This is a genomic window from Mesorhizobium sp. M7A.F.Ca.CA.001.04.2.1 (assembly GCF_003998485.1).
GTDB lineage: Bacteria > Pseudomonadota > Alphaproteobacteria > Rhizobiales > Rhizobiaceae > Mesorhizobium > Mesorhizobium ciceri.
This window is the reverse complement of sequence record NZ_RZQT01000001.1, coordinates 57,672-173,014: the sequence shown is the minus strand read 5'-3', so window position 1 is coordinate 173,014 and position 115,343 is coordinate 57,672. Positions and strand designations below refer to the sequence as shown.

The window sequence follows — 115,343 nt, the reverse complement described above, 5'->3', positions numbered from 1 at the left end:
AATTCCTCGAGGCGGCAAGCGAGACAAATCCGGACTTCACCAAGGCTGAGTTCATAGACAGCGGCTGGCCGGGAAAGATCGCGCCGACGGCCAGGGAGGCGCGGACGCTGTTCCTCCGGCGCGGCCTGTTTTCGGAGAAGGTCGAGGAGCTTGAGCCTGGCCAGCCGGCCGCGATAACGGCCGGGCGGTAGATCGCTTCAGGAAAAATCGCGTGGTGCTTTCCCTTGGGGCAATTGCGGCGAAACAAAGAGAGAGCGCGGTCATCGCTTTTGTGAAATGACGGCTCGATCTATCTGGAAAGCCACGAAATTGTGCCAATTTGGCAACAGTACGTTGTTAATAACGTTTTGGCCATCATTTTGCCCGAAAGTGTCTCATTCTTGCCGCAGCCTGGGGGCGGGCACGAAGTGAGAGGGTTACCTGTTGATTTCCACGCGATGGAAGACGCCGCTGTTGCTCGGCGCCGTCATTTCACCCCTGTTTTTGGCTGCCTGCAGCCAGACCACTTCACACGGCATGTCCGTCGCCAGCCTGACCGACGCCATCACGCCGGGTTTCCTGAGTTCAGGGGCCTACAGCCACACGCCGAAGGACAAGGAATGCCTGGAACGGGCGATGTTCTTCGAGTCCAACCGCTCGAGCCGCGACGGCATGATCGCGGTCGGCACGGTGGTGATGAACCGGCTGCGCTCCGGCAACCATGGCAGCACCATCTGCCAAGTGGTGGGCGAGCCCGGGCAGTTCGCGCCTGGTGTCATGACAAGGCCGATGAATTCACGCGCAATGCCCGATGTCGAGGAAGCCGCCGACGCGGTGCTGAAGGGCGAGCGCAAGTCCAAGCTGAAGAACACCATGTTCTTCCACACAGCCGGCCTCCGCTTCCCCTACAAGAACATGCACTACACCATGGTTGCCGGCGGCAATGCCTTCTACGAGAAGCGCGGCCGCAACTGGCAGCCGCTGCCGGATGAGCCGCAGGTCGCGATTGCCTCGGCGGCGCCCGACAAGTCAGCCGCGCCGGTGACGATGGTCGCCTCCGCCGAGCCGGTGCGTCCAGCCAGGACCGCAACCGTTCGATCCGCTCCCGCCCAGCAGACCTATGTGACCGCCGCCGCCGCGCCGGCCGCGAAATCCGCGCGTGTCTCGCAAGAGCCGACGGTGGTGGCGATGCAGGAGCCGATGGAAGAGCCGGATGCCGCGCGTTTTGGCGGAAGCTTGAACACAAGGGTCATCTCGTCGGTTCAAGACGCGCCGCAAGAGGCGTCGATGGGGTTCCAGTCGACACCTGAGAACACAGACGCCATTGGCGCGATGATTGTCAGCCAGGGCCGGCCGCTCGAGACCAACTGATCTGCGCCCCGCGGGTCCGCCAAGGCCCAATATGTCGGTCATGCGGATGCAGATGTTCCAAAACGCTCTGAAAAATCCTGGAGCGGTTCACCGTTTCGCGGAAACGGTGAACCGCTCCAGCTTTTCGTTTTGACGCAATTCCGGACGGAAAACCGCTTCGCACTTTTCCTGGAATTGCTCTAGATCAGAGCGATGTCGAAGCGAATCGCCGGTCCCGAGATCGAACGTCTGATCCAGCTCCTGGCCAAGGTGCCGGGGCTGGGACCCCGTTCGGCCAGGCGTGCCGCCCTTCATCTGATCAAGAAGAAAGAGCAGCTTTTGTCGCCGCTTGCCGCCGCCATGGCCGAGGCGGCCGACAAGGTGCGCATCTGCTCGACCTGCGGCAATGTCGATACATCGGACCCTTGCATGATCTGCACCGATCTGCGCCGTGATGCCGGCACCATCATCGTCGTCGAGGACGTCTCCGACCTGTGGGCGCTGGAGCGCGCGGCGGCGATGAATGTGCGCTACCACGTGCTCGGCGGCACGCTGTCGCCGCTCGACGGCATCGGCCCCGAGCAGCTCAACATGCGCTCGCTGGTTGATCGCGTCGCCGGCGGCGAGGTCAAGGAGATCATCCTTGCCGTCAACGCGACGGTCGAGGGCCAGACGACCGCGCATTACCTCACCGACCAGTTGTCCGGCTTCGACATCAAGGTGACGCGCCTTGCGCATGGCGTGCCGGTCGGCGGCGAACTCGACTATCTCGACGAGGGCACGCTGGCCGCGGCGCTGCGTTCGCGGACGGCGTTTTGACAAAGTTGCGGCAGAGGATGCGGGTCATGATTTTTGCGCGTCCTTCCAGGCTGGTGCCAAGCACCCCCCTCGACAGGACGGAGAGGGGTGCGAAGGAACGCAAACCTCTCAGATTGGTTCTGTTTTCCTTTTTTGCAGTTCTTCTCTCGGTCTTTTCCACTCCCGCCTCCGCCGCAAAGATCGACGACCAGTTCCGCGCCTGGCTGCAGAACGACCTCTGGCCACAGGCCAAGGCGAAAGGCATTTCCAAAACCACCTTCGACGCCGCCTTCGACGGCATCAAGCCCAATCTGAAGCTGCCGGACCTGGTCAAGCCGGGCGAGAAGGCGGCCACGCCGCAGAAGCAGCACCAGGCCGAATTCGGCTCACCCGGCGCCTATTTCGCCGAGAAGACGGTTCGCGCGGTGACGGCAGGCGGGCGCGCACGCGAAGCCGCCAATGCCAGGACACTTGCGGCCATCGAAAAGCGCTATGGCGTGCCGGGCGAAGTGCTGCTGGCGATCTGGGGCCGCGAGACCGGATTCGGCGCGGCGAAGATGCCTTATGACGCCTTCGAAGTGCTGGGCACCAAGGCATTCATGTCGACCAGGAAGGACTTCTTCCGCACCGAACTGCTTGCCGCACTCGAGATCGTCGAGCGCGGGCTGGCTCCGGTCGGCGCGATGAAATCGTCCTGGGCCGGCGCGCTCGGCCAGCCGCAATTCATGCCGACCTCGTTCCTGAAACATGCCGTCGATTTCGACGGCGACGGTCGCGTCGACATCTGGAACTCGACGCCGGACGTGTTGGCCTCGATCGCCAATTATCTCGTCCACTATGGCTGGGTAAAGGGTCGTGGCTGGGGATTCGAGGTGACGGTGCCGGAAAGCGTTTCCTGTTCGCTGGAAGGCCCGGACCAGGGCAAGAAAATCTCGCAATGGGCTGATATGGGCATCAAGCGCGTCGGCGGCAAACCGTTTCCAGTGAGTGAGCTGAAGGCCGAAGGCTTTCTGCTGATGCCGGCAGGGCGCAGCGGCCCGGCCTTTGTCGCCACGCCCAATTTCTACGTGCTGAAGCAATACAACACCAGCGACCTGTACGCGCTGTTCATCGGCCATGGCGCCGATCGCATCGCCCATGGCGATCAGAACTTCGCCGGCAGCTGGGGCGCGGTCGGCGGGCTGCACCGTTCGGACATCGCCGCCCTGCAGCGGGCGCTGGAGGCCAAGGGATATGATGTCGGCAGCGCCGATGGCCTGCCCGGCTTCAAGACCCGCCGCTCGATCGGCATATGGCAAGCCAAGAACGGCCGCGCCGCCACCTGCTTCCCTGACGCCGACCTGGTCGCAGTGCTGAAATAGCTCCGAAATTAGCAGATTTTTCTCGATCGGCAGCCTCGATTGGCTGGCCTATGCGTCGACATCCCACCGGCCTTTCTGGTCCAATGAGCCGTCGTATAAATGCTCGTTGCCCGCCACGGGGCCGCCGGGTATGGTGTTGACCAACTGGACAAAAACCACGACGGTAAGTGGGCAGAGGGGCCGTCTCCAGGCCCCGAAAAAATTCCGCAACCCTGAGCCGGGAACTCAGGACAACAAACAACAAAACAGGGAACAATCACAATGATGATGGAAAAGTTTGCTCTACGCTCTCGCTTCCTGCTCGCGGGTGCCGCCATGTCGGCGCTGCTTCTGGCCGGCGCGCCCGCCGGTGCGGTCACGCCCGCCGACACGCTGGTCGAAGGTTTCGCGATCGACGACATCATCTCCATGGATCCGGGCGAGGCGTTCGAGCTGTCGACCGCCGAGGTCACCGGCAACACCTATGATCTGCTTGTCCGTCTCGACCTCAGCGACACCTCCAAGGTCAAGGGCGACCTTGCCGAAAGCTGGACCGTCTCCGATGACGGCCTGACCTACACGTTCAAGCTCAAGCCCGGCCTGAAATTCGCTTCCGGCAATCCGATCACGGCGTCCGATGTCGCCTGGTCGTTCGAGCGCGTCATCAAGCTCGACAAGAGCCCGGCCTTCATCATCGGCCAGTTTGGCATCAGCGGTGACAACGTCACCGAAAAGGCCAAGGCTGTCGACGACGGCACCTTCCAGTTCACCGTCGACAAGGCCTATGCGCCGAGTTTCGTGCTGAACTGCCTGTCGGCAACGGTCGCTTCGGTGGTCGACGCCAAGCTGGTCAAGGAACATGTGGCTGCGGTCACGCCGAGCGCCGACTACAAATGGGACAATGATTTCGGCAATGCCTGGCTGAAGACCGGCTATGCCGGCTCCGGCGTCTTCAAGCTGCGCGAATGGCGGGCCAACGAAGCCGTCGTTCTCGAGCGCAACGACAATTACTACGGCGAAAAAGCCAAGCTTGCCCGCGTCATTTATCGCAACATGAAGGAAAGCTCGGGCCAGCGCCTGGCGCTCGAGGCTGGCGACATCGACGTTGCCCGCAATCTCGAGCCGAACGACCTCGACGCCATCGCCAAGAACGCCGACCTCACCACCACCAGCGCGCCCAAGGGCACGGTCTATTACATCAGCCTCAACCAGAAGAACGCCAACCTCGCCAAGCCGGAGGTGCGCCAGGCGTTCAAGTATCTGGTCGACTATGATGCCTTGAGCTCCACCATCCTCAAGGGCATCGGCGAAATCCATCAGACCTTCCTGCCCAAGGGCGTGCTCGGCGAATTGGATGAGAATCCGTTCAAGCTCGATGTCGCCAAGGCCAAGGAATTGCTGGCCAAGGCCGGTCTGCCCGACGGCTTCAGCGTAACCATGGACGTACGCACCGGCCAGCCGACGACCGGCATGGCGGAATCGATCCAGCAGACGCTCGGACAGGCCGGCATCAAGCTCGAGATCATCCCGGGCGACGGCAAGCAGACGCTCACCAAATACCGCGCCCGCAACCACGACATCTATATCGGCCAGTGGGGCCAGGATTATTTCGACCCGAACTCCAACGCCCAGACCTTTGCCTCGAACCCGGACAATTCGGATGCGGCCAAGACCAAGACGCTGGCCTGGCGCAACGCCTGGGACATTCCGGACCTGACCAAGCAGACGGAAGCGGCACTGCTCGAGAAGGATGCCGGCAAGCGCGCCGACATGTACAAGGATCTCGAGAAGAAGATCCTCGACACCAGCCCCTTCGTCGTCATCCACCAGCAGCTGGAAGTGGCCGGCCTGCGCAAGAACCTCAAGGGCTTTGCGCTCGGCCCGAGCTTCGACACCAACTTCGTCGGCCCGGTGTCCAAGGAATAGTGCTCGCGGACACGCCGCATGAGCGCGGTTGAAAAAGAAGTGGCGGCGGGGCGCGGCAGCGCCCGCGCCGTCGCTATTGCATCATCGCTTGGCCGTTTCCTGGTCATTGCGATCACGACCTATCTTGGTCTGCTCGCGGTCACCTTCTTCATCGGCCGCGTCATTCCGATCGACCCGGTGCTGGCGGTGCTCGGCGACCGGGCGCCGGCCAATGTGGTTGAGCGCACGCGCCGCGAGATGGGTCTCGATTTGCCGTTGATCGAGCAGTTCTACATCTATGTGAAGAATGCGCTGAACGGCAATTTCGGCGTCTCCGTGCTGACCACCAATCCGGTCATGACCGACATTCGCCGGGCGCTTCCGGCCACGACGGAACTGGCGACGCTCGGAACGCTGATCGGCGCGTTGTTCGGCGTGCCGCTCGGTGTGCTGGCTGCGGTCAGGCGCGGCAGCCTCATCGACCAGATCGTGCGCGTCATCGGCCTGATCGGTTATTCCGTGCCGATCTTCTGGCTGGGGCTGCTTGGGCTGGTGCTGTTTTACGCCAAGCTGCAATGGGTTGCCTTCCCGGCGAGGCTCGACGTCGTCTACGAATACACCTTTACGCCGATCACCGGCTTCTATCTCCTCGACTCCGCAATGCAGGGGCAGTGGGACGTTTTTTACGACGCCTTCCGCCACATCATCCTGCCGGCCTCGCTGCTCGGCTATTTCTCGCTCGCCTATATCAGCCGCATGACGCGCTCGTTCATGCTCAACGAATTGTCGCAGGAATATATCGTCGCGGCGCGCGCCAAGGGCCTGTCGGAAACCCGCATCATCTGGGGCCACGCGCTGCGCAACGCAGCGGTGCCGATGGTGACGGTGATCGCGCTGTCCTATGCCGGACTGCTGGAAGGTTCGGTGCTGACCGAGACCGTCTTCTCATGGCCGGGCATCGGTCTTTACATCACCAATTCGCTGCAGAACGCCGACATGAATGCGGTGCTCGGCGGCACCATCGTCATCGGCTCGGTGTTCATCGCCATCAACCTTCTGTCCGACCTGCTGTATCGTGTGCTCGATCCGAGGACGAAGTCCGCATGAGCGTCGACACCATCCAGAGCCGTCGCGACTGGCTGCTCAGCGAGCGGCCGGCCTCGCGCATGCAGGCAAGGCTCGGCCGCGCCTATGTGGCGTGGCGGCGCTTTTCCGCCAACCGGTTGGCGTTTCTGGGCCTGCTCATCATCATTGCCCTGCTGGTCGTTGCCGCCCTTGCAGGCGTGCTGGCACCTTATTCGCCAACGTTTGGCGACCTGAAGAACGCGCGCCTGCTGGCGCCGAGCTCTGAGCACTGGTTCGGCACCGACGATCTCGGCCGCGATATCCTGTCGCGCATCCTCTACGGCTCGCGCTGGACGCTTTACGTGGTCATCCTGGTTGCCATCATCGCCGCACCCATCGGCCTTCTGGTCGGCACCGTTGCAGGCTATGCCGGCGGCTGGACCGATGCCATCCTGATGCGCATCACCGACATCTTCCTCGCCTTTCCCAAGCTGATCCTGGCGCTGGCCTTCGTCGCAGCACTTGGCCCCGGCATCGAGAATGCGGTGCTGGCCATCGCCATCACCTCATGGCCGCCCTACGCCCGCATCGCGCGGGCAGAGACGCTGACGGTGCGCAATTCCGACTACATCAAGGCGGTGCAACTGATGGGCGCCTCGCCCTTCCGCATCGTGCTGCGACATATCATGCCGCTTTGCATTTCGTCCCTGATCGTCAGGGTGACGCTCGACATGGCCGGTATCATCCTGACCGCCGCCGGGCTCGGTTTCCTCGGCCTCGGCGCGCAGCCGCCGCTGCCCGAATGGGGCACGATGATCGCCTCCGGCCGCCGCTTCGTGCTCGATCAATGGTGGGTGGCCGGTGCGCCGGGCTTCGCCATTCTCATCGTCAGCCTCGGCTTCAACCTGCTTGGCGACGGCCTGCGCGACGCGCTCGATCCGCGGAGTGGCGACCAATGAGCGGGGAGACGAAGACGCTTCTCGACGTAGACGACCTGCGCGTCACCTTCCCGACCCGCACCGGGCTGATCGAGGCGGTGCGCGGCGTTTCCTTTTCGCTCGGCCGCGAACGGCTCGGCATCGTCGGCGAATCCGGCTCGGGAAAATCGCAGACCGGCCGCGCCATCATGGGCCTGACGCCACCGCAGGCGCGGATATCGGCCAACAAGCTCGCCTTCGACGGCATCGACCTGCTCACCGTCTCGCCACGCGAACGCCGGGCGCTGCGCGGCAAGCGCATCGCCATGATCCTGCAGGATCCGAAATATTCGCTCGACCCGGTGATGAGCATCGGTCGCCAGATCGTCGAGACGCTGCGCACCCATGAAAAGGTCGGCAAGGCGGAGGCACGCGACCGTGCGCTGGCCATGCTGGAGGCGGTGCAGATCCGTGATCCCTCTCGCGTCTTCAATTTGCATCCGCATGAAGTTTCGGGCGGCATGGGCCAGCGCGCCATGATCGCCATGATGCTGATCGCCGGTCCGGAAATGATGATCGCCGACGAGCCGACCTCGGCGCTCGACGTCACCGTGCAGCTCGATGTGCTCGGCATCCTCGACCGGCTGGTCAGTGAGCGCGGCATGGGGCTGATCTTCATCTCGCACGATCTGCGCCTGGTCTCGTCCTTCTGCGACCGCGTCATCGTCATGTATGCCGGCAAGGTGGTCGAGCAGCTCAAGGCGTCCGAACTCGGCCAGGCCCAGCATCCCTACACGCGCGGCCTGCTCAATTGCATGCCCAAGATCGGTGCCGACCGCCACCCGCTGCCGGTGCTCGACCGCAAGCCGGAGTGGGCGGCATGACTTCTGCGATTGCCGTCGACAGGCTGGAAGTGATCTTCGACCGTTTTCGCGCACTGAAAGGCGTCAGCCTCGACGTGCAGCCGGGCGAATCCTTCGGCCTGGTCGGCGAATCCGGCTCCGGCAAATCGACGCTGCTGCGGGCCATCGCCGGCCTTGCGCCGGTTGCATCGGGCGGCATCGTCGTCAACGGCAAGACGCTCGGCGCGCGCCGCGACAAGGCCTTCTACCGTGAAGTGCAGATGGTCTTCCAGGATCCGTACGGGTCGCTGCACCCGCGCCAGACCGTCGACCGTCTGCTGCAGGAGCCGCTTGCCATCCATGGCTTTGCCGACGGCGAAAAGCGTATCCAGCGGGCGCTCGACGAAGTCGGCCTCGGCAACGGTTTTCGGTTTCGCTATTCGCACCAGCTCTCCGGCGGCCAGCGCCAGCGCGTGGCGATCGCGCGTGCACTCATTCTCGAACCGTCGATCCTGCTGCTCGACGAGCCGACCTCGGCGCTCGATGCCTCGGTGCAGGCGGAAGTGCTCAACCTGCTGGAAGAGGTACGCAAGCGGCGCAAGCTGACCTTCCTGATGGTCAGCCACGACCTCGCCATCATCACCCATATGTGCGAGCGGCTAATGGTGATGCAAAGCGGCGAGGCGGTGGAGAATCTGGCGGCGGCGGATCTTGTCGAACGCCGTGTGACCAAGGACTATACGCGCAATCTGTTGCGGGCCAGCGACGGGTTTGCGAGAACCGCTTGAATTCGTTTTCTCTTTTGCGCCGAACAACCATCTTGGGGAATTCCCATGGAGGAATGGAAGTTTGCGGATCCGCCCAATGTCGCGGTGTTTGTGGATAGGGCAGTCGTTACCCGCGGCGATTGGATTGCATACGTCTCACATGACGATGACGACGGCAGTTGGCAATTCCACAACAGCGAAACCGGACCTGTTGACGAAGGCGATATCATGATCGTCAGCTTGCAAAACGTTGTGCAGCGGGACGAAAGCATCCAGGCGTTGGCGGACTTGCCAGAAGGCTGGCACGCTTGGCGCACCTCGAAATCGTCGTCATGGCAACGCGCTAGGTCGCGCCCTGTGCCCTCCAACGACAACGAATGATCAGGCAAAGCCTTAGGCTGAGCCTTGCGCCAGTTCGCCGTTCTCCAGAACGGGTGGCTCTTCCCGGCCCTTCGGCTCCTTGACCCTGAACCACGTCACATAAAGCGCCGGCAGGAACAGCAGCGTGATTGCGGTACCCGCGATGATGCCCCCCATCATGGCATAGGCCATCGGTCCCCAGAACACTTCGCGTGCGATCGGGATCAGCGCCAGGCTGGCGGCCGCCGCCGTCAATGCGATCGGCCGCATCCGGTGTTCCGTCGCTTCGATGACCGCCGCCCAGCGGTCCTTGCCCTCTCGAACAAGATCCTCGATCTGCACGATCAGGATGACCGAATTGCGGATCAGGATGCCGATCAGCGCCAGCACGCCCAGGATGGCGACGAAGCCCAGCGGCGCTCCGCTCGGCACCAGGGCCGCCACCACGCCGATCAGGCCGAGCGGCGCCACCGCGACGACCAGGAACAGGCGCTGGAAGCTTTGCAACTGCACCATCAGGATCGTTGCCATGACGAACAGCATCAACGGCACGACGGCGGCGATCGGTCCCTGACTTTTGGCGCTCTCCTCGACTGAGCCGGCGGTGGCGATCGAATAGCCCGGCGGCAGCTTGGCGGTGAAGGCATCGACCGATGACTTCAGTTCGTTGACGACCGTGGCCGGCAGCACGTCGCCGACCAGCCCGGCGCGCACGGTGATGGTCGGGATGCGGTCGCGTCGCCACACCGTCGGTTGCTCCAGATCGTAGCGGAAGTTGGCGACCGCCGCGAGCGGGATCGCCTCGCCGGTGCTGGTCGGCAATTGCATGTTCTGCAACGTCTCGATCGAGCCGCGTTCGGCGCCGCGGGAGCGGGCCACGACATTGATCAGGTAGGTGGCGTCGCGCACCTGCGTGATGGTAGCGCCGCCGACCGTACTGTTCAGCGCGCTGGCGATGTCGGAGGAGGTGATGCCGAGCTGGCGTGCCTTGTCCTGCAGCACGTCGACCCTCAGCACGCGCTGCGGCTCGTTCCAGTCGAAGGTCGGCGCGGCGAGCTTTGGATTGGCGGAGATGACACCGGCGAATTGCTGCGCCAGTTCGCGCACCGTCTGGATGTCGGGACCGCCGACGCGGTATTGCACGGGGCGGCCGACCGGCGGTCCGAGTTCGAGCGGCTTGACGAAGGCGTCGGTGCCGACGAACTCCTCGCGCAGCAGCTTTTCCAGCGCCGGCTTGACCCGGTTGCGGGCCTCGATGCTCTTGGTGACGATGACGGTCTGGCCGAAATAGGGGTTGGCCGGCTGCACGTCATAGGCGAGCACGAAACGCACCGCGCCCTGGCCGATATAGGACGAGAAATGGTCGATGTCGGGATTGCCGACCAGTGCCCGCTGCTCGAACCGCTCCATCTGGTCGCGCGTGTCGGCGATCGAAGAATTCTGCGGCAGGTTCCAGTCGACGATCAACTCCGGCCGGTCCGATGGCGGGAAGAACTGCTGCTGCACCAGGCCGAAGCCGGCGATCGAGCCGGCAAACAACAACACGGTGGCGATGATGGTCAGCCAGTGATGGCGCACCGAGCCGACAAGCACGCGCCGGAACAGCGAGGTGAAGCGGCCCGGCTGGTCGTGATGCTTGGTTTTCATCGTCGCCGGCAGGATGGTGACGCCGAGCAGTGGCGCAAACAGCACCGCCACGATCCATGACACCAGCAGCGAAACGGCGATGACCACGAACAGGGTGAAGGTATATTCGCCGGCGGCGCTGTTGTTGAGGCCGATCGGGATGAAGCCGGCGACCGTCACCAGCGTACCTGTCAGCATCGGAAAGGCGGTCGATGTGTAGACATAGGTCGCTGCCTTGCGCAGATTGTCGCCGACCTCCAGCCGCGCCACCATCATCTCGACCGCGATCATCGCGTCGTCGACCAGAAGGCCGAGCGCGATGATCAGCGCACCCAGGGAAATACGCTGCAGCGAAATGCCGAGATAGGCCATGACGGTGAAGGTGATGGCCAGCACCAGCGGGATCGACAGCGCCACGACGAAGCCGGCGCGCATGCCGAGACTGATGAACGACACGGCGAGCACGATGGCGACCGCCTCGAATAGCGCGCGCGTAAAGCCCGAGACGGCCTCCTCGACGATGACCGGCTGGTCGGCGACCAAATGCACGCCGACGCCGACCGGCAGGTCGGCCAGCACCTTGTCCATCTCCTTGTGCAGGGCCTCGCCGAATTCGAGCAGGTTGGCGTTGGGTTTCATGCCGATGGCGAGCCCGATCGCGTCCTGGCCGTTGAAACGGAACAGTGCCGTCGGCGGATCGACGTAGCCGCGTGTGATCGTCGCTACGTCGCTCAGGCGGAAGAAGCGGTCGTTGACGCGCAGATTGATGGCGCGCAGGCTTTCCTCGGAGGTGAACTGCCCGCCGACACGCACGCTGATGCGCTCCGGCCCGGACTGGATGACGCCGGACGGCGTGATCGCGTTCTGCGCCTGCAGGCTGGCGACGATCGCTTGCTGGTTGAGGCCGAGGGCGGCGATCTGGCGGGTTGAGAATTCGAGATAGATCGCTTCGTCCTGGGCGCCGACCAGGTCGACCTTGCCGGCGTTGGGCACGGTCAGGATCTTTGTTCTGGCATCCTCGACATAGTCGCGCAACTGGCGCGGCGTCAGCCCGTCCGATGTGAAGGCGTAGATGTTGCCATAGACGTCGCCGAAGCGGTCGTTGAAGAACGGGCCCTGCACACCCTGCGGAAACTGTGCCCCGATGTCATTGACCATGTTGCGCACCTGAATCCAGTTCGGCACGACATCGCGTGCCTTGGTGGTGTCCTTCAGGTTGACGAAGATGACGGTCTGGCCGGCCGTGGTGACGGACTTGGTGTAGTCGAGGCTATCGAGTTCCTCGAGTTTCTTCTCGATGCGGTCGGTCACCTGCTGCACGGTTTCCTTGACCGAGGCGCCCGGCCAGTTGGCCTGGATGATCATCGTCTTGATGGTGAAGTTGGGATCTTCTTCACGGCCGAGATTGAGGTAGGAGAACACGCCAGCCACGACGAAGACCAGCATGAAATACCAGACCATGGAGCGGTGGTTGAGCGCCCAGTCGGAGAGATTGAAGCCTTTCATGAGGCCCCTCCCTCGGGCACTGTCACCTTCTGGCCTTCGCTCAGGCTGTGGACGCCCGCCGTGACAACACGCATGCCGGCCTCCAGCCCCTCGGTCACCGTGAAGGTGCCGCCATTCTTCGACGCGACCTTTATGTCGCGTGCGTTCACGCTCGATGTCTGCGGGTCGACGATCCACACTTTCGCGGAACCGTTCTTTTCGAACAGCGCCGACATGGGCAGTTCGATCGTCGGTGCCACCTTGGTCACGCGGGTCGCCGTCACCGTCGAGCCGAGCCGGAAGGCCTGTGGCGGATCCGTGAGCGTCAGCCTGACGCGCCGGGTGCGGGTCGAGCCCTCGGATTGCGGTGCGATCTCGCGCAGCTTAGCCCCGGTCTGGATCGTCGGCAGCGACTGCAGGATGACCTGGAAGGGCGTGCCGGCCGCGAGATCACCGGTCAATTGGTCGGGAATGTCGACCACCGCCTCGCGCAGGTCCGAGCGCGCCACGGTGACGACCGTCTGGCCGGGCGAGACCGTCTGGCCAACTTCGGCGCCGACAGCGGTGACGACACCGTCGAAATCAGAGAACAGCCTGGCATAGCCGAGCTGTTCCTGCGATTTGGCAAGCGAGGCCTTGGCCCGCTCGACACCTGCCTCCGCAGCTTTGCGCGCCTGCTGCGCGGCGTCGAAGACAGCTTGCGTGGCGTTGGCTGAGGCGAGTAACTGGCGCTGCCGTTCCTCGCTGGCGGCGGCGTTGGCGAACTGCGCCTCGGCATTGGACAGTTCCGCCTTGGCCGCCTGGAGCGACAACTCCAGCGCGGTCGGATCGAGTGCCGCTATCGTCGTGCCCTTGCTGACGATGTCGCCGACCTGGACGTCGCGCGAGACGACCCGGCCAAGCAGGCGGAAGGCCAGGTCGGCGCTGACCTGCGGTTCGACGGATCCGGCAAAACCGAAGACTTGCGTGGTGCGCGGCTCGATCACCATCGACAGCACCGGCCGGATGATCTCGGGCGGCTTTTCCTCCGACCTGGAGCAGGATGCCAGCGCGCCGAGCATGAGCACGCCGAGCAGGATGCGCGGCGTCCGGCTCATTGGCCCGCTCCCGATATCTCGATCGTCTGTCCAGGGCTGAGCAGCTGTCCTCCAGCGGTGACGACGCTTTGGCCTTCGTCCAGCCCCCTGGCGATCACGACCGTGCCCGAATTGAACGCCAGCACTTCGACCGGCGCCATCGTCACCGCCTTGGTCGACGGATCGACGATCCAGACCGCCGGCTTGCCGGCGCTGGACGTCAGCGCCTGCCACGGCAGCAGGATCGCCTTCGCCGGCTTGGCGCTTACCGAGCCGATGACGGCTGCTCCCAGCGGCATGCCGGCGGGCGTGTCGGGAATGGCGACCTTGACCCGGATCGAGCCCGAAGCCGGGTCGACCGCAGGCGAGATTTCGCGGACCTTGCCCGTTGCCCTGACCTGCGGATCGGACAACAGCGTGATCGTCACCGCAGGCGATGCCGGTGTCTTGGCGATCAGCGTCTCCTGCACGTTGAACACCGCGTCGCGGTCGCCGTCCTCGGCGACGGTGAAGACGGTTTGCGCGGCTTGCACCACTTGGCCGGTTTCGACTTGGCGGGCGGTGATCACGCCGGCGGCACCGGCCTTGAGCTCGGTGAAGGACAGGTTTTGCTGGGCGTTGGAGAAAGCGCTCTGCGCGGCTTCGACGCTGCCTTGTGCCACCTTCAGAGCCTGGTCCGCGGCGTCATAGTCGCGCCTGGTGGTGAAGCCCTGCGCCAGCAGCGTCTTCTGCCGCTCGAAGGCGGCAACGGACTGGGTCAGTTGCGCCTTGGCTGCATCAAGATCGGCCTGCGCCGAGCGCAGGTCGGATTCCTGCTCCTGCGGGTCGATGCGGGCGAGCACCGTGCCTTGATCGACATGCTGGCCGACATCGACAAACCGTTCGGCGACGCGACCGCCGACCCGGAACGACAGATTGTTCAGCGTACGCGCCGCGATCACCCCGGTCAGCGAAGTCCTTGGCGCATAGTCGGCCATCGCCACCGTTTCGGTGCGCACCATGATCTGCAGTTTCTTGTCCGCCGCTTCCTGCTTCTGACAGCCGGTCAGAAGCAGCGCCGCCGTGCAGGCGAAAAGCGCCGGGGCGGCTGGAAAAGACAAAAGACCGGGAGCTTTGACCGATGGCTGCGAGACGGGCGAAGTCACGTTCCTGCTCATGGGCTCTCCCGACCGCGGGCCGCTCGCTGATCGCGGTGCCTCGCGGCCATCCAGAGGATAGTCGATCCCCGGGAAAAGGAAACCGGTCTCGTACGTGTATCGCCCGACTGGCTAAGCGCCGGGATCTGCCCACCGCAGGCCCAATCGCCTGCCGGTGGTGCCGACTTGAGGAAAACGTGAAATAAGGTCAGAAGACATCTCAACGGCATCAAACAGGACGGGCGCCGGCCCGGTGAGGGATACGATGAAGAATTCAGCCATTTCCGAACGCAAGAACCAATCGATTTCCCGCGGCGTCGGCATGACCACGCAGATTTATGCCGACCGGGCTGAGAATTCGGAAATCTGGGATGTCGAGGGGCGTCGCTATATCGATTTCTCGTCGGGCATCGCCGTCGTCAACACCGGGCATCGCCATCCCAGGGTGATCGACGCGGTCAAGGCACAGCTCGACCGCTTCACCCACACCTGCCACCAGGTCGTGCCCTATGAGAGCTATGTGCGCCTGGCCGAACGGCTGAACGGCATGCTGCCTGGCAAGTTCGAGAAGAAGACGATCTTCGTCACCACCGGGGCCGAGGCGGTAGAGAACGCCATCAAGATCGCCCGCAATGCCACCGGCCGTCAGGCGGTCATCGCCTTTGCCGGCGGCTTCCATGGCCGCACCTTCATGGGCATGGCACTGACCGGCAAGGTCGTGCCTTACAAGGTCGGCTTCGGCGCCATGCCGGGCGATGTCTATCATGCGCCGTTCCCTGTGCCGCTGCACGGTGTCTCGGTCGCCGACTCGTTGGCGGCGCTCGACCGGTTGTTCAAGGCCGATGTGGATCCGGCCCGGGTCGCCGCCATCATCATCGAGCCGGTTCAGGGCGAGGGCGGCTTCTACGACGCGCCGCGGGATTTCCTGGTTGCGCTGCGCAAGCTTTGCGACCAGCACGGCATGCTGCTGATCGCCGACGAAGTGCAGACCGGCTTTGCCCGCACCGGCAAGATGTTTGCTATGGATCACCATGAGGTGGCCGCCGACATCACCACCATGGCCAAGAGCCTGGCCGGCGGCTTTCCTCTGGCGGCGGTCACCGGCCGCGCCGAAATCATGGATGCGCCCGGCCCCGGCGGGCTCGGCGGCACCTATGGCGGCAGTCCGATCGGCGTTGCCGCGGCGCACGCCGTGCTCGACGTGATCGAGGATGAAAAGCTGTGCGACCGCGCCAATACGCTGGGCGCAAGGCTGAAACAGCGGCTGCACTCGATCCGCGACGACGTGCCCGAGATCGTCGACATCAGAGGTCTCGGCTTCATGAACGCGGTCGAGTTCAACGACGTCAAGAAGGGCCTGCCCTCAGCCGAGATCGCCAATGCGATCCGGTTGAAGGCGCTCGACAAGGGCCTGATCCTGTTGACCTGCGGCGTCTACGGCAACGTCATCCGCTTCCTGGCGCCGATCACCATCCAGGACGAAGTCATGAACGAAGCACTCGACATTCTGGAAAGCTCGATCCGCGAAGTCTGCGCCGCCTGATCAGTAAGGTGCCGCGCCTGAGGGACGGAATTATCCCGCCGCTCTGGCGGGCTCATTCTCGAGGAAAGCAGCCAGTGCCGCTTTCAGCCCTTCGGGGCCAGCGGCCACCGTCTGCGGCGTCGGCGAGAAGCCGGCGCCCAACATCTTGCGGCCAAGCATATGGTCGCCCGGACGGTTGACCGATTCGATGCCGAGCAGCCGGTCGCCGGCATAGTGGTAGATCGAGAATTTGTTGTCGGGAAGGCCGCCCAGCACGACATGGCTGTCGCCGCCGGCGGTCAGGCCGACCATCTGCAGCTTCATGTCGCCGATGTCGGACCAAAACCATGGCACCGCAGAATAGGCGTCGGCATGGCCTGATATCGTGCGCGCGGCAAGCCGCGCCTGGTCGGTGGCATTCTGCACCGATTCCAGCCGCACGTCGCCGCCGGTGAACCAGTGACGGTAAGAGGCAGCATCGCCAATAGCGAGAATCTCCGGCACCGAAGTCCGCATCTGGTGATCGACGCGGATGCCGTTGGCGATGCCGAGGCCAGCTTCCTGCGCCAGTTCGACATTCGGCACGGCACCAATGCCGACAATGACCATGCGCGCCGGCAGTCTTTCGCCTGACGAGGTGATCGCGGCCACGACATGACCGTTTTCGCCTTCGAGCCCGGCGATCGAGGTGCCGGTGAGGATGCGCACGCCCGTCGCTTCCAGCCGTTGCCGGACGTGGCTCGCCACCACCGGCGCCACGGCGCGGCCGAGCAGCCGGTCCACCGCCTCGACCACTGTCACCGTGCGGCCGGCGGCCCTCAACGTGGCTGCGATCTCCAGCCCGATGAAACCGCCGCCGAGGATGACGACTTCTTCGGTTTGCGCGCTGAGGTCGCGGATCAGCCGCGCATCGGCCAGCGAGCGCAGCGACAGCACACCGGACAGGTCGGCACCGGGCAGCGGCAGCGTGCGCGGGCGCGAGCCTGTCGCCAGGATCAGGTGGCCGAAGGCAAGCGCACCCCCGCCGGCAATATCCAAGCTGCGGCGTCCGGCATCGATGCGATCGATCCTGACGCCAGGCCGGTAATCGATGGCGCTGCCTGTGTAGAAGGCCTCGCCGCGCAAGGGTTGTGGCTTGGCCTCGGCATCCTTGATGAAAGTCTTCGACAGCGGCGGCTTGTGATAGGGAAGTTCGTCCTCGTCACCGACGAGGATCACCGGCCCGTCATAGCCGTCTTCGCGCAGACTGGCGGCCGCTTGCACGCCCGCATGACCCGCGCCGACAATGACCACACCGTTCTTCATCGCACTCAATCCCGATTCTACCCTAGGATGTTCCGCCAGATGGCAATTGTCTGGCACCGCTGCAAGCGAGCTTTTGCGGGTCGCATCCGGGATGGCGGCTGTCAATCGCACAGTTCAGCGGCAAGACCGGTGCAGGAGAATGCATAAAGTTGACAGTCGTAGTTTAGAATAATTCTAAACTGTTGTTTCAATTGACTTTTCTTGCGGATTGTCATTGACATCCGACGATCTCGCAGCTTTATGGAAGCTCGCGCATCAGCGCATCCCTTTAATGTCTGGGCCTTGAACCCTTTCGATTGGAGGCATTTTGGTGTCTTTCTTCCGCGAACCGCGCGATCGCGCGGCATCTTTTGCGCCCAATGGCCCGCAGATGGCCTGGCGCCGGTTGGCGTGCGCGCCGTTTACAGAATTTCCGAGAAACTGGAGAGTGATCATGACAGCACGATATGGCAGCAGGCTTGCGGCGATCGGCGCCACTGCCCTGCTGACGGCGGCGGTATTCGTGTTGCCGGCAAAGGCGGAAACCGATGCAAAGGCGGTCATCAAGGCCTATTCCGACATCGCCCTCGCCAAATACGAGGATTCGCTGACCACCGCGCAGGCGCTCGACAAGGCGGTCGACGCGCTGCTCGCCACGCCATCGGTGGAAACCCTCAACGCCGCCCGTGACGCCTGGAAGGCATCGCGCGTTCCCTACCAGCAGACCGAAGTCTACCGCTTCGGCAACAAGATCGTCGACGACTGGGAAGGCAAGGTGAATTCCTGGCCGTTGGATGAAGGCTTGATCGACTACGTCGCCAAGAGCTACGGCACCGAATCGGACGCGAACGCGCTCTACACGGCCAATGTGATCGCCAACAAGGAGATCGAGATCAACGGCAAGAAGGTCGATGCATCGAAGCTTTCGCCGGAATTCCTCTCCGGCACGCTGCAGGGAGCCGGCGGCATCGAGGCCAATGTAGCCACCGGCTATCACGCCATCGAATTCCTGCTGTGGGGCCAGGACCTGCATGGCACCGGCCCGGGTGCCGGCGAGCGCCCCTTCACCGACTACGACCTCAAGAACTGCACCGGCGGCAATTGCGACCGCCGCGCCGAGTATCTGAAATCGGCCAGCGACCTTCTGGTTTCGGATCTTCAGGAGATGGTCGGCAACTGGAAGGAAGACGGCGCCGCCCGCAAGGCTCTTGTCGATGGCGAGCCGAACACGGCGATCTCGACCATCTTCACCGGCATGGGCTCGCTGTCCTACGGCGAACTGGCCGGCGAGCGCATGAAGCTCGGCCTGCTGCTGCATGATCCGGAAGAGGAGCACGATTGCTTCTCCGACAACACCTACAATTCGCATCTCTACGACGCCATCGGCATTCGCGCGGCCTATCATGCGAGCTACACGCGTCTCGACGGCACCGTCGTTTCGGGTCCCTCGGTGGCCGATATGGTGAAGGCGGCCGATCCGGCGATCGACAAGGAACTGTCCGACAAACTCGATGTTTCGGTCGCCAAGATGGAGGCGATCAAGGCGCGTGCACTGGCTGGCGAGGCCTATGACCAGCAGATCGCCGAGGGCAACGTTGAAGGCAACGCCACCGTGCAGGCGGCGATCGATGCGCTGATCGATCAGACCAAGTCGATTGAGCGCGCCGTCGGCTCCCTGAAGCTCAGCACCATCGCCTTCGAAGGGTCCGACAGCCTCGACGCACCGGACAAGGTGTTCAAGTAAGGGTCGAAAGACGGGAGACTGATCCGGAGCCGGACAACCGGCTCTGGAACGGCCTCCGCTAGAAAATCAAGCCACATGGCGCGGGAGACGCCGTCAGCCAGCCGAGCAAGCCAATGCTGATTTGTCATTGCAATATCATCACCGAGAAGGAGATCGAGCAGACGATCGTCGGGCTGCTGGACCAGGATCCCTGGCAGCTGATCGTGCCGGCGAAGATCTATCATGCCATGCAAAAGCGCGGTCGCTGTTGCGGCTGCTTCCCAAATGTGGTGGAAACGATCATTCGGGTCACCGAAAATTACCATGCCCGCTCGGAGGCGAGCGGCGTGGATGTCGTTTCACACCTGGATCGCGTCAGAGGCCTGCGCGTCCAATACGGGAGCAGAATTCATGAAAGGCGATCCGCAGATCATCGAGCGGCTTAACGAGGCCCTTTTCCTGGAGCTTGGGGCCGTCAATCAGTACTGGGTGCATTTCCGTCTGCTTGAGGACTGGGGATACGCCAAGCTGGCAAAGAAGGAGCGGGCGGAATCGATCGAGGAGATGCACCATGCCGATAAGCTCGTCGCCCGCATCATCTTCCTCGAAGGCCATCCGAACCTGCAGTCCGTGGCGCCGCTGCGCATCGGGCAGAACGTCAAGGAAGTGCTCGAATCCGACCTTGCCGGCGAATATGACGCACGTACCGCCTACAAGCGCTCGCGCGAAATCTGCAACGACGCCGGCGACTACGTGACGATGAAGCTGTTCGAGGAATTGCTGGCCGACGAGGAGGGTCACATCGACTTTCTCGAGACGCAGCTCGACCTGCTTGCCTCGATCGGCGAGGAGAAATACGGCCAGCTCAACGCCGCATCGGCGGACGAGGCGGAGTAAGGGCATGCGGGAATGCGGCGCCTGCTAGAATTCGTGCGCCGCTCGCGGCGGGCCAATGGCTCGCCGCTCCTTCCAAAGACGCCAGCCGGATTGGCGCGTCGGCGCTGTGTCGTGCTCGTGTTGGCGCTTGCCTCTTCGGCGATGGCGGGTAATCTTCAGCCGGCCGGGCTCGCCACCACGCGCACCGACCTCAATGCGAAGGATCAGGCGCGCGTCATCGCCGTCACCAGGCCGACCACGGATTTTTCCAGGCCAGAGCAGTTCGAGCTGATGCAAGGTGGCGCCGGCACGTCCCGAAAGGACGTCAGCCGCGATTCTTTCTCGCAATCCTCGGCCAACATCACTTTCGAGGAAGAGGGCGACTTCAAGCTCGGCAACGCGCTTTTCCGCAAGAACTGGGTCTCGTCGCCGTCCTCGACGCAGGCGTCGGACGGGCTCGGCCCGCTGTTCAACGAACGCGCCTGCCAGAACTGCCATCTGAAAGATGGCCGCGGCCGCCCGCCGCAAGGCAACGCCGGCACCACGTCGATGTTCCTGCGGCTGGCCCGCGACGCCAGCAGCGTCGAAGAGAAGGCGGCGCTTGCCGACCACGAGGTGCTTAACTTCCCCGATCCGGTCTACGGCATGCAATTGCAGGAGCTCGCCGTACCCGGCCTGCCCGGTGAAGGCAGGATGCATGTCGACTATCAGGAACGTAAGGTAGAGCTGACGGACGGCACTGTAATCTCCTTGCGCAAGCCGAGCTATTCGGTTGACGGCCTTGGCTACGGGCCGCTTGACCCACGCACCACGCTGTCGCCGCGCCTGACCCCGCCGATGATCGGCCTGGGCCTGATCGAACAGATCGCGCCGGCTGATATTCTCGCCCACGCCGATCCGGACGACAGGGACGGCGACGGCATTTCCGGCAGGCCGAACATCGTGCGCGATAGCCTGAACGGAGAACTGACGCTTGGCCGTTTCGGCTGGAAGGCACAGACCGCGTCGATCCGCCAGCAGGCGGCGGACGCCTTTGCCGGCGACATCGGCATCTCGACGCCCGAAGAGCCGAAGCATTGGGGCGATTGCACTGCTGCGGAGGCAAAATGCCTCGCCATGCCGAACGGCGTGCAGCAGCGTCTTGGCCCGGTCGAGGCGCCGCCGCCGGTGATGGATCTCGTCACCTTCTATTCGCAGAATCTGGCCGTGCCGTCGCGCCGCGACCTCGACCGGCCGGACGTGCTCGCGGGCAAAAAAACATTCTACGAGATCGGCTGCATTGCCTGCCATACGCCGAAATTCGTCACGCGCCGCGATACGCCCAACAAGGCGCAGGCCTTCCAGTTGATCTGGCCCTATTCCGACTTCCTGCTGCACGACATGGGGCCTGATCTGGCCGATGGCCAGGCCGTGGGCGATGCGACGGGCAATGAGTGGCGCACGCCGCCGCTGTGGGGCATCGGCCTGACCGAGACGGTCAACGGCAATTCATTCTTCCTGCATGACGGGCGCGCGCGCAGCCTGACCGAGGCGATCCTGTGGCATGGCGGCGAGGCGCAGAAAGCGCGCGACCGCTTTGCCGCAGCCAATGCGGCCGACCGCAATGCGCTGTTCAAATTCCTGGAGTCACTGTGATGTTCAAGCGTTCTGCATTGTTTCTCGTTCTTCCGCTGGCCCTGCTGGGCGTTGTCCCTGCGTCGGCGGCGGTCAAAGCCTCCGACATCATCCAGCGGGCGATCGATGGCTTCGTCCGCCCGGCCTATGCTGGCCTGCACGAGCATGCGGAAGCCTTGACCGAATCCATGCGCGAGCTGTGCGTCACGCCCTCGCAAGGAGAACTCGATGCCGCACGGTCCGAATTCTCCGCCACGGTCTATGCCTGGTCGTCAGCCGAAATCATCGGCTTCGGGCCGATCAAGGAGAACAACCGGCTGGAACGCATGCTGTTCTGGCCGGATCGCAAGAGCATCGGCCTGAAGCAGGTGCAGGCGGCGCTGTCGGCCAAGGATCCGACCGCCACCGATCCGGCGCAACTGGCCGGCAAGAGCGTCGCCATGCAGGGGCTGGGCGCGCTGGAGTTCGTACTTTACGGCGACGGCGCCGATGCACTGGCCGGCAAGGATGATCCCTACCGCTGCGCCTATGGCACTGCTGTTGCCGGCAACATCGAAACCATGGCCGGCGAGGTCAGCGCCGCCTGGAACAAACCGGACGGCTTTGCAGCGATTTGGGCCAATCCGGGGCCGCAGAACCCGCTCTACCGCGACGGCAATGAAGCGGTGACCGAACTGGTCGGCGTCTTCGTCAACGAGCTGGAAATGGTGCGTGACGTGCGCCTGAAAGGATTTTTCGGCGGCAAGCCGGACGCGGACAAGCCGAAACAAGCGATCTATTGGCGCTCGCAAAACACCACCGCGTCACTGGCCGGCAATCTCTCCGGCATCGATACGCTGTTCCAGGCCTCGAAACTTGGCGACGCCCTGCCGGCCGATGCGCGCTGGATGGCCGAATCTATCCACATCCAGCTGGTCAACGGTGTCGCCACCGCCAAGGCCGTCAGCGGTCCAATCGACAAGGCGCTTGCCGATCCGGCATTGCGCGACAAGCTCGATCATTTCGCGCTGATCACCTCCAGCCTGTCGACCCTGATCGGGACCAGGTTGACCGCTGAATTCGGCCTGACCGCAGGCTTCTCCTCGCTGGATGGGGACTGAATTGAAAACCCCGCTGATAGATCGCCGCGATTTCCTGAGAGCTGCAGGCGTTGGCTTCATGGCCGCGATGGCGCCATCGGCCTGGGCAACGACGCTTTCGGCCGACGCCGTCTTCGCCACCGCTTTCGTCAAACGCGACGGCAGCTTTGGCGCTGCCGTCCTGTCCGAGGCCGGCAAAGTCCTGCATGCGATCGATCTGCCCGATCGCGGCCACGATGTCACCTTCGATCCCATATCGAAACGCTCGGTGGTCTTCGCGCGCCAGCCCGGCACCTTCGCCGTGGTTTTCGACCATTCGGGCCGTGATGCGCCGCTGACCATCGCCAGCATCGCCGGCCGGCATTTCTTCGGCCACGGCGTGTTCTCGGCCGACGGTGCGCTGCTCTATGCCACCGAAAACGACTTCGACAACGCCGCCGGCGTCGTCGGCGTCTACGATGCGCGGGCGAAATTCAGCCGTGTCGGCGAGTTCCCGACCTATGGAATGGGTCCGCACGAGCTTCTGCTCCTGGGCGATGGCAGGACGATTGCGGTAGCAAATGGCGGCATCGAGACCCATCCGGATTACGGCCGCGCCGAGCTCAACATTGCGACCATGAAGCCGTCCTACGTATTGATAGACCGCGTCACCGGCGACCTCATCGAGAAGCACGAATTGCCGGCCGCACTGCATCAGCTGTCTATCCGCCACATGGACACAGATCCATCCGGGACCGTCTGGTTCGGCTGCCAGTACCGGGGGCCGGGCACCGATCGTCCGCTGCTGGTCGGTCGCGCCACGCGCGGCAAGGATCTGCAACTGCTCGACATGCCGCAGGACGTTTTGTCGGGCTTCCGCAACTACATAGGCTCGGTCGCCGCCAATCCGGCTGCCGGCACGGTCGCGGTCTCCTCGCCGGAAGGCAACTCGCTTGTCGTGCTCGATGCGGCCAGCGGCCGGGTCGTCGCGAACAGCGCGCTGGTCGAGGTCTGCGGCGTGGCACCTGACGGAACCGGCTTCATGGCCACCACCGGCGCTGGCGAGATCGTCGAGGGCAATGGTGCGACACGCTCCGAACCGGACTATGTCTGGGACAACCACATGCTGCGCATCGAGCAGGCCGCATAGGCCACAAGCGAAGCCGCTTAACGAATTATGCACTATCCCCTTGCGGTGGCGGGCCGTGGCGGGCACAGGGAATTGTCTTTCGAACCGGTTGCTTCATGAAATTGCTTGCCATCGACTGTGCCGCCAACCTCTGCGCCGCTAGCGTCTATGACGGGACGGCGAAGCGGGAGCTCGGCCGCTCGGTGCTCGATCTCGGCAAGGGCCATGCCGAGCAGCTGATGGCGGTCATCGCCGAAGCGCTGGAGGCAGGCGCAACCGACTATGCAGGTCTTGGCGCCATTGCCGTGTCTGTCGGCCCCGGTTCCTTCACCGGTCTGCGGGTCGGCGTCTCGACCGCGCGTGGCCTGGCGCTGGCGCTGAAGATACCGGCAATCGGAGTGACGACACTGGAGGCGCTGGCTGCCGAAGCAGCGACGGCATTTCCCGGTCGCGCCGTGCTGGCGGCGCTGGATGCCGGCCGTGAGGAGATCCACGCGGCCTTTTACGACGAAAGGTTAGTATTGACTTACGGTCCGGCCGTGGCCACGCTGGCCGACGTGGTGGCAATGGCGATGGCAACGTCTCCGGTGCTTACCGGCACCGCTGCAGCGCTCATCAGTGCATCGGCCGGGCGCGAATTCGATGTCGGCCCTCGGACGGCCACCGCCGACATTGTCACCTACGCTCGCCTGGCTGCCGCCAACGGCGCGGGCGAACGGCCGAAACCACTCTATCTGCGCGGCGCCGACGCCAAGCCGCAGGCCGGGTTCATTCTTTCAAGGATCAGACCATGATCCCGAAAAGTGGAAGCCGGTTTTCACGGACAACGGTTCCCGTTTGTCCAGAGATCATGGTCAAACAAGAAAACAAAGATTAGATGCGCATACCTTTTCTCCAACCACGCCGCCGGGACTATGCGCTCGAGCCGCTGAGGATCGCCGACAGTCCGGCGGTCTCGCTGCTGCATCGCGAGGACTTTGTCCGCCCCTGGACCGATGGCGAATTTGCCGCCTTGCTCGAACAGGACACCGTGTTCGGCTATGCCGCGCGCGAAACCGGACAGGGCTCCAAGCCGCCCGTCGGCTTCGTGCTGGCGCGGCTTGCGGCAGGCGAGGGCGAGATCCTGACCGTCGCGGTGGCGCGATCGCATCGCCGGCAGGGGCTGGGCTGGCAATTGATGGACGCGGTGTTGCGCGAACTGCACGCGCAGCGCGCCGAAGCGCTGTTCCTCGAGGTCGACGAGACCAATGTCGCGGCGATCGCGCTTTATCGCCGGCTGGGCTTCCGCGAGGTCGGCAAGCGGCCGAATTACTACAGGTCGGCCGAACACGGACCGACCGGCGCGCTTGTCATGCGCCGCGATCTTCGCTAGCGAGACGGCCGGGATGGGGCGATGATCAAGAAAATCAGGATTTTCCTGGCGCTGGGCCTCGTTGTCGCCGGTTCGCTGGTCCTCGTGCCGTTACAGATACTGTCGATGAAGACCGGCTGGTGGCCGGAAACCTTCATCCTCAAGATCTGGCACAGGCTGATCATCAGGGCGCTCGGCATGCGCATCCATGTCAAGGGGACGCTGTCCGACAAGCGCCCGCTGCTGGTTGCGTCCAATCACATCTCCTGGACCGACATCATGGTGCTCGGCTCTTTTGCCGACGTAAAATTCATCGCCAGGGCTGATATGGAAGGCTGGCCGCTGATCGGCATGCTGTCGAAGCTGCAGCGTACCGTGTTCATCGAGCGCGAGCGCAAGCGTTCGTCGGGCGACCAGGCAAGCGAGATTGCCAGCCGCATGGCCAAGGGCGATGCGATGGTGCTGTTTGCCGAGGGCTCGACCGGCGACGGCAATATGGTCCTGCCGTTCAAGAGCACGCTGTTCGGCGCCGCCTCGATGGCGATTTCGGAAGGCGCGGCGGAACAGGTGTTCATCCAGCCGGTGGCGATCGCCTATACGCGTCTGCACGGCGTGCCGCTCGGCCGCCGGCATCGCCCGCTTGCCGCCTGGATCGGCGATGAGGATTTGATGCCGCATCTCAAGGTATTGCTCGCGGAGGGCGCGCTCGACGTCGAGGTGCATTTCGGCGAGGCAATCACCTTTTCCAAGGGTTCGAGCCGCAAGGAGACGTCGAAACTGATGGAAAGCCAGGTGCGTGAGATGATGCAGGCGGCGCTTGCCGACCCGCGGCCGAGCCGCTAGCCCCGGCATGCCCTTGCTGGCGCGGGCCGAGAATCGTCTGTTTTTTGTCACGGAAAGGCGTTAGAAGCCGCCTTATGGACTTGAACACGATAGAAAGCGACGACATCGGCACTATGGCTGGACAGCCGGCAGTGCTTTCCACGGCAGCGAGAAAAGTCTTCATCAAGACCTATGGCTGCCAGATGAACGTCTATGATTCGCAGCGTATGGCCGATGCGCTGGCTGCCGACGGCTATTCCGCGACCGATGCCATTGGCGAGGCGGACCTGGTGCTGCTGAACACCTGTCATATCAGGGAGAAGGCGGCCGAAAAGGTCTATTCCGAGCTCGGCCGTATCCGCGACATGAAAGCCGAGCGTGCCCTGGCCGGCCGCGAGATGCTGGTCGGCGTCGCCGGCTGCGTGGCGCAGGCCGAAGGCGCCGAGATCATCCGCCGTTCGCCGGCCGTCGACCTGGTCATCGGCCCGCAGACTTATCACCGGCTCCCCGACGTGCTGGCGCGGGTGCGCGGCGGCGAAAAGATCGTCGAGACCGACTACGCCATCGAGGACAAGTTCGAGCATCTGCCGCAGCCCAAGCGCGCCGAGGTCATCAAGCGCGGCGTCACCGCCTTCCTCACCGTGCAGGAAGGCTGCGACAAGTTCTGCACCTTCTGCGTCGTGCCCTATACCAGAGGCTCCGAAGTTTCCCGGCCGGTGGCGCAGATTGTCGCGGAGGCTGAGCGCCTGGCTGAAGCCGGGGTGCGCGAAGTGACGCTGCTTGGCCAGAACGTCAATGCCTGGCATGGCCAGGGCGAGAACGGCCACGAGTGGGGCCTTGGCCGCCTGCTGTTCAGGCTGGCCGAAATCCCCGGGCTGGCGCGTCTGCGCTACACCACCAGCCACCCGCGCGACATGGATGACGAGCTGATAGCGGCCCATCGCGATCTGCCGTCGTTGATGCCCTATCTGCATCTGCCGGTGCAATCAGGCTCCGACCGCATCCTCAAGGCGATGAATCGCCGGCACACGGCGAGGGATTATCTGGCGCTGCTCGACCGTATCCGCACTGCCCGGCCTGACATCGCGCTTTCCGGCGACTTCATCGTCGGCTTCCCCGGCGAGACCGAGGCGGATTTCGAGGCGACCATGGAGCTGGTGCGTCAGGTGAATTACGCCTCGGCCTTCTCCTTCAAATATTCGCCGCGTCCCGGCACGCCAGGCGCCGAAATGGCCGATCATGTGCCGGAAGCGGTCAAGGACGAGCGCCTGCAGAGACTGCAGGCTCTGCTTGTGAAGCAGCAGCAGGACTTCGGCTTGAGCCTCGTCGGCAGCACCATCGACACGCTGATCGAGAAGCCCGGCCGCCAGGCCGGCCAGAAGGTTGGCCGCTCACCTTGGCTGCAGCCGGTTATTGTTGATGAAAAGGCCGGCGAAATCGGTGACATTATCCAAGTGCGAATCACGAAGACGGGCTACAACAGCCTGTTCGCCGAATTGGCCTGAGGGTCTCGGCAGATGAGGAGAGACGGTTGAGCGCAGCAGAGCTGAAGAACCTGCCCCCGGTACCGGCATCTGGGGCTTCTGACATGGCGCACATCGTTCTGACTTTCGACAACAACAAGCTTGCCAGCGCCCTTTATGGTCAGTTCGACGAAAACCTCGCCCGGCTCGAGCAGAAGCTTGGCGTCGACATCCGCTCACGCGGCAACCAGCTGACCATCAAAGGGTCCGCTTCTGCCGCCGAGCAGGCGCGCCGCGCCCTGGACAATCTTTACGGCATTCTCCAGAAAGGCGTCGATATCGGCCAGTCCGACGTTGACGGCGCCGTGCGCATGGCGATTGCCGCCGACGATCAGTTGACCCTGCCAACGCTGGAACGCAAGGGCAAAGTCTCCGCCGCCCAGATCGCCACCCGCAAGAAGACGATCTATGCCCGTTCGCTCAACCAGGACGCCTATATGCGGGCGCTGGAACGGTCGGAACTGGTGTTCGGCATCGGCCCGGCCGGCACCGGCAAGACCTACCTGGCGGTGGCGCACGCGGCGATGCTGCTCGAGCGCGGCATGGTCGAGCGCATCATTCTCTCGCGGCCGGCGGTCGAGGCCGGCGAGCGGCTGGGCTTCCTGCCCGGCGACATGAAGGAGAAGGTCGATCCCTATCTGCGGCCGCTCTATGACGCGCTCTACGACATGATGCCGGCCGACAAGGTCGAGCGCGCCATTGCCGCCGAAGTGATCGAAATCGCGCCGCTTGCCTTCATGCGCGGCCGCACGCTGGCGCATGCCGCCGTCATCCTCGACGAGGCGCAGAACACCACGCCGATGCAGATGAAGATGTTCCTGACACGTCTGGGCGAAAACTCGCGCATGATCGTCACCGGCGATCCGACCCAGATCGACCTTCCCTCGAACACCAAATCGGGCCTGGTCGAAGCCTTGCGGGTGCTGGACGGCGTGGCGGGCGCGGTCACCGTGCGCTTCAACGACGGCGACGTGGTTCGCCATCCGCTGGTGGCGGAAATCGTCAGGGCCTACGACCGGGACGCCAAGCTGGCGCGTGGCCTCGGCGCCGAGAATTGATGTTGGCGATGCGGCTTCATGCCTGAGGACATAATATCCGGCGACGGGAATATTCCCGTCGACATCGACATAGCGGTTGAGGCGGGCAACTGGCCCGACGAGGCAAGCCTGACGCGGCTGGTCGATCGGGCCGTTAAGGCGGCTTTTGCCGAAACCGGCGTGGCGGGCCGTTCCGAACTCAGTCTCGTTTTTTCCGACGACGCCCATATCCAGGTTCTCAACGCCGGCTGGCGCGGCAAGGACAAACCGACCAACGTCTTGTCTTTCCCGGCTTTTCCGTTTGCGCAGGGCGGTCCGTTGCCGCCGATGCTGGGCGACATCGTGCTGGCCGCCGAAACGGTCGCCCATGAAGCGGTACTGGAAGACAAGCCTGTCGAGAACCATATCACCCATCTCGTCATCCACGGCCTGCTGCATCTGCTGGGCTACGATCACGAGACCGAGGCCGAGGCCGAGGCGATGGAAGCCGTCGAACGCGCGGCGCTTGCAAGGCTTGCCATTCCCGACCCCTACGCGTAACTACATCTGACCAATTGACCGGACGACGATGAACGACAAACCAGAGACTGCCGCCCGCCCCGACGCCGGCAGTGCAACCAAGGCTTCCGATACGTCGGAAGAGGGATCAAGTCCGAGTACCGTTACCTCTGGTGCTAGCAGTACCTCTGCTGCTGCCGGCATCGGCAGCGCTGCCAGCGAGACATCGCCTGCCGGTCCCTCCCTGTTCGACCGCGTTCTTGGCCTGTTCAGGCAACGCAACGGAACCAGCCTGCGGGAGGAAATCGCCGGCGCGCTTGCCGAGACAACGAGCGATGCCGGCGCCTTCTCGCCCGGCGAACGCGCCATGCTCAACAACATCCTGCGGCTGCGCGAAGTGCGCGTCGAGGACGTCATGGTGCCGCGCGCCGACATTCAAGGGGTCGAAATCACGACGACGCTCGGCGATCTGCTGGGCACCTTCGAGCAATCCGGCCATTCCCGCATGCCGGTCTATTCAGAGACCCTCGATGATCCGCGCGGCATGGTCCATATCCGTGATGTGCTGGCCCACATCACCAAGATCGCGCGCGTCAAGAAGGGCCGCTCGACCAGGAAAACACCCGTCGCCACGGTTCTCGATCTCGCCCAGGTCGATCTCGCACGCACCATTGGCGACCTCAATCTGATCCGCCCGGTGCTGTTCGTGCCGCCGTCGATGCTCGCCTCCGACCTGATGGCTCGCATGCAGACGACGCGCACGCAAATGGCGCTGGTCATCGATGAATATGGCGGCACCGACGGCCTTGCCTCGCTGGAAGACATCGTCGAGATGGTGGTCGGCGACATCGAGGACGAGCATGACGACGACGAGCCGATGATCACCCAGAGCGGCGACGGCGTGTTCATCGTCGATGGCAAGGCCGAGATCGACGACGTCGCCAAGATGATCGGCGGGGATTTCGCCGCCGGTGAACATGGCGAATATGTCGACACCATTGGCGGCATGATTTTCAACACGCTTGGCCGTGTTCCGGCCCGCGGCGAGGTGGTGCAGGCCATACCCGGTTTCGAATTTCACGTCCTCGACGCTGATCCGCGCCGCGTCAAGCGCGTGCGCATCGTGCAGAGCCAGAAGGGTGAGCGTCGCCGGCGTGCCACGGCGCGCACCGAACAGGCGTGAGCGTTTCGCTCGCACGATGACTATCGACGACCCGTTCAAGCATCCAAGTCTGGGCTCTGGTGTTTTCTACAAGGATCCTCGTGCCGCGCTGGACTGGCTCGAGGCGGCTTTTGGCTTCGAGCGCAGCATGGTGGTCAGCGATGCCGAGGGAAAGCTCATCCATGCAGAGATGCGGTTCGGCGACAGCTACATCATCGTCGATTCCGAATGGAGCGATTACGTCGCCAGCCCGGTTTCGATCTTGGGCAAGAACACGCAGTCGATCTATGTCAGGCTGAAGGGTGGCCTGGATGCGCATTGCGAGCAGGCGCGGGCGCTCGACGCTGATATAATCCAGGAGCCGGCGGATCAGTTCTACGGTGAGCGCCAGTATCGTGCACGCGACCCCGAGGGCCATGTCTGGACCTTCACGCAGACCATCCGTTCGGTTCAGCGCGAGGAGGCCGAGCGGCTGGGGGGCGTTCAAATCGAGGGTTGGCACCGGTAGGCAGGGCCGGAGCTGTGCATCTCAGCCAGCCCATCCGCCGTTTGGAGCGCGGAGCGCAGCCTGTTAAATCTTGTGTCCTGATTCGCGACTCGGAAGTATGCATGGAGCGCCTCACCGGCCGGATAATTCTGCTTTGGGGTTGGCGGCGTGCGCTCGTGGCGTTTCTCGCCGGCGCCCTCGCGGTGCTTGGGCAGGCGCCTTACGACTTCTTCGCCGCCTGTTTCGTCTCGTTCCCGCTGCTGGTCTGGCTGCTCGACGGCGCCACCGGCGAAGCTTCAGGCAGTCTGTTCCGGCGTCTGCGGCCGGCTTTCGCCGTCGGTTGGTGGTTCGGTTTCGGCTATTTCCTCGCCGGCCTCTGGTGGATCGGCTCGGCGCTGCTGGTCGAGGCCGACAGCTTTGCCTGGGCGCTTCCCTTCGCGGTGGTCGGCATTCCTTTCATGCTCGCCTTTTTCTATGGCTTTGCGGCAATCGTTGCCCGGCTGCTGTGGAGCAACGACATTGGCCGCATCGCCGCCCTTGCCTTCGGCTTCGGCCTGGCGGAATGGCTGCGCGATTTCCTGTTCACCGGTTTTCCCTGGAATGCCGTCGGCTACGCGGCCATGCCCGTGCCGCTGCTGATGCAGAGCGTCTCGGTGACGGGCATGATCGGCATGAACGCGCTCGCGGTGTTCGTCTTCGCACTGCCGGCACTGCTGGCGGCACGTCGGCACCTGCGCCTCGGCGCGGCACTGTTTGTCGTGCTCGTCGCTGCCCATGTCGGCTTCGGCTATATCAGGCTTGCCGCTCCCGAACCGCCAGCTTCACGCAGCCTGGATGTCCGCATTGTCCAGCCGGCGGTGGACCTGTCGGAAAAATGGGATGCCTCGGTGCGCGACCGCATCTTCGCGGTCCTGATGGGGCTCTCGGGCAAGGCGCCGGATCCAGGCCATCAAAAGCCGCAACTGATCCTGTGGCCCGAAACCTCGGTGCCGTTCCTCTTCACCGAGCGTCCGGACGCATTGACGGCGCTGGGGGATATGCTCGGACCCGGCCAGATGCTGATTGCCGGCGTCGTCCGCGAGGAAGGCGGCTCGGCCGCAAATGCCGACAGCCGCTACTACAACTCCGTGGTGGCGATCGACGACAAGGGTGAAATCACCGACGCCGTCGACAAGGTTCAGCTGGTGCCGTTCGGCGAATACCTGCCTTTCGCCGATCTGCTCCAGCGTTTCGGCATCGAGCAACTGGTTGCCGGGCCGATGAGTTTCGCGGCCGGCAATGAGCGGCACGCCATTACGCTGCCCGACGGCATCCGTGCGCTGCCATTTATCTGTTATGAGGTGATCTTTCCCGATCTTGTGGCAGTTGACGCTGCGTCAGCGCAGCTTATTGTGAACGTTACCAATGATGCGTGGTTCGGCGACACGCCGGGTCCGTATCAGCATTTCAGGCAGGCCCAGATCCGTGCGGTGGAAAATGGATTGCCATTGGTGCGTGCCGCCAACAACGGCATCTCGGCCGTCGTCGATCCGCGCGGGCGCATCGTCGATGCGCTTGCTATCGACGCGCGCGGCGCCATCGATGCCCACATACCGATTTCCGGACAGGCGCTCATATCTCCCGGCCAACGGCGCATTAACGGAATGCTGATCATGTTGCTGTTTGCCGTTGGGGCAGCGCTGTTGAACGTAAGGCAAAGGCTACGGGTGAATTGACAGCCAACACATTAGAAACTCATACTGTAAGTGCCTGAAAATTTCTCGAAGCCGGTGGATCGTTCTGTTGGGGCAGTTGCCTCCGGCTTTGTTTGGGCAGGAAAAAAATAGAGAAAGCCGAAAAAATTCGGCGAGGAAAAAATGACAGAAGATAACAAGAAGAAACCGAATCCGATCGACATCCATGTTGGCAGTCGCATTCGGCTTCGCCGCAACATGCTTGGAATGAGCCAGGAAAAGCTGGGAGAAAACCTCGGCATCACATTTCAACAGATTCAGAAATATGAAAAGGGTACCAACCGCGTCGGCGCCAGCCGTCTGCAGGCGATCGCGTCCATACTCGGCGTGCCTGTCGCTTTCTTTTTTGAGGATGCGCCCGGCCAGGAGCCTGTGGCGGGCCGGGGATTTGCCGAGGACGCTTCGATGGCTTTCGCTGTCGAATTCTGCGGCAGCCCTGAAGGCCTTCAGCTCAACCGGGCCTTTGTCAAGATCGCCGACGCCAAGGTGCGCCGCAGGATCATAGACCTGGTCAAGTCCCTCTCCGCCGACGATCCCGACTGATCCTCAATCACGCCAGGACCGGCGGCGCCCCGCCGCCGGTGGCACAAGATAACGGCATCGACATTCATGCCAGAGCCGAAGCACCGCTTGACGAGCGGCGCTTCGCCCCGCTAACACGTGGCGCGCCAAAATCGGCAGCCTGCCGATCGTTTTTCAAGAGGGGACACCCGTGACGCGGCAGAACTACTTCTTTACCTCGGAATCCGTTGCCGAGGGCCATCCTGACAAAGTCTGTGACCGGATTTCCGACGAGATCGTCGATCTGGTCTATCGCGAAGCCAAGAAGACCGGCATGGACCCGTGGAAAGTCCGTGTCGCCTGCGAGACGCTGGCCACCACCAACCGTGTCGTCATCGCCGGCGAAGTGCGCGTCCCGGAAACGCTGCTGAAGAAGGACAAGGCAGGCAACATCCTCAAGGATGCCGCCGGCCATCCGGTCGTCAATCCGGCCAAGTTCAAATCGGTCGCCCGCAAGGCGATCCGCGAAATCGGCTACGAGCAGGCCGGCTTCCACTGGAAAACGGCGAAGATCGAGGTTCTGCTGCACGGCCAGTCGCCTGACATCGGCCAGGGCGTCGACAACGCTGCCGACCGTCAGGGCGAAGAGGGTGCCGGCGACCAGGGCATCATGTTCGGTTATGCCTGCCGCGAGACGCCGGATTTGATGCCGGCGCCGATCTACTACAGCCACAAGATCCTCGAACTGCTGGCTGCTGCCCGTCACGAAGGCAGCGGTGAAGCCGGCAGGCTCGGGCCGGATGCCAAGAGCCAGGTCACCGTTCGCTATGTCGATGGCAAGGCCGCCGAGGCGACGCAGATCGTGCTGTCCACGCAGCATCTCGATGCGAGCTGGGATTCAAAGAAGGTCCGCAAGGTCGTCGAACCCTATATCCGCGAGGCGCTGGGCGACCTCAAGATCGCCGACGATTGCATGTGGTACATCAATCCGACCGGCAAGTTCGTCATCGGCGGGCCGGACGGCGACGCCGGCCTGACCGGCCGCAAGATCATCGTCGACACCTACGGTGGTGCCGCACCCCATGGCGGCGGCGCTTTCTCCGGCAAGGACACCACCAAGGTGGATCGTTCGGCAGCCTATGCGGCGCGCTACCTGGCCAAGAACGTGGTGGCGGCGAAACTCGCCGACCGCTGCACCATCCAGCTTTCCTACGCCATCGGCGTCGCCCAGCCGCTGTCGGTCTATGTCGACTTGCATGGCACCGGCAAGGTCGACGAGGCAAAGCTCGAGGACGCGCTGCGCACGGTGATGGATCTGTCGCCGTCGGGCATCCGCCGTCACCTCGATCTCAACAAACCGATCTACGCCAAGACGTCGTCCTACGGCCATTTCGGCCGCAAGGCCGGCCGTGATGGGTCTTTCTCCTGGGAAAAGACCGATCTCGCCAAGGCGCTCAAGGACGCGGTCGCCGCCTGACAGCGGCGCCGCGAAGTCCCGCCATGGATCCGAAGGACAGACCAAGCCGCGCGACCGAAGCCTTTTTCGGTCGCCGGCGCGGCAAGACCATGCGTCCGCAACAGGCGGCCGCGCTGGAAAGCGGCTTCGGTGTATATCGGCTCGATCTGGCGGCCGAGCCGCCGGCCGATCTGCAAACTCTGTTTCAGACCGATGTCAGCGCGGTTCGCCTCGAGATTGGCTTCGGCGGTGGCGAACATCTCCTGCACCGCGCGACCGAGGCGCCTTCGATCGGCTTTATCGGCGTCGAGCCCTTCGTCAACGGCATGGCCAAGATGATGATGGCGGTGCGCGAGAAACCGCTCGCCAATCTGCGGGTTTATGACGACGACGCCACAAGGCTGCTCGACTGGCTGCCGCAGGCCTCGCTCGGCGGCCTCGATCTGCTCTATCCCGACCCCTGGCCGAAGAAGAAACACTGGAAGCGACGTTTCGTAAGCCCGGTCAATCTCGAGCGGTTCGCGCGCGTGCTGAAGCCTGGTTCAAAATTCCGCTTCGCCTCCGACATCGACACTTATGTCAACTGGACCTTGCTGCATTGCCGCGCGCATGGCGCGTTCGCATGGCAGGCTTGCGAGGCGGCGGACTGGCACCGGCCCTATGATGGTTGGCCGGGCACCCGTTACGAGGCCAAGGCCATTCGTGAGGGCCGGCGGCCCGCCTATCTTACCTTCATTCGGAAATAAGCTCGCGGTCTTAGAGCAATTCCAGGAAAAGTGTGAAACGGTTTTCCGTCCGGAATTGCGTCAAAGCTAGAAGCGGCGGCCGATGCGATCGAAGGCGGCAGGCTCGACGCCGAGGTTGCGCAGGTCGTCGGCGCGCGGCCTGCGACCGGCTTCCACGGCCCGTGAAGCGGCCACGGCGCTGCCGAATACGGTGAAGAAGTCGCCTATTGCAGAAAATATCTTGCGATTGCTCATGATCATGTCCTTTCGCGCACGTGTGGCGCACGGCCACCTTTGTGCAGCGCAGCGTAAGTAGGTGCGTTTCAGCGCCGATCCCATGGGGGCCGCCGCATGGGCGCCATGCGCTCCATGCAACGCTGGCGGGGGCCACCTCGATGGCAGCGTTGCCCGACCAGCATAGCGGGCTTGAAACACAGGCCGCGATCGTCTATATCAGCCTCAAATTCTTGGTCGGTATGACGAAGAGTGGGTCCACCCGGTCCCGCTCTTTTTTATTACCTGCCGATAACTTGGTAGAGAACGACAGGGCTTCAATGACTGCAACGGCAAGCGAGGGCGACGATCGCATCATCCGCGAAAGCGGCATCGATGCGCGCATCGCGCTGATCGTCCAGCCGGTTCTGCGCGGCATCGGCTTCCGTCTCGTGCGGGTGCATCTGTCGGGCCAGAACGGGCTGACGCTGCAGATCATGGCCGAACGCGAGGACGGCACCATGACCGTCGAGGATTGCGAAGAGGTCAGCCGCGCGGTGTCGCCGGCGCTCGATGTCGATGATCCGATCGAAAAGGCCTACCATCTTGAAGTCTCGTCGCCCGGCATCGACCGGCCGCTGGTCCGCAAATCGGATTTCACGACCTGGACGGGTCATCTGGTGAAAATGGAAACATCGATCGTCGTCGCCGACCGCAAGCGCTTCAAGGGCAAGATCGCCGAAGCCGGCGAAGACGATGTGCTGATCGAGCGCGACAAGGCAGCCTATGGCGAGGAGCCGACGGTGCGCGTCCCCTATGACGCGATTGCCGATGTGCGCCTGATCCTGACCGACGATCTCATCCGCGATGCCCTGTCGAAGGACAACAGGGCGCGCAAGGAAGCCAAGAAGCGCCGTGGCGAACCGGACGACGACGAGTCGGGTGCGGAAGCGGACGCCACGGAAGAACACGAACAGGAACTATGATTGAGCTGCCGGGCGCAAAGGTCCGGCAAACAAGCTCGGGAGAAAAACGATGGTTGTAAGCGCCAACAGACTTGAATTGCTGCAGATCGCCGACGCGGTCGCGCGTGAAAAGTCGATCGACAAGTCGATCGTCATCGCCGCCATGGCCGATGCGATCCAGAAGGCGGCGCGCTCGCGTTACGGTCAGGAGACCAACATCCGCGCTGACATCAACCCGAACACCGGTGAGATGAAGCTGCAGCGGCTGATGGAAGTGGTCGAGAAGGTCGATGACTATGCCACGCAGATCGCCATTTCCTCGGCTCGCGAGCGCAATCCCGACGCCCAGCTCGGCGACTTCATCGCCGAACAGCTGCCGCCCATGGATTTCGGCCGCATCGCCGCCCAGTCGGCCAAGCAGGTCATCGTCCAGAAGGTCCGCGAGGCCGAACGCGACCGCCAGTATGACGAGTACAAGGACCGCATCGGCGAGATCGTCAACGGTACCGTCAAGCGCGTCGAATACGGCAATGTCATCGTCGATCTCGGCCGCGGCGAAGCGATCATCCGTCGCGATGAGTTGATCCCGCGCGAGAACTACAAATATGGCGATCGCGTCCGCGCCTATGTCTACGATGTGCGCCGCGAGCAGCGCGGCCCGCAGATTTTCCTGTCGCGCACCCATCCGCAGTTCATGGCCAAGCTGTTCACCATGGAAGTGCCGGAAATCTATGACGGCATCATCGAGATCAAGTCGGTCGCCCGCGACCCAGGTTCGCGCGCCAAGATCGCCGTCATCTCGCGGGACTCTTCGATCGATCCGGTCGGCGCCTGCGTCGGCATGCGCGGCAGCCGCGTCCAGGCCGTCGTCGGCGAATTGCAGGGTGAGAAGATCGACATCATTCCGTGGTCGCCTTCTGCGGCGTCCTTCATCGTCAATGCGCTGCAGCCGGCGGAAGTCGCCAAGGTCGTGCTCGACGAGGATGCCGAACGCATCGAAGTCGTGGTTCCCGACGACCAGCTGTCGCTGGCCATCGGTCGCCGCGGCCAGAACGTGCGTCTGGCTTCGCAGCTGACCGGCTGGGATATCGATATCCTGACCGAAGCCGAAGAATCCGAGCGCCGCCAGAAGGAATTCGTCGAGCGTTCGTCGCTGTTCATGGAAGCCCTCGACGTCGACGAGATGGTCGGCCAGGTGCTGGCCTCCGAAGGCTTCACCAGCGTTGAGGAAGTCGCTTATGTCGATTCCGGCGAGATCGCCTCTATCGATGGTTTCGACGAGGACACCGCTTCGGAGATCCAGACCCGCGCCCGCGAATATCTGGAGAAGATCGAGGCCGAGCACGACGACAAGCGCAAGGCGCTCGGCGTTTCGGACGAATTGCGCGAAATCCCCGGCGTCACCACCGCCATGATGGTGACGCTTGGCGAGGACGGCGTGAAGACGATCGAGGATTTCGCCGGCTATGCCGCCGACGACCTGACCGGCTGGAAGGAACGCAAGGACGGCGAGACAAAAGTCTATCCGGGCGTGCTGGCCAATCATGGCGTGACCCGCGCAGACGCCGAACAGATGGTTCTGGCCGCCCGCCTCAAGGCCGGCTGGATCACCGAAGACGAGCTTGCAGCCGAAGAAGTCTCGGCTGACGAAGCCGTTGGTGCGTGAGGTGAAACCGCATCGCACCGAACCCGCCCTTGGACGAGATGAACGATCGCACCTGCATCGTTACGCGCAAACAAGCCGAACCGGATGATCTGATCCGGTTCGTCGTCGGCCCGGATTCGGCCGTCGTTCCCGACATCAAGAGAAATCTGCCCGGCCGCGGTTGCTGGGTGAGCGCCGACCGCCTACATATCGACAAGGCTGCGGCGAAGAACCTCTTTGCCCGCGCCTTCAAGGCACAGGTGGTCGTGCCGCCCGATCTTGGCGGCATGGTCGACGGGCTGCTTTCCAGGCACGCTCTGGGCATGCTTGGTCTTGCCCGCAAGGCAGGCGCAATTTCGCTTGGTGCTACCAAGGTCGAGAGCGCGGTGCGCGGCGGATTGGCGCTTTTCGTGCTGCATGCTTCCGAGGCGTCCGATGACGGCGTGCGCAAGATCAGCCAGGCGCGACGGGCGACGGTCCATCTCGGTGGGCCCGCTATCCTTGCCTACAAACTTTTCTCCGAGGCCGAGTTGAGCTTGGCATTGGGGGGTACAAATGTGATACATGCTGCCGTTCTCGCGGGAGACGCGGGCAGGGCGGTCCAGAAGCGCATGGTTGCGCTCGACCGGTATCGGGGCGGTTCCCCGGACGATCTGGCAATGCTTGCGGCTGTTGCTGACGAAGATGATGCCGCAGAGGATATGGAATGAGCGATACGAAATCGGGTGACGACAATACGCTGAGTGTGACGCCGAAGAAGACCTTGACGCTGAAGCGCCCCGGTATGGAACAGGGCACTGTGCGCCAGAACTTCTCGCACGGCCGCACCAAGCAGGTCGTCGTCGAAACCAAGAAGCGCAAGTTCTCGATGCCCGGCGACAAGCCGGAGCCTGTTGCCGCCCCCGTCTTCACACCGAAGCCGGCGGTCGTGGCCGCCCCCGTCGTCGTGCCGGAAGCACCGAAGGCGCCGCCACCCCCGCCGCCCCCGGCCCCGGTCGAGCGCAGCGGTATGGTGCTGAACGAACTGTCGCGCAGTGAAATGGAAGCACGCCGCAGGGCGCTCGAAGGCTCGAAGGTTCGCGAGGTCGAGGACCGCCAGCGCGCCGCCGAGGATGCCAAGCGTCGCGCCGAGGACGAAGAGCGCCGCAAGCGCGAACGCGATGAATCCGCGCGCCGCCAGGCCGAGGAAGAAGCACGGTTGCAGACCGAGGCCGAATCCCGCCGTCGGGCCGAGGAAGAGGCGCGTCGCCGCGCGCCATTGGCTGCCGAACTGGCAACAGTCGATGACGAGGAAGTGGCCAAGCCGAAGCGGGTTGGCGCCGGCGCACCGGTGCGCCGTCCGGTCACGCCTGAAGTGGCGCGTCCGGCCAAGCCGACCAAGAGCGAGGAAGATCGCCGCCGTGGCAAGCTGACGCTGAATTCGGCATTGTCCGACGAAGATGCGCGAGCCCGTTCGCTGTCGTCGATGCGTCGCCGCCAGGAAAAATTCAAGCGCGCGATGCACAATGAGCCGCGCGAGAAAGTCATGCGCGAAGTGATCCTGCCAGAGACCATCACCATCCAGGAACTGGCGCAACGCATGTCCGAGCGCGCGGTCGACCTGGTCAAGTTCTTCATGAAGCAGGGCCAGATCCTGAAGCCGGGCGACGTCATCGACGCCGACACGGCCGAGCTGGTCGCCACCGAATTCGGCCACACGGTCCGCCGCGTCGCCGAGTCCGACATCGAGGAAGGCCTGTTCAACATCGCCGACAATGCCGAGGACCTGGTTTCGCGTCCGCCGGTCGTGACGATCATGGGTCACGTCGATCATGGCAAGACCTCGCTGCTCGACGCGATCCGCAACGCCAATGTCGTCTCCGGCGAAGCCGGCGGCATCACCCAGCATATCGGCGCCTACCAGGTCGAGAAGAATGGTCACAAGATCACCTTCATCGACACGCCCGGCCACGCCGCCTTCACGGCGATGCGTGCTCGTGGCGCCCAGGCGACCGATATTGCCATCCTGGTGGTTGCGGCCGATGACAGCGTCATGCCGCAGACGATCGAATCGATCAGCCATGCCAAGGCGGCCGGCGTTCCGATCATCGTGGCGATCAACAAGATCGACAAGCATGATGCCGATCCGCAGAAGGTGCGCTCCGAACTGCTGCGCCACGAGGTTTTCGTCGAATCCATGGGCGGTGAAGTTCTGGACGTCGAAGTATCGGCGACCAAGGGCACCAATCTCGACAAACTGCTTGAGGCGATCCTGCTGCAGGCCGAAATTCTCGACCTGAAAGCCAATCCGGACCGTACCGCCGAAGGCGTCGTCATCGAGGCCCAGCTCGACAAGGGCCGTGGTCCCGTTGCCACCGTGCTGGTGCAGACCGGCACGCTGATGCCGGGCGACATCCTCGTTGCCGGCAATGAATGGGGCCGGGTGCGTGCGCTGGTCAACGATCGTGGCGTGCAGATCAAGGAAGCGCCGCCGGCGATGCCGGTGGAAGTGCTTGGCTTGCAGGGCACCCCGCAGGCCGGCGATCGCTTCGCCGTGGTCAACAACGAGGCCCGTGCCCGCGAGATCACCGAATACCGCCAGCGTCTGGCGCGCGAGAAGGCGGTTGCCAAGCATGCCGGCCAGCGCGGTTCGCTCGAGCAGATGATGTCGCAATTGCAGACAAGCGGGCTGAAGGAATTCCCGTTGGTCATCAAGGGCGACGTGCAGGGCTCGATCGAGGCGATCAATGCCGCACTCGATAAGCTCGGCACCGACGAGGTTCGTGCACGCATCGTCCATGCCGGTGCCGGCGCCATCACCGAAAGCGACGTGTCGCTGGCCGAGACTTCGGGTGCCGCGATCATCGGCTTCAACGTCCGCGCCAACGTCCAGGCACGTGCCGCTGCTGCGGCGGCTGGCATCGAGATCCGCTACTACTCGATCATCTACAACCTTGTGGATGACGTGAAGGCGGCTCTGTCGGGCCTGCTGTCGCCGGAACGTCGCGAGACCTTCATCGGCAATGCGCAGATCCTCGAAATCTTCGACATCACCAAGGTCGGCAAGATCGCCGGCTGCCGTGTCACCGAAGGCAAGGTCGAGCGTGGTGCGGGCGTGCGCCTGATCCGCGACAACGTCGTCATCCACGAAGGCACGCTGAAGACGCTGAAGCGCTTCAAGGACGAAGTTTCGGAAGTCCCCGGCGGCCAGGAGTGCGGCATGGCCTTCCAGAACTACGAGGACATGCGCGTCGGCGACGTCATCGAGTGCTTCCGCGTCGAGATGGTGACCCGGACACTCTGAGTTCGAGTGACTTGTCCATACCGGGCGGTGGTCGAAAGGCCGCCGCCCCAAGTCTATTGAGAATGCCCATATGAGACATGCGGCACGGTTCCATCCCGCGCCTCACGCTTTCAGGATTGAGAAAAATGCCCCGTCCAACCGCATCCAGCCCATCCCAGCGCATGCTGCGCGTCGCCGAACAGGTGCGCCATGCGCTATCCGAAACCCTGCAGCGCGGCGAGATCATCGATCCGCTGATCGAGAACACCGTGGTGTCGGTCTCGGAAGTGCGCATGTCGCCCGATTTGAAGGTCGCTACCGCTTTCGTCTCGCCGCTCGGCGCCAAAGATGCCGATGCGGTGGTCGAGGCGCTGAACAAGCATGCGAAATTCGTCCGTGGCCGTGTCTCCGGCGCGCTGCGGCAGATGAAGTTCATGCCGGAGTTCCGCTTCAAGCTCGACACCTCCTTCGACAATTTTGCCAGGATCAACGACCTCTTGAAATCGCCGGAAGTGGCGCGCGATCTGGGTCCTGAGGACCAGGAAAACGCAGACCAGGACAAAGACGACAACAAGGACACCGAATAGTGGCGCGTCGCGGCAAGAAGAAGGGCCGGCCGATCTCGGGCTGGCTGATCCTGGACAAGCCGGTCGGCATGGGCTCGACCGAAGCCGTCTCCAAGATCAAATGGCTGTTCCAGGCGGAAAAGGCCGGCCATGCAGGCACGCTCGACCCGCTGGCGTCCGGCATGCTGCCGATCGCGCTTGGCGAGGCGACCAAGACCGTGCCTTACGTGCAGGACGGCGCCAAAATCTATCGCTTCACCGTTGCCTGGGGACAGGAGCGTTCGACCGATGACCTCGAAGGTCCGGTGACGAAAGAATCCGACCTGCGTCCGTCGGAAGCCCAAGTGCTCGCCCTGCTGCCGAAATACACCGGCGTCATCATGCAGACGCCGCCGCAATTCTCGGCGATCAAGATCGCAGGCGAGCGCGCCTATGATCTGGCCCGCGACGGCGCGACGGTCGACATACCCGCGCGAGAGATCGAGATCGGCCGTCTGGACGTTGTCGAGCATGGCGCCGACCATACTGTTTTCGAGGTCGAGTGCGGCAAGGGCACCTATGTGCGCTCGCTGGCCCGCGACATGGGCCGCGACATCGGCTGCTTCGGTCACATCTCCGAATTGCGCCGGGTCGAGGTCGAGCCGTTCACCTCGGAAGACTTCGTCACCATCGCCGAACTGGAAGCCGCCCGTTTCGGTGTGGAGGAGGTCGACAGCTCGGACACGACAGAAGCCGCTGACAAGGCAGAGGCTGCCGACAAGGTGGAAGCGTCAATCGACTTCGACGCCATCGATGCGCTTCTGGTCGACACATCGGCTGCCCTCGATTGCCTGCCGCAGATCGCCATCAGCGATGACGCGGCAACCAAGATCCGCCTCGGCAACCCGGTCATCATCCGCGGCCGCGACGCACCGGTGGAAGCCGAAGAAGCCTGCGCCACGGCGCGCGGCAAGCTGGTCGCCATCGGTGCCATTGAGCAAGGCATGTTCAAGCCCAAGCGGGTCTTTGCCGGTTGATTCCTGTCGTCTGATGTCGAGGCGAGGACTCGCACGAGGGGAATATGGCAAAGGCTGAGACCGTGAAGACGCGGGCACCGGCGAAAACGCGGCGGCCGCCGGTCGGTGCGTCGCCCGGCACGCTGATCGCCGACCCGTCGGCGCGTCGCTCGGAACTGCGTTTGACGCTGATCTCGCCCGAAAAATTCAAGACTATCGAAAATGCCAGCATCGACGACCTCAACACCCATTGCGACAAATGGCCGGTCCTCTGGCTCGACTGCACCGGCCTCGCCAACATCCCGCTGATCGAGGAGATCGGCCGCATTTTCAGCCTGCATCCGCTGGCGCTGGAGGACGTCGTCAACACCGGCCAGCGGCCCAAGGTCGACTTCTTCGAGGACCATGCCTTCGTCGTTGTCAGGATGATCGACGATGTCACCTCGCACCGCTATGAGCAGATCGCCGTCTTCTTCGGCAGCAACTTCGTCGTTACCTTCCAGGAGCGGGAAGGCGATCCATTCGATCCGGTGCGCAAGCGTATCGAAAGTTCGGCGCCCAACCGGCTGCGCGCCCGCGGCGCCGACTATCTTGCCTATGCGCTGATCGATGCCATCGTCGACAGCTATTTTCCGCCGATCGAGGCCGCCGGTGACATGGTCGACAGCATCGAGGACCAGATGCTGCATTCGCCGCACAAACACCAGATGCGGCAGCTACATGAATTGCGGCGTGACGCCAACGTGCTGAAAGGCGTGCTGTGGCCGATGCGCGATGCGCTGGCGACGCTGATCCGCAACGATGTGCCCTATGTGAAGGCCGAGACCAAGATCTTCCTCAACGACACGCTCGACCATGCGCTCAGGCTGATCGAGCTGGTCGAGACCCAGCGCGATATGCTGACCGGCCTGATCGAGATGCACCTGTCGCTGAGCCAGGCGCGCACCAACGACGTTATCAGCTATCTCACCATCGTCTCGGTCATCTTCATGCCGCTCACCTTCCTGGTCGGCATCTGGGGCATGAATTTCGATCCGGAGTCTTCGCCCTGGAACATGCCGGAACTGAAGGCCTACTACGGCTATCCCTTGTCGCTGCTGTTCATGGCGCTTGTCGCGTTCGGGCTGATCGTCTTCTTCAAATGGAAGAAATGGCTTTGACAGGGATAAACCTGCCATTTTGCTCTGAAAAGCCGGCTTGTGAATTGGGCTGGTGTTTTCCGGGGAATTGCACTATATGCGCCGCAGCTTAGCGCTATGACGCTTTGCTTGCACCGGCCCCTGCTGGACGACATCCCGGCTGAGGGCGACCCGTTTCCTCAAACAGATAAGGAAAAACACGATGTCGATTACTGCCGAGCGCAAACAGGAATTGATGGGTGAATTCGCAACCGCCAAGGGCGATACCGGGTCTCCGGAAGTCCAGGTGGCCATCCTTTCCGAGCGCATCAAGAACCTGACCGACCATTTCAAGGACCACAAGAAGGATAACCATTCCCGCCGTGGTCTGCTTGCTCTCGTCTCCCAGCGCCGCAGCCTGCTTGATTATCTCAAGCGCAAGGACGACGCGCGCTACCAGACGCTGATCGAGAAGCTCGGTCTGCGTCGTTGACGAATTGACCGGCGGGCTTTCGAAGGAGAGCCCGCCGGTCGCGCATTCTGCCAGTCGTATCGACTGGCCAGACCCGGTTTCGATCGTGCAGAGGGCACTCGAAACCGCCCATGGACGGTCATGGGGCAGGATTGCAGGACGCTCGCGCGCGCACCGCGCCGAAATCACCCGAGCCTCCCGTTGTCTTGCCCGTGGCTGCCCGAGAAAGGAAGCCAGGGAAAGGGCATCTCCGCGCACCGTGAAACGGCGCGGCCCTTTCCTCATATTAAGGACAAGAGATGTTCAATCACCACAAAGTGGAAATCGAATGGGGCGGTCGTCCGCTCATCCTCGAAACCGGCAAGATCGCGCGCCAGGCTGATGGCGCGGTGCTCGCCACCTACGGCGAGACCAAGGTCCTCGCCACCGTCGTTTCGATGAAGGAGCCGAAGCCCGGCCTCGATTTCTTCCCGCTGACCGTCAACTACCAGGAAAAGACCTACGCCGCCGGCAAGATCCCGGGTGGCTATTTCAAGCGTGAAGGCCGTCCGAGCGAGAAGGAAACGCTGGTTTCCCGCCTCATCGACCGGCCGATCCGCCCGCTCTTCGCCTCCGGCTACAAGAACGACACCCAGATCGTCGTCACCGTCGTCCAGCATGATCTCGAGAACGATCCCGACATCCTGTCGATCGTTGCCACTTCGGCCGCCCTGACGCTCTCCGGCGTTCCCTTCATGGGCCCGGTCGGCGGCGCCCGCGTCGGCTACATCAACGGCGAATACGTTCTGAACCCGCATGTCGACGAGATGCAGGAATCCAAGCTCGACCTCGTTGTCGCCGGCACCGCCGACGCTGTGCTGATGGTTGAGTCCGAAGCCAAGGAATTGGGCGAAGAGCTGATGCTCGGCGCCGTCATGTTCGGCCACAAGGGCTTCCAGCCGGTCATCGACGCCATCATCAAGCTGGCCGAAGTCGCCGCCAAGGAGCCGCGCGACTTCACCGCGCCGGACTATTCCGCGCTTGAAGCCGAGATGCTGAAGATCGTCGGCGACGAACTCAGCAATGCCTACAAGAACGTCGACAAGCAGAAGCGTTACGCCGCCGTCGACGCCGTCAAGGCGAAGGTCAAGGCAGCGTTTGCCCCGGCCGAAGGCGAAGATGCCAAGTACACTTCCGAGCAGATCGGTTCGGTATTCAAGGAACTCCAGGCCAAGGTCGTGCGCTGGAACATCCTCGACACCGGTTCGCGCATCGATGGGCGTGACCTCAAGACGGTCCGCAAGATCGTCTCCGAAGTCGGCGTCCTGCCGCGCACCCACGGTTCGGCGCTGTTCACCCGCGGCGAGACCCAGGCGCTGGTCGTTGCCACGCTCGGCACCGGCGAGGATGAGCAGTATGTTGATTCGCTGACCGGCATGTACAAGGAGAAGTTCCTCCTTCACTACAACTTCCCTCCCTATTCCGTCGGCGAGACCGGCCGCATGGGTTCGCCGGGTCGCCGCGAAATCGGCCATGGCAAGCTCGCCTGGCGCGCCATTCGCCCGATGCTGCCGAGCGCCGACCAGTTCCCCTACACGCTGCGTGTCGTCTCGGAGATCACCGAGTCCAACGGTTCGTCGTCGATGGCCACCGTCTGCGGCACCTCGCTGGCGCTGATGGATGCCGGCGTGCCGCTGGCCAAGCCCGTCGCCGGTATCGCCATGGGCCTGATCAAGGAAGGCGAGCGTTTCGCCGTTCTATCCGACATCCTCGGTGACGAGGATCACCTCGGCGACATGGACTTCAAGGTCGCCGGCACCGCCAACGGCATCACCTCGCTGCAGATGGATATCAAGATCGAAGGCATCACCGAGGAGATCATGAAGATCGCGCTGGACCAGGCCAAGGATGGCCGCCAGCACATCCTCGGCGAGATGGCGCATGCTCTGACCGGCGCGCGTTCGGAACTGGGTGAGTTCGCACCGCGCATCGAAGTGATGCACATCCCGACCGACAAGATTCGTGACGTGATCGGCTCGGGCGGCAAGGTGATCCGCGAGATCGTCGAAAAGACCGGCGCCAAGATCAACATCGAGGACGACGGCACGGTCAAGATCGCTTCGTCCAATGCCAAGGAGATCGAGGCGGCGAAGAAGTGGATCCACACCATCGTCGCCGAGCCGGAAGTCGGCGAGATCTACGAAGGTACGGTCGTCAAGACCGCGGACTTCGGCGCTTTCGTCAACTTCTTCGGCCCGCGTGACGGCCTCGTCCACATCTCGCAGCTTGCCAACGACCGGGTCGCCAAGACCTCGGACGTGGTCAAGGAAGGCGACAAGGTCTGGGTCAAGCTGATGGGCTTCGACGAGCGCGGCAAGGTCCGCCTGTCGATGAAGGTCGTCGACCAGGCCACCGGCAAGGAACTCGCCCGCGACAAGAAGACCGAAGGCGAAGAAAACGCCGCCTGATTGGTCTGAGATCTTGAATCGAAACGGGCGCGGCTTATGTCGCGCCCGTTTTCATTTTCAGCCTGGGTTTCAAAGCGCTTAGACAAGTCGAGATCGAACAATGTCCGCCGAGCCGTTGAAGACGCTTTTCCATCCCTTCGAGGCGGAGGCTGTTCCTCTACCGGGCAAGGGCACGCGCGCCCTGTTTCTCGGCGCTGAGCCGGGTTTTCGCCTGCCTGAAGGCTTTGAGGCGACGCTTCACCTCGTGCAGGGCTTCCGGCCGCATTTTAGCGCGCTGCAGGCGTCTGGCTTCGTCGTCACCGCGCAAGTGGAAGGCGATGGCTTCGATATGGCACTTGTGCTTGCCGGCCGGCATCGCGGCCTGAACGAAGTGCGCATCGCGCAGGCGCTTGAGCGCGTGGCGCCGGGCGGCCTGGTCGTCATTGCCGGCGGCAAGGACGATGGCATTGCCAGCCTGCGCAAGCGCGTTGACGAGCTTGTGCCGCTTGAAGGCCATTTGCCCAAATATCACGGCATTGCCTTCTGGCTGCGACGTCCCGCCGATCTGGCCGCCGCGGAAGAATTGCGCGCTGCCAACCCCGCTCTGCAGGTTGAAGGCCGGTTTCACACCGCGCCCGGCATGTTCTCGTTCGACCGGATCGATACCGGATCGAAATTGCTGGTCGAGAACCTGCCCAATGACCTGCGTGGCAGCATTGCCGATCTCTGCGCCGGCTGGGGCTATGTGGCGGCCGAGATCGCCGCCCGCTCCCCCGGCGTTCAGGCGCTCGACCTCTATGAGGCCGATTTCGCCGCGCTTGAAGCCGCGAAGCTCAATCTGGCAGCGGTCAGCCAGTCGATCGCCAGGAATTTCTTCTGGATCGATCTGCTGAAGGAACCAGTCGAGAAGCGCTACGACGCGATTGCCATGAACCCGCCCTTTCACCGCAGCCGGGCGGCCGAGCCGGAGATCGGCGCCGGCATGATCCGAGCGGCGGCCAAGGCCTTGAAGCCGGGTGGGCGCCTGTTCATGGTCGCCAACCGTCAGCTTCCCTACGAGCCGATCTTGGCGGCTGTCTTTTCGAGCCATGCCGAACTCGCTCGTGACGGCATGTTCAAGGTGCTTTCCGCTCGTCGTTGAAGCATGATCCCGAAAGTGGATACCGGTTTCGGAAAAGATCATGCTCAAAAACAGATATCGCGTCGCACTCAATGCAGATTGGCAACGCGCCGGACCTCATCGGTGATATGCACGTCGCCGACCCTGATCTTGAGGGGGGCGGGCCTGCCATACAGGTAGCCTTGCACCACCTCGCAGCCGGCTGCCCTGAGCAGTGTCGCCTGGCTTTCGGTCTCGACGCCTTCGGCAATGATGCTGACGCCGAGCGCGCGCGAAAGCCCGACGATGGTCGAGACGACCGCACCGGAGCTGGAATCCGTGTCGAGGCGGCTGACGAAGGACCGGTCGATCTTCAGCTTGCCGAATGAGAAATCGATCAGGTAGCTCAAATTGGAATAGCCGGTGCCGAAATCATCGACGGCGACCGAAATGCCGATATCCGCAAGCTCCTTCAGGATGGCGGCGGCGCGGTCGCGATCCTGCATCATCGCCGTCTCGGTCACTTCCAGTTCCAGCCGTGACGGCTTGATGCCGGTGCTCGTCATGGTGTCGCGCACGATGCCGACGAAGTCCTTGGTCATGAACTGGACGGGCGAGATGTTGACGGCGACGAAGCAGTCGTCGGGCAGATGCCGGGCGTCGCTGCAGGCTTTGCGCAGCACCCATTCGCCGATCGGGCCGATCATGCCGGTTTCCTCGGCGATCGGAATGAACTCCATCGGCGGGATCATGCCGCGTTCCGGATGCCGCCAGCGGATTAGCGCTTCGTAGCCGACGATGCGGCCGGTCGGGAGATCGAGCTGCGGCTGGTAATGAAGGTCGAAGTCACCGCGCTCGAAGGCTGTATGCAGTTCGGATTCGATCCACTGGCGATGGTCGGCGACCCTGCCCATTTCGGCATGGAAGACGGACCAGTTGCCGACGCCGCTGGCGCGCGCGTTCTGCAGCGCCAGATTGGAGCGGCGCAGGATGAGGACGGGATCGACACCGTCCTTTGGCATCGCCACGATGCCGACCGACAGGCTGACCGATTGCAGGTGCGTACCGAGATCATAGGGCTCCATCATCTCGTCGATGAGCCTCTCTATGGTGCTTTCCAAGGACCCTGCGACTTGGTTGTCGGGGAGCAGGATCGCGAATTCACCGGCGCCGATGCGTCCGATCAGCGCGCGCGGCGGCACGCACATCTTCAAGCGCTTGGTGAAGGCGCGGATCAACTCGTCGCCCTGGCTGTAGCCGATGGCGTCATTGATCTGCTTGAAGCGGTCGATGTCGATATCGATGAGGAACATCGGCTCGCCGGTCCGGCTGGTCGCGCATGCCGCCTCGGCAATCTTGCCGACCATCGCCGGGCGTGCCACCAGGCCGGTCAGCTTGTCGAAATGGGTTTCCGTGAAGACGAAATCCGCCGATTCATCGACGCCCGCGAAGAAGGACATCGCGGCGACCGACGCCGCCAGTGCGCAAAGAGCGGCCATCACCGAGACCATCATGTCGGCGGAGATGCCGGCAAAGCCATCGCCGAGACCGAGCTTCAGGCCCCAGAGCCCGAGGACGAAACTGCCGAGACCCGAACTCGCTATGGTGAGCAGTCGGAACACCGGTGTTCGCTTCGGGTTGCTGACGGCGAGCATTGAAAGTTCCCCTGAGTACGGGGCTTTCTAGCGGATATCTCCTTAAAATGAGTTTCCGCGAATGAATCCAATTTTATTGGACCGAAAGTATTTCTTGAGCGGATCAATGCGACTGGCGCTGAAACGGGGTTTAGCCGCGCGCTTTAAGCTTCGTGTTTTCAGATGTCCGCCATTTCAAAACCGTCGCGCACCTTTGGCCGACAGGCGTTAGTCTCGCCCGCCGTCGGTCTGCTTCAATTCGTCGAGCGTCGGCATGGAAACGATGTGATAGCCGGAATCGACATAGTGGATTTCGCCGGTAACCCCGGAAGACAGATCCGACAACAGATAAAGCGCCGAACCACCGACCTCGTCGATGGTCACCGTGCGGCGCAGTGGCGAGTTTCGCTGCTGGTAGGAGAACATGTGGCGGGCGTCCGAAATGCCGGCGCCGGCGAGCGTGCGCACGGGCCCAGCCGATATGCCGTTTACCCTGATGCCGCGCGGACCGTAATCGTTGGCGAGGTAGCGCACGCTGGCCTCCAGTCCGGCCTTGGCGACGCCCATGACATTGTAGTTCGGCATGACGCGGACGGAGCCCGCATAGGTCAGCGTGATCATCGATCCGCCGTCCTTCATCAAGGTGGCCGCATGGCGGGCGACCTCGGTGAAGGAGTAGCAGGAGATCACCATGGTGCGGACGAAATTATCCCGGGTGGTGTCGGCGTAGAGGCCTTTCAACTCGTTCTTGTCGGAAAAGCCGATGGCGTGGACGATGAAATCCAGCCCGCCCCATTCGTTGCCCAGGGTCTCGAACGTGGCGGCGACCGAAGCGCTGTCCTCGACGTCGCACGGCACGACCAGCGAGGCGCCGAGCTTGTCGGCCAGCGGCTTGACCCGGCGTCCGAAGGCATCGCCCTGATAGGTGAAGGCGAGTTCCGCCCCGTGTTCGGACAATTTCCGGGCGATGCCCCAGGCGATCGAATGATCGTTGGCGACACCCATGACAAGCCCGCGCTTGCCCTTCATCAATCCGTCCATGGCCGGCAAATCCTTATGCGGAATAGCGCTGGAAAACGAGCGTGGCGTTGGTACCACCGAAGCCGAACGAATTGGACAAAACAGTGTCGATCCTGGCGTCGTCGATGCGCTTTCGCACGATCGGCATGCCCTCGAATTCGGGGTCGAGGGTCTCGATATGGGCGCTTTCGCCGATGAAACCGCCCTGCATCATCAGGATCGAGTAGATGGATTCCTGCACGCCGGCCGCGCCCAGCGAATGGCCGGTCAGCGACTTCGTCGAGGTGATGTACGGCATCTCTGGGCCGAACACCTCGCGGATGGCGCCCATTTCCTTGGAATCTCCCACCGGCGTCGAGGTGCCATGGGTGTTGATGTAGTCGACCGGCGTGGAAACCGTGGCCAGCGCCTGGCGCATGCAGCGGACCGCGCCCTCGCCTGAAGGAGCAACCATGTCGTAGCCATCCGACGTCGCGCCATAGCCGACGATCTCGGCATAGATCTTGGCGCCGCGCGCCTTGGCATGCTCAAGCTCTTCCAGCACCAGCACACCGGCGCCGCCGGCAATGACGAAGCCGTCGCGATTGACGTCATAGGCACGGGAGGCGGTCGATGCCTTGTCGTTGAATTTCGACGACATGGCGCCCATGGCGTCGAACAGGTCCGACATCGTCCAGTCGAGATCCTCGTGGCCGCCGGCGAAGACGATGTCCTGCTTGCCCCATTGGATCAATTCATAGCCATTGCCGATGCAATGCGCCGAGGTCGAACAGGCCGACGAGATCGAGTAGTTGACGCCGTGGATCTTGAACCATGTGGCAAGCGTCGCCGATGCGGTCGACGACATTGCCTTCGGCACCGCGAACGGACCGATGCGCTTGGGACTGCCGTTCTTCAGCGTCGTTTCGGCAGCTTCGACGATGGTGCGGGTGGATGGTCCGCCCGATCCCATGACGATGCCGGTGCGCTCATTGGTGATGTCGCTCTCGCCGAGGCCCGCATCCGCGATCGCCTGGTCCATGGCGACGTGGTTCCATGCAGCACCCTGGCTCAGGAAGCGCATCGCACGGCGATCGATCATCGCCGATGGATCGAGCGTCGGCGCTCCCCAGACCTGGCAGCGGAAGCCGTGTTCGGCGAAGGAATCCGAGAAGCTGATGCCTGATCTGGCGTCATGCAGCGAGGCTTGCACCTCGTTGGCATTGTTGCCGATCGACGACACGATGCCGAGGCCTGTGACTACGACACGTCTCATTCGCAACTCCTTCCAGGGATGCTGGCCAAAGGGGGCCGGCCAGGGGTGCCGGTCAGCCGACCGCCGACTGCTTGGACAGACCGACTTTCAAATCCGTTGCCGCGTATATGGGTTCGCCATCCGCCTTCAGCCAGCCATCGGCGATGCCGAGCACCAGCCGGCCCCGCATCACGCGCTTGAAGTCGATGCCATATTCGACCTTCTTCACCGAAGGCGTGACCATGCCCTTGAATTTCACTTCGCCGGTCGACAGCGCCATTCCCTTCCCGGGTTCGCCAAGCCAGCCAAGATAGAAGCCCGTCAGTTGCCACATGGCGTCGAGGCCGAGGCACCCCGGCATGATCGGATTGCCGATGAAATGGCAGGCAAAGAACCACAGGTCCGGCTTGATGTCGAACTCCGCGCGGATAAAACCCTTCTCGAAGGCGCCGCCGGTCTCGCTGATCTCGGTGATGCGGTCGAACATCAGCATTGGCGGATAGGGAAGCTGGGCGTTGCCCGGTCCGAACAGTTCGCCGCGGGCGCAGGCCAGCAATTCGTCGTACTCGTAGCTGGATTTACCCGCCATCAATCTCATCCCATATCGTTCCGGGCCATCGGGTGCCCTTGTCGTTGGTTTCCTAACACAATCTGTTTCAGGCCGGAAACCGGCGTTTGCGCTTAGCCTGCTCGTCTGCCTGGGTCAATGCGCGCTATTGATCGCATTCGGACGACAGAATATATGTCCTGAGAGGTCCGGTTTCGGCAGACGTTCATTTTTTTGCCATTCTGGGCGTGTCTTGGGGCGGAACTGTGGGGTTCGACGAGAAGATGGACCTGGACGGCCGGAAGGAAAATGTCGCTGTGGACAAGCGGGTCCGTGAAGCCGGGCTGAGGCCGACGCGTCAGCGCATTGCGCTGGCCGATCTGCTTTTCGCCAAGGGCGACCGGCATCTGTCGGCCGAGGAACTGCACGAGGAGGCGGTTGCCGCCGGCGTGCCGGTGTCGCTGGCCACCGTCTACAATGCCCTTCACCAGTTTACCCAGGCGGGACTTTTGCGCATCCTCGCCGTCGAAGGCGCGAAAACCTATTTCGACACCAACACCTCCGACCACCACCATTTCTACATCGAAGGCGAAAACCGTATATTCGACATCGACAGCGGTCCGGTGACGGTTGCCAACCTGCCGGAGCCTCCGGAAGGGATGGAGATCGCCAACGTCGACATCGTCGTGAGGCTGCGCCCCAAACGCCGCGAATGACTGGCGAGGCCAGAATCATCTGCCAAGCCAGAATTATCGGCCAGGGATGAAACCCCTCGATCTCGTAATCCGGCTCGAATGGGCGATCATGGCACTGGCTGCCGTCATTTTCTACGGTTCGACCGGCATCTCCTGGTGGCTCTTCGGATTGCTTATCCTGGCGCCTGACCTATCGATGTCGGGCTATCTGGCCGGTCCGCGCGTCGGTGCCCTTGCCTACAACGCCTTGCACATCCTGATCGTGCCCGTGCTGCTGCTGCTCGGAGGGCACATGTGGGGCAATGCGGCCGCGATGGCGGTTGCGCTGATATGGATCGCCCACATCGCCATCGACCGTGCGCTGGGCTACGGTCTGAAGCTGCCGACCGGCTTCCAGGACACCCATCTCGGTCGTATCGGGCATAAAGCCAGGACCGCGAAAGAGAATCAGTCCTTGACCCGTTCGCCGGGATAGGCGCCCCAGACGACCGACTGGGCAAGCCAGCCGGTGTGGCCGTCGAACGTCATTTCGCACCACTGGCCGTCGCAGGATTTGATCGTACCCATGACGCCAGGTTCGATCATCGCGACCACCCTTGCATCCTTGTCGGGGCTGTTGAGAAGATTGATCCGGGTGCCCTTGCCACGCTGCCATGGTGCGACGATTGCCGTGCGCCGGCCGGAAAGCAGCGACTGGTTGATCCAGCCTTCCGAACCATCGGCATCGCGCACGCGGCGCCATGTGTCGAATTCCTGGATGATCTCCATCGGCAGGCCGGCCTTCATATACATCCAGTCGACCGAGTAGTTGGCGCCGGGGCCGACGCGCGAGTTGACGCGGCCGGATTTCAGGCTGACGAATCGCGGCAGCGGCAGGCCGCTCGGCCCGAGCGTGACGACGCTCTGGGCAGGTGCAGCCGCACTCTGTGCCGCCGTAAGCGAAGAATAAAGCAGAGCGCCGAGAAATGCTGCACTGAGGGTCAGGCGAAGCGACGCGAAACCAGACACTTTCATTCCTTTCGGCGCTTGCCTCGGCGCCCCTTTTTCTTTGTCTTCGGCGGCACCGCTTGTTACATGGGTAATCGGCACCGCGACCGGCTTTCAGTTTCGCCGGTCTTGGTTAAAGAGGTCTCAACGAGATCGGGTTAGAGCAATTCCAGCAAACCTGTGAAGCGGTTTTGCGTTCGGTATTGCGGCAAATACTCGAGAGGGAAACAATGGCAGGCAAAAAAAGGCCTCTCGTCGTCATCACGCGCAAGCTGCCCGACCCGGTCGAGACCCGCATGCGCGAACTGTTCGACGCAAGGCTGAATGTCGAGGACCGGCCGATGACGCAGCCGGAACTGGTCGCGGCGGTCAAGGAAGCCGACGTTCTGGTGCCGACCATTACCGACAATATCGACGCGGCGCTGATCGCTCAGGCAGGCGACAACCTCAAGCTGATCGCCAATTTTGGCAACGGCGTCGACAAGATCGATGTCGCGGCTGCGGCCAAGAGGGGCATCACCGTCACCAACACGCCGAATGTCCTGACCGAAGACACCGCCGACATGACGATGGCGCTGATGCTGGCGGTGCCGCGGCGGCTCGCGGAAGGCGCCAATGTGCTCACCGGCGACAAGAAATGGGCCGGCTGGTCGCCGACCTGGATGCTGGGCCGGCGCATCTGGGGCAAGCGGCTCGGCATTGTCGGCATGGGGCGGATCGGCACGGCCGTAGCCAGGCGGGCCAAGGCCTTCGGACTGTCGATCCACTATCACAACCGCCACCGAGTGCTGCCGGCCGTGGAAGACGGGCTGGAGGCGACCTATTGGGAAAGCCTCGACCAGATGCTGGCCCGCATGGATATCATCTCGGTCAACTGTCCCTCGACGCCGGCAACCTTCCATCTGCTTTCGGCGCGGCGGCTGGCGCTGCTGCAGCCCACCGCCTATGTCGTCAACACCGCGCGCGGCGACATCATCGACGAGGAAGCACTGGTCAAGCTGATCCAGGACGGCAAGATCGCCGGCGCCGGCCTCGATGTCTACGAGCACGAGCCGGCCTTGAACGGCAAGCTGCTGAAGCTCGCGGCCAAGAACAAGGTCGTGCTTCTGCCGCATATGGGCTCGGCGACGCTCGAGGGCCGTATCGACATGGGTGAAAAGGTCATCATCAACATCCGCGCCTTCGTTGACGGCCACCGCCCACCAGACCGCGTGCTGCCGCTCAGGACCTGACGCTGTCGCGGTGCAATATCCGTGGCCCACAAACCGTAAGATAAGACTTACGGGAGAGCTTTGCGCATGGTGATCGAGGTCGGCCTGGCATAGCCGTCATGCGCCGTCCGTCCAGTTTCGCGAAAGCCGAGGCGAGCAAAGGCCGCATGGTTCGCGGTCAACTCGATCCGCGTCTGAAGCTCGATGGCGGCCTTGCCGCGGCCGCGGGCAAGGTCTTCGACCGCCTGCATCAGCCGCCGGCCGATGCCTTGTCCCTGGCAGTCCGGCGCCACGGCGAGCTTGCCGACATAGAACTCTGCCACCTTTTCAAGGGCAAAGACGCAGCCGACGATCCGATCGCCCCTGAGCGCCACGAAGCCGGTCTCCCGCCGCGCCTTGTCCCGCAGAGTGTCGGCGGTCAAAAGGTGGGCCGAGGAGGGCGGGTCGATGACGTCGTCCATCGAGGCGAAGGCACGCATGATCAATGCGAGCACATCGTCCCAACGATCGAAATCGGTCGGGATCCGCCTGATGGAGACTGCTTCGATCAGGTCCAAGAATTCAGCTTCTCTTGTAACGGATGGTGTCGAAGCGCGCCGCCAGCCCATCATAAAGCAGCAGCCGGCCGACCAGCGGTTCGCCCACGCCGGTGATCAGCTTGACCGCCTCCATGGCCTGCAGCGTGCCGATGACGCCGGTCAGCGCGCCAAGCACGCCGACTTCGGCGCAGGACGGCACCAGGCCCGGCGGTGGCGCTTCGGGAAACAGGTCACGATAGCCTGGGTTGGGCTTGCCGTCCTTGCCGTCTTCGAAGGGCTTCAGCACCGTGACCGAGCCGTCGAAGCGTCCGACTGCGGCATGCACCAGCGGTTTCCCAGCGCTCGCGCAGGCATCGGCCACGGCGTAGCGCGTTTCGAAATTATCGGAACCGTCGACGACGATGTCATAGCGGGCGACGAGGGCAGGCGCATTGTCCGTGGTCAGCCGGAACGTATGCGGTTCGACTGTGGTATTGGGATTGATGCGGGCGATTGCCGCCTTGGCGCTGTCGGTTTTCAGCAGGCCGACAGTGTCGGTGCCGTGAATGACCTGGCGCTGCAGGTTGGAGAGCGAAACGGTGTCGTCATCGACCACGCCGAGTGTGCCGACGCCGGCGGCGGCAAGATATTCAAGCACCGGGGCGCCCAGCCCGCCGGCGCCGATGACCAGCACCCGGGCCTGCTTCAGCCTCTGCTGTCCGGCGCCGCCGATTTCCGGCAGCACGATGTGGCGGGCATAGCGTTCGATCTCGTCTGCAGTCAGGGCGGCAGTGGTCATTGCCTGATCATACAGGCACGGAAAAACCTTGTCAGGGGTCTTCGGTTGGCCCAACCGTCCCATGGTCGACGGTCAGGAATTGCGCGCGGCCCTGGAGACTGGAAAACAGCGCAGCATCGGTTCCTGTCATGAACGCCTGGCAGTTCAGTTCCTCCAGGATGGAAAACAGCGCCGCGCGCCGCCCGCTGTCGAGATGCGCAGCGATCTCGTCGAGCAGCAGGATCGGCGTCATGCCCGACATTTCGCCGGTCAGCCTCGCGTGCGACAGCACGATGCCGACCAGCAGCGCCTTCTGCTCGCCGGTCGAGCAGAGCTCGGCCGGCATCGCCTTGGGGCGGTGCCGAACCACCAGGTCCGAACGGTGCGGGCCATCGAGCGTGCGCCCGGCGGCGCGATCGCGCTCGCGGCCCTCGGCAAGCGTCCGACGGAAGCGTTCCTCCACATCGACCGCCGGCGCCACGGCAATCTCGGCTTCCAGCTCGCCTGAAAGGCCGATATCGGCCTGCGGAAACGGTCCCGTGTCGGGCAGCCTGTCGATCATGGCGGCCAGCAGGCGCACCATCTCGGCGCGCGCCGCGGCAATCGCCACACCGGTTTCGGCCATCTGCGTCTCGATAGCGTCGAACCAGCGGTCGTCCCGAGAGCTTTCGGTAAGCAGTCGGTTACGACCGCGCATCGCCTTCTCGTAGTCGATCGCACGTTGCCCGTGGCCGGGATCGATCGCCAGCACCAGCCGGTCGAGGAAGCGCCGGCGATCCGCGGCCGGTCCGGTGAATAACGCGTCCATGGCTGGCGTCAGCCAAACCACGCGCAGCCATTCCAGCATGTCCTCGGCCGAACGCGCCGAAGCTCCGTTGATGCGTACCCGCCTGCCGCCTTCGCCGGCGGTGTCACCGCCGGAAATGCCTGTTCCGATCTCGACCTGGCCATCAGGTCCGTCGAGCCGGGCATGCAGCGCAAAGCCGCCGTCGCCGCCCTCGCGCGCGACATCGGCGTAGGGCGCGCGGCGCAAGCCACGTCCCGGTGTCAAAAAGGAGATCGCTTCGAGGAGATTGGTCTTGCCGGCGCCGTTGTCGCCGGAAAAAACCACGGCACCTGGCGCCAGATCGATCGTCAGCGCCGCATAGTTGCGGAAATTAGTAAGTGTTAGCTTACTTATATGGTTCTGTGCCGGCAACCGCTATCCGCCTATAGAAGTCGCCGTAAATATCGCGCTTGCCGCCGGTCCACAACAGGACCGAAGTGCTGACACCGCGCCGCTACACGCGCATCGGCATCAGCACATAGAGTGCGGTCTCGTCGGCCATGTCGTGGATCAGCGTCGGCGAACCGGCATCCGCCAGCATGAACTTGGCCTCCGTGCCGGTCAGCTGCGCGGCAACGTCGAGCAGGTACTTGGCGTTGAAGCCGATCTCGATCGGATCGGATGAATAGTCAGCGGACAGTTCTTCGGTGGCGCTGCCTGAATCCGGATTGTTGACCGCAAGCGTCACCTGACCCTCGCTGATCGACAGCTTCACCGCGCGACCGCGTTCGGAAGAGATGGTCGAGACACGATCGACGGCGGCGGCAAAGCTCTGGCGGTCGATGATCAGCTTCTTGTCGTTGCCTGTCGGAATGACCCGCTGATAATCGGGGAAGGTGCCGTCGATCAGCTTCGAGGTCAAAACCACGCTGCCGATGGTGAAGCGGATCTTGGTGTCCGACAGTTCGGTGGTCACCGCAACATCCGGATCGTCGACAAGCTTCTGCAGCTCGCTCACCGTCTTGCGCGGAATGATGATGCCCGGCATGCCCTCGGAACCCGCCGGCGCGTCGATCTCGGCGCGCGCCAGGCGGTGGCCGTCGGTCGCCACCGAGCGCAGCTTCAGCTTGCCGCCGACCTCATGCGTGTGCAGGTAGATGCCGTTCAGGTAATAGCGTGTCTCCTCGGTGGAGATGGCGAACTGGGTCTTCTCGATCAGGCCTTTCAGGGCAACCGAGTCGAGACGGAAGATATGTGAGAAGGATCCGGCCGAAAGCTCCGGGAAGTCGGATTGCGGCAGGCACTGAAGGCGGAAGCTCGAGCGGCCAGACGTCACCGTCATGGCGTTGCCGTCCTCGTCCGTCTTCAGCATCACCTCGGCGCCATCGGCGAGCTTGCGCACGATGTCGTAGAGCAGATGTGCCGGGACCGTCGTCGCCCCGCCGCGCTCCACCTTGGCGGGCGTCGCTTCGGTCACCTCGAGGTCGAGATCGGTCGCCTTCATTTCGAGGCTGGCGCCTTCGGCGCCGAGCAGCACGTTGGACAGGATCGGTATGGTGTTGCGCCGCTCGACCACACGGTGGACGTGGTTGAGCGACTTCAGGAGATTTGACCGTTCCAGGATAACACGCATGACGAAACAGGCTCGCTTGAATGAATGACGGGTCACCAGTGAGCGGCGTCCCGCGAAAGGTCTGAATAGGCTCAGAATCTGCGTAAACTGACAGGAAAAAACCAGCAAACGCAAGCCCGCGCCGCCGGTTCAGGCCGGCTACGCGGGCTTTCTGGGGATAACGCGCCCGAAGTCCGCGAGCCAGTGTCGAAAAACCGAAATCCAGATCGCTTCCAGGCGATGCCACGAGCCCGATGCAGGCCCGGCGCCGCACTGGCAAGCCATTGAATTCCGGCGTTGTTTCGGTTCGGCCCTTCCGGAGGGTCAGGCCTGATCGTTGATCAGCCGCCTCAGAAGCTCAAGTTCCTGCGCCAGCGTGTTGTCGTTGCCGGAAAGGTCCTCGATCTTGCGCACGGCATGCAGCACCGTGGTGTGATCGCGGCCACCGAAACGCCGTCCGATCTCGGGTAGCGAGCGCGGCGTCATCACCTTCGACAGGTACATGGCGACCTGCCGCGGCTTGACGATGGTGCGCGTGCGCCGGTTGGACAGCAATTCGGTCTTCGACACATTGTAGTGACGCGCCACGATGCGCTGGATGTCCTCGATACGGACACGCTTCGGCTCACCTGTGCGATAGATGTGGCCGAGGATTTCGTCGATCCGGTCGATGGTGATCTGCGGCTCGAAGGATTGACGGAACAAAAGCTGATTGAAGGCGCCTTCCAGCTCGCGTCCGCTGCCGGTCACGGTGCGGGCGACGTGATTGAGGATCTCCTCCGAAATGTCGAGGGATGCGTCGTCGCTCCTGGCCGTGGCAAGGCGCAATTTGAGCATGCCGAGGCGCATGGCGAAATCGGGCGCCGACATTTCAAGCGCGACACCGCCATTGAGGCGCGAACGGACCCGCGGTTCGAGCGATTCCAGTTCCGATGGTGGCCGGTCGGCGGCAACGACCACCTGCTTGGCGCTGTCGAGCAGCATGTTGATCAGGTGGCAGAATTCGTGCTGGATCGACTTGCCCTGCAGGAACTGCATGTCGTCGATGATGAGCAGGTCGATGTCGCGCAGCTGCTCCTTGAGCGTCAGAGCGTTGTTGTCGCGGATCGCGGTGGCAAAGCGCCACATGAAATACTCGGCCGTGAGATAGACGACGCGCGACTTGGGGTTCTGCTTCAGCGATTCCGCGGCGATGGCCTGCAGCAAATGGGTCTTGCCGAGCCCGACGGTTGCGTGAAGGAAGAGCGGATTGAAGCGCACCGCGCTCGATTGCGATTCCGCCACTGCCTTGGCGGCGGCGAAGGCCACCCGGTTCGACGGCCCCTCGATGAAAGAGCCGAACGTGTAGCGTGGATCAAGCGGTGACCCCAGAACGTTGTGGCGGAATTCGCTCTCGACGGGTGTGCCCGGACGCGGAGTCGATGCGCGCTCCACCCGGCTGGGGCTGACTGTGCCTGCGGCAAGCGCCGTCTGCGTCTGCCGTGTCACCTTGCTGCGTGCCGGCGTTACCTCTGGCTCGGCCTGGGCGCGTCCCTGACGGGTTGCCGTGCGCACGACGATGTCGATCTTGAGAAGATCGGGATCCTCCTGCTTCCACAGTTCGGAGATGAGGTCGAGATAGTGGCCGTTGATCCATGAGCGCAGGAAGGCGGTAGGCACCGAGATGCGGACAATGCCCTTGGAAGCCTCGGCGACTTTCATGCGGCCAAACCAGCTCGAATAGACTTCGGTTCCCAGGCGCGCCTTCAACTGGGTCTTGACCCGGTCGAATTTCTGTTCCGCGTCGCTGGACACCGCCATGTCGTTTGCTCCGATCAAAGTTCCAGGAAATGGGAGGTCGCCCGTAAGTTCCCTTTCGATGCCGCTCTGCATGATCTTTTCCATGTCCTTCCGTACCTGTTTTCCGCCGGGATGCGCCTCCTGCATCCGGTTCCGGCGACCTAAGTCTTTGCTACGATGTCCGCTGCCGCCGCCGGCAGGTGAACGTCGCCCATTATCCGTGGGAACCGGTGCCGGCCCATGGAAGCCAGTCCGCGTTGGGTATGTCAGGGCAATACAACACCGTCCGGCGAAAAGAGCGCCGGCGCGCCGTCTACCTGCCATGTCTAGTTACGCCAGTCCCCTACCGTATCGAAAAAGACAAACCAAAGCCGTCCGCGGACTTGATCCGCGTTGCAAATCCCGCCAATTTAACCTGGCCGATTCAGGCTTGGGTTAAGAGCCAGAGCCCGTCCCTTTCGATAGATCGACACTACCGAAATCGCTGTGGATAGGGCAAGGCCACGTCTAACGGATTTTTAAGGAATCTGGTTAGTGGAGGCGGGTTCGAGTGGCATGCCGCGACGGCACATTTTAACAAAGCCATTGTGATTCAAACCCTTTTCCGGCGAATATGAAAAACCGGGCGCTGACAGAAATATTCTGAAATAATTCGCTTGACAGCGACTTCTCCCCGATCGGGCCAGTCCGGTGTGGACAAGCTGTGGATCACCATCTGTAAGCGTTTGAAAAATATAAGCTATTTTTGACAGCCAAGAAACATTAGGCCGGCGCTTTTCAAGCGTGCCGATCAACAGCAGGCATGCATATGCCGGCAAACTATTCCCTATTGTGAAATCCGCATAAGACGCCGTTTCCGGACATTCTTTTTAAGTGCTTGCCGGCAAACGAAAAAACCCGGCACAAACGGCCGGGTTCGAAGAACGTCAGTCTAGGCAAGTAATGTCAGGCCGACAGTACCTTGACCCGCTGAGCCAGTCGCGACACCTTGCGGGACGCCGTGTTCTTGTGAATCACGCCCTTGGTTGCGGCGCGCATCAATTCCGGTTCCGCGATCTTGAAGGCAGCCTGTGCGGCAGCCTTGTCACCGGAGGCAAGCGCCTCTTCGACCTGGCGGATGTAGGTGCGGACGCGCGAGCGACGGTTCTTGTTGATCGCTGCGCGGCGGACGATCTTGCGCGTTGCCTTTTTGGCCGAGGATGTATTGGCCATGATGCCTCTCTTCTGATCTGGTCGGCGCATGCGGGATGCCGCAGGGCGCAAAAAACAAACGGGCTGCCACGGGGCCGCCTCGGTTGGTGCGGCTTATAGTTCAGCTTTTCCGGCGCGTCAACGCTGCCTGACCTTCTTTTTGGCGGCCAACAGCCATCTTCTTCGAAGCCAAGGGATTGGCGTCAGCGGTTGGTGAAATTCGGCTTCCGCTTCTCGGCAAAGGCCGCCATGCCTTCCTTCTGATCGTCCAGTGCAAACAGCGAGTGAAACAGCCGGCGCTCGAACCGCAATCCCTCGGCAAGCGTCGTCTCGAAGGCGCGGTTGACAGCTTCCTTTGCCATCATCACCGATGGCAGCGAGAAAGCGGCGATCTTGGCCGCGGCCTTCAGCGCCTCCTCGACAAGTTCGCCGGCAGGCACGACCCGCGACACCAGGCCAGAACGCTCGGCCTCGGCGGCATCCATCATCCGCCCGGTCAGGCACATGTCCATCGCCTTCGACTTGCCGACAAAGCGGGTCAGCCTTTGTGACCCGCCCATGCCTGGAATGACGCCGAGCGTGATCTCGGGCTGGCCGAACTTGGCCGTGTCGGCGGCGATGATGAAATCGCACATCATCGCCAGCTCGCAACCGCCGCCGAGTGCATAGCCCGCCACCGCCGCGATAATAGGCTTTCGCGCCCGCGTCAGTTCCTCCCAGCCGACGAAGAAGTCCTGGGCATAGGCGTCCGCATAGGAGATGGACTGCATCTCCTTGATATCGGCGCCCGCCGCGAAAGCTTTTTCGGAACCGGTGATGACCATGGCGCCGATACCGGGATCGGCGCTGAACCCGTTCACGGCTGCCACCACCTCGGTCAGGATCTGGGAGTTCAGCGCATTGAGCGCCTGCGGCCTGTTCAGCGTGACCAGCCCGACCTTGCCGTGCGTCTCGGTGATGATCGTCTCATAGCTCATGGCTGCTTCTCCTTGCTTACGCTCGTCTAGAGCGGTTCATCGTTTCACGGAAACGCAGAACCGCTCCATCTCCTTGTCTTGACCAATTTCGGACGGAAAACCGCCCCCGCTTTTGCTGGAATTGCTCTGACTCATCGCTGACATGTCCGGCAATAAAAGGTCGATCGGCCGCTCTGCACGACACGCTCGATGTGGCCGCCACAACTGGGCTTGGAGCAGGCCTCGCCTTCGCGGTCGTAGACGGCGAAGGCGTGTTGGAAATAGCCCAGCGACCCATCGGTCTGCATATAGTCCCGCAGTGAGGAACCGCCGGCTGCGATCGCATCCGATATCACCGAACGAATGGCTTGCGCGAGGTGTTCGCTTTGGGCCTGGGCTTTCTTTCCGGGCCTGGCGATCGTGCCCGCCTCGCGCAGCGGCGACAGGCCCGCACGCCACAACGCCTCCGACACATAGATATTGCCGAGCCCGGCGATCAGCCTCTGGTCGAGAAGCGCTGCCTTCAGCGGTGATCTCCGCCCCTTCATCAATGAGGAAAGCAGCGCACCGTCCAATGTGTTGCCCGTAGGCTCGACGCCAAGTCCAACCAGCATCGGATGAACGTCCGGCAGTCCTTCCGCAAACAACATGAAGCCGAAGCGGCGCGGATCATTGAAGATCACGCGCGATCGGGTACCGGCCGGAGACACGACATGGAAGACGACGTGGTCGTGATTGGAGCTCTTCGAGCGGTCGTGCCGGAAGATGCCGGGCATGTCGCTGCCATCGGCCGTCTCGATGCGGAATGAGCCCGACATGCCGAGATGGCAGATCAGCGCGGGGCCGCCTTCCAGGTCCATCGTCAGATACTTGGCCCGGCGGCCGAGTGCCGTGATCGTCTTGCCGGCCAGTCGCTGCGCGAATTTTTCGGGAAATGGAAAGCGCAGATCCGGTCGGCGCGCCTCGACGCGGGCGATGGTGGCGCCTTCCAGAACCGGCTGAAGTCCGCGCCGGACGGTTTCGACCTCCGGTAACTCAGGCATGACCGCCGATCGCCGCATAGAAAGAACTGCCGTAGCGTCCGGGCGCCAGCCCGAGATGCTCGGCCACGGTTTCACCGATGTCGGCGAATGTCGTTCTCAGTCCGATGTCGCCGCCCTTGAGACCCGGTCCAGTGCCGATCACCGGAACGCGCTCGCGCGTGTGATCGGTCCCGGCCCAGGTAGGGTCGTTGCCGTGGTCGGCCGTCAGGATGAGAAGATCGCCCTGCCGCAGCCTCGCAAATGCCTCCGGCAGCCGCAGGTCGAAGGCCTCGAGCGCTGCAGCATAGCCCGCGACATCGCGGCGGTGACCGAATTCGGTGTCGAAGTCGACGAAATTGGCGAAGACGAGGTCACCGTCGCCGGCATCATCCATCGCACCCAGCGCTTCGTCGAACATCGCCATGTTGCCTGCCGCCTTGCGCACTTGCGAAATTCCGCGATGGGCGAAGATGTCGCCGATCTTGCCGACGGCGATGACACGGCTGCCACGCGCCGTCAGCCGGTCGAGCAGGGTCGGTTCCGGCGGGGGCACGGCGTAGTCATGACGGTTGTATGTCCGCTCGAAAGTGGCGGTGGTTTCGCCGACGAACGGCCGCGCGATCACCCGTCCGATCCTGAGCGGGTCAACCAGCCTGCGCACCACCTGGCAGAATTCATAAAGCCGATCGAGGCCGAAATGGACTTCATGCGCGGCGATTTGCAGGACCGAGTCGACCGACGTGTAGCAGATCGGCTTGCCGGTCCGGATGTGTTCCTCGCCGAAGCGCTCGATGATTTCGGTGCCCGGCGCATGGCAATTGCCGAGAATGCCCGGCACCTTGCCTTCGCGGATCATCGCCTCGGTCAGTTCGGCCGGAAAGGCGGGAACCGTATCCGAGAAATAGCCCCAGTCGAGGCGCACCGGCAGGCCGGCGATCTCCCAATGGCCCGACGGCGTGTCCTTGCCGCTCGAAACCTCCTGTGCGGCGCCGTGAAAGGCAGTTGGGAGCACATCCGTCCCGCTGCTGGCAAAGCCCAGCCCCGTTGCGGTTTCGGCAGCCTTGCCAAGCCCGAGCGAGGCCATATGGGGGACAAACAGCGGTCCACTGCGAAGCCCTTCGCGATCCGCGCGGCCCTCTGCACAGGCTTCTGCGATGTGCGCGAATGTGTTGGCGCCGGCGTCGCCGTAGCGGTCGGCGTCGGCCGCTCCACCGATGCCGAAGGAGTCCAGAACGAAGAGGAAAGCGCGTGCCATCGAGTTGTTGCCAGTTTGACCGACCAGACATAGGGTTCCGCGACTTCATTGGCAATTCGGAAACCAAACGGCAACGGCTTGGCGTGATAGTCTGGTGCATGTCGCCCAAAAGTGCGCAGCGGTTTTGGGATAACGACATGCACAAACAGAGATGCATGTCGCCCAAAAGTGCGCAGCGGTTTTGGGATAACGACATGCACAAACAGAGATGCATGTCGCCCAAAAGTGCGCAGCGATTTTGGGATAACGACATGCACAAACAGAGATGCATGTCGCCCAAAAGTGCGCAGCGGTTTTGGGCTGCGACATGCACAAATGCTCCGGGCATGGGCATGAATCGAGGACAACAGACCGTGGTTCCTGTCATGAGGGTTGCGCTGAAGACTTATGCCGCTCTCATGCTGGCGCAGGTCGCGCTCTGGTCCAATCCGGCGCATGCCGACTGGCGCGACGATATCGGCACGTTTCGCATCGGCATCGTTGCCGAGCCAGGCGCCGGCAACTCCGTTCCGGGGTTGGCACTGTTGACCGACGCCTACACCAAGGCCTTGGGCATGAAGGTCGAGTTTGTCGTTGCCCGCAACTATGCCGCGCTGATCGAGGCGCAGGCCAATGCCCGCATCGAATATGCGATCTATTCGGCCACTGCATATGCGACGGCCTCGCAGCGCTGCTTATGTATCGAACCGCTTGTGGCTCCGGTCGATTCAGACGGCGCGATCGGCATCCGCTCGGTTCTGCTGACGCGGGACGGCAAGCTTCCCGACCTTGCGGCGATGGACAGCCATCGTATCGCCATGGCGCCTTCTGACAGCGTCGGCGGTTCTCTCTTGCCATTGGCGGCGTTGGCGGCGGAAGGCCGCAAGATCGCGGAAGATGCACCGTTTCTGGTCCATGCCGATTCGGCCGCGGCGGCCGAGACGATGCTGGTCGACGGCAAAGCCGATGGCCTGTTCGGCTGGGTGGCGGCCGCTACCGACGGCCCGCGAGAACCGTCGGGCACGCAGGCCAGGTTGGAGGCGGCAGGGGTCTCAGTGACGGCGCTTCGGATCGTATGGACGTCGGGCCTGTTGAGATACGGCCCGCATGCGGTCCGCAGCGATCTCGACCCCGAAGCCAAGCGCCGGCTTGCCGTGTTCCTCACCAACCTCAAGTCGACGACGCCCGATATCTACGATCTCCTGGAATCGAAACATTCCGGCGGCTTCGCTCGTGTGGCGCCAAAAGACTACGAGATGGCCGATGCTATCGTGCGCTTCGTTTCGGACCGTGGGCCGCAGCAGTAGCTGGAGCGGCCTGCGCACGCCTGGCTGCCTCTGTTCAACAGTCGCTGCAAGAGATCGCCACGCTTCTGCGGGGGCGCAGAAAATAGGTTTCGCCCATCTTTATCTGGTTGAAAGCAGAGGTCATTGTAAGCTCGATAACCGGCTTGTAGACGAGATTGCTTTCGACGCGAATGAGAAACGTGTTGGCGACCTTGAGCGACGCTGGGACTGTTGTCTCGGTGGTCGCGGCTGCGCCAGGGCTGGCGACGCCGGCTACCAATTTGCGTGACCACACCACCAGTGCCTGCGTCGCATCGGCCGAGACCTGGATTGCCGTGATGGTGATGGTCGGGTTTGAGCGGTTGTAGGGCTGAAGGGTGACGCTGCCTATCTGCATGATGGCGTCGACATCCGCCTTGAGGACGCTTGTCTGCTGAGTGACGAGATCGGCCACCATGCTGCCGATGCGACTGACCTTCTTGCTGGTCTCGATGGCTTGCGACGCTTCCATTGTGAGGAAATACATGATCAGCAGAATTGGCATGATCAAAGCGAATTCGACCGCCGCGATGCCGCGGCGATCGGACCAGAACAGACTTGCTTTCCGCCAAACTCCCGTAATCATAAGATGTGCCCCCGCACGCATCATGCCCATTGCCCTTTTCTTATACTGCTCGTGCATTCCGCTCAGTTGTCGAACGGTTCGTTCTGCCAGGTCACCGATGCGAAGTGCAGCGTCTTGTTGCCGCCCATCGATTTGGCCAGCAGGTCGGTCATGATCGGCCATTTGTAAAAGACCCGCAGCATGTTCCTCGACTCCGCCGCACCCGCTGTCACTGAAAACGACTGGGTTGCGGTGCCTTTCGTCAATACGATATCGCCGTTCTGGATCTTGAAGCCGGCCGTGGCCGCATCGGCGAACGATGTATATTGGCGAAGATCCACCAGCAGTTGATTGGGACAATCCTGGGAAACGATGATCTGCAGTTTTGTGCAGATCATGTCCCGCAAGTTGGTTCCGGCGACGTCAACCGCCCTCAACTGGCCGGTGCGAAGCTTGCGCGCGACATCGTCGGTGATGTTGGCCATCACTTCCTGCGCGGCAAACGAGATGCAGCTTTCCAGAATGGCGAAGACAAGCAGCGCGAAGGGGACTGAAAGGATCGCGAATTCGATTGCCGTGGCGCCGCGCCGGTCACGAAGGAAGCGAACGAAAAACCTTCGGCGTCCCGCTCTGTGGTCGCCTGCGCAGCCGAATTCCGTGCTCATGTCCAATCCTGCCGATCTCTATGCGGTCTCGGAAGGAGCATTAGCGCAAACCAATTGAGGTCCGGTTTGGATGATCGTTAAAGTCGGCGCAGGCCTCTTAACCAGCCGATAACCGGAACGGCAGCCGGTCACGCCACCTATCGGCTGACGCTCATCTCCGCTTCGGAAGACTTCTCCGCTTCGCTCTTGTAGGAGCTTTCGCAATAGGGCGTGCAGGACATCGTCTGGATTTCGGCACGCCGATAGATGCGCACCGACGAAGCGGCCTGCCGCACGACGGTAACCTGCTCGTCGACGATGGGACTGCCGTCGGTATCGAGTACGACCAGATTGGTGACGCCGAAGCCTTTGCCGGTGAGCACGATCGTCGAAGCGTCCTGTACCGAAGCGTCGGCGATTGCCGGGTTGCCGACCACGATGGTGTCTGCGGGACGCGACAATTTGACGATCTTGGCCTGGTTCATCGTGACCTCGATGCCGGCGCCGGCCATGGCGGGAGCGACGAAGCTCGAGACGGCAAGAAGCGCGGCAATCAGGATTGACGATCTCGGCTGGGCCATTGAGGCGCTCCACGCAGGCGGACTGATCAACGGAACATGAACGAGATTGGTGAACCAACGGTTAAGCATACGATGTTGCCAATCGTGCGAATGGCCGGCAAGGGCGCCCGCGAGGCGCGGTCCGGTCGGGGCGCAAGCCTGCCAAACCCGGGACTGGAAGGCGCGGCGGTACTTTAGCCCGAAGTTAACCACGCAATATGTTCCAACCGGGAAAGGAATCGGTAAGGCTGTTTCTTAAGCCGATCGAAAGAGCTTCTCCTTAGATTGGCAGTATCCGATCAACCATCACAGAAGTTGACGGAAGTGCTGTAACACGTGGAGTAGGAGCTCTCGAATGTCTAATCTCATCGCACGTTTTGTGAAGGACGAATCCGGCGCGACCGCTATCGAATATGGTCTGATCGCCGCTCTCATCGCGCTCGCCATCATCACTGGCGCCGGCACGCTCGGTAATGCCCTCAACGGCAAGTTCACCAACATCGCCAGCACCCTGAACTCCGCGCCGAGCGGCAGCTGATCGGCTTATCGCCGAGCACTTAGATTGCGTTTCTGGAAAAGGGCCGCCGCGTGGCGGCCCTTTTTCTATGCCGCAGTCAATATAGGTCGTCTTTTCGCTCCTGGCCTCATCAATCGTTAATCGAACATACTTAGATTGAGCCCTGTGGAATCGGACAATAGGCATAGCGCCAATGCTTGAAGCCCTGATCTTGGTCGTTTTTCCGTTCTGCATGCTGTTTGCCGCGATCTCCGACATGCTGTCGATGACGATCGCCAATCGCGTGCCGGTGCTGCTTGTCGCCGTTTTTGCGCTGGTCGCGCCCCTGACAGGCATGGACTGGGCGGCCTATGGCGGACATTTCGCCGCCGGCGCCCTGGTCCTGGCCGTGACGTTCGGCCTGTTTGCGATGGGCGGCATGGGCGGCGGCGACGCCAAGCTTCTGGCCGCCACCGCGATGTGGATGGGCCTCAATGTCAATCTCGTGGAGTATCTTGTCGCCTCGACTATCATCGGCGGCCTGCTGACGCTGGCGATCATCCTCTACCGGAAGTCGCTGCTTGCGGCCGTTACCGGCCAAAATCCGTTTCTGCGCCATTTCGCCGATGAGGCAAAAGGTGTTCCCTACGGTGTCGCGCTCGGCCTTGGCGGCTTGCTGACCTATCCGGATTCGCCATTGATGGCATGGGCGCTTGCCAGGTTGGCGGCCTGAGCGCGATTTTATTTTTTTGTCTGTAAGCATTGCCGAAACCCCGTTCTCAACAGGGCTGGCCCGGCCATTTTGGCCGGTCAGGCCACATTCCGGTTAATTTATGTAAACCTTAAATTAATCACGATCGTAAGCATTACATTAACCTTGTTTTGACGATTGCCGCTGCAAAGTCCGGCTTGGCTACGTGGTTTGCCAGGGGCAAGGGTTCGAACAAATGCCAGCATCGCGATTGATAATTCTGAGCGTGGCGGTGGCTGCGGCGGGTGGCGCTGGCTATGTCGCGAAGAACATGGTGGCACCGCCGCCCCAGATCGTCGTCGATTCCGGCCCCCAGGCCCCGGCGGTGGCACTCCAGGATGTGCTTGTGCTTTCAGGCGACGTTCCGATGGGCAGCCCGATCCAAAACAGCATCGCCTGGCAATCCTGGCCCGCCGACGGCGTCAACGCGAATTTCATCACCCGCACCGCCGAGCCCGAGGCGCTGGACAAGCTGAAGAGTTCCGTTGCCCGTGTGGCGATGTATGCCGGAGAACCGCTGCGGCGGTCCAAGCTGATCGGCGAGGGCCAGAGCTTCATGTCGTCGATCCTGCCTTCCGGCATGCGGGCGGTCGCCACGGCCATCTCGGCCGATACGTCGGCCGGCGGCTTCATTCTTCCCAATGATTTCGTCGACGTCATCATGACCCGCAGGGCCGATGCCGCCAGCGGCGCCGCCGGCTTCAACACCGAGACCATCCTCAAGAACATCCGCGTCCTGGCCATCGACCAGACCATTCAGGAGGACGAGGAAGGCAAGAAGACCAGGGTGGGCCAGACTGCCACGTTGGAACTGACGCCCAAGCAGGCGGAGATCATCACCGTCGCCCAGCAGATGGCGGATCGCCTGACCCTGGCGTTGCGGGCGGTCGCGGACACGCAGGAAAAAAATCTGGGTGAGGCCGACTATCTCGTTTCCGGCAATGGCCGCAGGGGAACGGTGAGGCTGATCAAGTCGGGCGAAGTTTCCGAAGTGGGGGCAAGGAAATGAAGCTAAGCGGTAAACTGCCGGCAATTGTAGCCGCGGCATTCGGCCTGCTGCTCGTCGGAACGAATGTGCAAGGCAGCGTCGTCGAGGCAAAGAACGCGCAGGTCACGGCATCGACGGCCACCCAGCGCGTCAAGCTAGGCCTCAACAAGTCGGTGGTCATCGACCTGCCGAGCGATGCCTACGACATTCTCGTCGCCAACCCGGCGGTTGCCGATGCGGTGACCCGCACCGCGCGGCGCATCTATCTGTTCGGCAAGGCGGTCGGCGAGACGAACATATTTGTCTTCGGCCCCAATGGCGAGCAGATCGTCAGTCTGGACCTTGCCGTCGAACGCGACGTTGCCGGCCTTGAGGATTATATCAGGCGCTTCCTGCCGACGTCGGCCGTCAAGGTGGAACTGCTAAACGATAACGTCGTTCTCACAGGAACCGTGGACACCCCGCTGGATGCCAAGCGTGCCGAACAGTTGGCGAACATGTTCGTGTCGGGTGGTGAGGCAACGACGGGACAATATTCGCAGACCGCGGCCGGCGGTTCGGCCCAGAGCGGTGTCGACATCAACAATCCGGACCAGGAGCGCCGCACCAGCCAGATCGTCAACCTGATCCAGATCATTGGCGATGACCAGGTGACGCTGAAGGTGACGGTCGCCGAAGTCAGCCGCTCGGTGATGAAGCAGCTCGGCGTCAACATGGTTGGCAGCGGCGGCAGCAACGGCATTAGTTACGGCGCAATCAGCGACAACTTCACGGGTCTCGGCAAACAGCTGTCGAATTCCGGCTTTCAAATCGGCGCTTCAGGACTGCAGGCTTATGTAAACGCCATGGAGCAGTCCGGGGTGATGAAGACCTTGGCCGAGCCGACCTTGACGGCTGTGTCGGGCGAGAAGGCAACCTTCAAAGTGGGCGGTGAATACAATATGGTCACGGGTGTCTCGGCAAATGTATCGCAAGACAACCAGACCGGCCTGAAGACCTACAGCGTCGAAAAGATCGAGTACGGCATCGGCCTGGAATTCCAGCCGGTTGTGTTGTCTCCCGGCCGCATAAGTTTGAAAGTCAGGACGTCGGTTTCCGAGCCGACAACCGAGGGATCCGTATCGTTCTCCTCAGGCGTGACGAGTCCCGGAATGAATGCCCTGTCGCTGCGCAAGCGCCTTGCCGACACAACGGTGGAATTGCCATCCGGTGGCTCCATGATGATCGCCGGCCTGGTTCGCGACGACGTCAGGCAAGCCGTCAACGGATTGCCTGGACTGACAAAGATCCCGGTGCTTGGCGCGCTCTTCCGTAGCAGGGATTTCGTGCGAAACGAGACCGAGCTCGTCATCATCATCACGCCCTATCTGGTGAAGCCGGTGGCGCGCAACGACCTTGCCAAGCCGGACGACAATTTCAACGCCGCCAGCGATGGCGCCGGCATGTTCCTTGGCCGCGTCAATCGCGTCTACGGCACCATGCAGACCGACAAGCCCAATGGCCGCTACCACGGCGTTGTCGGCTTCATCTACAAGTAAGCGGGGAAGCGGACATGTCTCAGTCAGCATTGAAGGCAAGCACCATCGCCGCAACGACCCGTCTCGGCCGTTCACGGGTCTGCCGGCGAGCCGTTCCTGTCCTGGCGGTTGCGGTGGCGGCGCTGCTGGCCGGCTGCGCCCAGCGCGACAGCATCACGGTCGGCGCCATCCCGGACGATTACCGCACCAACCATCCGATCGTCATCGCCGAGAAGAACCAGAAGATCGACCTGCCTGTCGGCGCCGGTGACCGCGGCATGACCGGCTCCCAGCGCGATACGCTTCTTGGCTTCCTGGATGGCTATGACAGAAGTGCCGCCCCGACGCTGACGATCCAGGTCCCGAGCGGATCGGCCAACGAGGTCGCGGCGACCACGGCGGCCCGCGATTTCGCCCGGCTGGCGGTTGCCAGCGGCATCAAGCGCAACCGGATTGTCGTGACTTCCTATCAGTCCGCTTCCGCCGAAGCCTCGGCCCCGATTCGCGTTGCTTATATCTCGGTGAAAGCCCAGACCGACAAATGCGGACGCTGGCCAGCCGACCTCGTCGACACGTCGGAAAACAAGCACTATGCCGATTTCGGTTGCTCTTATCAGAACAATCTTGCCGCCCAGATGGCTAACCCATCTGACCTGCTCGGCCCGCGTAAATCTGCCAATATTGATCCGGCAAATCGTAGCCAAGCCATCGATGTTTACCAAAAGAGAGGTATCTCGGACGAGTTCCTCGGCAATTCGGAAGTGACGTACTGAGCCGCCAGTCTCGGATAGAACAGGCCACGGGAAAGAGCATGACGATGAGCAACCTTGCCTACGACGCCCCGGTGGACGGCAGCGATACCTCGCAGCAGGACATCGCCGCGATGCAGGCGTTGCGGCCGATCCCGCGCATCTCGATCCAGGCATTCTGCGAGACCGAGGGTGTTGCCAACCCGGTCGAGCGCGCCGGCGAGGACCGTCGCATGACGAAGGCGCATCTCAAGGTCCACATGGGCGGTGTTCCCACTGCCATCGAATTCTACCAATCGGCGCCGACGCCCAATCTGATCCTGCTGGAATCGCGCAGCGAGCCCAAGCAATTGCTGGAACAACTCGCCCAGCTTTCGGAATATTGCGATCCGACGTCGAAGGTGGTGGTGATCGGCCACTACAATGATGTCGGCCTCTACCGGGAACTCATCCGCAACGGCATTTCCGAATATGTGATCGCTCCGGTCTCGATGGCCGACATCGTCAGCGTGGTGTCGTCGATTTTCATCGATCCGGAAGCCGAGCCGCTCGGCCGCTCGATCGCCTTCGTCGGCGCCAAGGGCGGTGTCGGCTCCTCGACGATCGCCCACAATGTGGCTTGGGCGATGTCCTCCCTGTTCAAATCCGAAGTGGTCGTCGCTGATCTCGATCTGGCTTTCGGCACCGCCAACATCAATTTCGACCAGGATCCGGCGCAAGGCATCGCCGAGGCGGTGTTTTCACCGGAACGCATCGATGAAGTCTATCTCGACCGGCTGCTGACCCAGTGCGCCGAGCATCTGTCGCTGCTGGCGGCGCCTTCGACGCTCGAACGGGTCTATGATTTCGATCCCGAGGCCTTCGCGCAGCTCATCGACACCGCCCAGCGCAGCGTGCCGCTTCTGGTGCTCGACGTCCCCCATGCCTGGACGGGCTGGACCAAGAACACACTGGTCAAGGCCGACGAGGTCGTCATCACCGCGACACCGGAACTTGCCAATCTGCGCAACACCAAGAACCTCATCGACATGCTCAAGCGGCTTCGTCCCAATGATCCGCCGCCCAAGCTGATCATCAACCAGGCCGGCGTCCCGAAGCGCCCGGAGATTTCGCCGTCCGATTTCGCCGAGCCGCTCGGTCTGTCGCCAATGTCGGTCATTGCTTTTGATCCGTTGCTGTTCGGCAATGCCGCCAACAATGGACGCATGCTTGGCGAAATGGATGCCAAGAACCCGGTCGTCGCGATGATCAACGAAATGGCGCATGTGCTGACCGGGCGCAGCGAAATCAAGATCAGGAAGAAGGCCGGGCTCGGCAGCCTGCTCGGCAAGCTCTCGCGCAACAAGAAGTGACGCTTCAGCAGTGGAATCGGTAGTCGATCATGTTTGGTAAAAGAGGCAGCGACGACGGCAACCGGTTCACGCCGGAATTTCGCCAGCCAGCACCGGCGCCTGTTGCGCCGGCGGCTGCAGGTTCCGTGGACACGGCGGTTCTGACACGGCCCGCGGCGCCAAGCGCGCCTGTCGCGCCGCCGGCGCGCCGTGCGGTCGAGGCACCGCCATTGGCGCCTGAGCCGAAGCGGGCACAGCGCGAAAAAAGCGAAACCTATTACGATACCAAGAGCCAGGTCTTCTCCGCACTCATCGACACCATAGATCTGTCGCAGCTTTCCAAGCTTGATCCTGAAAGTGCGCGCGAGGAAATCCGCGATATCGTCAACGACATCATCGCGATCAAGAACTTCGCAATGACGATCGCCGAGCAGGAAGAGCTGCTCGAGGACATCTGCAACGACGTGCTCGGCTATGGGCCGCTCGAGCCGCTGCTCGCCCGCGACGACATCGCCGACATCATGGTCAACGGCTCCAGGAACGTCTACATCGAGGTCAACGGCAAGGTCGAACAGACCGGCATCCGCTTTCGTGACAACCAGCAGCTCCTCAACATCTGCCAACGCATCGTCAGCCAGGTTGGCCGCCGCGTCGACGAATCCAGCCCGATCTGCGACGCGCGCCTCCCCGATGGCTCGCGCGTCAACGTCATCGCGCCGCCGCTCTCCATCGACGGCGCCACGCTCACCATCCGCAAATTCAAGAAGGACAAGCTGACGCTCGACCAACTTGTCAAGTTCGGCGCCATCTCGCCGCAGGGCGCCGAAGTTCTCAAGATCATCAGCCGTGTTCGCTGCAACATCGTGATCTCGGGCGGTACCGGTTCGGGCAAGACCACGCTGCTCAATTGCCTGACCAACTATATCGACCGCGAGGAGCGCGTCATCACCTGCGAAGACTCGGCCGAGCTGCAATTGCAGCAGCCGCATGTGGTGCGCCTCGAAACCCGCCCGCCCAATCTGGAGGGCGAGGGTGAGGTGACGATGCGCGACCTGGTCAAGAACTGCCTGCGCATGCGGCCCGAGCGCATCATCGTCGGCGAAGTGCGCGGACCCGAAGTGTTCGATCTTCTGCAGGCGATGAACACCGGCCATGACGGCTCGATGGGAACGATCCACTCGAACAGCCCGCGCGAATGCCTGAACCGCATTGAATCCATGATTGCCATGGGTGGTTATTCGCTGCCGCAGAAGACAGTGCGCGAAATCGTCGTCGGCTCCATCGACGTGATCATCCAGGCAGCGCGCCTGCGCGACGGATCGCGCCGCATCACCCACATCACCGAGGTGATCGGGATGGAAGGCGACGTTATCATCACGCAGGATATCGTCCTCTACAACATCAAGGGTGAGGACGCCAACGGCCGGCTGTTGGGTGAGCACGTATCGACCGGCATCGGCCGTCCGCATTTCTGGGAGCGTGCACGCTATTACGGCGAGGAGCAGCGTCTCGCCATTGCGCTCGAGGCGATGGAGAAACGCGCTGACTGACGTCTGCTGGGGTGTAAGGGTTCGGGCCAATGTTTGGAATTGACGGCACAGTACTGGCGTTTGTCGTGCTCGCCGGCTTCAGCGCCGGCGCCGTCGCTTATGCATTTCTGTTCACCCGGATCAGCAACGAGAAACAGGTCGGCAAGCGGCTCGAAACAATCAGGACCGCCGAGACGGATCGCTCCGTCGTCAAGGCCTCGCGCGACCGCGTGGCGGAAGCCGCCAAGCGGCGCAAATCGGTTCAGGATTCTCTCAACGAACTCGACGCCAAGCAGAAAACCAAGGACAGCCGCGTCAAGAAGCCGCCGCTGAAAGCCCAGCTTCGTCAGGCCGGCCTCAAGACCACCATCGAGCGTTTCTATATATATTCCGCAATATGCGGCATCGTTTTGACGATGGCCGCTTTCGTGGCCGGAGCCCCGCTGATCGCCTTGCCGGGCGTGCTGCTGGCCGGGGGGCTGGGCCTGCCGCGCTGGTTCGTCACGTTTCGCCGCGCCCGCCGGGTCAAGGCATTCCTCAACGAATTTCCAAACGCGCTCGACATCATCGTGCGCGCGGTCAAATCCGGCCTGCCGCTGAACGATGCCGTGCGCCTGATCGCCAACGAATCGCCCGAACCCGTGAAGACCGAGTTTCGCCGCATCGTCGATTCACAGCAGATGGGCCTCTCTATCCCCGACGCGACCTTGCGCATGCCCGAAACCATGCCTTGCACCGAGGCAAGCTTCTTCGGCATCGTTATCCAGATTCAATCGCAAGCCGGCGGCAATCTCTCCGAGGCGCTGGGCAATCTTTCGCGCGTGCTTCGCGATCGCAAGAAGATGAAAGCCAAGGTCGCGGCGCTGTCGATGGAAGCGAAGGCATCCGCCGCGATCATCGGTGCGCTGCCCTTCATCGTCGCCTTTCTCGTCTACCTGTCGAGCCCGGCCTACCTGATGCCGCTGTTCAACACCAGCGTCGGAAACCTGATCCTTGGTTGCTCTGCGGTCTGGATGTCGATCGGCATCCTGGTGATGCGCAAGATGATGAACTTCGAAGTCTAGGATGCTGGCATGACCGAGCAAGTCATCAAGACCCTGACGGATCCGAGCTTCCTGATCGCGATGCTGGTCGCGATAGCGGTGTTTGCGACCGTCTTCACCTTGCTGCCGGCGTTTGGCGGAAACCAGCTCAAGTCACGCATGAAATCCGTTGCGCTGGAGCGCGACGAACTGCGTGCGCAACAGCGCGCCCGGCTTGCGGTCGAGGCCGACCGCCGTCGCAAGGGCTTGCGTGAGGAACAGTCGATCGGCATGCGCAACATCGTCGACCGGCTGGATCTGAGACGCGCGCTCGCCGATGAAGGCACCTTGCAGAAACTCAAGGTGGCCGGTTTTCGTGGACAGAATCCGCTGACGCGGTTTCTTTTCTTTCGTCTCGTGCTTCCTTTTGTCGGTTTCGCGCTGGCCGCAATCTACATCTTCGTGCTCGGAGGACTGCCCGACAAGCCATTGGTCATCAGGCTGTTCGTCTGCATCCTCGTTGCTTACGGCGGCTTCTACGCGCCGGTCATCTACGTCAACAACCGCGCCACCAAGCGCAAGCAGTCGATCCAGATGGCATGGCCGGATGGGCTCGATCTGATGCTGATCTGCGTCGAATCGGGCATGTCGGTGGAAGCAGCATTGCGCAAGGTCGCCGACGAGATCGGCGCGCAATCGGTGGCGCTGGCGGAAGAGTTCATCCTCACCAATGCCGAGCTTTCCTATCTGCCGGAGCGCAAGCAGGCCTACGAGAACCTGGCAAGCCGCACCGGCCTGGATTCGGTCAAGTCGGTGTCGCAGGCGCTCGTCCAGGCCGAGCGTTACGGCACGCCGGTGGCGCATGCACTGCGCGTGCTTGCCGCCGAAAGCCGCGACATGCGCATGAATGCGGCCGAGAAGAAGGCGGCCGCCCTGCCGCCAAAACTTACCGTGCCGATGATCCTATTTTTCCTGCCGGTGCTTTTCGCCATCATCCTGGGTCCCGCCGGCATTCAGGTCAGCCAACGCGGTATCTTCGGCGATCATGCGGCGCCGGCAACAAACGCCCAGTAGCGGCAAGGCAAATTCCTGCAGTACACTTCAAACGAAGAGGCCGCGCTGCATGCAGCGCGGCCTCTTCGTTGGGGCATCGGAATTGTGGTCTCAGTTGGTTGCGGATTTCGGCTTGTCCTGGTCCTTGAGCTGGCTCCAGGCGTTCTGTTGGGCCAGCATCTGCCTGAGATAGGCGACATTTGCCTGCGCCTGTTCGGGCGACAGTTCCTGTGAGGCGATCTTCTCGGCCTCGTCGAACCGGCCTTGCAGGCCGACGACCAGCGCCAGGTTCTGGCGGACCCGGCTGTCCGCATTCGGCTGTTGCGCGGCCGAGCGCATATAGGTTTCGGCGGTGCGCAGATCACCTTCCAGCACATACGACATGCCAAGATTGGAGAGCACGGAAGGCTCGTTCGGCTTGAGGTCGAGCGCCTTGCGGTAAAGCTGGCGCGCATCGTCCTTCTGGCCGGTCTGGTCGAGAATGGCCGCTTCCGCCGACACCAGCCTCCAGTCGGGATATTCCGGTGTCTGAGCGCGGCGCACGGCGTCGAGCGCCGCCTCGAACTGGCCATTGGCGGCCAGCGCCTTGCCATAGGAGGCGAGCACGTCACGATCCTTGGGCAAAGCGATGGCGAGTTTGCGCATCACGGCCAGCGACTGGTCGGCATCGCCATCCATCTGCAACGCCGCCGCATAGTTCGTCGCTATCCGCTTGTCGTTGGGGTTCTTCGCGTAGGATTGGCCAAGTGCGCCGGTGGCATTGTGCAGTTCGCCGGCCGACATGCTTTCAAGCGGTTTGCCGCTGGTGCGTGCGATAGAGCCGGTGGAGAGCTTGTCGGTTCCGCAACCGGCGACGCCCGCCGTCAGCGCCAGCACAAGAGCCATGGTGATGAGCCGTTTTCCCCTGATATTGATCCTGCGGTTGGTCGGCATGGCACCCTAAGCCTCCATTCATGCGCGGCCATTGCGTGGCCGTCTTCCCTCTCGCAGAAATATTCTGTTAACCCTAACGGACGGTTAAGAACGGCGACTCACACGGAGAACATCGCATGCCTGTCGAACTCGTCGGGAAGACATTGCCGGGCGCGTTGCCGGTCCATCTGGTCGCCAGGGACGGTCTGGACGCGGCCGGTCTTGCGCCGGCCGCCATCGCCTGGGCCAGGGCCAACGGCTTTTCCGGCGAGGCAGGCAGGACACTGGTCGTGCCCGGCGAAAACGGGGCGCTCGGCGGCGCCTTGTTCGGTATCGGCGATGGCGAAGGCGCGCTTGCCCTCGGCGCATTGTCGAAAGCCTTGCCGGAAGGCGACTGGCATTTCGCCTTGGCGCCGGCCGAGGCCGAACTCGCGGCGATCGCGCTGCTGCTCGGCGGTTATGTCTTTACCCGCTACGGCAAGAAGCCAGGCAGGGCGCTGCGCTTCGGCCTGCCGGCCGACGTCGATGCCGGGCGCGTTCGCCGCATTGTCGATGGCGTCTTCCTGACACGCGATCTGGTCAACACGCCGACCAGCGATATGGGTCCGGAAGATTTGGAGCAGGCGGTGCGGACCCTGGCCGCCAGGCACAAGGCCGAAGTCTCGGTGATCAAGGGTGACGATCTCCTCGACCGGAACTTCCCGATGATCCATGCGGTCGGCCGTGCGTCGACCAGCGCACCGCGCTTGATCGACATGCGATGGGGGCAGCAAGACGCACCGAAGGTGACGCTGGTCGGCAAGGGCGTCTGCTTCGACACGGGCGGCCTCGACATCAAGCCATCGTCCGGCATGCTGCTGATGAAGAAGGACATGGGCGGTGCCGCCAATGTCCTTGGCCTCGCCTCGATGATCATGGCTGCCGGGCTGAATGCGCGGCTGCGCGTGCTCATTCCCGCGGTGGAAAATTCGATTGCCGGCAACGCCTTCCGGCCTGGCGACGTGCTGATGAGCCGCAAGGGCATCACTGTCGAGATCGGCAACACGGATGCCGAGGGACGGCTGGTGCTGGCCGACGCGCTGGCGCTGGCCGACGAGGAGGAGCCGCAGCTTCTGGTTGACATGGCGACGCTGACCGGGGCTGCCCGTGTCGCGCTCGGCCCCGATCTGCCACCGTTCTACACCGGCGACGAAACGCTGGCATCCGATCTGGCGGAGGCTTCCGTCGCGACGGAGGATCCGCTGTGGCGCATGCCGCTGTGGCGGCCCTACGATGCAAAACTGTCGTCGAAGATCGCCGACATCAACAATGTCACCACGGACGGTTTCGCCGGCTCGATCACAGCGGCGTTGTTCCTGAAGCGCTTTGTCGAAAAAACCGCGGGCTGGGCGCATTTCGACATCTTCGCCTGGAATCCGGCTGATCGTCCGCATGGCCCCGCCGGCGGCGAGGCACAGGGCATCCGCGCGCTGGAGCGGATCATCGCGAAACGCTATGGCTGACAGTCGCAGGCGAAAGACGGCAATCGCTTTGACTGAAACGGAACCGAAACAATTTGCCGTCATGCTGGCGCGATGTCGATTGCGATGCGCCCGAGCCAGGCCTTGCGACTGTGGCAGCAGGTGATGCTGTCGCAGGTGCGCGACGACGCGCCCGATCTGACCATGCGCCAGACGGCGATCCTGTTCACCATCTATCTCGATCCGCCGCCGCACACCGTGCGCGGGCTCGCCGCCCGGCTCAATGTGACCAAGCCGGTGATCACCCGCGCCCTTGACACGATGGGCGCTTTGAAACTCGTCTCGCGCCATCGCGACGAGCTCGACAAGCGCAATGTTCTGATCAGGCGCACGGTCGAGGGCGCGCTCTTTGTCGAGCGCTTCGGCGATGGTATCATCGCCAAGGCGCTCGAACTGCCGATGTGAGCGAATTTACCTTTCAACAGAGTGCTCGATTTGACTGCCAGGGATGCCCGCCTTCACGCTTTTCGCTCCGACCTTGCCGATGCACGGCTGAAGGGTGAGGTCGCCGCTGACCGCTTCGTCGCCGGCCGGCCGGCGCGGATCATCGCGTCAGTAGCCGATATGCGCAAGGCGCCGCGGCCGGATGCCGGCGTCAACACGCAAGCCCTGTTCGGCGACGATGTCCTGGTCTTCGATGTCGCTGAAGGCTGGGCCTGGGTCCAGGCCGAACGCGACGGCTATGTCGGCTATGTCGCCGACACGATGCTGGGCAAACGGGACCATATGCCGACGCACATCGTCTGCGTGCCGCGCACCTTCCTCTATCCCGCGCCGGATCTGCGCTTTCCGATCGCCGGACAATTGTCGATGGGATCGACGGTGACAGTGACGGAGGCGGCCGAGACGCGCGGTACGCACTATGCGGTCCTGCCGTCTGGCGAGGCGCTGATCGCAGGTCACCTGCGGCCGCTCAGTGAAGCTGCCTCCGACTATGTCGCGGTTGCCGAGGCGTTTCTAGGAACACCTTATCTCTGGGGCGGTACTTCCGGTTTCGGCATCGACTGTTCGGGGCTGGTGCAACTGGCGATGCGTATGGCCGGCAGAGACGTGCTGCGCGATTCCGACATGCAGGCTGCGGCCCTTGGCGAGCCGCTGGAACCGGGACCTGATTTCTCCGGCTTGCGACGCGGCGATCTGGTGTTCTGGAAGGGCCATGTCGCCGTCATGACCGATGCCGACACGATGATCCACGCCAACGGTCACACCATGCTGGTGTCGAGCGAAGGCCTGAAGGATGCGGTTGACCGCATCGGTTATCTCTATGGTGGCCCGACAGGGTTCAGGAGGCCGTAGCCCTTCTTCCTTCGCCCCGTTCACGGGGAGAAGGTGCCCGAGGGCGGATGAGGGACAGCGCCAGCATTGAGAGGTTCGCGCCGCCCCCCACCTGCCTGCCGGCATCCTCTCCCCGTAGACGGGGCGAGGAAAGCTCACCTCGATCACCTTTTGTTCCGATTTTCCTTGGCGTTCGCGCGCCGTCGCGCTACCTCTGGCGGGTGACAGTTGAGCCGCGCCTTGCCGAACAGAATGCCGCCGTGGCCCTGCCCGAACCATTCCTCAGATGGTTTGGCGAGAAAGGCTGGTCGCCGCGCGCCCATCAGATCGAACTTCTGGCGAAGGCCCAGGCCGGTCAGTCGGTACTGCTGATCGCGCCGACCGGTGCCGGCAAGACGCTGGCCGGCTTCCTGCCTTCGCTGACCGAACTGGCCAACCGGCCAAAGAGAAAGCCGGGCCAGGCGCAGCGCGGTATCCACACGCTCTACATCTCGCCGTTGAAGGCGCTTGCCGTCGATATCGAGCGTAATCTCGGCAAACCGGTGGAAGAGATCGGGCTGCCCGTCACCATCGAGACGCGCACCGGCGACACGCCGGCGCACAAGCGCCAGCGCCAGAAACTGGTGCCGCCCGATATCCTGCTGACCACGCCCGAACAACTGGCGCTGCTGATTGCGGCCGGCGATGCCAGACGCTTCTTCGAAGATCTGCGCTACGTCGTGCTCGACGAACTGCATTCGCTGGTGACATCGAAACGCGGGCATCTGCTGGCGCTCGGCCTGGCACGGTTGCGCAGCTTTGTCCCTGGTCTGCAAACCATCGGGCTATCGGCGACGGTGGCCGAACCGGACGAGTTGCGGCGCTGGCTGGTCAGCCAGAATCCACCCAAGGGTTCGACAGGCCATGACATGGCCGAACTGATCGTCGTCACCGGGGGTGCGAAACCGGAGATTTCCATCCTCGACTCCGAAGAGCGCGTGCCATGGGCAGGACATTCTGCGCGCTACGCCACGCCGGAAATCTATCGCGAGATCAAACGCCACAAGACGACACTGCTGTTCGTCAACACCCGCAGCCAGGCGGAACTGCTTTTCCAGGAGTTGTGGCGGGTCAACGAGGACACCCTGCCGATCGCGCTGCATCACGGCTCGCTCGACGTCGCCCAGCGCCGGCGCGTCGAGAAGGCGATGGGCGAAAACGCGCTGCGCGCCATCGTCGCCACCTCGACGCTCGATCTCGGCATCGACTGGGGCGATGTCGATCTGGTCGTGCATGTCGGCGCGCCAAAGGGGGCGAGCCGGCTGGCACAGCGCATCGGCCGTGCCAACCACCGCATGGACGAGCCGTCCAAGGCGATCCTCATCCCCGCCAACCGCTTTGAGGTGCTGGAATGCCGGGCCGCCCTCGACGCCAACTATCTAGGCGCGCAGGACACGCCTCCGTTGATCAATGGCGGGCTCGATGTGCTGGCCCAGCATGTGCTCGGCTGCGCCTGCGGCGCGCCGTTCCGTGCCGATGACCTGTACGAGGAGGTGCGAACGGCAGCACCCTATGTCAGCCTCGACCGGCCGACATTCGACCGCGTCATCGATTTCGTTGCCACCGGCGGCTATGCGCTCAAGAATTACGAACGCTACGCCCGCATCCGTTTGAACAAGGACGGGTTGTGGCGGGTGTCCAATCCGCGCGTCGCCCAGCAATACAGGCTGAATGTCGGCACCATCATCGAGGTGCCGGCGCTGAATGTTCGATATGTGCAGGCCGGCAGCAAAGGCGCGGCTTCGCGTGGCGGCCGGGTCCTCGGCAAAATCGAGGAGGCCTTCCTCGAAACGTTGACGCATGGCGACACGTTCATGTTCGCCGGCAAGGTGCTGCGCTTCGAGGGCATCCGCGAGAATGAATGCTTCGTGTCGAACGCGCCGGGCAGCGATGCCAAGGTGCCCTATTATGGAGGCGGCAAGTTTCCGCTTTCGACCTATCTCGCCGAACAGGTCCGCATCATGCTCGATGACCCGCAGCGATGGAAAAAGCTGCCCGAGCAGGTCGCCGACTGGCTGCGCTTCCAGGCCGACAAATCGGTGCTGCCCAAGCGCGACGACCTGCTGATCGAGACCTTTCCACGCGGCAATCGCCATTATCTGGTGGCTTACCCGTTCGAGGGCAGGCTGGCGCACCAGACGCTCGGCATGCTGCTCACCCGCCGCCTCGACAGGGCAGGAGCCAGGCCGCTCGGCTTCGTCGCCACCGACTATGCCTTAGCGATATGGTCACTGGGCGACATGGGCGCGATGTTCAAAGCCGGGAAGCCTTCGCTGAGCGCACTTTTCGACCAGGACATGCTGGGCGACGACCTCGAAGCCTGGCTGGCCGACAGCTGGCTTCTCAAGCGCACCTTCCGCAACTGCGCGCTGATTTCCGGATTGATCGAGAAACGCCACCCTGGCCAGGAGAAGAGCGGCCGCCAGGTCACGGTCTCGACCGACCTGATCTATGATGTGCTGCGCAGCCATGAACCGGACCACATCCTGCTGCAGGCCACGCGCGCCGATGCGGCGGCCGGCCTGCTCGATGTCAGCAGACTTGCCGACATGCTCTCGCGCATCCAGGGTCGAATCGTGCATAAGGCACTCGAACAGATATCGCCGCTCGCCGTGCCGATCATGCTCGAGATCGGCAAGATGCCGGTGAACGGCGAAGCCGATGAGACATTGCTGATGGATGCGGCGACGCTGGTCGCAGAGGCCATGGGGCCGGAGATGGTCGAGGAATGAATTTTTCGCTGGCGCGCACATCGCTGATCGCCGAGGCCGATCTTGTCGGCATATCAGGCGAACGCGCCGTCTGCGACCCGCGCGGCGTGCTTTATTTTCCGGATCTGCGGCTTCTGGCCGTGTCCGATCTGCATCTGGAAAAGGGTTCGTCGCTGGCACGCCGCGGCACGCTGATCCCGCCCTACGACACCGGCGCGACCTTGCTGCGATTGCAGGCCGTCATCGCTGACTACCAGCCGTCTATCGTCATCAGCCTGGGCGACAGCTTTCACGATGGCGGTGGCGCCCAGCGCATGCATGCAAGCTTCCGCGAGCGGCTGGAGGCGTTGATATCAGGCCGGCAATGGTTCTGGGTCGCCGGCAATCATGACCCGGAAGCACCCGCCGACCTGCCTGGCGAGACGGTGCGTGAACTTGCTATAGGCTCGCTGCTGTTCCGGCATGAGCCGTCGAAGCAGCGTGTCGAAGGCGAAATAGCGGGCCATCTGCATCCCTGCGCCCGCATCGTCCAGCAGGGCCGCTCGGTGCGGCGGCGCTGCTTTGCCGGCGACGGAGGCCGCATGATCATGCCGGCCTTCGGCGCCTATACAGGCTCGCTCAACGTGCTCGACCGCGCCTATGCCGGGCTGTTCCGGCTGGACACGCTGATGGCTTATATGCTGGGCGCCCAACGCATCTTTGCCATTTCCGGCTCGATGCTGCGGCCGGGCTAAACAGCCCTACCTGCCGTAATAGAGCGTAACCGTGTGCTTCGCCTCTGCAAAGAACAGCCAGCTCGCGACCAGCATGCCGGCGAACTGGATTACAGCAGCGAGTACCGACAGCAACGCTGCCGGCGGCCAGGGCAGGGCGAACACAATGGCGAGCAGCCCCAAGGGCAACGCGAAAGCCAGAAGCTGCGTGATCTGGCGCAGCCGCGCGCCATGCTTGCGCGCGATGCGGAAACCCATTTCCTTGAGCAGGTAATTCTCTTCGGTATGCGGCCATTCCAGCGACCGCACTGTACCGCCGGCCAACCCGGTCGCGGTGTTGGCGGTGGTCGGGATCTCCAGCCGGTCATTGTAGCGCCAGGTCGCCAGCTTCCAGCCCCAGCCGGTCAAGGTCAGCAGCAGGCAAGCAGCCAGCTGCACCTTCGAACCAAGCGCAAAGCCCTGCAGCAGCGCGTTCAGCAGCACGCTGCCGGTCATTGCCGAGAAGATGACATAGCCGGGCAGGGTGAAGCGGCTATGCCATTGGGCGATCGGTTTCAGCGACGCATAGATCATGCCGGTGGTGCAGACGGTGATGATTGCGCCGATGGCGGCCAGAGATCCGGCGATGCCGACCCAGCCATCGGTCTTGCCGAAGAATATCCAACCGATGCCGAACAGTCCCGCCGGAATGAAGGTGATGACCGAGGCAACACCTTCGCGCGACAGCCATGAACTGCGCCATTGTGAGAACGCCCGCCAGGCGCGTTCGGGTCTGCCGAGGTGGCCGGTCGATGACAACAGGCCGGCCACGATCAGGCCGAGCGCCAGGCCCATGCCGATGAAGCCCAGCCAGAAATCGGGTGGGATGATCTGGAAGCCTCCGAGCGTGCCCAGCAGCGCGAGCAGGCCGTAGCCCGCGCCGGTGGCAGTGGTGAAGAAGACGACGGAGAAGGCTGGATGCATGGGTCAGTTCGAAAGCATGCGGTCGACCCAGCCGAGGAAACCGCCGTCGGCCCGCACCGGTTCCAATGCCGGCGCGGCCACCGATGCGGCGCGCGCGGTGTGGGCGCGCGGCGGCAAATATTTGTTGGTCGGGCGATAGCCGAGCTCAGGCATCAGGTCGACGCCGCCACGCTCCGCCACCAGTTGCGAAACAGCCGACAGGGGATCGCCGAGATCGCCGAAATGCCGGGCACTGGTCGGGCAGGCGGCGACGCAGGCCGGCACGCGGTCTTCTTCGGCCAGATTGTCATTGTAGATGCGGTCGACACACAGCGTGCATTTCTTCATCACCCCGACATCGGTGTCGAATTCGCGTGCTCCATAAGGACAGGCCCAACTGCACAATTTGCAGCCGATGCACTTGTCCTCGTCGATCAGCACGATGCCGTCCGAAGCCCGCTTGTAGGAGGCGCCAGTCGGGCAGACGGTGACGCAGGCCGGCGTCTCGCAATGCAGGCAGGAGCGCGGGAAGTTCACCGTCCGTCCGCCCATCTCGGTGGTGTGCTCATAGCTGTGCACGCGGTTGAACCAGACGCCGTCGACATGGCCGCCATAGGGATCGATGTCGGTCAGCGGCGCCATGTGGCCGCCGGTGTTCCATTCCTTGCAGGCGGTGACACAGGCCTGGCAGCCGACGCAGGTATCGAGGTCGATCACAAGGCCGAGTTTCTTGTCGCTTTGACTTGGCAGACAGGTCATTTGGTCGCCTCTCTCGCCCTGCGGAATTCGGCGCCGAAAGTCAGTCTGTCGGGCGAGGGTTCGAAATGCGGCGGCTGCAGGAAACGCTGGAACTGCGGCTCGGTGAACCCGGCTTCTTCGGCTGCGCATTTGACGATGCGCACGCGCAGGTCGAACCACGCAGCCTGGCCGGTCACCGGATCGGAATTCGAATAGCGTTTGCCCTGAGCGTCAGCCGAGGTCTGGTCGCCGATGATATGGTTGAGCAGGAAGCCGCGATTGCTCTCGGCCGCGTCGTCCTTCAGCCCCCAGCTGCCGCGCCTTTTGCCGATGGCGTTCCAGGTCCAGACCGTGCTTTCGTTCACCCCGTCGATCAGCTTGATCTGCCCCTTCACTCTGCCGTTGATGCTTTCGATCCACACCCAGTCGTCATCGACAAGGCCGAGACCGGCTGCCGTCCGGTGATGCACGAACAGCCGGTTCTGGCTGGTGATCTGCCGCAGCCACGCATTCTGCGAACCCCAGGAATGGTACATGTGCATCGGCCGCTGCGTCAGCGCATGCAGCGGATATTTTTCGAGGTCGACGACCGCTTCCTCGAAGGGCATGTGCCAGAACGGCAGCGGGTCCATGTAGGTCTCGATGCGCCGGCGATCGCCTTCTTTCGGCGGCACCACACGGCCATGGCCACGCGCGGCGAGCCTGAAGCGCTGCATAGGCTCCGAGTAGAGCTGGAAAACGATCGGTTCGGCTTTCGGGATAAAACCCATCTGCACCGCGAAGTCGAGATAGGAGCGGTTGGCCATCTTGTAATAGCGCTGGTCGTCCGCGAAATCATGATGCCAGAAGCCGCCATTGTCGATGTAGCGCTGCAACTGGTCCGGGTTGGCCTCACCCCTGCCGGTCGAGGTCCCATCCTTGCCGCGCCAGCCGGCGAGCGGGCCGATGCCGGGCGTGCGCTCATGGTTGACGATGTAGTCGGCATAGTCGCGGTATCTGGGCGAGCCGTCCTCATCGACGAAACCGGGCAGGCCGAGCCGGGCGCCGAGTTCGATCAGCACCGACTGGAACGGCCGGACGTCGCGGTCGGGCTCGATGACGGGATGGCGGATGGCGTCGCCCGGTCCGTCGGCATGACTGATCGGCCGGTCGAGCAGGCTGATGCAGTCGTGGCGCTCAAGATAGGTCGTGTCCGGCAGCACCAGATCGGCGAACGGCACGGTCTCGGAATAATAGGCGTCGGAATAGATGATGAAAGGGATCTTGTAGTTGCCCGCTTCGTCGCTGTCGGTCAGCATCGCCATGGTCTCGACGGTGTTCATCGAGGAATTCCACGCCATGTTCGACATGTACATCATCAGCGTGTCGATCTTGTAGGGATCGCCTGCCCAGGCGTTGCGGATGACGGTGTGCATCAGGCCGTGCGCGGCCAGCGGCGCGTCCCACGAATAGGCCTTGTCGATGCGAAGCGGCGTGCCGGCCTCGTCGACCAGCAAATCGTCCGGCCCGCAGACGAAGCCGAGCGGCATGCCGTCGAGCGGCGTCATCGGCTTGACGGTCTTGCCCGCCGGCTTCGGTCCGGGCGGCGCGGATCGAGGGTAGGGCGGCTTGAAGCGGAAGCCGCCGGGGACATCCACCGTACCCAACAGCACCTGAAGGAGATGGATGGCGCGGCAGGTGTGAAAGCCGTTCGAATGGGCCGAGATGCCGCGCATGGCGTGCATCGAGACAGGCCGCCCCTTGATCGTCTCGTGGCGGCGCCCGGCCCAGTCGGTCCAGGCGATCGGCAATTCGATCGTCTGTTCGAAGGCGACATGGGCGAGTTCGGCGGCGATCCTGCGGATCGTGTCGGCGGCAATGCCGCAGCGCTCGGCGACCGAGTCCGGTGCGTAACTCTCATCGAGGTAGCGGTCGGCGATCAGCTGGAACACCGGGACGCAGCGGCGCCCGCCGATCGTGAAGCTGCCGGTCAGCGCCGGTTTCGCACCGGCATCGGCGGCGCTGACCGGTGTCTTCGCCACCCTGTCCCAAGCCAGCGGATTGCCGTCGGCATCGCGCACGAACAGCCCGTCATCGGCAGCACCCGGCTCTTGGATGACGAGCGAATGGGCATTGGTGTAGCGCAGCAGATACTCGAGATCGACGCGGCCCGCCTTGAGCAATTCGTGGATGAGGGCGAACACGAACAGGCCGTCTGTTCCGGGCCGGATGCCGATCCAGTCATCGGCAATGGCATTGTAGCCGGTGCGGCACGGATTGATCGAGACGACCCTGGCGCCGCGCGCCTTGAGCTTGCCGAGACCGATCTTGATCGGGTTGGAATCGTGATCCTCGGCGACACCGAACAGCATGAAATACCGGGTGTTGTCCCAGTCGGGCTCGCCGAACTCCCAGAACGAACCGCCGATCGTATAGAGGCCGCCGGCCGCCATGTTGACCGAACAGAAGCCGCCATGGGCGGCGAAGTTCGGCGTACCGAACTGGCTCGCCCACCAGCCGGTCAGCGACTGCGACTGGTCGCGGCCGGTGAAGAAGGCGAGTTTCCTGGGGTCGGTCCGGCGGATGTTCGACAGCCGTTCCGTAGCGATAGAAAACGCCTCCTCCCACTCGATCTCGCGGAACTCGCCGGAGCCGCGCGGGCCGGCGCGCAGCAGGGGCTTCTTCAGCCTTGCCGGGCTGTAATGCTGCATGATGCCGGAGCTGCCTTTGCCGCAGATGACGCCGCGATTGACCGGGTGGTCCTTGTTGCCGTTGATGTAGCGGACCTTGCCATCCTTGATGTGCACATCGATTCCGCAGCGGCAGGCGCACATGTAGCAGGTCGTCTTGGCGATGCTGTCGGAAACGGCAGGCGAGGTGTCGACGCCGTCGCCTTCGTCAGGCGCTCGCGTGTCGGCAAGCGGGCGTTGCGATGGTGCCGAATTCGCGCCGCGCGGCGGTCCCTGCATCATGATCCGGTGGCGCCTGTACGGCGCATGGATTTGGCCCGCGTCTTCGGTCCGGGGCCGCGCATATAATGCTCTTCCGGGTGGTAGCGATCACCGGCAAGCCACCGCCTTATGCCGCGGATCCAATGCGCAAGCAGGGATCTGAAACGCCCGATCATTCTGCTCTCTGCGATCTTTCGGCGAATTTTTTCTAACTTCGCCGGAAAACTTAGAATAAAGCTATCGATCTGTCTAATCAGTTGTTCTTGTAAATTCGATCGATATTGGTTCTTAATACGGACATGACCCTGGACCAGTTGCGGATTTTCGTCGCCGTCGCCGAGCGCGGCCATATGACCAAGGCGGCGGAACTGCTGGGCATTTCGCAGTCGGCGGCATCGGCGGCCATCCGAGCGCTTGAAGAACAGCACGGCGTCCACCTGTTCAACCGCGTCGGCCGCAACATCGAGCTTGCCCAGACCGGCCATCGGTTCCTGCCCGAGGCCAAGGCCGTGCTCGAACGGGCCGCCGCTGCCCGCAATGTGCTGGAGCATGTCTCGCAGACCGTCACCGGCAGCCTCTCGATCGCCGCCAGCCAGACCATCGCCAGCTACTGGCTGCCGCGCCGGCTGGCTTCCTTCCACGAAGCCTATCCGGCCGTCAGGCTGAGCGTCTCCATCGGCAACACCAGGCAGGTCGAGGCCAATGTCCTCGATGGCGCGGCGGATCTGGGCCTGGTCGAAGGCCGCACCGAGTCCGATATCCTGCGCCGCACCAAGGTCGACGTCGACAGGCTGATGCTGGTGGTTGCCAGCGCGCATCCGGAGATCCCCGAAGTCGCGCCCGGCCGCCCTGACATCAAGGGCCTGCGCTGGATCATCCGCGAGGGTGGTTCGGGTACGCGCGAGGTGCTGGAGGATCTGGCGCGCCACGAAGGGATTTCGCTCGCCGACCTCCAGATATTCCTGGTGCTGCCGAGCAATGAAGCTATTCGCCAGGCGGTCGAGGCGGGGGCCGGCGCCACCATCATCTCCGAGCTTGTCGCGGCTCGCGCCGTGGCCGAAGGCAGTCTGAGATCGGTGCCGCTCGAACTGCCGAAACGCGACTTCGCCATGATCACCCATCGCGATCGCCAGGCAAGCCTGGCCCAGATGGCGCTCAAGGCGCATCTGGGCGCTGGGACCGCTGGAAGTGGTCTGGTGTAGTGCCACTTCAGAATCTGTCCGGCCCAGGTCTTCGCGCGGTTTTAATGTGGTTTTCGTGTGGTCCCGTTCTGGGCATCTACATATTCAGCGATGAGTTTGTGGTTGTCGGTTCAAGGTCGGTCAAACTTTTTAATGCGGAGAATAACCTATGTAATCTCCGCATCTTTTGCGGCAATTACAATTGTTCATGCGGTGAATAAGACGTATAATCTCCGCAGGAGACGCGGAGAATTATGGCAAAGTACATACACCAGTTACTCGAATGGCCGAAGTTCAATTGGAAGCCGGAGAAACTCGCCCGCCGGCTCTCGGCCGTGCGGCACAGGCAAGGTCAGCTCTTCGGCCAAATGCAGACACTGGGCTTCCCGTTGCGGCAAGAAGCTATCCTCACAACGTTGACCGAGGACGTTGTCAAATCCAGCGAGATCGAGGGCGAAATCCTCGATCGCGAGCAGGTAAGGTCGTCCATCGCGCGCCGTCTCGGCATAGAGACCGGTGCGCTGTTGCAAGTAGATCGTGACGTCGAAGGTGTTGTCGAGATGATGCTGGACGCCACACAGAAATATAGCGAACCCTTGACTGATGAGCGCCTATTCGGCTGGCACGCCGCACTCTTTCCGACCGGTCGCAGCAGCATAACGAGAATTATTGTCGGCGCCTGGCGCAATGACAAGACAGGTCCGATGCAAGTTATCTCTGGCCCGTTCGGCAAAGAGCGGGTTCACTACGAAGCGCCGGCTGCCGACCGCCTCGACAATGAAATGAGAGCGTTCCTGGATTGGTTCAGCAACAGCCTTGACCTTGATCCCGTCCTCAAGGCAGGCCTTGCTCATCTCTGGTTTGTGACGATCCACCCCTTCGATGATGGCAACGGCCGAATTGCCCGTGCTATCGCCGATATGGCGCTGGCCCGGTCCGAGGACAGCTCACAGCGCTTCTACAGCATGTCGGCGCAAATCCGCCTCGACCGTAGTGGCTACTATGACGTACTGGAGAGGACGCAGAAGAGCCCAGACCTTGATGTCACGCCGTGGCTGGAGTGGTTCCTGCAATGCCTTGGCCGAGCCATCGAGGGTGCGGAGCAAACACTATCGGATGTGCTCTTTAAGGCCGAGTTCTGGAAGCAGCATGCCGGCCAATCGTTCAATGATCGTCAGCGTGACATAATCAATCGCCTTCTGGATGGTTTCGACGGAAAACTCACCTCCTCGAAATGGGCGATCATCGAAAAATGCTCGCCAGACACGGCGTTACGCGACATCACCCAACTAATCGACATGGGCGTTCTCGCCAAAGATCGGGCGGGCGGCAGAAGTACAAGTTATCATCTCTTGCATCAAGAAACCCATTCTTAGCTGGCCCATGTGCACGCCAAGGGACAATCGGCTCCAGGAGGGTCTATCGGTATGGACGGAATCAGCCGAACTTGCGTTGCGCATCCAGCGCCAGGCCAAGTCCGACCGAGCCGAACATGTCGCCTTCGATGACGGATGCCTGCGGCACCAGCGACAGGATCTCTCGTTTGGCCAGCGGGATCGCGGTCGATCCGCCGGTCAGGAACACCGCGGTGATGTCGGACGGCTTCACCTCAGCGTCCCTGATAGTCTGCCCGACCGTTGCGGTGACCCGCTCGATGTCCCTGGCAATCGTCACGTCGAGCCCGCTGCGCGTGATTTCGGCGGTGAACTCCGCACCCGGCAGCTTCACAGCGACCTCTGCGGATGACCTGTCGGTCAGCTCTATCTTGGCCTTCTCGACACGTGCGGCCAACGCGTGTCCGTAGCGGTGTTCGACGACGTGGATGAAACGGTCGACCAGGTCGGCGCGCTCGGCCTCGTAGCGGATCTGGCGCAGATGCGTCATCGCCTTGGCGGTGTAGACCAGGTTGATGCGCTGCCATGTGGCAAGGTCTATGAAATAGCTTGCCGGCAGGTTGCGCTTGCCGTCCTTGGTCGGCGTCAAATAGCCGAGTTGCGGCATGACATGGGCGATGCTCAGCAGCCGGTCGAAATCCGTGCCGCCGATATGGACGCCCCGGCTGGCCAGGATGTCGTCCTTGCGGTCGAGCGAACGGGAGCGCTGCGGCGAGACGCGCACGATCGAGAAGTCCGACGTGCCGCCGCCCATATCGATGATCAGCGCCAGCTCCTCGCGTGTCACCTTCTGCTCGTAGTCGAGCGCCGCCGCGATCGGCTCGAACTGGAAAGCGATGTGCTTGAAGCCCTGGGCACGCGCGGCGTTCTCGAGTTCGCTTTGCGCCTTCGCGTCGGCCTCGGCATCGTCATCGACGAATTGCACCGGCCGGCCAAGAACGACGGTCTCGACCGTATCGCCGGCATCGGCTTCCAGCCTCTTCTTGAGATGGCCAAGGAACATGCCGACGATCTCCATGAAGCCGATCGACCGCGATTTGATGCGGGTCTTTTCATGGGCCAGCGAACTGCCGAGCACGCTCTTCAGCGAACGCATCAGCCGGCCTTCGATGCTGTCGGTGTAATTGGCGATGGCCTGGCGGCCAAAGCAGGTGCGGTTGTCCTCGAAGTTGAAGAACACGGCACTGGGCAGCGTGACCTGGCCGTTCTCCAGCGCGACGAGGCGCGGCTGCCCGTTGCGGACCACGCCCACGGTGGAGTTCGAAGTGCCGAAGTCGATGCCGCCGAAGGCTGGTCGCATGACAAGTTCCTGCATTTGTCGTCGGCGAGCCGACAGGCGCCATGAGAAATCGCGCGCTGTCCGGGGACGGGCTGCTCTGCCGAACCGAATTGTTTGTGTCTGCCATTTGGCTGGGGAGCGCGGTCTACCGCATGCCTCGGCAAAGGGAAACCACTTTTCGGGGAAAATCCTAATCTCGCCGGAAGATCAGCCTTCCGAGCCAGCCGGTCAGCATGGCCAGCGATATCGCGAAGACGCCGTAGAGGAAGGAATAATTGTGCGCGACACGGAAGATCGACTGCTCGAAACCGGATTTGCGGATTTCGAGCTGGGCCGAGCTTTCCTTGATGAACAGGCCGCTCTTGAACAGGAACGCGCGGGCTTTGTGGGTTCCAACCGGCACATTTGGCGCCAGCCTCACTGTGGCGCGGAAAAGGTTCTGCGACAGGAATTGCACGCCGCCGACATTCTCGCTGTAGAGCCCGGTCGCCGACTTGCGCTCCCGCAGTGCCGCCGTGAACTCCTCGATCGTCGCCGGGCTGTCGCCGGCATCGGCGGGCTGCATATAGAGGTTGGAGGCGCCGAGCGACAGCTGCTTGTAGCTGTTGGGTTCGGTGATGTCCTGCAGCGGCCGCGTCGTCGCCACCGAATAGGAGACCGGCACGTTTTCGAAGGTCTCAGAGTCCAGATTGACCCAGACGCCGAGCACCCTGTCCTTGCGGCGCACCACCACCGGTTTGGGCGGACCTTCGAGCACGACGATGACGTCGTAGCGGCCCTGGCGCGCGACGAGTGGATCCGGGTTTTCCAGCGAACCGAAGATGGTTAGATCGGCCCCGGAAAAACCGGCGGTGATCGAGACGTTGTCGGTGGAGAGACCGATCTGGATGCCTTCGGTCAGCGGGACCTGTGCCTTCGCCGGCACGGCGGCCGCAAGCAGCGACAGGACAATGGCGGTTGCGAATGTGCTGCGAGCCTTCATCAGTTGAGGCCCGCGGCAGACAGCGAATAGAGGTTGGGCGGGGTGACGAAAAGATCGATCGCCAATCGTATCGCCACCGCCAGCACCAGCAGTGCCAGCAAGGCCCTGAGCTGCTCGCCGCGCAGCCTCTGGCCGGCCTTCGCGCCGTACTGCGCGCCGGCGACGCCGCCCGCCATCAGCAGGAAGGCCAGCACGACATCGACTGTCTGGTTGGTGGTGGCGTGGACCAGCGTCGTATAGGCGGAGGTGAAGATGATCTGGAACAGCGAGGTGCCGATGACGACATTGGTCGGCACTTTCAGCAGATAGATCAGTGCCGGCACCATGATGAAGCCGCCGCCGACGCCCATGATCGACGACAGGAAGCCGATGCCGGCGCCAAGGCCAAGGACAGGGATGACGCTGACGAACAGTTTTGACGCCCTGAACCGCATCTTCAGCGGCAAGCGGTGGATCCAGTTGTGCTGGCCGGATTTCTTCAGCACCGGCGCCGCACCGCTGCGCGTGGCGCGCAGCGCATTGACGCTTTCGACCAGCATCAGCCCGCCGACAGTGCCGAGCAGCACGACGTAGAGCAGCGAGATGAACAGGTCGAGCTGGCCGAGCCTGCGCAGGAAGGCGAAGACGTAGATGCCGCCGGTGGAACCGACAATGCCGCCGGCCAGCAACACCCCGCCGAGCTTGAGGTCGAGCGTACCGCGCTTCATGTGCGAAAGGACGCCGGAGACGGAGGAGGCGATGACCTGGTTGGCGCCAGTGGCTACAGCGATCGCCGGAGGGATGTTGTAGAAGATCAAGAGCGGCGTGATGAGGAAGCCGCCGCCGACGCCGAACATGCCCGACAGGAAACCCACCGCCGCGCCCATGGCCAGCAGGACGAAGATATTGACGGAAATTTCCGCGATCGGGAGATAGATGCCCACCCGTCAGTCTCGATCAGTTCTGCCTGTCGGCGAATGCAACCGTTGCGGGCATCTTGGACCGACAAGCCAATTCGTTCTTGCGCCGGAGGTGCTGCGAAGTCAAACCGCGCTACGCCGCCGAAACAAAAAACATCTCAATCAGTTAACAGGCGAATGTGTGGCAAGGGCGTCGTGGAAGCGACGCCTCTGCCGTTATTTGCGCGCCAGCAGTGCCTTCACCAGGTTTTCGTCGACTTCGCCGGTCGCCGCCATCTTGTTGTCGGTCTGGAAAGCCATGATCGCGGTCTTCGTTTTCTGGCCCATCTTGCCGTCGGCGCCGCCGGCGTCGTAGCCGTTCTTGTTGAGAATGCGCTGGATGTTCTGGACGGCCTTCTTCATGTCGATGCTGGCGGTCGTCTGCGGCGCGCCGTCCTGCCAGGACTCGGGAATGTCGGCCGAGTTGGCTGCCGCATCCAGCGGCTTGGCCTTCCACAGCTCGGTCGCGGCGCGGGCGCGCTCGAGCTGCTCGGGCCGCAGCGCATTGGCGATCTCGTCACGCTTGGCCGCCGCATCCTTGTCGCCGGTCTTGGCGACGAGCGCGAACCATTTGTAGGACTCCTCGAGGTTCTGCTTCATGCCGACGCCCTTGGCGGCGAGGATGCCGAGATTGAACTGGCTGTCCTTGACGCCGACGTCGGCCGCCGCCTGGAACCAGTGCGCGGCCGATTCATTGTCGGTCACGCCGTCAGCCGCCATGGCAAACAGCACGGCCAGATTGTGCATGCCGCTGGCGTTGCCCTGTGCCGCGGAAAGCTGGTACCAGGTCTTCGCCTTCTTGATGTCGCGCGCGACGCCGATGCCCTTTTCGTAGAAATTTCCGATACGGTATTCGGCCGGCGCGAAGCCGAGTTCCGCCGATTTCTCGTACCATTTGGCCGCTGCCGCCATGTCTTCCTTGACGCCGCGCGACTCGGCATAGCGCGAGCCGATTTCGAACAGCGCCTTGGCGTCGCCGCTGGCAGCGGCATCACGCAAGGCGGCCGGGCCGGCGTCAGCAGGAATGTCGAATTTTGCCGTCGTCGCCGGCGAAGCGTCCACCGGCGGAACCGCGCCCGTGGTGTCCTTGGCGGTGGTCGGCTCTGTCGCCACAGGCTGGATGCCGGTGGCGGTATCGGTATCGGCAGGTTCGGCGGCGACCGGAACGGTCGAGGCCGGCGCAACCGAAGCTGTCGTCGTCTCGGACACCGCTGGGTTCGCATCGGCCGATGTAGCCAAGGCGACGGGGGCGGGAACCGGTTCTGCGATCGGCGCGGCACCCGTCGACGGCTCGGCGCCTGGCGGCGTGGCAATCATGCTTTGCGCGGCCATGTCGTCCTTGGTTGCCGGTGCGGATGGCTCGGCCTGTCTGACGGTGCGGTCAGGCATGCTTTCCACTGCCGCGGGCTGCGCGTCCGTCTTTGGCTGGCTCGCGGCATCGAGCGAGGCGGTTTGTACCGGCTGCGAGGCGACGATCGGCGCAACGTCGTTGCTTGCCACCTGGGCGGGATCGGCGAAGAAGGCCTTGCCCAGTTGCAGGGCGCCCAGCGCCAGCAGGATCGCGGTTGTCCCCATCAGGATCGGCTTGCGCCGTGCCTTGAGCAGGTCGCCGATCCGCAGTGCCTTCACCGGTCCGGTCACCGTCGACTGGCGCTTCAGCGCATCGGCCTCGGCGGCCGCGGCCTGCGCCGCGCGCCGGGCAGCGGCGATGAAATCCGATTTCGCGGCATCGGTGTCGCTGGGCTTGGCCGGCTGGCCGCGCTCGTCACGCACGCGCTTCATGATGGCATTGAGGTCAGGTGCGCCGGAGCCGGGCTCCAGCGGCCGGTTGGCCATTTTCGGATCGAGCGGCTCGTCGAGATCGACGCTCGGTATTGGGGCACTCGGCGCTGAGCCGGCCAGTGGCGGGATATCCGCCTCCTTCTTGCCCTTGAAGGCGCGGGCCAGCCCGCCGAACAACGATTTGCGGCCGCCGGCCTGTCCGCCTTTCTGGGCGATCGTGTCCGAACCGAGCGCGGCCATGGCCGCCGCCGCGGCAGCCTCGGCCGGCGTGCGCGTGCCAATACCAATACCGAGGTCGCTACGCATACCCAGGTCGCCGCGTGCACCCGGCTCATTGCGCAGGATGGCGGCGGCACGGCCATCGAGATCTGCCATGTCCCCAGTCAATGGCAGGGGCTGATCGATATCCATCGACGGCGCGTCGACGGCCATTTTGGGTCGGCGCACGCCGCGCCAGTTGCTCGGCTCGGCCGGTGCCGCATCCAGCAATTCGCTCATCGCCTCGACCGGCTCGCCGGGTTCGAGCGAACCCAGCCGGTCGACGATCTTGAGCAACGTATCGTGGATGGCCTCGAACGTTCTCGAATTGCGTTCGTCGGAGCGCCGCGTCAGCGTTTCAAGCGTCTTCAAATCCTGGGCGAGGCCGGAAACCGCGGTCGCATTGGCGCTCGAACCGGCCAGCGATTGCACTGCGTTCTCGGCCGCTTCGCGCGCCGCGCCAAGGATGGAATCGCGGGTTCCTGCGAGCGACTTTTCAATTTCGTTGAGACGCGGGCTGATGTCCTCGAATTCCGGCAGCGGGGTGCTGGGCTTGGAAAGATGAGCCGACAGGCCGGCAACCTGTGCTTCCAGGCTGCGGATCAGCGCCGGATCGATGCCGGCGACCTGTGCGGCCGACGCGTCCAGCCGGCTTGAAATGTCTTCGAGCCGGCTCTCCAGGCCGCGGATCGCCGCTTCGCCCGCGGGATCGGGCACACGCGTTTCAAGGCGCTTGGCGAGCGCCGTAAAGCGGGCATCGATGGCTTCCATGATGCCGACGCTGTCGACCTGCGGCATGCGCTGGTCGAGCCTGTCAGCAACCTCGTCCAGCCTGCGCTCGAGATCGCGGAACAGCATGTTGCCCTGTTCGATGGCGTCACCCTGGCGGCGTTCCATCATGCTCGACAGCACGTCGAAGCGTTGCTCCAGCCCATGGAAGATGTAGTCGGCGTCAGGCATGGCGGGTGCCTGGTCGATCTTGTCGGCGATGAATGCGATCTGCTTGGCCAGGCGCTCCATCGCCTGCTCCGGCAGATTGGCGCGGCCGGCGAGTTCGTCGACCCGGCCCGACAGCGTGCTCAACCGGTCCATGACCGCGTTGCCGGGACGATCCTGCGCCACTTCCTGGATCTGGCCGGCAAGCGAGTCGATCCGTCTCTCTATGCGCTCGAAAGCCTCGTGGTCGAATGAATTGGCTTGCGCGGCGACCGTCGATGCCACGATGGCGCGGGAAATCTCGTCCAGCCGCTCGTCGATCATGCCAAGCGTGTCGCTGCCACGATTGTCTTGCTGGCTGGCGAAATGGTCGACAGCGCCGGCAAGCGTGCGCACCTTCTCCTCCAGCGAGCGCAGCGACAACGATTCCGGCAAATTGTTGACGGCATTGCTGATCTGCTCGAGCCGGGCGGTGAGAGCAGACAGGCCCGGGTCGTCCGAGCGCTTGCGCTGGTCGGCGTCGACGCGGTCTTCGAACGCCGTCCAGCGGCGATCGAAATCGTCCCAGCGGCGGTCGACCTTCTGCACGCTCTCTTCGCGTGCCAGCGTTTCGAGTGCGGCTTTGACCTGTTCGAGCTCGAGGCGCAGCATGTTGACGCTTCTGTCGTCGCTCTTCTCGGCCAGGGTCTGGATGGCGCCCGAAAGACGCTCGAACTCAAGGCCGAGTTCAGCACTGCCCTTGGCCGAAGCACCGGGCCTTGCGCCTGACTGGAAGGCCCGCTCGATGTCCTTGCGCAGCGCTTCGAATTCCCGCTGCAGGCCTGCGGTCATCTGGTGGCGCAATTCCTCGCGCATGCCGCGCAATTCGCCGGCGATCTTGCCGACCATGGCAACGCCATCCTCCTGGCCGCGCACGCGATCGATATCGCGGGCAATGGCCTGGTAATTCTGCTCGAAAGCGGCGGCTCCCTGCATCGGGCTCTTCGGACGCGACGCGGGCTGCGGGTCCTCATACCAGCGCTGCTGGCCAGAGGGCCGGGCGGCGGGGTAGCGCGCATCGGCACCATATTGGCGGGGATCGGGTTGGCGGAGTTCGGGACGTGCCATCGGATCCTCGCGCGTCCGCTCCAGCCGCTGCTCCAGTGTCTCCAGCGACTGGTTCAACTGATCGAGCGTGGTCTGCGGCCTGCGCTGCCTGCCGGCATTGAGTGTATCGAGATAGGACCGCTTGCTGTTCATCGGTGCGTCCGTCTTTCAGAATGGCTGGCTCGCGGCCAGTTCCCCCAGGTCCCTATCGGAACGAAGGCGACCGGCGGCGATGCCGCGGCGGAAGACGAGCTTCCCGGGCTCTCGCCCGCGCTCCGAAAAACCGTGAAAAATTCGATACAGGATAAACACGGGTAGCCGACGCGCCCACATTTCCCCCAACGTGGTAAACAACGCGTTAACCAAACTTAAGAAATCGAAAGGATGTTGGCTGCCGGCCTGACGGTGCGGCATAAAGGGCGGGGCGCAGAACGCCCTTGCGTCATCCTGCGGCAATCGGTATAGAATTGACGTAAACGTAAAAGGCGCATTGAGCGCATGTTTGCGATTTGTTTGTTGAAACCACGACTGGAAGCAGGCCCCCGCTTCCAGTCAGGCGACGCCTGGTCCAGGACCGCGACGCCACCAGACGGGGAAAGCCAGTGACCATGAAGCTTATCTCGGCCGGCGAGACCGCGGCCAATACCAATATGTCTGCCGAAGCCGGCGAGGACCTCGTCCGCATCGGCGAGATGGCGAAGAAATATGGAGTGACGCTGCGCACGCTGCGTTTCTACGAAGACAAGGGCCTGCTCAACCCGCAGCGCGACGGTTCGACCCGTCTCTACACGCGCCGCGACAAGGCCCGCCTCAAGCTGATCCTGCTTGGCCGCAAGGTCGGATTCTCGCTGCGCGACGTCAAGCAGATGATGGATCTCTACGATCCGACCGGTTCAAACACCAAGCAGCTCAAGCTTGCGCTGGATAAGTCGGAAAAGCAGCTTGCCCGCCTGCAGAAGCAACGGGCGCTGATCGACGACGCCATCAACGAACTCAGCGGCTCGATGTCGGCGGTGCGCCAGATGCTGAGCGAGCGTTCGGCGCCGCAGGCGAGCGCCGCCAGCTGAAGCAATTCCGTCAGGAATTGCGCCAGACACCAAGTCGTCTGCTGATTGTCCGAGTTCTGTCTAGCCGCGTGGCCTGCCACGCGGCTTTTCGTTGTCCTGGCCCACTCTTATGGCCTTTCGGCGCTGGCTTGCGCAACGTCGCGCCGCTACGCTCATTGCTCCAGGGGGCGGGGAATCTTGTCGCATCGAGAAAATTGACGTTTACGCAAACGTCAATTTTTGCTATCCCGCTCCCAATATGGGTCCGCATGCCGCCCTGGCTTGTCTTCGGGGCATTCGGACCGGGTTTGCAGGGTGGAGAAAAAGCATGCCGACATACAGGGCTCCGGTCCAGGATACGCTGTTCGTGCTCAACGAGGTTCTGGGTTATCAGCGTTATTCGAACCTTCCCGGATTTGCCGACGCCACGCCCGATGTGCTCGAGGCGATCCTCGCCGAAGGCGCCAAGCTCGCCGAAAACGTCATGCATCCGCTGAACCGTGTCGGCGACATGGAAGGCTGTGTGCGTCACGACGATGGCTCGGTGACCACGCCGAAAGGCTTCAGGGAGGCCTTCGACCAGTACCGCGAGGGCGGCTGGATGGGATTGGCCGCACCCGTCGAGTTCGGCGGCCAGGGCCTGCCCTATGCCGTGCACACCGCCGTCGCCGAATATATGGTCTCGGCCAATATGTCCTTGATGATGTATCCGGGCCTGACGCAGGGCGCAATCGCGGCAATCATCACCCACGGCACCGACGAGCAGAAGGCGACATGGTTGCCGAGGATGATCGAGGGTGCCTGGACCGGCACCATGAACCTGACCGAGCCGCATTGCGGCACGGATCTCGGCCTGTTGCGGACCAAAGCGGTGCCGAACGGCGATGGCACCTATAAGATTTCAGGCCAGAAGATCTTCATCTCGGCCGGCGAACACGACATGTCGGACAACATCGTCCATCTGGTGCTGGCCCGCATCGAGGGTGCGCCGGAAGGCGTCAAGGGCATCTCGCTGTTCATCGTGCCGAAGCTCAAGCTCGACCCGTCGGGCAATCCGGGCAACAGGAACACCGTCTCCTGCGGCTCAATCGAGGAGAAGATGGGCATCCACGGCAATTCGACCTGCGTCATGAACTATGACGAGGCTGAGGGCACGCTGCTCGGCGAGCCCAACGGCGGCCTGAAGGCGATGTTCACGATGATGAACGAGGCGCGCCTCGGTGTCGGCCTGCAGGGGTTGTCGCTGTCGGAGATCGCCTATCAGAACGCTGTCGGCTACGCCAAGGACCGTTTGCAGGGCCGCTCATTGTCTGGGCCGAAGGCGCCGGACAAGAAGGCCGATCCAATCATCGTCCATCCCGACATCCGCCGCAGCCTGATGACCATGAAAGCCTTCAACGAGGCCGGCCGCGCGCTGGCGCTGTGGACGGCGATCAAGTCCGACATCGCCCACCGCTCCGGCGATGACAAGGATCGCCAGGCCGCCGACGACTACACCGGCCTGATGACGCCGGTGGTCAAGGGCGTGCTCACCGACAAAGGGTTCGACCACGCCGTCATGGCGCAGCAGGTGTTCGGCGGTCACGGTTATATCGAAGAGCACGGCATGAGCCAGTTCGTGCGCGATGCCCGCATCGCCATGATCTATGAAGGCGCCAATGGCATCCAGGCGCTCGACCTCGTCGGCCGCAAGCTTGGTTTGCATGGCGGCCGCGCCGTGCAGGCCTTCTTCAAGGAAGTCGGCGAATTCTGCGAGGAGAACCGCGCTAACGAGAAGATGGCGCCGTTCACCAAGGCGTTGAAGAAAGGTCTCAACGATTTGCAGGCGGCGACCATGTGGCTGGTGCAGAACGGCATGGCCAAGCCCGACAATGCGGGTGCCGCCTCGACCGACTACATGCATCTCTTCGGCCTTGTCGCTCTGGGCTATATGTGGGCGCAGATGGCCAAGGTGGCACTTGGCAAGACGGACGCCAATGGCGCGCAATCTTTCTACGACAACAAGGTCGTGACGGGGCGCTTCTTCATGGAGCGGATCATGCCGGAGACGTCGGCGCATCTCGCCCGCATTTCGAGCGGCGCCGACACATTGATGGCACTGCCGGCGGAAGCGTTCTAAGCTCGACTTCACTGGCCTTTCTGTCTGTCGATACGCGGAGGAAATCGTGGCGACAAATCCCGCCGAAGTGCTCTCTTTGCCGAAGCCCGCCTGGGCGGCGGACGAGGTCGGCATGCTCTACGACATGGCGCATCGCTTCATGTCGGAGGAGATCGCGCCGCGCTACGACGAGTTCGAGAAGAACGAGATGGTCGATCGCGAAAGCTGGCTGAAGGCAGGTTCCGCCGGCCTGCTCTGCGCTTCTATGCCGGAGGAATATGGCGGCTCCGGCGGCACCTTCGCGCATGAGAGCGCCATCATCGAGGCCATTGGCCATGTCGGTGTCGACGGGTTCGGCATCGGCCTGCACAATTCGATCGTCGCGCCTTATATCCTCCACTACGGCTCCGAGGAGCAGAAAAAGAAATGGCTGCCGAAGCTGGCGACCGGCGAGCTGATCGGCGCCATCGCCATGACCGAGCCCGGCGCCGGCTCCGATCTGCAGGGCGTCAAGACGCGAGCGCAGAAGGATGGCAACCACTACAAGATCAATGGCTCCAAGACCTTCATCACCAACGGCCAGCTTGCGAACTTCATCATCGTCGTCACCAAGACCGATCCGGAGAAGGGCGCCAAGGGCACCTCGCTGATCGTCGTCGAGACCGACGAGGTGGAAGGTTTCCAGCGCGGCCGTAACCTCGACAAGATCGGGCTCAAGGCCAACGACACGTCGGAGCTGTTCTTCAACGACATGCGCGTGCCGACCTCCAATTTGCTCGGCCACGAGGAAGGGCAGGGCTTCGTCCAGTTGATGCAGCAACTGCCGCAGGAGCGGCTGCAGATCGGCACGGGCGCCATCGCCATGATCGAGCGGGCGCTGGCGCTGACCATCGACTACGTCAAGGAGCGCAAGGCGTTCGGCAAGGCGATCATCGATTTCCAGAACACCCAGTTCAAGCTGGCCGAACTCAAGACCGAGGCCACCATCGGCCGCGTCTTCTACAATGATTGCGTCACCCGCCACATCGCGGGTGGCCTCGATCCCGTGACAGCGTCGATGGCCAAGTACTGGCTCAGCGACCTGCAGGGAAAAGTCGTCGACGAATGCCTTCAACTGCATGGCGGCTATGGCTACATGAATGAATACCCGATCGCCCGCATGTTCCGCGACGCCCGCGTCCAGCGCATCTACGGCGGCACCAACGAGATCATGAAATTGCTGATCGGACGCTCTCTCTGAAGGCGACATCAGGCAAACCCAAGGAGCAAGCAAATGGCTGAAGCTTATGTCTATGACGCCGTGCGCACACCGCGCGGCAAGGGCAAGAAAGACGGATCGCTGCACGAGGTGCCGGCGGTGCGGCTTGCCGCCAAGACGCTCGAGGCGCTGCGCGACCGCAATGGGATGGACACTGCAAACGTCGACGACATCATCTTCGGCTGCGTCGATCCGGTCGGCGAGGCGGGTTCGGTCATTCCGCGCGCCGCCGCCTTCGAGGCCGGCTACGACACCAAGGCGCCCGGCATGCAGATCTCACGCTTCTGCGCTTCCGGGCTCGACGCCATCAATTTCGGTGCCGCCAAGATCGCGCAGGGAGCGGACGAGATCGTCATTGCCGGCGGTGTCGAATCGATGTCGCGCGTCGGCATGGGCGCCTCGGGCGGTGCCTGGTTCATGGATCCTTCGGTCGGCCTGCCCGGCTGGTTCGTGCCGCAAGGCATCTCGGCCGACCTGATCGCCACCAAATACGGCTTCAGCAGAGACGACGTCGACGCCTATGCGGTCGAGAGCCAGAAGCGCGCCGCCAAATCCTGGGCGGATGGCCGCTTCAAGAAATCCGTCATCCCGATCAAGGACCAGAACGGCCTGACCATCCTCGACCATGACGAGCATATGCGCCCGTCGACCGACATGCAGTCGCTGGCCTCGCTCAACCCGTCCTTCGTCATGCCCGGCGAAATGGGCGGCTTCGATGCGGTCGCGGTGCAGAAGCATCCCGAAGTGGAAGAGGTCAACCACGTCCATCATGCCGGCAATTCGTCCGGCATCGTCGATGGTGCGGCGGCCGTGCTGCTCGGTTCGAAGAAGGCCGGCAAGGCGATGGGGCTGAAGCCCCGCGCGCGTATCCGCACCTTCGCCAACATCGGCTCCGAGCCGGTGCTGATGCTGACCGGTCCGGTCGACGTCACCGAGAAGCTGTTGAAGCGCGCCAAGATGAAGCTCTCGGACATCGACCTGTTCGAGCTCAACGAAGCCTTCGCTTCGGTGGTGCTGCGCTACATGCAGGCTTTCGACATTCCGCATGACAAGATCAACGTCAATGGCGGTGCCATCGCCATGGGTCATCCGCTCGGCGCCACCGGCGCGATGATCTTCGGCACGGTGCTGGACGAACTCGAGCGGCGCGATCTCAACACCGCTCTGGTGACGCTGTGTATCGGCGCCGGCATGGGCACCGCAACCATCATCGAACGCGTCTGACGGGGAGAGAAACGATGAGCTACACCAATTTCACCCTCGACACCGACGCCGACGGCATTGCGCTGGTCACCTGGGACATGCCCGGCCGTTCGATGAACGTCTTCACCGAAGAGGCGATGCGGGAATTGAACGCCATTGTCGACAAGGTGGCTGGTGACGCCGCCATCAAGGGCGCCGTGATCACCTCCGGCAAGGATACCTTCTCCGGCGGTGCCGATATCTCTTTGCTGCAGAAGATGCTGACGACCTTCGCCGCGGAAAAGGGCAAGGACGCCGAAAAGGCGACCAAGGCGCTGTTCGACAATGCCGGCATGATGACCGGCCTGTTCCGCAAGCTGGAAACTTGCGGAAAGCCGTGGGTGTCGGCGATCAACGGCACCTGCATGGGCGGCGCCTTCGAATTGTCGCTCGCCTGCCACGGCCGTGTCGCCGCCGATAGCGACAAGGTGAAGATGGCGCTTCCCGAGGTGAAGATCGGCATCTTCCCGGGCGCCGGCGGCACCCAGCGCGTGCCGCGGCTGACCGATCAGCAGCAGGCGTTGCAGATGCTGACCTCCGGCCAGACGCTGTCGCCGCAGAAGGCCAAGTCGATGGGCCTGATCCATGAGATCGCCGAGCCGGCCAGGTTGATCGAGACCGCCAAGGCGATGATCAGGAATGGGCTGAAGCCGGTGGCGCCATGGGACGAGAAAGGTTTCAAGCTGCCCGGCGGCCAGATCTATTCGCCGGTCGGTTTCAATCTGTGGCCGCCGGCGATCGCCATCCTGCGCCGCGAGACTTATGGTAACTATCCGGCCGCCGCCGCGATCCTCAAATGCGTCTATGAAGGCCTGCTGGTGCCGTTCGACACCGCCTTGCGCATCGAGCAGCGCTATTTCACCGAGATCATGCAGACCAGGGAAGCGGCGGCGATGATTCGCTCGTTGTTTGTGTCGCTGCAGGAACTGAACAAGGGCGCCCGCCGCCCGGCCGGCGTGCCCGAAACCAAGTTCAAGAAGATCGGCATTCTCGGCGCCGGCTTCATGGGCGCCGGCATCGCCTATGTCACCGCCAAGGCCGGCATCCCGGTGGTGCTGCTCGACCGTGATCTGGAGTCGGCCGCCAAGGGCAAGGCGCATTCCGACAGCCTGGTCTCGGATCAGGTCAAGAAGGGCCGCGCCAAGCCGGAGGACAAGGACAAACTGCTGTCGCTGATCACGCCGACGGCGGACTACGCCGACCTTGCCGGCTGCGATCTGGTGGTCGAGGCGGTGTTCGAGGATTCGGGCGTCAAGAAGAGCGCCACCGAACAGGCGGAAGCCGTGTTGAAGCCATCGGCGATCTTCGCTTCGAACACCTCCACCATCCCGATCTCGTCGCTGGCCAAGAATTCGGCGCGGCCGAAGAATTTCATCGGCATCCATTTCTTCTCGCCGGTCGACAAGATGATGCTGGTCGAGATCATTTTGGGCAAGAAGACCGGCGACAAGGCGCTGGCCACCGCGATCGACTTCGTTCGCGCCATCAAGAAGACGCCGATCGTCGTCAACGACACGCGCGGCTTCTACGTCAACCGCTGCGTGCTGCGCTACATGTCGGAAGCCTACAAGATGCTGATCGAAGGTGTGCCCGCGCCGATGATCGAGAACGCGGCGAAGGCAGCCGGCATGCCGGTCGGCCCCCTGGCACTGACCGACGAAACGGCCATCGACCTTGCCCAGAAGATCATGAAGCAGACCATCAGGGATTTGGGCGACAAGGCGGTCGATCCCAAGCAGATGGCGCTGATCAACACCATGGTCGACGATCACGGCCGCTTCGGCCGCAAGAACGGCAAGGGTTTTTACGATTATCCGGCCAAGCCCGCCAAGAAGAAGCTGTGGCCGGGCCTCAGGGATCTCTATCCGCAGCTTGCACCCGAGAAGGTCGATTATGAGGAACTGCAGCAGCGGCTGCTGGTCACCATCGCGCTGGAAGCGGCCCGGGTGATGGAAGAAGGCATCGTCACCGACCCGCGCGAGGCCGATGTCGGCTCGATCCTCGCCTTCGGCTTCGCTCCCTATACCGGCGGTGCGCTGTCCTACATCGACGGCATCGGCGCCAAGGCGTTCGTCAAGATCGCCAGAAACCTGCAGAAGAAATACGGCGCCGAGTTCAAGGCGCCCAAGCTGCTGCTCGACATGGCCGAGAAGGGTGAGAGCTTCTACCAGCGCTTCGATCCCTATGCGAAAGGCGAGACCAGGAAAGCGGCGTGAGTAAGCCTTGCACTGTGGACAAGATGGCGGTCCGGGGTTAGAACAGGGAAGGTATTTTTTCCTGTTCAAAGGAGAGCGACACATGCTCTCGCATGACCGTGTCTGGGCTGCCATTGATGCTCTTGCCGAGCGCTATTCGCTTTCGGCCTCGGGGCTGGCCAAGCGTGCGGGGCTCGATTCCACCGCCTTCAACAAGTCGAAGCGCCTGTCGTCGGATGGCCGGCCGCGCTGGCCCTCGACCGAATCACTGGCAAAGATCATGGAGGCAACGGGCGCTTCCCTCGACGAATTCACCGGTTTGATTGAAGGTCGGGCCGGGGCCAGCCATGCGGCTTCGGTCGCCCGCCGAAGCTCCGTGCCGCTGCTCGGCTTTGCCCAGGCCGGCGCCGGCGGCTTCTTCGACGATGCCGGCTTTCCAGCCGGGCAGGGCTGGGATCTGATCGAACTGCCGACGCAATCGACCGAGAGTTCCTATGCTTTGCAGGTGCAGGGCGATTCCATGCTGCCGCTCTACCGCAATGGCGACGTCCTCATCGTCGAACCGGGCGCCGTTACCCGCAAGGGCGATCGCGTCGTCGTCAAGACCACATCAGGCGAAGTGATGGCCAAGGTGCTCGAGCGCCAGACCGTCAGGTCGATTGCGCTGGTCTCGCTCAATCCCGATCATCCCGACCGCGATATTCCCATGCGCGATGTCGAATGGGTGGCGCGGATTGTCTGGGCAAGCCAATAGGTTAAGCTGGTGCGGCTTCTCCATCACGCGCTGGCGGTTCTGATGGTCCCTGTGATGGCAGCCATCGTCGTCACTGGCGGTCGCACTCTGAAAGGTAGTGAAAGCGTCATCACCGTGGACCAGCTTGAGCCGGGCGCCGATGCGATGGCGCAGCAGGCTGCCGGGACGCTGCCCGAGGAGCCGGCTACATCGGCCATTGCAGCTCCGCAGCCGCCGAAGCCGGCGACGCATTCGAGGGCGATCGATCCCGAAATCGTCGCGCCGCCGGAACTGCCCGCCGACGGGCTTGAACGGATCGAGCCGCGCGAGCCGTTGAGCAAACTCGCGCTGGCCGTGCCGCCCAAGCCGAAAATGCCTGACGACTGGAACGGCACAAAGCTGTTCCAGCCGGTTGCGCCGGCCGCCGGCTTGATCGAGGCGAAGGGCTACTCGGTCGCGGTTTCCGGCATCGACATCGTCAGGCAGGACGAGATTTGCAGCGAGGACGGCAAGTCCTGGCCGTGCGGCGTCCGGGCGAGGACAGCGTTCCGCGCCTTCCTGCGCGGCCGCGCGGTGGTCTGCACGGTGCCGCCGCAGGGCGGCCGCGACCTGATCGCAGCCGAGTGCCGGATCGGCAAGCAGGATGTCGGTCAGTGGCTGGTCGAAAATGGCTGGGCGCGCGCCGCCAAGGGCGGCCCCTATGTCGAGGCCGGCGACAAGGCGCGCACGGGCAGGAAGGGCATTTTCGGATCGGCGCCCGATCTGTCGGGCATGCCGGCGATGCCGGCCGCGCCAGGCCCGGCACCTCAGGCGCCGGGTTCGATCCTGGAAGAGGTCGACGGCGTGCTCAAGCCAGCTGACCAGCCAGCGCCCGCTCAATGAGCGCACGCGTCTCGGCAACGCCATAGAGTGCTGCGAACGAGCCGAAGCGCGGGCCGCGCTCCTGGCCGATCAGCACCTGGTAGATCATCTGGAAGAAGGCGCCCGATACGCCGGGGCCGCCTTCCGGGCTCTGCTTGGAATGATCCTGATAGCGCTCGATCCTGCGTGCGACGTTGAGCGAGGCGTTCTGGATCGCTTCGCCGCTGGCGTCGGCGGGCAGCGCGCCAAGTGCTTCGTCGAGGGCTGCCAGCGCTTCGCGCTCGACCTCGTCGGCGGGCCGGAAGGTTTTCGTCGGCTTCACGAAATCGTCGAAATAGCGGATCGCATGGCCGACCAGCCGGTCGAGCTCTGGATGCGTCGCCGGCGTCACGCCTTGCGTATGACGTGAAATGAACCCCCACAGCACATCCTTGTTCTGCGCGTTGGAAGCGCTGACCAGATTGAGCAGCAGAGAGAACGGCACCGGCATGTCGATCGCGGGCGGGTTGCCGTCATGCATATGCCAGACCGGGTTGCCCAGCCGCTCCTTCCAGTCCTGGCGGGGATAGGCGGCGAGGAACGTGTAGTATTCATCCACGGCCCGCGGGATGACGTCGAAATACAGCTTCTTGGCCTGCCGCGGCCGTTGGTACATGTAGAGCCCGAGGCTTTCGGTCGGCGCATAGGTCAGCCACTCGTCGATGGTCAGCCCGTTGCCCTTCGACTTCGAGATCTTCTGGCCGTTCTCGTCGAGGAACAGTTCGTAGACGAAATGCTTCGGCGCCCGTCCGCCCAGAATGTTGCAGATACGGTCGTAGACCACCGCATTGGTCTGGTGGTCCTTGCCGAACATTTCGAAATCGACGCCAAGCGCTGCCCAGCGCATGCCGAAATCCGGCTTCCACTGCAGCTTCACGCGGCCGCCGGTGATCGAAAGCGTGGTCTCGGTGCCCTCGTCGTCGAAGGTGATGGTGCCGGCTTTGGCGTCGACATGCTTCATCGGCACGTAAAGCACGCGGCCGCTCTTCGGCGAGATCGGCAGGAACGGGCTGTAGGTCGCCTGCCGCTCGGGCCCGAGCGTCGGCAGCATCACCGCCATGATCTGCTCATAGCGCTCGGCAGCGCGCTTGAGCATCGCGTCGAAACGGCCGGCCTTGTAGTATTGCGTCGCGCTGGCGAACTCGTAGTCGAAGCCGAACGTGTCGAGGAAGCGGCAGAGCATCGCATTGTTGTGGTCGGCGAAGCTCGCATAGTCGCCGCCGAAGGGGTTGGGGACCGACGATAGCGGCTTGTGCAGATGCGGCTCGAGTGCGGCGCGGTCCGGCACGCTGTCGGGTATCTTGCGCATGCCGTCCATATCGTCGGAAAAGCACAGCAGCTTGGTCGCGACCTTGTCCTGCGTCAGGACACGGAAGGCATGGCGCACCATCGAGGTGCGCGCCACCTCGCCGAATGTGCCGATATGCGGCAGGCCGGACGGCCCGTAGCCGGTCTCGAACAGGACCGTTTGCGGAAAGTCGGCGCCTTTGTAGCGCTCGATGATCTTTTTGGCTTCCTCGAACGGCCACGCCTTGCTTTCGGTCGCGGCCGCCAGCAGCTCGGGGTTGAGATCGATGATGTTTGATCCCGCCATGTCACAGTTTTCCAAATCATCTGCCGGCCCGAAGGCGGGCCGCAGCAAGGGTTTTTCAACCGGTCTCTAGGCGTGCAGCGCCGGAGCGTCAACGCGTGCGGCGCTTTTTCCTTGCGGTGCAGAACGGGCGTTCTTAACTTCGAGGCCCGGTTCAAGGAGAAAAAATTGCCGACACCTCATGAAGCCCTGATCTATCTGATGGTCATCACCTCGGCCTCCGACCGCGACATGACCGATGTTGAACTGGCGCGGATCGGCGAGGTCGTCCGCTCCTGGCCGGTGTTCGAGGACTTCAACCACGACAGGCTGGTCGGCGTCGCCCAGGACTGCCAGAAGCGCCTGCACGAAAAGGATGGGCTGGAGGGCGTGCTGGCTGAAGTCGCCGAGGTCTTGCCCGAGCGGCTGCGCGACACCGCCTATGCCGCCGCCTTCGAGGTTGCCGCCGTCGACCTCGAAATGCGCATGGAAGAGGTGCGGGTGCTGCAGCTGATCCGGCGTCAGCTCGATCTCGACACGCTGACGGTTGCTGCCATCGGCCGCGCGGCCAAGGCGCGGCTGCGTACCCTGACCTGAAAGTCCTTGGCTTTAGAAAAAACTGACGGGGAAATAGCGCAGATAAAATTCGGCGAACGTGCCTTTCATTGAAATTTCCTGCAGCGCGTAGTCGATCGCTGCGGCCAGCGCCGGATTGTCAGCCTTGGTGGCGATGGCCATGCCCGTGCCCAGATATTCGGGCGCCAGATAGGGCCCGCCGGCAAAGCGGCAGCAGCCCGCCGCGTCCGAGCCGCCCAGCCAGAAAGCCAGGCGCATGCCGTCCCCGAAGGCGGCGTCGACCTTGCCGGCCTTGAGATCGGCATACAGTTCTTCTGGCCTGTCGAAAGGGACGACCTGGACCGTGTTGAAATAGTCGCGCAGCATGCGCTCATGCGCCGAGCCTGATATCACGCCGACACGCTTGCCGTGCAATTTGTCAAAGACGGGCTCGGTCAGCGCCTTGCCCTTCGGCATGATGAAGCGCGCCGGAAACTGCAGATAGGAGCGTGAGAAGGCGTAGGTCGCGCGCGATTCCGGTGTGGCGGCGATGCCGGCGATGATCGCCTCGCCTTCGCCTTTCCGCAGTGCGCCTTCCAGCTCGGCCCAGGGCAGGGCCTGGATCTGGCATTTTTCCACAATGCCAAGCTCGGCGCAGATGGCGCGTGCCAGATCGATGTGGAAGCCGGACAGCTTTCCCGCACCGTCGAGGAAGTTGAAAGGCGGGAAGTCCGTGGTGGTGAGGAATCTCAGCCGGGGCAGCGTCGAAAGGTCTGGTTTGGGCAGCCGCTCCTTGGCATCCCACAGCACCGGAACCTGAGGCGCCGCGGCGCGCGCACCGTCGGCGAACGACAGCAACCCGATCAGCATCGCAAAGGCGAAGGACCTCCACCGGAACGCCAAGATAAAACTCCGCCACAGTCGTGCTCGCACCGGTTTTGGTACGAAAATGGTACAGGCACAATGGTTTTTGATTTCAACACGCCGATTTCAGGATATGATTTAGCCGGTTTGCAAATCAGCTTCGGTCGCCTCGGTGAGAGGGAGCCACAAAATAAGTATGCGATTTGCAATCCGTGGTCGGTGGCGAAGTGTAAATCAGGCACGCATCATTGGCCGCAATGCACAAGGCAACATGGGGTTGATGTTGCGATGGGTCAGTTCGATCGCACGCTGGAATACATAGACCAACTGCAGCACGCCGCAACGGCGGCGGCGGTCTGCGAAAGGCTGCTGGGCATAACATCGGATTTCGGTCTCACCGCACTGATGGCGGGAACCGTCCCGCAGCCTGGCACGCCGGCCGGCCAGCAAAAGCAGCATGTGCTTCTCTGCGATTGGCCTGGCGAGTGGCTGGAGCGCTATGTCGCGCGCAACTATGTCGATCATGACCCGGTCGTCAGCCATATGAAACAGTTGCAGGCGCCCTTCCAGTGGCACGAAGCGTCCCAAGGCATCCGCATAGACAAGAGCAGCGGCGAGGTGATGGGCGATGCCGGCGCCTTCAAACTGCGCGATGGGTTGGCCTTTCCGCTGATCACGCTCGACGGCCAGATCGTCATGGTGTCGCTGGGCGGCGAGGCCGTGGAATTGTCCGCCGCCGAATTCGGCCAGGTGTCGCTGGTCTCGACCTACGCGGTTGGCCGCGCCATGCAACTCCACACCATGGCGAACAAGACCATCGATCATATCGTGCTGACGCCGCGCGAGCGCGAATGCCTGCAATGGGCCGCCGTCGGCAAGTCCGAATGGGAGATTTCGCAAATCCTCGGCATTTCCGAACACACCTCGGAGAAACATCTTCTTAACGCCAAAAGCAAACTAGGTGCCGTCAACAGGGTGCAGGCCGTCGCGGAAGCGATACGGCGCGGCTACATTAGTTAGGTCGGCCGTGCCGACCTGAAATCCTTGCCTACGCGATCACGCAATTTTCTCATCAAAGCACGGCCGTATCTTCCTCTGAACGCAGGAGACGGCGGAATGCTTTTTTCCCTTACAACCCAGGAATTGATGGAACGTCCCGACCTTTGGGAGGCCGTCCATCGTTTGCGCTACAAGATATTCGTCGAGGAGATGGGGTGGGATGACCTCAGGCGCCCCGACGGGCTCGAACTCGACCAGTTCGATCACGACGAGGCGGTCCATCAGATCGTCATCAGGGGCGGTGAAGTGGCGGGTTATCAGAGGATGTTGCCGACGACGCGGCCACATCTGCTGACCGAGGTCTTGACCGATCTTTCCGAAGGAACGCCGCCGTCGGGTCCAAACATCTGGGAATTGACCCGCTATGCGGTGGCTCCCGGTTTTCGCGATGGCCGTCGCGGCGTTTCGACCGTCGGCACCGAACTGATTGCCGGTTTCGTCGAGTGGGGGCTGAAGCGCGGCGTCGACAAGGTGATCATCGAGTTCGAGCCGATGTGGGTGCTGCGCGCCTTGCAACTGCATTTCCTGGCGACCCCGCTTGGCTATCAGCGCACCTATGGCAACCAGCAGGTGGTCGCCACCTTGCTGACCTTCAACGAGCACACACTCGATGTGGTGCGGTCGCGCCGCAATCATTTTGCTCCCGTGCTGGCCAGGGGATATCCCGACATGCTCGGGCAAAGGCGTGCGTCATGAGATCGGAGACAGTCATGAGCACACACCCGCAACCTGAACTTCGCAACCACACGCTGGTGGTCACCGTGTCGTCGAGTGACGGCCGGCCGGTGCTGGACAGGAGGGCCTATGAAAGCCTGGCAAGGACCTTCCATGAAGCAGCCGACAATGAGGAGGTTCGCGTCGTCGTCTTGCGCGGCCTGGCAGGCTGTTTCTGTCTGGGCGGCGACTTCTCCGAATTCCTCGACGCCACCAAGCACCAGAAACTGATCGCCGCCGTCACCGACCTGTTCCGCACGCTGGCGACGTTTCCAAAGCCCATCCTTGCCTGCGTCGATGGCGATGCCGTCGGTGTCGGCTGCACCATCCTGTTCCATTGCGACATGGTGATCGCGTCCGATGAGAGCACGTTCAGGGTGCCGTTCGTCGATTTCGGCCTGGTGCCGGATGCGGCGACCAGCATCCTGGCGCCGCAGAAGCTCGGCTACGCCGGTGCCTTCCGCTTCTTCTGCCTCGGCGACACGCTTCGCGCCGAAGATGCCAGGGCGCTCGGCCTGGTCGCGGAGATCGTGCCGGGAGGCACCGTCGAGGAGGCGGCCCTTGGTCGGGCAAGACAGCTCGTCAAGAAGCCGGTCGCCGCCCTGCTGCAGACGCGCGGCCTGCTGAAGGGGAACACCGAGGCCCTCTGCGACCGCATCGATCAGGAGATCTCGCTTTTCCAGCAGGCGCTGCAGGATGATACGACGCTGCGGCGATTGCAGCGTATCGCCAGGCTGGCGGCTTAAGCATCATGATTGCGTCGCGCGGTTCCTTGCCGCGCGACGCAAAAAAGCGTCAATCCTGTTTTCCCAGGAATGACGGCCCTTCGCCGATGATCTTCTTGTCTTCCTTGCCGATGATTTCGAGATCGCGCCCCTCATAGGGCAGAAACGAAAGGATGCGCCGCATGACCGCCAGCCGCGCGCGCCGCTTGTCATTGGCCCGTACGATGATCCATGGCGCGAATTCCTTGTGGGTGCGCTCGAACATGGTGTCGCGCACCTTGGTGTAGTCGTCCCACTTGGTGATGCCCGCAACGTCGATGGGCGAAAACTTCCAGCTCTTCAGCGGGCTGTAGCGGCGGTCGTGGAAGCGCTCGAGCTGCGTTTCCCGGCCGATGTTCAGCCAGAATTTGAAGAAGTGAATCCCCTCGTTGGAGATCATCCGCTCGAAATGCGGCGTCTCGTCGAGAAACTGCTCGTGCTGCTGCGGCGTGCAGAAACCCATCACCGGCTCGACGCCGGCGCGATTGTACCAGGAGCGGTCGAAGGTGACGAATTCGCCTGAAGTCGGGAAGTGGTCGACATAGCGCTGGTAGTACCATTGCCCCAGTTCGGTCGGGGTCGGCTTGGTCAGCGCCACGTTGCGTGCGGTGCGCGGATTGAGGTACTGGCGCACCACGAAGATCGTGCCGCCCTTGCCGGCAGCGTCGCGGCCCTCGAACAGCGCCATCACCCGTTTGCCGGTCGACTGCAGCCAAGCCTGCGCCTTGACCAGCTCGATCTGCAGCTTCTCGAGCGTCTCGTCATACTCATCACTTTTCATCTTCTTGTCGTAGGGATAGCCGCCGGCAGTCAGCTTGTTGTCCTCGACCCAGTCGGGAAGCACGGGGTTTTCGATGTCGAACTCCCGTTCCTTGCCGCCGATCCTGATCTTCAGCGGCCCCGAAGTTGGCGCGGCGGGACTTTCCTTGGCTTTTTTCATCGAGACGAACCCTTTCCAGCTTCCGGACTCATGCTATGGGGAGCCTCCGGAACGGTCTAGTGGAAGTTTTCCGCCACCGTGGACCGGGTGCGAAGGCATGGGGTGCGGGCCCGCGGGCAGATGGCTGACCTGGACACAGAGCAGAGAGGCATCACGCAAACCATGGC

General features: G+C 62.9%; 104 protein-coding genes and 1 pseudogene (2 of these 105 cut by a window edge). 71 read left to right on the top strand and 34 right to left on the bottom strand.

The genetic code is table 11. The features are described 5' to 3' along the window. From EN955_RS00790 to EN955_RS00745, 10 genes are all read left to right on the top strand, one after another. Positions 1–191: the 3' portion of a hypothetical protein gene (locus EN955_RS00790; protein WP_024503436.1), read on the top strand. Its footprint begins 217 nt before the window's first position; only the last 191 of its 408 coding nucleotides appear in the window; the start codon falls outside the window, past its left edge; its stop codon occupies positions 189–191. Between the two features lie 232 nt (positions 192–423). Next, the gene (locus EN955_RS00785; protein WP_013527929.1) at positions 424–1,350 is read left to right on the top strand and encodes a cell wall hydrolase; all 927 of its coding nucleotides are present in this window, start codon (positions 424–426) and stop codon (positions 1,348–1,350) included. Between the two features lie 192 nt (positions 1,351–1,542). Then, entirely contained in the window at positions 1,543–2,148 is a 606-nt protein-coding gene (gene recR, locus EN955_RS00780; protein WP_024503437.1) for a recombination mediator RecR, read from the top strand. Positions 2,149–2,174: 26 nt separating this feature from the next. Next, entirely contained in the window at positions 2,175–3,488 is a 1,314-nt protein-coding gene (locus EN955_RS00775; protein ID WP_024503438.1) for a lytic murein transglycosylase, read from the top strand. Positions 3,489–3,749: 261 nt separating this feature from the next. Then, positions 3,750–5,393, top strand: a complete 1,644-nt coding sequence (locus EN955_RS00770) for an ABC transporter substrate-binding protein (protein WP_024503439.1) — start codon at positions 3,750–3,752, stop codon at positions 5,391–5,393. An 18-nt stretch (positions 5,394–5,411) separates the two neighbouring features. Next, positions 5,412–6,479, top strand: coding sequence for an ABC transporter permease (locus tag EN955_RS00765; RefSeq protein WP_024503440.1), 1,068 nt, complete (start codon positions 5,412–5,414; stop codon positions 6,477–6,479). After that, positions 6,476–7,396 (top strand): nickel transporter permease, encoded by a 921-nt coding sequence (gene nikC, locus EN955_RS00760; RefSeq protein WP_024503441.1) that lies wholly within the window; start codon positions 6,476–6,478, stop codon positions 7,394–7,396. Before EN955_RS00765 ends, nikC begins: the two co-directional genes overlap by 4 nt. Next, positions 7,393–8,238: an ABC transporter ATP-binding protein gene (locus EN955_RS00755; protein ID WP_024503442.1), complete on the top strand. Its 846-nt coding sequence runs from the start codon at positions 7,393–7,395 to the stop codon at positions 8,236–8,238. Before nikC ends, EN955_RS00755 begins: the two co-directional genes overlap by 4 nt. Beyond that, positions 8,235–8,984, top strand: a complete 750-nt coding sequence (locus EN955_RS00750; RefSeq protein ID WP_024503443.1) for an ABC transporter ATP-binding protein — start codon at positions 8,235–8,237, stop codon at positions 8,982–8,984. Before EN955_RS00755 ends, EN955_RS00750 begins: the two co-directional genes overlap by 4 nt. A 45-nt stretch (positions 8,985–9,029) precedes the next feature. Beyond that, a complete protein-coding gene (locus EN955_RS00745; RefSeq protein ID WP_024503444.1) occupies positions 9,030–9,344 on the top strand; it encodes a hypothetical protein in 315 nt (104 codons plus the stop codon). Between the two features lie 12 nt (positions 9,345–9,356). Here EN955_RS00745 and EN955_RS00740 read toward each other — a convergent pair whose 3' ends face one another. The 3 genes from EN955_RS00740 to EN955_RS00730 are packed head-to-tail and all read right to left on the bottom strand — an operon-like array spanning position 9,357 to position 14,667. After that, positions 9,357–12,455 (bottom strand): efflux RND transporter permease subunit, encoded by a 3,099-nt coding sequence (locus EN955_RS00740; protein WP_024503445.1) that lies wholly within the window; start codon positions 12,453–12,455, stop codon positions 9,357–9,359. Further along, positions 12,452–13,531: an efflux RND transporter periplasmic adaptor subunit gene (locus EN955_RS00735; protein WP_024503446.1), complete on the bottom strand. Its 1,080-nt coding sequence runs from the start codon at positions 13,529–13,531 to the stop codon at positions 12,452–12,454. The genes EN955_RS00740 and EN955_RS00735 overlap by 4 nt, the downstream gene beginning before the upstream one ends. Continuing rightward, positions 13,528–14,667 (bottom strand): efflux RND transporter periplasmic adaptor subunit, encoded by a 1,140-nt coding sequence (locus tag EN955_RS00730; protein WP_024503447.1) that lies wholly within the window; start codon positions 14,665–14,667, stop codon positions 13,528–13,530. The genes EN955_RS00735 and EN955_RS00730 overlap by 4 nt, the downstream gene beginning before the upstream one ends. A 244-nt stretch (positions 14,668–14,911) precedes the next feature. On the opposite strand from EN955_RS00730, the gene EN955_RS00725 reads away from it, so the two are divergent. Beyond that, entirely contained in the window at positions 14,912–16,189 is a 1,278-nt protein-coding gene (locus EN955_RS00725) for a 4-aminobutyrate--2-oxoglutarate transaminase (protein WP_024503448.1), read from the top strand. Positions 16,190–16,219: 30 nt separating this feature from the next. On the opposite strand, the gene EN955_RS00720 is transcribed toward EN955_RS00725, so the two are convergent. Beyond that, the gene (locus tag EN955_RS00720) at positions 16,220–17,473 is read right to left on the bottom strand and encodes an FAD-dependent oxidoreductase (RefSeq protein WP_024503449.1); all 1,254 of its coding nucleotides are present in this window, start codon (positions 17,471–17,473) and stop codon (positions 16,220–16,222) included. A 433-nt stretch (positions 17,474–17,906) separates the two neighbouring features. Between EN955_RS00720 and EN955_RS00715 the strand changes: the two genes are divergently transcribed. From EN955_RS00715 to EN955_RS00630, 18 genes are all read left to right on the top strand, one after another. Next, the gene (locus EN955_RS00715; RefSeq protein WP_024503450.1) at positions 17,907–19,196 is read left to right on the top strand and encodes an imelysin family protein; all 1,290 of its coding nucleotides are present in this window, start codon (positions 17,907–17,909) and stop codon (positions 19,194–19,196) included. 113 nt (positions 19,197–19,309) lie between these two features. Next, complete coding sequence (locus EN955_RS00710; protein WP_023811421.1) at positions 19,310–19,621, top strand: (2Fe-2S)-binding protein; 312 nt, start codon at positions 19,310–19,312, stop codon at positions 19,619–19,621. After that, a complete protein-coding gene (gene bfr, locus EN955_RS00705) occupies positions 19,587–20,072 on the top strand; it encodes a bacterioferritin (RefSeq protein ID WP_013527914.1) in 486 nt (161 codons plus the stop codon). The genes EN955_RS00710 and bfr overlap by 35 nt, the downstream gene beginning before the upstream one ends. A 12-nt stretch (positions 20,073–20,084) precedes the next feature. Further along, positions 20,085–21,686, top strand: a complete 1,602-nt coding sequence (locus EN955_RS00700) for a di-heme oxidoredictase family protein (RefSeq protein ID WP_024503451.1) — start codon at positions 20,085–20,087, stop codon at positions 21,684–21,686. After that, positions 21,686–22,765 (top strand): imelysin family protein, encoded by a 1,080-nt coding sequence (locus EN955_RS00695; RefSeq protein WP_024503452.1) that lies wholly within the window; start codon positions 21,686–21,688, stop codon positions 22,763–22,765. The genes EN955_RS00700 and EN955_RS00695 overlap by 1 nt, the downstream gene beginning before the upstream one ends. Before the next feature lies 1 nt (position 22,766). Then, positions 22,767–23,873: a DUF1513 domain-containing protein gene (locus EN955_RS00690; RefSeq protein WP_024503453.1), complete on the top strand. Its 1,107-nt coding sequence runs from the start codon at positions 22,767–22,769 to the stop codon at positions 23,871–23,873. 95 nt (positions 23,874–23,968) lie between these two features. Next, positions 23,969–24,646 (top strand): tRNA (adenosine(37)-N6)-threonylcarbamoyltransferase complex dimerization subunit type 1 TsaB, encoded by a 678-nt coding sequence (gene tsaB / locus EN955_RS00685; RefSeq protein WP_024503454.1) that lies wholly within the window; start codon positions 23,969–23,971, stop codon positions 24,644–24,646. An 83-nt stretch (positions 24,647–24,729) separates the two neighbouring features. Next, a complete protein-coding gene (rimI, locus tag EN955_RS00680; RefSeq protein ID WP_024503455.1) occupies positions 24,730–25,224 on the top strand; it encodes a ribosomal protein S18-alanine N-acetyltransferase in 495 nt (164 codons plus the stop codon). A gap of 21 nt (positions 25,225–25,245) precedes the next feature. Beyond that, positions 25,246–26,046: a 1-acyl-sn-glycerol-3-phosphate acyltransferase gene (locus EN955_RS00675; protein ID WP_024503456.1), complete on the top strand. Its 801-nt coding sequence runs from the start codon at positions 25,246–25,248 to the stop codon at positions 26,044–26,046. 113 nt (positions 26,047–26,159) lie between these two features. Then, complete coding sequence (gene miaB, locus EN955_RS00670) at positions 26,160–27,530, top strand: tRNA (N6-isopentenyl adenosine(37)-C2)-methylthiotransferase MiaB (protein ID WP_244506962.1); 1,371 nt, start codon at positions 26,160–26,162, stop codon at positions 27,528–27,530. Between the two features lie 83 nt (positions 27,531–27,613). Then, a complete protein-coding gene (locus EN955_RS00665) occupies positions 27,614–28,606 on the top strand; it encodes a PhoH family protein (protein WP_023758127.1) in 993 nt (330 codons plus the stop codon). An 18-nt stretch (positions 28,607–28,624) separates the two neighbouring features. Then, a complete protein-coding gene (ybeY, locus tag EN955_RS00660) occupies positions 28,625–29,125 on the top strand; it encodes an rRNA maturation RNase YbeY (RefSeq protein ID WP_013527905.1) in 501 nt (166 codons plus the stop codon). 28 nt (positions 29,126–29,153) lie between these two features. Continuing rightward, on the top strand, positions 29,154–30,266 hold the full coding sequence (locus tag EN955_RS00655) for a hemolysin family protein (RefSeq protein ID WP_024503458.1): 1,113 nt from the start codon (positions 29,154–29,156) through the stop codon (positions 30,264–30,266). 16 nt (positions 30,267–30,282) lie between these two features. Then, positions 30,283–30,753 (top strand): VOC family protein, encoded by a 471-nt coding sequence (locus EN955_RS00650; protein ID WP_032899245.1) that lies wholly within the window; start codon positions 30,283–30,285, stop codon positions 30,751–30,753. A gap of 101 nt (positions 30,754–30,854) precedes the next feature. After that, positions 30,855–32,447 (top strand): apolipoprotein N-acyltransferase, encoded by a 1,593-nt coding sequence (lnt, locus tag EN955_RS00645; RefSeq protein ID WP_024503460.1) that lies wholly within the window; start codon positions 30,855–30,857, stop codon positions 32,445–32,447. Positions 32,448–32,588: 141 nt separating this feature from the next. Continuing rightward, a complete protein-coding gene (locus EN955_RS00640) occupies positions 32,589–33,008 on the top strand; it encodes a helix-turn-helix domain-containing protein (RefSeq protein WP_013527901.1) in 420 nt (139 codons plus the stop codon). Positions 33,009–33,177: 169 nt separating this feature from the next. Beyond that, entirely contained in the window at positions 33,178–34,443 is a 1,266-nt protein-coding gene (metK, locus tag EN955_RS00635; RefSeq protein WP_024503461.1) for a methionine adenosyltransferase, read from the top strand. 23 nt (positions 34,444–34,466) lie between these two features. After that, complete coding sequence (locus tag EN955_RS00630) at positions 34,467–35,168, top strand: tRNA (guanosine(46)-N(7))-methyltransferase TrmB (RefSeq protein ID WP_024503462.1); 702 nt, start codon at positions 34,467–34,469, stop codon at positions 35,166–35,168. A 66-nt stretch (positions 35,169–35,234) separates the two neighbouring features. On the opposite strand, the gene EN955_RS00625 is transcribed toward EN955_RS00630, so the two are convergent. Continuing rightward, positions 35,235–35,402, bottom strand: a complete 168-nt coding sequence (locus EN955_RS00625) for a hypothetical protein (RefSeq protein ID WP_013527898.1) — start codon at positions 35,400–35,402, stop codon at positions 35,235–35,237. Between the two features lie 299 nt (positions 35,403–35,701). On the opposite strand from EN955_RS00625, the gene rimP reads away from it, so the two are divergent. From rimP to EN955_RS00575, 10 genes are all read left to right on the top strand, one after another. Continuing rightward, positions 35,702–36,346, top strand: a complete 645-nt coding sequence (rimP, locus tag EN955_RS00620; RefSeq protein ID WP_013527897.1) for a ribosome maturation factor RimP — start codon at positions 35,702–35,704, stop codon at positions 36,344–36,346. 49 nt (positions 36,347–36,395) lie between these two features. Next, a complete protein-coding gene (gene nusA / locus EN955_RS00615; protein WP_013527896.1) occupies positions 36,396–37,991 on the top strand; it encodes a transcription termination factor NusA in 1,596 nt (531 codons plus the stop codon). A gap of 38 nt (positions 37,992–38,029) precedes the next feature. Next, complete coding sequence (locus EN955_RS00610; RefSeq protein WP_024503463.1) at positions 38,030–38,680, top strand: RNA-binding protein; 651 nt, start codon at positions 38,030–38,032, stop codon at positions 38,678–38,680. Beyond that, a complete protein-coding gene (gene infB / locus EN955_RS00605; RefSeq protein ID WP_013527894.1) occupies positions 38,677–41,253 on the top strand; it encodes a translation initiation factor IF-2 in 2,577 nt (858 codons plus the stop codon). The genes EN955_RS00610 and infB overlap by 4 nt, the downstream gene beginning before the upstream one ends. Positions 41,254–41,378: 125 nt before the next feature. Beyond that, positions 41,379–41,819, top strand: coding sequence for a 30S ribosome-binding factor RbfA (rbfA, locus tag EN955_RS00600; protein ID WP_024503464.1), 441 nt, complete (start codon positions 41,379–41,381; stop codon positions 41,817–41,819). Then, positions 41,819–42,814: a tRNA pseudouridine(55) synthase TruB gene (gene truB, locus EN955_RS00595; protein ID WP_024503465.1), complete on the top strand. Its 996-nt coding sequence runs from the start codon at positions 41,819–41,821 to the stop codon at positions 42,812–42,814. Before rbfA ends, truB begins: the two co-directional genes overlap by 1 nt. Before the next feature lie 44 nt (positions 42,815–42,858). After that, positions 42,859–43,953: a magnesium/cobalt transporter CorA gene (gene corA / locus EN955_RS00590; protein ID WP_024503466.1), complete on the top strand. Its 1,095-nt coding sequence runs from the start codon at positions 42,859–42,861 to the stop codon at positions 43,951–43,953. Between the two features lie 139 nt (positions 43,954–44,092). Further along, positions 44,093–44,404, top strand: a complete 312-nt coding sequence (gene rpsO / locus EN955_RS00585; protein WP_269470859.1) for a 30S ribosomal protein S15 — start codon at positions 44,093–44,095, stop codon at positions 44,402–44,404. A 278-nt stretch (positions 44,405–44,682) separates the two neighbouring features. After that, the gene (gene pnp, locus EN955_RS00580) at positions 44,683–46,830 is read left to right on the top strand and encodes a polyribonucleotide nucleotidyltransferase (protein WP_013527890.1); all 2,148 of its coding nucleotides are present in this window, start codon (positions 44,683–44,685) and stop codon (positions 46,828–46,830) included. A gap of 100 nt (positions 46,831–46,930) precedes the next feature. After that, the gene (locus tag EN955_RS00575) at positions 46,931–47,950 is read left to right on the top strand and encodes a class I SAM-dependent methyltransferase (RefSeq protein ID WP_024503467.1); all 1,020 of its coding nucleotides are present in this window, start codon (positions 46,931–46,933) and stop codon (positions 47,948–47,950) included. Positions 47,951–48,018: 68 nt separating this feature from the next. Here the strand turns inward: EN955_RS00575 and EN955_RS00570 are convergent, their stop codons facing one another. The 4 genes from EN955_RS00570 to fabA all read right to left on the bottom strand — a co-directional run bounded on the left by EN955_RS00570 (position 48,019) and on the right by fabA (position 52,385). Next, positions 48,019–49,563, bottom strand: coding sequence for a bifunctional diguanylate cyclase/phosphodiesterase (locus EN955_RS00570; protein WP_024503468.1), 1,545 nt, complete (start codon positions 49,561–49,563; stop codon positions 48,019–48,021). 207 nt (positions 49,564–49,770) lie between these two features. Then, on the bottom strand, positions 49,771–50,583 hold the full coding sequence (gene fabI / locus EN955_RS00565; RefSeq protein WP_024503469.1) for an enoyl-ACP reductase FabI: 813 nt from the start codon (positions 50,581–50,583) through the stop codon (positions 49,771–49,773). Between the two features lie 13 nt (positions 50,584–50,596). Beyond that, positions 50,597–51,817 carry a beta-ketoacyl-ACP synthase I gene (gene fabB / locus EN955_RS00560; protein WP_024503470.1) on the bottom strand — a complete coding sequence of 407 codons (1,221 nt, stop codon included), beginning with the start codon at positions 51,815–51,817 and terminating at the stop codon, positions 50,597–50,599. Between the two features lie 52 nt (positions 51,818–51,869). Further along, positions 51,870–52,385 (bottom strand): 3-hydroxyacyl-[acyl-carrier-protein] dehydratase FabA, encoded by a 516-nt coding sequence (gene fabA, locus EN955_RS00555; protein WP_013527885.1) that lies wholly within the window; start codon positions 52,383–52,385, stop codon positions 51,870–51,872. Positions 52,386–52,627: 242 nt separating this feature from the next. Here fabA and irrA point away from each other — a divergent pair, with 242 nt between their 5' ends. Beyond that, on the top strand, positions 52,628–53,059 hold the full coding sequence (gene irrA / locus EN955_RS00550; protein ID WP_024503471.1) for an iron response transcriptional regulator IrrA: 432 nt from the start codon (positions 52,628–52,630) through the stop codon (positions 53,057–53,059). A gap of 46 nt (positions 53,060–53,105) precedes the next feature. After that, positions 53,106–53,513: a DUF4260 domain-containing protein gene (locus EN955_RS00545; protein WP_024503472.1), complete on the top strand. Its 408-nt coding sequence runs from the start codon at positions 53,106–53,108 to the stop codon at positions 53,511–53,513. On the opposite strand, the gene EN955_RS00540 is transcribed toward EN955_RS00545, so the two are convergent. Continuing rightward, positions 53,486–54,046, bottom strand: coding sequence for an SH3 domain-containing protein (locus tag EN955_RS00540; protein WP_024503473.1), 561 nt, complete (start codon positions 54,044–54,046; stop codon positions 53,486–53,488). The two genes, EN955_RS00545 and EN955_RS00540, sit on opposite strands and share 28 nt — an antisense overlap. 209 nt (positions 54,047–54,255) lie before the next feature. Here EN955_RS00540 and EN955_RS00535 point away from each other — a divergent pair, with 209 nt between their 5' ends. After that, positions 54,256–55,257, top strand: a complete 1,002-nt coding sequence (locus EN955_RS00535; RefSeq protein WP_013527881.1) for a D-glycerate dehydrogenase — start codon at positions 54,256–54,258, stop codon at positions 55,255–55,257. Between the two features lie 47 nt (positions 55,258–55,304). On the opposite strand, the gene EN955_RS00530 is transcribed toward EN955_RS00535, so the two are convergent. The 9 genes from EN955_RS00530 to EN955_RS00490 all read right to left on the bottom strand — a co-directional run bounded on the left by EN955_RS00530 (position 55,305) and on the right by EN955_RS00490 (position 65,113). After that, complete coding sequence (locus tag EN955_RS00530; RefSeq protein ID WP_127218679.1) at positions 55,305–55,793, bottom strand: GNAT family N-acetyltransferase; 489 nt, start codon at positions 55,791–55,793, stop codon at positions 55,305–55,307. Between the two features lie 4 nt (positions 55,794–55,797). Further along, positions 55,798–56,553 (bottom strand): molybdopterin-synthase adenylyltransferase MoeB, encoded by a 756-nt coding sequence (locus tag EN955_RS00525; RefSeq protein ID WP_013527879.1) that lies wholly within the window; start codon positions 56,551–56,553, stop codon positions 55,798–55,800. Between the two features lie 31 nt (positions 56,554–56,584). After that, positions 56,585–57,730: a DNA replication/repair protein RecF gene (recF, locus tag EN955_RS00520; protein ID WP_013527878.1), complete on the bottom strand. Its 1,146-nt coding sequence runs from the start codon at positions 57,728–57,730 to the stop codon at positions 56,585–56,587. Between the two features lie 82 nt (positions 57,731–57,812). Continuing rightward, positions 57,813–58,931 carry a DNA polymerase III subunit beta gene (gene dnaN, locus EN955_RS00515; RefSeq protein ID WP_013527877.1) on the bottom strand — a complete coding sequence of 373 codons (1,119 nt, stop codon included), beginning with the start codon at positions 58,929–58,931 and terminating at the stop codon, positions 57,813–57,815. Between the two features lie 303 nt (positions 58,932–59,234). Beyond that, a complete protein-coding gene (gene dnaA, locus EN955_RS00510) occupies positions 59,235–60,782 on the bottom strand; it encodes a chromosomal replication initiator protein DnaA (RefSeq protein ID WP_024503475.1) in 1,548 nt (515 codons plus the stop codon). 852 nt (positions 60,783–61,634) lie between these two features. Beyond that, the gene (gene rpsT / locus EN955_RS00505) at positions 61,635–61,901 is read right to left on the bottom strand and encodes a 30S ribosomal protein S20 (RefSeq protein WP_013533694.1); all 267 of its coding nucleotides are present in this window, start codon (positions 61,899–61,901) and stop codon (positions 61,635–61,637) included. 182 nt (positions 61,902–62,083) lie between these two features. Then, entirely contained in the window at positions 62,084–62,857 is a 774-nt protein-coding gene (locus EN955_RS00500) for an enoyl-CoA hydratase (RefSeq protein WP_024503476.1), read from the bottom strand. 131 nt (positions 62,858–62,988) lie between these two features. Beyond that, on the bottom strand, positions 62,989–63,879 hold the full coding sequence (gene mutM / locus EN955_RS00495) for a bifunctional DNA-formamidopyrimidine glycosylase/DNA-(apurinic or apyrimidinic site) lyase (RefSeq protein ID WP_024503477.1): 891 nt from the start codon (positions 63,877–63,879) through the stop codon (positions 62,989–62,991). Further along, positions 63,872–65,113, bottom strand: coding sequence for a phosphopentomutase (locus EN955_RS00490; protein ID WP_024503478.1), 1,242 nt, complete (start codon positions 65,111–65,113; stop codon positions 63,872–63,874). Before EN955_RS00490 ends, mutM begins: the two co-directional genes overlap by 8 nt. 365 nt (positions 65,114–65,478) lie before the next feature. Here EN955_RS00490 and EN955_RS00485 point away from each other — a divergent pair, with 365 nt between their 5' ends. Continuing rightward, positions 65,479–66,399 (top strand): PhnD/SsuA/transferrin family substrate-binding protein, encoded by a 921-nt coding sequence (locus EN955_RS00485; protein ID WP_024503194.1) that lies wholly within the window; start codon positions 65,479–65,481, stop codon positions 66,397–66,399. 34 nt (positions 66,400–66,433) lie between these two features. On the opposite strand, the gene EN955_RS00480 is transcribed toward EN955_RS00485, so the two are convergent. From EN955_RS00480 to EN955_RS00470, 4 genes and pseudogenes are all read right to left on the bottom strand, one after another. After that, positions 66,434–67,027 carry a TadE/TadG family type IV pilus assembly protein gene (locus EN955_RS00480; protein WP_024503193.1) on the bottom strand — a complete coding sequence of 198 codons (594 nt, stop codon included), beginning with the start codon at positions 67,025–67,027 and terminating at the stop codon, positions 66,434–66,436. Positions 67,028–67,065: 38 nt separating this feature from the next. Beyond that, positions 67,066–67,467 (bottom strand): pilus assembly protein, encoded by a 402-nt coding sequence (locus EN955_RS00475; protein WP_338101341.1) that lies wholly within the window; start codon positions 67,465–67,467, stop codon positions 67,066–67,068. A 30-nt stretch (positions 67,468–67,497) separates the two neighbouring features. After that, positions 67,498–67,647, bottom strand: a pseudogene (locus EN955_RS35940) (pilus assembly protein); the annotation flags it as partial. Between the two features lie 137 nt (positions 67,648–67,784). After that, a complete protein-coding gene (locus EN955_RS00470; protein WP_013533687.1) occupies positions 67,785–68,207 on the bottom strand; it encodes a pilus assembly protein N-terminal domain-containing protein in 423 nt (140 codons plus the stop codon). Between the two features lie 334 nt (positions 68,208–68,541). On the opposite strand from EN955_RS00470, the gene EN955_RS00465 reads away from it, so the two are divergent. The 9 genes from EN955_RS00465 (at position 68,542) to EN955_RS00425 (ending at position 77,643) form a co-directional block, all read left to right on the top strand. Beyond that, positions 68,542–68,724: a Flp family type IVb pilin gene (locus EN955_RS00465; RefSeq protein WP_024503191.1), complete on the top strand. Its 183-nt coding sequence runs from the start codon at positions 68,542–68,544 to the stop codon at positions 68,722–68,724. Between the two features lie 172 nt (positions 68,725–68,896). Beyond that, the gene (locus EN955_RS00460; protein WP_024503190.1) at positions 68,897–69,415 is read left to right on the top strand and encodes a prepilin peptidase; all 519 of its coding nucleotides are present in this window, start codon (positions 68,897–68,899) and stop codon (positions 69,413–69,415) included. 214 nt (positions 69,416–69,629) lie between these two features. After that, complete coding sequence (gene cpaB / locus EN955_RS00455) at positions 69,630–70,442, top strand: Flp pilus assembly protein CpaB (RefSeq protein WP_024503189.1); 813 nt, start codon at positions 69,630–69,632, stop codon at positions 70,440–70,442. Continuing rightward, positions 70,439–71,959 carry a type II and III secretion system protein family protein gene (locus EN955_RS00450; protein WP_024503188.1) on the top strand — a complete coding sequence of 507 codons (1,521 nt, stop codon included), beginning with the start codon at positions 70,439–70,441 and terminating at the stop codon, positions 71,957–71,959. Before cpaB ends, EN955_RS00450 begins: the two co-directional genes overlap by 4 nt. Before the next feature lie 14 nt (positions 71,960–71,973). Continuing rightward, positions 71,974–72,711 carry a CpaD family pilus assembly protein gene (locus EN955_RS00445; protein ID WP_024503187.1) on the top strand — a complete coding sequence of 246 codons (738 nt, stop codon included), beginning with the start codon at positions 71,974–71,976 and terminating at the stop codon, positions 72,709–72,711. A 38-nt stretch (positions 72,712–72,749) separates the two neighbouring features. Continuing rightward, entirely contained in the window at positions 72,750–74,039 is a 1,290-nt protein-coding gene (locus tag EN955_RS00440) for a CpaE family protein (RefSeq protein WP_032808351.1), read from the top strand. A 29-nt stretch (positions 74,040–74,068) separates the two neighbouring features. Beyond that, on the top strand, positions 74,069–75,568 hold the full coding sequence (locus EN955_RS00435) for a CpaF family protein (protein WP_024503185.1): 1,500 nt from the start codon (positions 74,069–74,071) through the stop codon (positions 75,566–75,568). Positions 75,569–75,597: 29 nt separating this feature from the next. After that, positions 75,598–76,611 (top strand): type II secretion system F family protein, encoded by a 1,014-nt coding sequence (locus EN955_RS00430; RefSeq protein ID WP_013533679.1) that lies wholly within the window; start codon positions 75,598–75,600, stop codon positions 76,609–76,611. Positions 76,612–76,620: 9 nt separating this feature from the next. Next, on the top strand, positions 76,621–77,643 hold the full coding sequence (locus EN955_RS00425; protein WP_013533678.1) for a type II secretion system F family protein: 1,023 nt from the start codon (positions 76,621–76,623) through the stop codon (positions 77,641–77,643). Positions 77,644–77,733: 90 nt separating this feature from the next. Here the strand turns inward: EN955_RS00425 and EN955_RS00420 are convergent, their stop codons facing one another. Next, on the bottom strand, positions 77,734–78,555 hold the full coding sequence (locus EN955_RS00420) for a tetratricopeptide repeat protein (protein WP_013533677.1): 822 nt from the start codon (positions 78,553–78,555) through the stop codon (positions 77,734–77,736). 116 nt (positions 78,556–78,671) lie between these two features. Between EN955_RS00420 and EN955_RS00415 the strand changes: the two genes are divergently transcribed. From EN955_RS00415 to pdeM, 5 genes are all read left to right on the top strand, one after another. After that, on the top strand, positions 78,672–80,036 hold the full coding sequence (locus EN955_RS00415; RefSeq protein ID WP_024503184.1) for a M17 family metallopeptidase: 1,365 nt from the start codon (positions 78,672–78,674) through the stop codon (positions 80,034–80,036). 72 nt (positions 80,037–80,108) lie between these two features. Then, positions 80,109–80,459 carry a MarR family winged helix-turn-helix transcriptional regulator gene (locus tag EN955_RS00410; protein ID WP_013533675.1) on the top strand — a complete coding sequence of 117 codons (351 nt, stop codon included), beginning with the start codon at positions 80,109–80,111 and terminating at the stop codon, positions 80,457–80,459. A 30-nt stretch (positions 80,460–80,489) separates the two neighbouring features. Further along, a complete protein-coding gene (locus tag EN955_RS00405) occupies positions 80,490–81,350 on the top strand; it encodes an NlpC/P60 family protein (protein WP_024503183.1) in 861 nt (286 codons plus the stop codon). 200 nt (positions 81,351–81,550) lie between these two features. Beyond that, a complete protein-coding gene (locus EN955_RS00400; protein ID WP_024503182.1) occupies positions 81,551–84,100 on the top strand; it encodes a ligase-associated DNA damage response DEXH box helicase in 2,550 nt (849 codons plus the stop codon). Continuing rightward, positions 84,097–84,813, top strand: a complete 717-nt coding sequence (gene pdeM / locus EN955_RS00395) for a ligase-associated DNA damage response endonuclease PdeM (RefSeq protein ID WP_013533672.1) — start codon at positions 84,097–84,099, stop codon at positions 84,811–84,813. The genes EN955_RS00400 and pdeM overlap by 4 nt, the downstream gene beginning before the upstream one ends. Positions 84,814–84,819: 6 nt before the next feature. Here pdeM and EN955_RS00390 read toward each other — a convergent pair whose 3' ends face one another. Genes EN955_RS00390 through EN955_RS00380 form a run of 3 tightly spaced genes read right to left on the bottom strand, consistent with a single transcriptional unit; the run spans position 84,820 to position 89,423 of the window. Continuing rightward, on the bottom strand, positions 84,820–85,755 hold the full coding sequence (locus EN955_RS00390) for a DmsC/YnfH family molybdoenzyme membrane anchor subunit (RefSeq protein ID WP_024503181.1): 936 nt from the start codon (positions 85,753–85,755) through the stop codon (positions 84,820–84,822). A gap of 3 nt (positions 85,756–85,758) precedes the next feature. Further along, positions 85,759–86,493: a 4Fe-4S dicluster domain-containing protein gene (locus EN955_RS00385; protein WP_024503180.1), complete on the bottom strand. Its 735-nt coding sequence runs from the start codon at positions 86,491–86,493 to the stop codon at positions 85,759–85,761. After that, positions 86,490–89,423: a molybdopterin oxidoreductase family protein gene (locus EN955_RS00380; protein WP_024503179.1), complete on the bottom strand. Its 2,934-nt coding sequence runs from the start codon at positions 89,421–89,423 to the stop codon at positions 86,490–86,492. Before EN955_RS00380 ends, EN955_RS00385 begins: the two co-directional genes overlap by 4 nt. A gap of 278 nt (positions 89,424–89,701) precedes the next feature. Here EN955_RS00380 and EN955_RS00370 point away from each other — a divergent pair, with 278 nt between their 5' ends. After that, positions 89,702–90,604: a LysR family transcriptional regulator gene (locus EN955_RS00370; protein ID WP_024503178.1), complete on the top strand. Its 903-nt coding sequence runs from the start codon at positions 89,702–89,704 to the stop codon at positions 90,602–90,604. A gap of 233 nt (positions 90,605–90,837) precedes the next feature. Beyond that, positions 90,838–91,959: a Fic family protein gene (locus tag EN955_RS00365; RefSeq protein ID WP_024503177.1), complete on the top strand. Its 1,122-nt coding sequence runs from the start codon at positions 90,838–90,840 to the stop codon at positions 91,957–91,959. 61 nt (positions 91,960–92,020) lie between these two features. Here EN955_RS00365 and EN955_RS00360 read toward each other — a convergent pair whose 3' ends face one another. The 4 genes from EN955_RS00360 to EN955_RS00345 form a co-directional block, all read right to left on the bottom strand. Continuing rightward, positions 92,021–93,277, bottom strand: coding sequence for an Hsp70 family protein (locus tag EN955_RS00360; protein ID WP_024503176.1), 1,257 nt, complete (start codon positions 93,275–93,277; stop codon positions 92,021–92,023). A gap of 169 nt (positions 93,278–93,446) precedes the next feature. Continuing rightward, positions 93,447–94,238 carry a TIGR02186 family protein gene (locus tag EN955_RS00355; RefSeq protein WP_013533664.1) on the bottom strand — a complete coding sequence of 264 codons (792 nt, stop codon included), beginning with the start codon at positions 94,236–94,238 and terminating at the stop codon, positions 93,447–93,449. Continuing rightward, positions 94,238–95,161: a sulfite exporter TauE/SafE family protein gene (locus tag EN955_RS00350; RefSeq protein ID WP_013533663.1), complete on the bottom strand. Its 924-nt coding sequence runs from the start codon at positions 95,159–95,161 to the stop codon at positions 94,238–94,240. The genes EN955_RS00355 and EN955_RS00350 overlap by 1 nt, the downstream gene beginning before the upstream one ends. A gap of 192 nt (positions 95,162–95,353) precedes the next feature. Then, on the bottom strand, positions 95,354–99,391 hold the full coding sequence (locus EN955_RS00345; protein ID WP_024503175.1) for a peptidoglycan-binding protein: 4,038 nt from the start codon (positions 99,389–99,391) through the stop codon (positions 95,354–95,356). Between the two features lie 455 nt (positions 99,392–99,846). Here EN955_RS00345 and EN955_RS00340 point away from each other — a divergent pair, with 455 nt between their 5' ends. The 7 genes from EN955_RS00340 (at position 99,847) to EN955_RS00310 (ending at position 108,692) form a co-directional block, all read left to right on the top strand. Beyond that, the gene (locus EN955_RS00340) at positions 99,847–100,305 is read left to right on the top strand and encodes a MerR family DNA-binding transcriptional regulator (protein WP_013533661.1); all 459 of its coding nucleotides are present in this window, start codon (positions 99,847–99,849) and stop codon (positions 100,303–100,305) included. Positions 100,306–100,612: 307 nt separating this feature from the next. Continuing rightward, a complete protein-coding gene (locus EN955_RS00335) occupies positions 100,613–102,403 on the top strand; it encodes an acyl-CoA dehydrogenase (RefSeq protein ID WP_024503172.1) in 1,791 nt (596 codons plus the stop codon). 46 nt (positions 102,404–102,449) lie between these two features. Beyond that, on the top strand, positions 102,450–103,622 hold the full coding sequence (locus EN955_RS00330) for an acyl-CoA dehydrogenase family protein (protein ID WP_024503171.1): 1,173 nt from the start codon (positions 102,450–102,452) through the stop codon (positions 103,620–103,622). 33 nt (positions 103,623–103,655) lie between these two features. Beyond that, a complete protein-coding gene (locus tag EN955_RS00325; RefSeq protein ID WP_024503170.1) occupies positions 103,656–104,864 on the top strand; it encodes an acetyl-CoA C-acetyltransferase in 1,209 nt (402 codons plus the stop codon). 14 nt (positions 104,865–104,878) lie between these two features. Next, positions 104,879–107,098: a 3-hydroxyacyl-CoA dehydrogenase NAD-binding domain-containing protein gene (locus EN955_RS00320; protein WP_024503169.1), complete on the top strand. Its 2,220-nt coding sequence runs from the start codon at positions 104,879–104,881 to the stop codon at positions 107,096–107,098. A gap of 82 nt (positions 107,099–107,180) precedes the next feature. After that, positions 107,181–107,831, top strand: a complete 651-nt coding sequence (locus EN955_RS00315; protein WP_013533656.1) for a helix-turn-helix transcriptional regulator — start codon at positions 107,181–107,183, stop codon at positions 107,829–107,831. Positions 107,832–107,840: 9 nt separating this feature from the next. Beyond that, complete coding sequence (locus tag EN955_RS00310; protein WP_024503168.1) at positions 107,841–108,692, top strand: hypothetical protein; 852 nt, start codon at positions 107,841–107,843, stop codon at positions 108,690–108,692. Here EN955_RS00310 and EN955_RS00305 read toward each other — a convergent pair. Next, on the bottom strand, positions 108,658–110,304 hold the full coding sequence (locus EN955_RS00305) for a lysine--tRNA ligase (protein WP_024503167.1): 1,647 nt from the start codon (positions 110,302–110,304) through the stop codon (positions 108,658–108,660). The two genes, EN955_RS00310 and EN955_RS00305, sit on opposite strands and share 35 nt — an antisense overlap. Positions 110,305–110,469: 165 nt before the next feature. On the opposite strand from EN955_RS00305, the gene EN955_RS00300 reads away from it, so the two are divergent. Next, positions 110,470–110,877: a tellurite resistance TerB family protein gene (locus EN955_RS00300; RefSeq protein WP_013533653.1), complete on the top strand. Its 408-nt coding sequence runs from the start codon at positions 110,470–110,472 to the stop codon at positions 110,875–110,877. Between the two features lie 12 nt (positions 110,878–110,889). Here EN955_RS00300 and EN955_RS00295 read toward each other — a convergent pair whose 3' ends face one another. Further along, positions 110,890–111,738, bottom strand: a complete 849-nt coding sequence (locus EN955_RS00295) for a transporter substrate-binding domain-containing protein (RefSeq protein WP_024503166.1) — start codon at positions 111,736–111,738, stop codon at positions 110,890–110,892. Between the two features lie 249 nt (positions 111,739–111,987). Between EN955_RS00295 and EN955_RS00290 the strand changes: the two genes are divergently transcribed. The 3 genes from EN955_RS00290 (at position 111,988) to EN955_RS00280 (ending at position 114,218) form a co-directional block, all read left to right on the top strand. Continuing rightward, on the top strand, positions 111,988–112,719 hold the full coding sequence (locus EN955_RS00290) for a LuxR family transcriptional regulator (RefSeq protein ID WP_024503165.1): 732 nt from the start codon (positions 111,988–111,990) through the stop codon (positions 112,717–112,719). A 96-nt stretch (positions 112,720–112,815) separates the two neighbouring features. Then, complete coding sequence (locus tag EN955_RS00285; RefSeq protein ID WP_013533650.1) at positions 112,816–113,454, top strand: acyl-homoserine-lactone synthase; 639 nt, start codon at positions 112,816–112,818, stop codon at positions 113,452–113,454. Positions 113,455–113,468: 14 nt separating this feature from the next. Continuing rightward, positions 113,469–114,218, top strand: a complete 750-nt coding sequence (locus tag EN955_RS00280) for an enoyl-CoA hydratase-related protein (RefSeq protein WP_013533649.1) — start codon at positions 113,469–113,471, stop codon at positions 114,216–114,218. Between the two features lie 49 nt (positions 114,219–114,267). Here the strand turns inward: EN955_RS00280 and ppk2 are convergent, their stop codons facing one another. Further along, positions 114,268–115,176 (bottom strand): polyphosphate kinase 2, encoded by a 909-nt coding sequence (gene ppk2 / locus EN955_RS00275; RefSeq protein WP_024503164.1) that lies wholly within the window; start codon positions 115,174–115,176, stop codon positions 114,268–114,270. A 120-nt stretch (positions 115,177–115,296) separates the two neighbouring features. On the opposite strand from ppk2, the gene EN955_RS00270 reads away from it, so the two are divergent. Next, positions 115,297–115,343, top strand: the start of a protein-coding gene (locus EN955_RS00270) for an ATP-binding protein (RefSeq protein WP_024503163.1). It continues 1,219 nt past the right edge of the window; only the first 47 of its 1,266 coding nucleotides appear in the window; its start codon is at positions 115,297–115,299; its stop codon lies off the right edge, out of view.

Bases quoted from the DNA above. Each gene is read 5' to 3' on its own strand.
- dnaN (WP_013527877.1), bottom strand. From the start codon at position 58,931: ATGCGTGTTATCCTGGAACGGTCAAATCTCCTGAAGTCGCTCAACCAC.
- EN955_RS00290 (WP_024503165.1), top strand. From the start codon at position 111,988: ATGGGTCAGTTCGATCGCACGCTGGAATACATAGACCAACTGCAGCAC.
- rimI (WP_024503455.1), top strand. From the start codon at position 24,730: ATGCGCATACCTTTTCTCCAACCACGCCGCCGGGACTATGCGCTCGAG.
- EN955_RS00570 (WP_024503468.1), bottom strand. From the start codon at position 49,563: ATGCTCGCCGTCAGCAACCCGAAGCGAACACCGGTGTTCCGACTGCTC.
- lnt (WP_024503460.1), top strand. From the start codon at position 30,855: ATGGAGCGCCTCACCGGCCGGATAATTCTGCTTTGGGGTTGGCGGCGT.
- EN955_RS00720 (WP_024503449.1), bottom strand. From the start codon at position 17,473: ATGAAGAACGGTGTGGTCATTGTCGGCGCGGGTCATGCGGGCGTGCAA.
- EN955_RS00285 (WP_013533650.1), top strand. From the start codon at position 112,816: ATGCTTTTTTCCCTTACAACCCAGGAATTGATGGAACGTCCCGACCTT.
- EN955_RS00390 (WP_024503181.1), bottom strand. From the start codon at position 85,755: ATGCATCCAGCCTTCTCCGTCGTCTTCTTCACCACTGCCACCGGCGCG.
- EN955_RS00385 (WP_024503180.1), bottom strand. From the start codon at position 86,493: ATGACCTGTCTGCCAAGTCAAAGCGACAAGAAACTCGGCCTTGTGATC.
- EN955_RS00630 (WP_024503462.1), top strand. From the start codon at position 34,467: ATGGATCCGAAGGACAGACCAAGCCGCGCGACCGAAGCCTTTTTCGGT.
- EN955_RS00695 (WP_024503452.1), top strand. From the start codon at position 21,686: ATGTTCAAGCGTTCTGCATTGTTTCTCGTTCTTCCGCTGGCCCTGCTG.
- pdeM (WP_013533672.1), top strand. From the start codon at position 84,097: ATGAATTTTTCGCTGGCGCGCACATCGCTGATCGCCGAGGCCGATCTT.
- EN955_RS00545 (WP_024503472.1), top strand. From the start codon at position 53,106: ATGAAACCCCTCGATCTCGTAATCCGGCTCGAATGGGCGATCATGGCA.
- EN955_RS00430 (WP_013533679.1), top strand. From the start codon at position 75,598: ATGTTTGGAATTGACGGCACAGTACTGGCGTTTGTCGTGCTCGCCGGC.
- rbfA (WP_024503464.1), top strand. From the start codon at position 41,379: ATGCCCCGTCCAACCGCATCCAGCCCATCCCAGCGCATGCTGCGCGTC.
- EN955_RS00730 (WP_024503447.1), bottom strand. From the start codon at position 14,667: ATGAGCAGGAACGTGACTTCGCCCGTCTCGCAGCCATCGGTCAAAGCT.
- EN955_RS00575 (WP_024503467.1), top strand. From the start codon at position 46,931: ATGTCCGCCGAGCCGTTGAAGACGCTTTTCCATCCCTTCGAGGCGGAG.
- miaB (WP_244506962.1), top strand. From the start codon at position 26,160: ATGGCTGGACAGCCGGCAGTGCTTTCCACGGCAGCGAGAAAAGTCTTC.
- EN955_RS00700 (WP_024503451.1), top strand. From the start codon at position 20,085: ATGCGGCGCCTGCTAGAATTCGTGCGCCGCTCGCGGCGGGCCAATGGC.
- EN955_RS00775 (WP_024503438.1), top strand. From the start codon at position 2,175: ATGATTTTTGCGCGTCCTTCCAGGCTGGTGCCAAGCACCCCCCTCGAC.
- EN955_RS00500 (WP_024503476.1), bottom strand. From the start codon at position 62,857: ATGAGCTATGAGACGATCATCACCGAGACGCACGGCAAGGTCGGGCTG.
- EN955_RS00525 (WP_013527879.1), bottom strand. From the start codon at position 56,553: ATGACCACTGCCGCCCTGACTGCAGACGAGATCGAACGCTATGCCCGC.
- EN955_RS00735 (WP_024503446.1), bottom strand. From the start codon at position 13,531: ATGAGCCGGACGCCGCGCATCCTGCTCGGCGTGCTCATGCTCGGCGCG.
- EN955_RS00415 (WP_024503184.1), top strand. From the start codon at position 78,672: ATGCCTGTCGAACTCGTCGGGAAGACATTGCCGGGCGCGTTGCCGGTC.
- EN955_RS00625 (WP_013527898.1), bottom strand. From the start codon at position 35,402: ATGAGCAATCGCAAGATATTTTCTGCAATAGGCGACTTCTTCACCGTA.
- nusA (WP_013527896.1), top strand. From the start codon at position 36,396: ATGGTTGTAAGCGCCAACAGACTTGAATTGCTGCAGATCGCCGACGCG.
- EN955_RS00475 (WP_338101341.1), bottom strand. From the start codon at position 67,467: ATGGCCAACATCACCGACGATGTCGCGCGCAAGCTTCGCACCGGCCAG.
- EN955_RS00710 (WP_023811421.1), top strand. From the start codon at position 19,310: ATGCTGATTTGTCATTGCAATATCATCACCGAGAAGGAGATCGAGCAG.
- EN955_RS00535 (WP_013527881.1), top strand. From the start codon at position 54,256: ATGGCAGGCAAAAAAAGGCCTCTCGTCGTCATCACGCGCAAGCTGCCC.
- EN955_RS00315 (WP_013533656.1), top strand. From the start codon at position 107,181: ATGCTCTCGCATGACCGTGTCTGGGCTGCCATTGATGCTCTTGCCGAG.
- EN955_RS00485 (WP_024503194.1), top strand. From the start codon at position 65,479: ATGAGGGTTGCGCTGAAGACTTATGCCGCTCTCATGCTGGCGCAGGTC.
- tsaB (WP_024503454.1), top strand. From the start codon at position 23,969: ATGAAATTGCTTGCCATCGACTGTGCCGCCAACCTCTGCGCCGCTAGC.
- EN955_RS00340 (WP_013533661.1), top strand. From the start codon at position 99,847: ATGAAGCTTATCTCGGCCGGCGAGACCGCGGCCAATACCAATATGTCT.
- recR (WP_024503437.1), top strand. From the start codon at position 1,543: ATGTCGAAGCGAATCGCCGGTCCCGAGATCGAACGTCTGATCCAGCTC.
- EN955_RS00610 (WP_024503463.1), top strand. From the start codon at position 38,030: ATGAACGATCGCACCTGCATCGTTACGCGCAAACAAGCCGAACCGGAT.
- EN955_RS00480 (WP_024503193.1), bottom strand. From the start codon at position 67,027: ATGATGCGTGCGGGGGCACATCTTATGATTACGGGAGTTTGGCGGAAA.
- EN955_RS00490 (WP_024503478.1), bottom strand. From the start codon at position 65,113: ATGGCACGCGCTTTCCTCTTCGTTCTGGACTCCTTCGGCATCGGTGGA.
- fabB (WP_024503470.1), bottom strand. From the start codon at position 51,817: ATGAGACGTGTCGTAGTCACAGGCCTCGGCATCGTGTCGTCGATCGGC.
- EN955_RS00420 (WP_013533677.1), bottom strand. From the start codon at position 78,555: ATGCCGACCAACCGCAGGATCAATATCAGGGGAAAACGGCTCATCACC.
- EN955_RS00365 (WP_024503177.1), top strand. From the start codon at position 90,838: ATGGCAAAGTACATACACCAGTTACTCGAATGGCCGAAGTTCAATTGG.
- EN955_RS00320 (WP_024503169.1), top strand. From the start codon at position 104,879: ATGAGCTACACCAATTTCACCCTCGACACCGACGCCGACGGCATTGCG.
- infB (WP_013527894.1), top strand. From the start codon at position 38,677: ATGAGCGATACGAAATCGGGTGACGACAATACGCTGAGTGTGACGCCG.
- bfr (WP_013527914.1), top strand. From the start codon at position 19,587: ATGAAAGGCGATCCGCAGATCATCGAGCGGCTTAACGAGGCCCTTTTC.
- mutM (WP_024503477.1), bottom strand. From the start codon at position 63,879: ATGCCTGAGTTACCGGAGGTCGAAACCGTCCGGCGCGGACTTCAGCCG.
- EN955_RS00355 (WP_013533664.1), bottom strand. From the start codon at position 94,238: ATGAAGGCTCGCAGCACATTCGCAACCGCCATTGTCCTGTCGCTGCTT.
- ybeY (WP_013527905.1), top strand. From the start codon at position 28,625: ATGCCTGAGGACATAATATCCGGCGACGGGAATATTCCCGTCGACATC.
- EN955_RS00765 (WP_024503440.1), top strand. From the start codon at position 5,412: ATGAGCGCGGTTGAAAAAGAAGTGGCGGCGGGGCGCGGCAGCGCCCGC.
- pnp (WP_013527890.1), top strand. From the start codon at position 44,683: ATGTTCAATCACCACAAAGTGGAAATCGAATGGGGCGGTCGTCCGCTC.
- EN955_RS00450 (WP_024503188.1), top strand. From the start codon at position 70,439: ATGAAGCTAAGCGGTAAACTGCCGGCAATTGTAGCCGCGGCATTCGGC.
- EN955_RS00740 (WP_024503445.1), bottom strand. From the start codon at position 12,455: ATGAAAGGCTTCAATCTCTCCGACTGGGCGCTCAACCACCGCTCCATG.
- dnaA (WP_024503475.1), bottom strand. From the start codon at position 60,782: ATGCAGAGCGGCATCGAAAGGGAACTTACGGGCGACCTCCCATTTCCT.
- fabI (WP_024503469.1), bottom strand. From the start codon at position 50,583: ATGGACGGATTGATGAAGGGCAAGCGCGGGCTTGTCATGGGTGTCGCC.
- EN955_RS00380 (WP_024503179.1), bottom strand. From the start codon at position 89,423: ATGATGCAGGGACCGCCGCGCGGCGCGAATTCGGCACCATCGCAACGC.
- EN955_RS00325 (WP_024503170.1), top strand. From the start codon at position 103,656: ATGGCTGAAGCTTATGTCTATGACGCCGTGCGCACACCGCGCGGCAAG.
- EN955_RS00650 (WP_032899245.1), top strand. From the start codon at position 30,283: ATGACTATCGACGACCCGTTCAAGCATCCAAGTCTGGGCTCTGGTGTT.
- EN955_RS00335 (WP_024503172.1), top strand. From the start codon at position 100,613: ATGCCGACATACAGGGCTCCGGTCCAGGATACGCTGTTCGTGCTCAAC.
- nikC (WP_024503441.1), top strand. From the start codon at position 6,476: ATGAGCGTCGACACCATCCAGAGCCGTCGCGACTGGCTGCTCAGCGAG.
- EN955_RS00445 (WP_024503187.1), top strand. From the start codon at position 71,974: ATGTCTCAGTCAGCATTGAAGGCAAGCACCATCGCCGCAACGACCCGT.
- fabA (WP_013527885.1), bottom strand. From the start codon at position 52,385: ATGGCGGGTAAATCCAGCTACGAGTACGACGAATTGCTGGCCTGCGCC.
- EN955_RS00370 (WP_024503178.1), top strand. From the start codon at position 89,702: ATGACCCTGGACCAGTTGCGGATTTTCGTCGCCGTCGCCGAGCGCGGC.
- irrA (WP_024503471.1), top strand. From the start codon at position 52,628: ATGGACCTGGACGGCCGGAAGGAAAATGTCGCTGTGGACAAGCGGGTC.
- EN955_RS00465 (WP_024503191.1), top strand. From the start codon at position 68,542: ATGTCTAATCTCATCGCACGTTTTGTGAAGGACGAATCCGGCGCGACC.
- EN955_RS00280 (WP_013533649.1), top strand. From the start codon at position 113,469: ATGAGCACACACCCGCAACCTGAACTTCGCAACCACACGCTGGTGGTC.
- corA (WP_024503466.1), top strand. From the start codon at position 42,859: ATGGCAAAGGCTGAGACCGTGAAGACGCGGGCACCGGCGAAAACGCGG.
- EN955_RS00345 (WP_024503175.1), bottom strand. From the start codon at position 99,391: ATGAACAGCAAGCGGTCCTATCTCGATACACTCAATGCCGGCAGGCAG.
- EN955_RS00305 (WP_024503167.1), bottom strand. From the start codon at position 110,304: ATGGCGGGATCAAACATCATCGATCTCAACCCCGAGCTGCTGGCGGCC.
- EN955_RS00470 (WP_013533687.1), bottom strand. From the start codon at position 68,207: ATGGCCCAGCCGAGATCGTCAATCCTGATTGCCGCGCTTCTTGCCGTC.
- EN955_RS00725 (WP_024503448.1), top strand. From the start codon at position 14,912: ATGAAGAATTCAGCCATTTCCGAACGCAAGAACCAATCGATTTCCCGC.
- rimP (WP_013527897.1), top strand. From the start codon at position 35,702: ATGACTGCAACGGCAAGCGAGGGCGACGATCGCATCATCCGCGAAAGC.
- EN955_RS00715 (WP_024503450.1), top strand. From the start codon at position 17,907: ATGACAGCACGATATGGCAGCAGGCTTGCGGCGATCGGCGCCACTGCC.
- EN955_RS00435 (WP_024503185.1), top strand. From the start codon at position 74,069: ATGTTTGGTAAAAGAGGCAGCGACGACGGCAACCGGTTCACGCCGGAA.
- rpsT (WP_013533694.1), bottom strand. From the start codon at position 61,901: ATGGCCAATACATCCTCGGCCAAAAAGGCAACGCGCAAGATCGTCCGC.
- cpaB (WP_024503189.1), top strand. From the start codon at position 69,630: ATGCCAGCATCGCGATTGATAATTCTGAGCGTGGCGGTGGCTGCGGCG.
- EN955_RS00425 (WP_013533678.1), top strand. From the start codon at position 76,621: ATGACCGAGCAAGTCATCAAGACCCTGACGGATCCGAGCTTCCTGATC.
- EN955_RS00360 (WP_024503176.1), bottom strand. From the start codon at position 93,277: ATGCGACCAGCCTTCGGCGGCATCGACTTCGGCACTTCGAACTCCACC.
- EN955_RS00770 (WP_024503439.1), top strand. From the start codon at position 3,750: ATGATGATGGAAAAGTTTGCTCTACGCTCTCGCTTCCTGCTCGCGGGT.
- EN955_RS00665 (WP_023758127.1), top strand. From the start codon at position 27,614: ATGGCGCACATCGTTCTGACTTTCGACAACAACAAGCTTGCCAGCGCC.
- EN955_RS00655 (WP_024503458.1), top strand. From the start codon at position 29,154: ATGAACGACAAACCAGAGACTGCCGCCCGCCCCGACGCCGGCAGTGCA.
- EN955_RS00745 (WP_024503444.1), top strand. From the start codon at position 9,030: ATGGAGGAATGGAAGTTTGCGGATCCGCCCAATGTCGCGGTGTTTGTG.
- EN955_RS00640 (WP_013527901.1), top strand. From the start codon at position 32,589: ATGACAGAAGATAACAAGAAGAAACCGAATCCGATCGACATCCATGTT.
- EN955_RS00755 (WP_024503442.1), top strand. From the start codon at position 7,393: ATGAGCGGGGAGACGAAGACGCTTCTCGACGTAGACGACCTGCGCGTC.
- ppk2 (WP_024503164.1), bottom strand. From the start codon at position 115,176: ATGAAAAAAGCCAAGGAAAGTCCCGCCGCGCCAACTTCGGGGCCGCTG.
- EN955_RS00410 (WP_013533675.1), top strand. From the start codon at position 80,109: ATGTCGATTGCGATGCGCCCGAGCCAGGCCTTGCGACTGTGGCAGCAG.
- EN955_RS00750 (WP_024503443.1), top strand. From the start codon at position 8,235: ATGACTTCTGCGATTGCCGTCGACAGGCTGGAAGTGATCTTCGACCGT.
- EN955_RS00460 (WP_024503190.1), top strand. From the start codon at position 68,897: ATGCTTGAAGCCCTGATCTTGGTCGTTTTTCCGTTCTGCATGCTGTTT.
- EN955_RS00675 (WP_024503456.1), top strand. From the start codon at position 25,246: ATGATCAAGAAAATCAGGATTTTCCTGGCGCTGGGCCTCGTTGTCGCC.
- EN955_RS00440 (WP_032808351.1), top strand. From the start codon at position 72,750: ATGACGATGAGCAACCTTGCCTACGACGCCCCGGTGGACGGCAGCGAT.